Source organism: Leptospira noguchii serovar Panama str. CZ214, from assembly GCF_000306255.2.
In the GTDB taxonomy this organism is placed as follows: Bacteria; Spirochaetota; Leptospiria; order Leptospirales; family Leptospiraceae; genus Leptospira; species Leptospira noguchii.
In genome coordinates, this window is sequence record NZ_AKWY02000001.1 from 1 (window position 1) to 115,343 (window position 115,343).

Genomic DNA, 115,343 nt, shown 5'->3' on the forward strand with positions numbered 1-115,343 from the left:
GACTAAAAAGCCTGTTTCAAAACCTCAAAAAATTTGTATGATCATTCTTTAGAAGTTTTTAATAAAATGCAATAGCTCCTACAAAAATTATCACATTTGGAAATTTTGGGATAAATTCTAATTACCCCAGTCAAATTTTTACATAAAATAACCTAGTTACGTAAAAACGGACACCTTTTTCTCAGCAAATGAGGTAAAGGTGAAAAATGAATAAAAAAGGAAAATACTCTCCGGAGTTTAAAGAACAAGCAGTAAAGCGAACGCTTTCAGGATCGTTTACGATAAAAGAAGTCGCCGAGTCCTTGGGAATCAGTTATTTTGTGTTACGACAATGGAGAACAGAAAACTTGAAGAAGTCGGAACAACAAAATCCACCAACGGATAAGCAGTTAAAAGAGATCGAAGAACTGAAAAAACTACGGAAGGAAAATCAGAAACTCAAGGAAGAGAACGCTATCCTAAAAAAGTTTGCAGCCATGCTTTCGAGAGAACAAAATCCCGATTGATGTTCATGGAAACTCATCGATTTGAGTTCCGATTCGAAGCATGGCTAACGTCTTAGGAGTATCACGTTCAGGATACTATCAATTTCTGAAACGAAGCAAAAACGAATTAGAAAATATAATCCCGAACTTGTAGAGTTCATTAGGGAAACGTGGTTAACAAATCGCAAGAATCACGGTTTGGTTCGGTTGCTTCGGGAAGTGAAGAAAGTGTATTCAATTTACGGAGCAAGAACAGTTCGAAAAGTGATGAAACTTTGTGAAATTCGTGGAAAACAAGAGAAGCGCTTTCGGATTGCCACGACAAATTCTAATCATGGGAATCAGGTTGCTCCAGACTTAGTCAGGCGGAATTTCAAAGCGAATAAGAAGAATCGAATCTGGGTTTCAGATATTACTTTTTTGAGATCCTCCTTAGGTTGGATTTATCTTTGTGTAATATTAGACCTTTATTCTCGGAAAGTAGTAGGTTGGTCGATTTCGAATGCTAATGATTCCAAATTAGTCTGCAATGCTCTTTCCAAAGCGGTCGAATTGAGAAATCCTCCCAAGGGTTTGATTTTTCATTCTGACCGAGGATCCAATTATTGTTCGAACGAAACTCGAAAATATTTGCTCGTCAACAAAATTCGCAGGAGCAATAGTAGAAAGGGAAATTGTTGGGACAACGCGGTCGCCGAGTCCTTCTTTGGTTCTCTGAAAAGAGAAATGGAATATGATTACTTTTATAGAATTCAAGAAGCGGAAGAATTACTTTTTGATCATATAGAAGTTTATTATAATAGGCAGAGATCTCATTCATACTTAGACTTTGTGAGTCCTGCAGAATTTGAAGAAAATGCTGCGTAAAAAATGTGTCCAATTAACCGTGACTAGGCTAAACTGAGAGTTAATTGTTTTTGAATCTTCAATTAAATTGAGTAGCCTTTATATATTTTTGTGAAACCAAAATATTATTTAAAATAATATGTTTAATATTTCTTATATAAAAATTATCTAACTAATCTTTATATAAGAACTTGGATTTTTATATAAATTTCTTTCCTACTCATCCATGTAAAAAAATGAATATTTAAACGTTTATTACAAAGTGCCGTTTACGTAAGTTTGATAGAATCCAATGCGAAAGGGATTGAAGCGTAGGGAAACTCAGCGTCTCGCTTTCTGAACTCAATACATCGTGGGCGCTCTGCAAATCGTGTTCTATAATAAATTGTAATTAAATACAAAATATTGTATAACGTTTCTTATATATAATAGAGTTGTTGAAAAATTCCATAGTTCAAGTTTAAGGAAACTGTTTCAATCAACCGTTTCTATGAAATAAAAACTGATAGAGAATTAATTTTTCAAAAACTCTATTGTATAATTTTCAGTAAAATCAAAATTGAATTGTAATCGAAACACGAACTTTTTGATTTATTGTGATTTTTTCTTTTTTACGAACATCTGCTTTTAAAGGTAGAACATACTTTATAGAATTTTTTTCGGGAAAAATAGAAGTACTCCAATTCGTATCACCAATTTTAACTAGGACTGGAATCATCCCCCAAGATCTAGGCGTTTTATGTAATAATATAGATCGCACTTCTTTGGAAGCTTTAACAGGTAAAGTCAAAAAATACCATCCGCCTTTACCAGGATAAATCCAAACAGTTGCTTGGAATTGAATTGTAACTGAATTCAAATTGACTACTAACCTATTGAAATAAATTAAAATTCACAATTCTATTTTTATAATTTTATTTATGTTTTGTTTCTAAACCTAATTATCAAAAAGATCAAATTGAACAGATCTCCAAAAATTACTTTTCATTTAGAAACATTTTTAAAAAATACAAAAGTGGTTTTTATATCTACAAAAGATCTTTTTCTAAAAAAGTTCCAACCTAAGAATATTACTTTTATATTTTCTACCAAGGACTTTCTTTTTAATTTAAGCAGTAAAATAAAAACTAAATTAGATCATTCAAATATTTAAATACTTCTTCCGGCTCAAGATCATATCCGGTTGCCTTGAATCCGGTCCAATTGATACCCACCAATAAATTATCGTTTTTTAAACCGGGAAGCCAGCGGTCTATAAAATCCTGAAAGGAAATTTCATAAGCTTTAAATAAAAAATATACATCTACATGATTGATGACCGTTTGCACCCGATTTAGAGAAGACCAAAATGGCATAGCTCTTTTACCAGAAATTGTTATAGGACTAGGAAAGCCACTTTCATCACACAAAGTCCAAACCTTTTTGTGCTTTTTTATTTCTATAAAAAATTGATGAAATTGAGCAGACGATTGTCCCAAAACTTTTAGTCACTTGATAACCGCTTCGAACTGGGATTATCCATTCAAAATTTAATCGTATAACATAATATCAATGGAAGTAGAATTACTGAGTCATTCGCATTGAATTTCAAAATTGTTGTTTTACTTTTTCCAAAAAAATAAGTTCTTAAACACAATAACAGTTATAATAAAAAATCAACCGACGAGAAATATATATTAAAATTTCAACTTTTTTAAAAAATCAAAAAACTTTAGTTATTCTCTTTTAAAACTTTGTAAAATTTTCTCCACAGATTCTTCGTGGGTTCTTCCTTTCACTAAACTTTCCGAAATATGAAATAAAAAAGAATCGGGAAGTTTATCTCCTGAAGCAATAAAAAAACCGGTTTTAGCGTATCGAGGACGTAGATTATCATAATAAGTCCAAAAAATCCCATCCATTTTTTTTTCAAAATTTTCTTCACCTAACTCGTGTAATTCGACCATTTCTCCTTGATTTACAGACAAATCTAAAAACTTTACAAACTCTGGTTTGATTTTATCAATTTCTAAAAAAGGTTCCGGAAAATAAAAAATTCGAATTGAAGGATAACGATTAGGATCCGTTTCACTGGAAGAAATAATTCCTGCAATTTGACCGGTACCGGTCTGATCTTTCAAAGTAAGATTTTTAGGATTATGAAAATAAAAATCCTCAGGAAGAGAAAGTTGAACTTGAATATTAGAATTTTTTAAAATTCTAGATTCTGAATTGTATTCCCAATTTGTAAGTTCTTTTTGTTCCCAAGTCGGTTTAAAAAGAAAATAGGAAGTTAAAATTTCTCCTTGTTGAAGAGCTTTAAAACTCAAAAGCCCTCCGGTCAAAATCATTAAACCAAGTAAAGAAATTCTGTAAAATACGGTGCTTTCTAAAAAACGAAGTATAAGACCTATAGAACAATAAACAACGATGAAAATTATGCCGGATCGATTCAAATAAAAGTCAGTAAAAAAAAGAAATACGATACAAAAAATAAATACAATTACTTCTGCAAAAGGATTTAAAAAGATTTGAATCGTGTCGTAAGTCGTAGCTGAATCCGGGCCTATTCTGTATTTTTTGACGGATTCTTGTTTGAGTAATTTCCCAAATGCAAAAGAGATCAAAAAGAAAAAACCACTCGCAACGATAAACGCACCCGAAACCAAAAGAAAAACAAAAAAGATTGGAAGATGATTTTCATGTAAAACAAGAAAAGAAATTCCGATCACAGAATACGCCAGATAAAGCTTTCGTAAAAAGGAAAGTTGTTGCACTTTTGTAAGTAAAGATTTGAGTTTCTTCCATCCAGGAATTTTTGAGGACCATTTCATGAGTCAGATTACCGATTTTTTTTCAGAGCTGAAAACGAGTTTTGACAACCTATCTCAGTCTATCCAATCATTTCTGAATACGATCGAAGCGATTCGTTCTTTTTTAAAGATTCTTTTTTCCATTGTTCCTTTAGATCTTTTTTTAGTTTTAATTTTTTCTCTGGTTCTTGTGTATTTGTTCAATACAATTTCGCCAACTACAACCCGTCTCAATTATACTCTAGGCGTATTGATCGTTTCGGCTCTTCGAGCATTTTTTCATCAAACTTTATCACAAACTTGGAATTTAGGTCCGGTATTCCTAACGGTAATTTTTCTTTTGGCTCCAGCTTATTTTGTTTTATTATTACGTTTCGGATTTTATTTTTTGAAAAAAATTCAAAAACGAAAAAACGAATTCAATCCCAAAGATTTTGAAACAGGGCTCAATCACATTCAAAAATCGTTTTATAATCTAATGGCAAAAGGTTATGAAGAACTTCACTCCGCAAATGGGAAACCTTTTTCGGATTTTAGTTCTTTGAAAGAACAAATCGCAGAGTTAGAAAGAACTATCCAAGGTTTAAAAAACCTTCTCGATTCTGAAAAAAAATGATCCAAAACTTTTTAATTATCAAACATTCACCTAACGACTATTTATGCCTAATGATTAAGTTACGAAAATAAAGTGAAAGTCCACTTCAAAAACTAAAAGAATTAACAAATTAAAAAAGTTTGGACTCTCCTGCTTTGAATATACTGAAAAATAAAGTTTTAAAGTAAAATCGCAGGCCGGACTTGTTACACGAAAAAAGCCTTCAGCATAGCTTTTTTTTACAGAAAAAGTTTTATGCTCATCTCTACGAAATGACTGTTACGCATTTCTAACGCGGCAATTTATAAAAACGAGTAATCTTAATAATATAACGTGAGTTCGACGTAAGAAGATCTGGGCGAATCCGGCTACCATAATCAACCAACCAGGCTCTCAGCTCTGGTCAATAAATTGTATATAAGAACGTTATACAACTTATCGTCGTAGATTTCAATTTAGAACGCGATCCATAGAGAGCGTTCTGCTGAGTTTAACGCGATCTGTCGAGCGACTCATAGGGAGCGAGACGCTGAGTTTGAGAGAGTATTCTGCTGAGTTCCCCCGCATCGATTCCTTTTCTCGTTAATTTACGGTAATATAAGCTTAATAAAATATTTGAATGTATTTTATTGATAAATCTAAAATCCGATTTTGAATTTTATTCTGTCGGTTTAAATAAATCCTTTACGGCATCTTTCGCTTTAGACTGATTAAAATCGTCCCGATCAATTAGTATTAAATCTAGATTTTCTTTTTCGAGACGAACTAAGATTTTAGCAATTTCAGTTTGGGATTTTGAATTGGTAGCCAAATAACGGAATTTAGTTTTACATTCGGGACAAGTTTTATCTTTCGTATAATTTAAGCCGAGGTGTTTACAATTCCCACAAGTCCCATATAAATCATCTATTAACAATAATTGAGAGGAAATTTCAGAAACGTTTAACTTTTTCCAAACACGAATGTACTTTTTATCTTCAGTTTGCATTACTTTATTTGGATAAATCAAACTTTTTCCAAGTCAAGACAAAACCGAAAGTTAAATCGATACATTACAAAATCGATTCCGATTTTTATGAAACTCGATTTTATTTTTTATAAGAAACAAATCGTTTATACAATTTTTGATTTTTAATCAATTGAATTATATTTTACAAATCAATCTTTAAAAAGATTAAACCTAAATTCAATCCACATTGAAAAACGATTTATTTTTTGAAATATGATTTTTTCTTTTAGAAAATTTACACTTAATTCTTTTATCTTGACTTTTCATTTTTTAAGTCCAATTTATTCAAAAGTTTGAATAACGCCCTAGGACAAAAAATGAAAATATCATTCATAAGAACTTATCTTATTTTAACTATCGCATTGATTACGATTACAAATTGTATTTACACAAACATAAAAACTCCAGGTTGGTTTTACTCTCAAAGTTATACGGACGTTCGAGGGATGGATCCAGTTGGAAAACTTTCCGGTCAAGCTTGTGGGGAAGGTTGGTTTTGGCTTGTTTATACCGGGGATGAAAGTTATGAAGCCGCAGTTCAAAATGCGATTCAAGACAAAGCCGATCTTCTATTTGACGTACAAACGGATTACTATGTTAAATCTATATTTTTCAATTTATACTTTTATAAATGCACTCGTGTAACCGGAATCGGTGTTAAACTTCCCCATCGATTGATAAAAAAAGAGTAGATCAAAGTATGAAATTTCAAATTAAAATATTCACCTTAACCGTATTAGGTGTTATTTTATTTTTAAACTGCACCTTACCAATTGGAAGCCGCAGAACATTGGTTAAACGAAACCCTATGCCTTATCCGACCGATGCAATTTTATCACCCGAAAATCACGTTTCCATTGCAGGAACCTACTTTAGAGATCCATCAATTCATTATGGAAATGCATCCACACGGTTACGTTTGTTCGGATTCGATGGATTCATTCATTCAACGTCTTCATTACCTCACAAGGACATGTTTCACGGATCTTTAGATGATTGGGATTGGTCCAAACATAGGATCATTCGTTTTGAAGGAGAAAGCCAAGGATGTCAAAGAGGAATAACGTTGGTTTTACCACTAAGACAAGGAGAACGTGAAATCTTGGTTCCAATTTCTTTTGTTTTTGGTAAAGCTAGTTTTTACGAAGAACTTAAACAAGAAATGGAAAAGAACAAGATCAAGGCTCTTTTCGATTCTAGATTAGATATAGAACAAACCGCTTATTTATTTTGGTTGATTCAGAAAAAATGTATTCGGTTTAAAAGTTATGCTATTCAAGAATTCTAAATCGATTCCATTGAGCTTATGACAGTAAAACAAAAAACGATTCTTGCATCTTCGTCTTTATTTGGATTTTTAGGAGTGGCCTTAGGGGCCTTTGGTGCACACGGATTAAAATCAATTTTAAGTCCAGAAATGTTAGCAATCTATGAAACCGGAAATCGCTATCACTTAATTCACAGCATTCTTCCCTTGATCTTGGCTATTACAGGTTTTGTGAATCAGAGTCGAACAGCTTGGATTTCTTCGATTTTATTTCTTGCAGGAATTCTAATATTCTCAGGATCTTTATATATATTGTCGATTACTGGGATCAAAATTTTAGGAGCAATTACACCGATTGGTGGGATTTCATTTTTAATCGCTTGGGCTCTTTTAGGATTTTCAGTAATTCAATCAAAAAGCGACTAACGTTTAGTTCCATAATAAAACTTTCCATTTTTTACGATTAGTTTTCTAGTAATTAAACCTTCTGCAATAATCAAAAGGCCCTGAACAGCAGATTCTTTGTTAGATAACTCTACGTCTTTTTGTTCAGCCATCAACTGATGTACATATTGTCTTCTGTTTCCTTCAAGAACTCCCAACATAGCACCACAAACTTTACTATCACCGACCAAAAAAGCCAACGCAAGAGTTTGAGGAGGAGTTTCATTGCAAAGATAATACAACGCCAAGTTATCGAAGTAAGAAAGTTCCTCGAAAGATTTTACGGTAAGTTCTTCTTTTTCATCCATGATTGATCGATTCCAGTTCGGTAAGTTTTTTTTCGAGGTATTGAACCAAATGGGAAGAATCCGGATCGGAACCCGTAGCGTTACGGATTAAATCCTCGGCCGAATAAAATTTTCCCTTCCAGTGAACATTTTTTCTAAGCCAAGTCAGAAGAGAAGAAAAGTCCATTTTATCTTTTACTTCCGATTGAAAATTCGAATTCTGCTTTTGAAAAGATTGAAAGAGTTGGGCCGAATAAATGTTCCCGAGCGTATAAGTCGGAAAGTAACCGAAAGCTCCGCCGCTCCAATGCACGTCCTGCAAAACTCCTTCCCGATCCGAAGGAACTTCGATTCCGAACATATCCTTCATCTTTGCGTTCCAAATTTCCGGAAGTTCGGAAACTCCAATTTTACCGTTGATCAAATCCCTTTCGATTTCAAAGCGGAGAATGATATGAAGATTGTAAGTGATCTGATCCGCTTCCACCCGAATCAAAGAAGGAGAAGATTGGTTGATATATGTGAAAAGTTTCGAAAAACTAAGTTCGGATTTTTTTATATTCAGAGTTTCTAATAAAATAGGATAATACATTTCCCAAAATTCTAAAGATCTGCCGACTTGATTTTCCCAAAGCCGACTCTGCGATTCGTGAACGCCCAAAGAAACGGAATCATGCAAAGGCGAAGGCCCGCCTTCGATTTCGGAAATTCCCGCTTCGTAAAGAGAATGTCCAGTTTCATGCAAAATACTGAATATAGAAGAAAGTGGGTCTTTTAAATCATAACGTGTAGTAATTCTCTTGTCCTTACTTCCTAGGGAAGTAGAAAAAGGATGTTCACTTACATCCAAACGGGAAATTTTAGAAGATAATCCTAAAATACTTGGAAGTGTTTCTCCCAATTTGTTTTGAAGGGAGATTGGAACTTCTTTTCGAAAAGGATTTGAAAATTTTTTTCCTCTTGCGACTAAAGGTTTTAAATTATCTTTTAAACTAAAAAATAATTTTTCTAAATTTGCAGCTTTCTCGCCTGATTCATAATTTTCTAATAAAGCGTCATAAGGTTCCGTTTGATAACCATAACATTCAGCTTGTTTTTTACTCAGTTCAACAATCTTAGAAAGAATCGGCGTAAAATCTTCAAATCGATTTTCCTTTCTGGCCTTAGCCCAAATAGAATGTGCTTTACTTGTAGTGACAGAAAACTCCTCTACAAGTTCTTGAGAAAGAAGACGAGAACGATCTAGATCTTGAAATAATCTTTCGAACTCAACTCTTCTTTGTTCTTGGCCGGGAAGAATTTTTTGTTCGTTTTCTTCTCGTGCTTTTGTAGCAAGTTTATAAAAATTTTCACCCGCATATTTAGAATGAATTAAACCGGAAAGAAGCCCGATCTGTAAACCCCGTTCTGCTCTTCCCTCTTCTGGTAAAGTGATCTCAGAATCCCATTGAAGTACGCTGAGTATATTTCTGAACGTATAGATTTCTTGATAAGCAGTTCTATATTCTGTAAAAGATTTTAATTCGTTCCGAATCGAATTTGAAAAAAGGTTCTTATACTCTTCCATCTCAATGGATAGTAAAAATTCTTCTTTTAGATTGACAAGTACCCTAACCACAAAAAAATGATTTTTGCACGAATCGCGGGCATGGTGTAATGGCTAGCACTGTAGCCTTCCAAGCTTCCAGTGAGGGTTCGAGTCCCTCTGCCCGCAAAATTTCCTCCAAATATAATAAAATACTGAAGTTACTATTCAATGACTCGAACGCGAGCTTTGGAAAGCATTTGTAGCGACAATAGGAGCGTCACAAATGTGACCGAAGCACAAGATGTGCTGAGGACAAAGCGAAGTTAGTCGAGCAGGATGCGAGACTACGAAGAGGGCGAGTCCCTCTGCCCGCAAAACTTTCCTTTATAAATATAATAAAATCCTGAAATTACTATTCAATGACTCGAACGCGAGCTTTGGAAAGCATTTGTAGCGACAATAGGAACGTCACAAATGTGACCGAAGCACAAGATGTGCTGAGGACAAAGCGAAGTGCCTCGAAAGGTGTGAATTCCCACAAATTTAAAGTATTATTGCAAAATTAAATTTGTAGTAGTTCCTACATTTTCGATAAGAAGAAACTGATTTTTTAGAAATATTTCAAAATGAAAACGCAATAGTCCTCATTTCTAAAAGCTGATTCTATAATCTGGTTTGTCAGAATGTAACTTTTGAAGAAAACAGCGGCTTTACCATTATCTGCTTTTGAACCAACAAAAGTTCATCAGGAATATTTTACTTTTCCTAATTTCTTTCATAAAACTACATTAAGTAATACTCACTTGTATATTAAAAATAATGAATACTTAGTTTAACAATCGTTAAATAAATGATTGTTAGATTATAAGCTTAAAAATAAGTTCGTCGCAAGGTTATAAAAATAAAGTCATCTTTTGTAAAATATAAGATTTTAATATTTAAATGCGATAATTGTGATATAATAATATTTGAACATTCTCAAGTATCGTCTGTATCTTTATATTAGGATCCATTTTGTAATATCTGCTGGGTTACATAATAGATCATTTTGAATTTACTCACTAATTTCCGTTTTGAAACGGAAATTCCGAGAACCAATCTATTATGCAGGTTTTAGAGATGAAATTGATTTCTACTTTGATAGATATCATTTTTCAGTGATGATTTACATTACGACTATAAATAAAATATCCATCTCCAAAATGGGGATTGGTTTTAAATTCATAGTATCTATTAAATAGAAATCAGTAAAACAAACCAGGATCTGAAATTTACAAAAGTTATGTAATACTTTATAACCTAACAAACGTTAAATTTCACTAAACAGGAGTTACAGTCATGTACAATCAAAACACTCTAAATAAGAATTCAATTTTGAATTCAAAACAAGAGAATATACCTTTATTTAAAAAAATTCCATTCTATTTGATTCTGATTTTTTCCTACATGTTTTTAGCATGTAATTCAGAAGGCTTAAATTCCAATTTACCACTTTTAACAGATTCAACTAAAAACGAAATTCTCAATTTATTAAATCCCACCCCTCATAGTTCTTCTGCAATCTTAGAAGAATTTGGGACCTTATTTGTAGCGCCTGGTTTTCATAATGGTGGATTTTCCCACGATGGAATCAGTATGGCAGACGAATATTGCAATGCAAACATTCCTGCAGGTTCTTTTGCAGCAGCAGGGGCCCCTTATAAGGCCTTGTTAGCAAACAACTTACCGAATTACTATAAAAGAGTAGCTACTGTTACTCCAAATGCAGGAGACGGACAAGAGAATTGGATTTTGAAACCAAATACAGAGTATAGAAGAGTAGATGGAGTCACAAAAGTAATGACTACTAATTCTGTTGGTTTATTCGATTTTACGAACGAAAATTTAACAAACCCATTTACTTCCACCTTTGTTAATATCTGGACAGGACTCAATCCGGACTGGACGACTCGTTCTCTTTATACTCCGACATCCGAAGGGAATTGTATCGCATGGGTACTGAGTATTGGTGAATACGCTAATATTGTTTACGGAGGTACATTCGGAGTTGCGAATATGATAAACTCACATGCGATCTTCGATAATTTTGCCACCTGTGATAGTACTGCAGGAGTTACTAGTCAAGGAACAGCAGCTCCTTTAAGCATCTTATGCGTAGGCCAGAAAGTACAGAGAAACTATAAATTCCTATTCGTTACTCCAACAGCGCATAACGGAGACTGGGGTGGAGTGAGCGGTGCAGACGCATATTGTCAGGCAAACATTCCGGCATCCATTGCAGGTACTGGACCTTACAAAGCGATGTTAGTAGCTCCTACTAGAAGACAAGCCACAGTTAATCCAAATGTAGGAGATGGTCAAATTGATTGGGTCTTTAAGCCGAATACCGAATATAGAAAAACCGATGGGATTACAAAAGTAATGACTACCAACTCCAAAGGTTTATTCGATTTTTCAAAAGGAAGTCTAACCAATTCATTTGAAGGCTTAGCCGACGCATACATTTGGACAGGGTTATACAGTGATTGGAGAACTGTAGCTACTTATAGTGAAATGTGTCACGATGTTCCTAGATTTGGCTTAACAACGGATACATCCGGTTGGGAAGGTAATGGTAATTCTGGAAGACTTGGAAATACAAAGAGTATTACAAGCCGCTCTATTTCCCATACAACTACGGCCTGTACAAATAAAGCGGTTCAACTTTCTTCTACTGTATCAATAAACCTTGGGATTCTATGCGTTGAACAATAAATTTCATTAATTAAATTCTAAAAAATGAAAACGTTTCCTTAGACTTATAAATATTAAATCACCGAACAATGATTTTGCGTAGTTTGCGGGCATAGGGCAATATAACTTAGATCCAATTGCCCGCAAAATCCTTCATTTTTTACTCACCTCTATAAAATTAAGTACCTCAATGTTTATCACAAGCCATCTTACGTAAGTTCAATAAAACCCAATACGAAAGCGATTGAAGCGTAGAGAAACGCTCTCTCAAACTAAAGCCGTCTCACTCTCCATGGATCCTTTGACAGATCGCGTTCTATAATTAAATTGAAACTAAAGACCAAATAGTATATTACGTTTCTTTTATGCAATTAATTGACTGAAGTTGAAAACGAGGTCCGGCAACGCCGGATTCGCCCTTTTTTCTTACATAGAATCTACATTATTAAAGTATAAATTATTCAACGGGTATTTTATTATGAGCTTGTACCAAAATCTCAAAGAATTTTACACGATCATTTTTTAGAATTTTTAATAGAATGTAGTAGTTCCCATATTGGATGGTTTTAGGCCAAGTTTTTAAGTAGAAATCGATCTACAAAATTCAGGTCTCAGCTTTTCTTACGTTGAACTTATATTAAACTATGAAATTATTATTCGGACGCATAAAAACGGTTCCAAAAAGGAACAATCGATTTTATCAAAGATGTAATATTTTTAAAAAGTGACGTTTAACTCATGTTTGCTGACTTTTTAAAGTAGATCCCAGGATAAGTATTATTTTATACACCCAAGTAGTAATTTGGGCGAAAACAAAAAATCGGTTCTGTTTCAAGAACCGATTTTAGATGATTTGAATCGAATTTTATCTTTGAATCGAACTTTCCGATCGATCGTTTTGAATCTCATTTAAGAAAACAATATTAGTAGAATTGTTTTCTAAAATGCTATCTGCGAGAGTTTCCAACAACCTTCCTATTTTCTTATTTCGGGAAAGTTCCGGCTTACGGGAGATTTTATCCGGTTTATTTTCCGGGTTATCTTCGTTTGCTCGGGAATACAAGGGAATCCTCCAAAAGTGTATGAAGAAAAGAATGTCTATCGAATTAAAGCAATGTCAAGCTCAATCCTTTTCTTCAATTTTAATCCCAACATGTTTTTCCAGTTCTTTGATTCTTTTGGCCCATTTCTGAAAATTCACTAAATTGTGGATATTCACACGAACCTTCTGGAATTCTGCAAACGTTAAACCATAATCCCAACCTACAAAAATTTCTTTTTTCTTAGGAGAATTTCTTAAGGAACTTCCTCCGGCAAGAATCGTTCCTGCAGGAACATGAAGATGATCCGAAACAGCACAAGCGCCACCTATGATCACATCGTCTTCTACAATCGTACTACCTGCAACACCGCTTTGACCTGCAATGATTATATTTTTTCCAAGTACACAATTGTGCGCAACGTGAACCATATTATCAAATTTGCAACCATCTCCAATGATCGTATCTTCTAAACCGCCCCGATCAATTGTACATAAGGAACCAATTTCTACATCGTCACCAATTCTTACCCCTCCTACTTGAGGAATCTTGTGATGTTTACCTTTTTCGGTAACAAACTTAAAACCGTCTCCGCCAATGGAACAATTTCCGGAACAGATAAATCTTTTTCCAATGATAACTCCGTATTGAATCGAAGAGTTCGGACCAATATGAGAATCTTCTCCGATTACCACGTCCCTAGAAATTTTAACCCCATCCTCTAAATAAGTGTTTGCACCAATTACAGAATTTTCTCCAACCACTACAAATTCTCCAATAGTAACTCCAACGCCTAACTTTGCAGTAGGATGAATGATGGCCGAAGAAGAGATTTTTCCCGAAGGAACATAGGGTGGATAAAGAAGATTTAAAACTTCTGCAAGGCTAAGTTCCGGATTAGAAACTACAAGACAAGGAATAGATAATTCTTTTGCAAATTCTTCGGTGGTTAGCATCACACTGGAAAGAGTTTTTTTGGCTTCGCTTAACATTTTCTTATGAGAAAGAAAACTTAGAGAATTTTTTTCTCCTGGAGATACGGCGACAATTTTATCTATTATCACATCATCTTGAGTTTGAGTATTTGCAATCTTAGATCCATTGATTTTTTTTGCTAGCTCTGATAACTTAATTTGGGGCATATTTCCCTCGTTTAATTTTGTGGATACACGGAGAAACGAGCAAGCTGGACCGTCATTCAAAAAAAGAGAATGCCCTCCTTGAAAAGTTATCAAGTTATAAGAATTACAACTTACCGTGAATACACTCTAAATATCCCGTTTGACGAAATGCTCTCTCCGAAAACTATGTAGAAATTTGGAAAATTCTTCATTTTTAGGAATTGTATTCGCTCATGAAACCGACTAGAGAACCTCAAATCAATTTATTCAAAAAATCCAACCCCTACAAAGCAAAAGTAATTAGCAACGTTCTACTGACTCCGGAAACCGGAACAGGAAAAAGACCCAAAAAAGAAGGAGAATCGCTTGTTCACAGAATCATACTTGCAATCGATCATTCCGCTTATCCATACGTAATCGGACAAAGCGGAGGAGTGATCCCTCCCGGAGAAGATCCCGAAAAAAAAGCAAAAGGTTTAGCGGATGTTGGATATACCGTAAGACTTTATTCCATTGCTTCTCCAAGTTATTCTTTTGGAATGAAAGAAGATAACATAGAGTTCATCATTAAAAGAGACAACGTATATGATGAAAATGGAAACATCCAATTTAAAGGCGTTTGTTCTAATTATATGTGTGACCTGAAACCGGGCGATGAAGTAACTATGACAGGACCTTCTGGAAAAAAATTTCTTCTTCCTAATACAGATTTCAGCGGGGATATTATGTTTCTTGCAACTGGAACTGGGATCGCTCCTTTTATCGGAATGAGTGAAGAACTTTTAGAGCACAAACTTATCAAATTTACTGGGAACATCACTCTTGTTTATGGAGCACCTTACTCCGATGAACTTGTAATGATGGATTATCTGAAAGGTTTAGAATCTAAATATAAAAATTTCAAATTAGTCACTGCAATCTCGAGAGAAGAAAAAAATTCTTTCGATGGTGGAAGAATGTATATTTCTCACAGAGTTCGTGAACAAGCCGAAGCGGTAAAAAAGATTTTAAATGAAGGCGGACGTTTTTATATCTGCGGCGGACCTAAAGGAATGGAAAAAGGTGTAATCGAAGAGATTCAAAAAATTTCAGGAAACACAGGGACGTATGAAGAATTTAAACATCATTTAGAAGGAACCCATCAGCTGTTTGTAGAAACATATTGATTTTCTTTAACTTAAATTTGGCGTAAGAAAATCTGAGCGAAGAATTCAAGTTAATTTTCTACATCAAAAGCCGGAGAAGATTTATAACCTTCGGCTTTTTTATTTTCACCTGAGTAAAGAAAAATTCAATTATATAAAAATTGATTCTTTTAAATCTGAAACAAATTAAAGTTCACATATAGAATTTTGGAAGTTTTATTAGAGTTGTTGAAAAATTCCATAGTTCAAATTAACAAAACTTCTTCAATTGACCATTTCCACGAAATAGAAGGAGAATTTATTTTTTAACAACTCTATTTTATGAAAATTGATTCTTTCATGAACTCTGAAACAAACCAAAGTTCACGTATAGAATTTTGAAAGTTTTATTATAAATCATTTACTTAGAACCATAAAATAATTTAAACCACCGAGCTTAAAATTAACGATATGTAATTTTCTAAAGATCAGCAGTAAAGTTTCAAAAGAACATCATAAAAAACGAATAGATGAAATCTACATTCTTTGATTATATTGTTATTAGAGTTGTTGAAAGTAATGATTAACAAAACTTTTTCAACCAACCGTTTCCATCAAAGAGAAATTGACGGAGAATTTATTTTTTAATAGCTTTATTATTGGTTTTTACAAATAGAGTTTTTTAAATTTTTGCTGTAAACTGTTTGAATGTAAAATTTAAATGTCCTGTTAAATAGTTCTAAGTAAAATTGTCTTAACGTCCAAATTTTTAAATTGTGCCGTTTTTTCTCAGTGAAAAATTTAAACTCTGAGATGGTTTAAACCTAAATAGGAGAAACAATAAATGGGAGTTATTCGTGATATAGATAAAGGTAGAGGCGAAGTCATTCGTGTAGAAGTATCTGAGTACAAGGGAACTAAATATCTCAATCTCAGAGTTTGGTACACGGATAAAGATGGAGAAAAAAAACCTACCCAAAAAGGAATCGCAATTCCACCGGAACTTTATGACGAAATTAAAGAAGCAGTCATTGAAGCCGAAAACGAAGTTAAAAATTAAGTTAAAAACTTTATGGAATACTGATATTACACTTAAAAGAAATTAATTGTAGTTTATTTATTTAGAATTATATAATAGAGTTTTGAAAAATTTCATAATGACGATCAATAAGACTGTTTCAATCAATCGTTTCCATAAAACAGAAACTAAGTGGCGATTCATTTTTTAACAACTCTATTAAATCGAATAGATAATGCTGTTTTTCTAATATTAGACACGAAATTTTCAACTCTACTTTAGAGTTTGTACCAAAACCTAAACACCGACCCTTAGAGAGGCATAACCAACCCCACAAGTATTTGGATCTCAATATTAAATCTGTGGGAATTACGACAAATCCTCTGTAAAACTAAGTTCCCACCCCACAACGCGATTCATAGAGAGCGTTGTGCTTTAGTTTTCCTACGTTTGGGTGGGGGTAACTCAATGAATTGCTTCCCATGGGTCGCAATTCAGGTGGAGAAGTTCGGAAGATTTTTCTCTATCAGAAAAACATACTTTTTGCAAGTAAAAAGACTCATTCTTGTCGGAACACTTGAAAAATGTGTGTTTTTGAGCCTAAAACGCGACCTGTCGAACGACCTATGGGGAGCGAGACGCTGAGTTCAGGAGAGCGTTTTACTGAGTTCAATTTTGATTCTAAAATCCTATTCAACTTGTGGGTAAGGTTATGATAGAGAGGTGTTTACTGAGTTATTCGAGGGACCATAGAAGCGAGACGTTGAATTTTTCGAACCACCTTTCAGAAGTGAGATTGAGTTTCATAAAAATGAGGAAACTACTACGAAAATTTAACGACATTAAAACTACTCGAAAGTTCGCAAATTGTCAAATGCGACTAATTTGTAGTAGCTATTGTATTTTATTAAAAATTTTTAAAGTATGATCGTGTAAAATTTCTTTGAGGTTTTGAGAAAAGCTTTTAATAATTTTTGAAAAAAAGAAATTCAAAAGTTTTTTAAATCGACTAGTTCCTATAAATTGTTTGATAGAATTAAAATATTTTATGAGCGAATTTTCAAAAAATCAAAATTCATACGGAAAGAAAGCCGGTTCCAGTCGAAAAAAAAATAAAACTGAATTTTTTATACATAAAAATATAAAATCAAATTCTAACATTTTCAACTCTTCAGTAAAAGATCCAATCATCCAAACAGATCCAGTTCTATTCGATTTTTTAAATAAACTTAAGAATTTAGTCTTACAAGAAAATGAAGAGATTCCAAGTCTTACTAGAATCTATCATAAAGAAGAGTTAATCTCAGAAACTTTCAATGAAGTAGAAAAAAAATCAGATTCTTTTTTTCATAGTGAGATTCTTTGTATTCGAAACGCAAAAGAAAAATTAAAAACTCGTTATCTTGTGGATTGTATGCTCATTACATCTTTAGAACCATGTTTGATGTGTGCAGGTACTATTCTTCTTTCTAGAATTCCAAAAGTGGTTTATCTTCTACCGGCAAAACAAGGAGAAGGAATTTCTTCTCTAAGTATCGAAATGATCTATTCCCGAAATTTTTTTCCGGAACTTTTTTGTATCCCAACTGAAATCTCCAAAAACGCTTTCAAATCGTTTTTCAAAGCCAGAAGAAAGAAATTCAATTGACGTAAAACATTTCGATGGAATTCCTGAAAGCTACAGGAGAAGTGTCAGAGTGGTCTATTGTGCATGCTTGGAAAGCATGTGTGCCAAAAGCACCCCGGGTTCGAATCCCGGCTTCTCCGATTTCATATTATGGCAGGAACTCACGAAGTCCTTTCCCGAAAATATCGTCCTCAAAAATTTCAGGACGTAATTCACCAAGACCTTGCCATAGGCGCTCTTCAAAACGCTCTTAAATCCGGAAAAATTGGTCACGCTTATATATTCTTCGGCCCTCGCGGTGTTGGTAAAACCACAATCGCAAGAATTCTCGCAAAACGTTTAAACTGCCAAAATCCTATCAACAACGAACCTTGCAACGAATGCAACTCTTGCAATGAGATCACTCGAGGTATTTCTAGTGACGTTTTAGAAATAGACGCGGCAAGTAATCGAGGAATCGAAAACATCCGCGAACTTAGAGACAACGTGAAGTTCGCTCCCATGGGTGGAAAATATAAGGTTTATATCATAGACGAAGTCCACATGCTCACGGACCAATCGTTTAACGCACTTTTAAAAACTCTAGAAGAACCTCCCTCTCATATCGTTTTTGTTTTAGCTACTACAGAATTTCATAAAATTCCAGAGACGATTCTTTCTAGATGTCAGGATTTTATTTTTAAAAAAGTTCCTTTGTCCATTTTGCAAGATTACTCAGAAAAACTTTGTAAGATCGAAAATGTTCAATACGATCAAGAAGGCCTTTTCTGGGTCGCCAAAAAAGGAGACGGTTCCGTAAGAGACATGCTTTCCTTTATGGAACAAGCCATCGTGTTTACCGACTCAAAGCTGTTAGGTGCCGCAATTCGTAAAATGATCGGTTATCATGGAATCGAATTTTTGACTTCGTTTATCAAAAGTTTAGTAGATCCGGACAATCACTCTAAGTCCTTGGAAATTATTGAATCTCTTTATCAAGAAGGTCAGGACATTTATAAATTTTTATGGGACTCCATAGAATTTACTCATACCCTCAATTTGATCCGTGATTCTCTTGCAGATCCCGAGTCCGTCAATTTTCCAAAAGAAGATCTCGTAAAAATGAAATTGGACTTTGAGAATGTGGATTCTTCTAAATTGAATTTTCTTTCCGGAAAACTTTTCGAAATTTACGAAAGAATCAAAACGATCCGTTTGAGAAATTCTTTTGAAATTAAAGTTTTTACTGAAATTCAAATCAAAAAACTTGTGGAAGAACTCACTTATCCAAGTTTGGCGGGTTTAATCGATAAAATTAATCATCTGATTCTTATGGTGCAAGGTTCTAAAAATATTTTACCAGACACGGATCCGACTCTTATACTTAAAAATACATCACAACCCGAAACTTCTAAAAAAAAAGATAAACCTTCTTCGGAAGTTATTTTAGAATCTCAGTTTGAGTCTAATCAACAGGATTCTAATTTAGAAAATACAAAACCGATTGAACCAAGTTCTCGGAAGTTTGATACGAGTACTGAAATTAAAAAAAAGTTCTTAGGTACGGAAGTAGATCCAAATCAAATCCCTAAATTGGATTCTTAATGTTATGTTTGATAAGATAAAAAATTTTTCAGAGATTCTTTCCAATATGGGTCCTTTCCGTGAAAAAATGGAAGAAGTAAAAAAACGTATCGCTTCAATTCGAGTTGTTGGAGACGCAGGCGCTGGAATGGTAACAGTTACGGCAAGCGGAGAAGGTCAAATCACAAACGTATTTATCAACAAACAACTCTTCGACGCTGATGATAACAAAATGTTGGAAGACTTAGTCATGGCCGCAACAAACGACGCTCTCAAAAAAGCAAGAGAAGCTACCGCATATGAATTTCAATCTGCATCTGGTGGTCTAGACTTTTCAGAAATTTCCAAAATGTTTGGCGGAAAATTTGGCTAATCACCTTCTCGATGAAATGGTAGAAGCGCTCTCTTCTCTTCCAGGAATCGGAAGAAAAAGCGCTTTTAGGATCAGTTTCCATCTTTTAAGATTAGAACAAGGTCTTTTTAGCCAATTCATTCATCAACTTACGGATACAAAAAGCAGAATCAAATTTTGTAAATGTTGTGGTTCATACGCCGAAACTGAAATTTGTGAGATCTGTGTTTCCGAAAAAAGAGACTCTCATACTTTTTGCGTAGTAGAACAACCGGAAGATATTTTTTTCATCGAAAACACAAGAGAATTTCACGGTAAATACCACGTGTTAAACGGAGTTATTTCTCCTTTGGAAGGAATTGGCCCCAGAGATCTTAGAATCAAAGAACTTTTAGAAAGAATCGAACCAGAACAAGTAAAAGAAGTTTTGATCGCTACTAACCCGACGTTAGAAGGAGATGCAACAGCCGATTACTTAGCAAATCAATTGAAACCTATTTCGGTTAACGTAACTAGAATCGCTTACGGCATTACAGTCGGTGGTTCGATCGAACTTGCCGATCAATATACTTTAGGAAGAGCAATTCGTTCTCGTCTTCAACTTTAAAATCTGTGTTCGGCGGTTACAAAAAATTCCCTGAGAATTTTTCCGTGAGTCGTATCTAAATAAGCTTTCAATCCGTCTCCAGCAACAAAGTAACCTGACCTCATTAAGATTTGCATATCTCTAAACGCGTTCCACCGTAAGTTTATATTAACTTCATGTCCGAAAAACGCGTTCGTTTTATATCCGTTTTCATAATTGAAGTAACGATTGTTTTCGATAAAAGGAGACTTGGTTCCGTACAATCGATAATAGCCTAAAGTCAAAAGCAACGGACCATAAACTACAAAATCACCATTAATTCCATACTCATATAAACCGCTCGAATCTTTCCCGGAAAAAAGTGCATAACCACCCGTAAAGTCATTTGCTATGTTCGATATAGAATAACCGGGCATTAAAGTTTTATAACCTCCTGCTTTCAAGTTCGCTCTGTTTCCATCCTTATCAAAACCGGGACGACCCGTACTACCTACACCAACCAAGTTAAAGGTAAGATTTTCACTATAACGATAAGAAAACTGAAGATCAACCATTCCTCCGGATATAGTATGTTTGCTATATCGATTGTATAAAACATTCCCAATATCATCTCGGTAGGGATCCAAAGTTCGCACGGTTCCATGATTGTAAATTCCGTGAATAACAAATCCGAAATTAGAAAGATTGATCTCGTTCATAAGTCCATGCCAGAATAATTGACCAACTTCGCTGTCTAAAGCAATCACGGTTCCTTTTGCGTTAGTCGTCTTGTCTATGGATTTGATCGTATCGTCTAAAAAATAAGAATAGAGTTCGTGTTTTATATTGTTTAAAAAACTCGTTTTAATTTCATAAAAATAAATATTGGTACCAACATAGTTCTTATCTGCATATGTATTTTTATCTAAATCAAGTTGAGCGTTCTGTCTTGCAACAAACCAACCTGCTTCGATTGTAGTATTCCACAAACGAAAATCTTTGTTGACCGTAACACCTGTTCCAGGAGTAAAAACGACTCTTCCTCTTGGAGAAGAAAAAAGCTGTTGACCTACTCTTAAACTGAAAGCGTCTTCCGGAAGTTTAAAATTCAAATATAAAAATGTAGTTTGTATATTTACGGGAGAAGTGAAACCTGCTTCGCCTCCTTGTCCCGGACCAGTTGTAGAATTCTGACCGAAACCTTTTCCTCCAAAAGTAATATCACCAACTTGAACACCCCAAAGAGCTTCAAAATATTTTGAAGTATTAAAGTTCATGTTGACCGTCATTCTCGTATCGAAATACGAAATGTCTTCTTTGCGAGGAGATAGAGTAGTAGGATTTCCTTTTAGTCTTTCGGCGATCTCGGTGTCGACTGCAGTTTGATTTCTTTGTTCCTCTTCCGTTTTAAAAACATTTTTATCATAAGGAGTGGCCGCAGTTTGACGAGATGTATAAATATCTCTTCCAAGATTAAATCCTCGTACCCTGTAATTTCCTTGAAAATCGAGTTTTGTTTTTTCCTCAATCTCTTGAGAAAAAAGTAAAGATGGAAACAAAATTATCGCAAGAAAATAGAATAGATAAGCCTTTTTTAAAAGGTTGTCAGACACGAATCATTTTACCCAGTTGTTCTGATTAAAATATCGGTTTCTCAAATCATCTAAAACACCGGTTCGTTTCAATTCTTTGATAAAGAAATTTAAATTATCCGCAAAAATCAAATCGTTCTGTGGAAGAGCAGCACTAATATTTTCCTCTTGGACGCTCCCTAAAAGAGGAAGATAATTTGCTCTTAGAGACGGATTTTTTTGAAGCAAAGTAAGAATGAAAAAACTATCCGCGACAAAACAAGTTACATTATTACTAATAAGATTATCGATCGCAATCGAATCCGAAAGATAACTGTAAATTGGAAGTTTAGAAAATTTTTTTTGAAGATAAATATGATTCGTAGTATTGGATCTTACAGAGAAACTCACCAGTCCGCTTAAAGTAAAAAGATCGTTTAAACTAATAAATCTTCTGGAAGTGACAATGTTTCCTTCCGGCTCTGGAGGAAGAATCTTTTTACTCACAAGCCCCGCAGGAGTTGTAACAAGATAAGGATCGGAAAAGGTTACTTGTTTACCTCGATTTAGATCTGTAGAAATCCCGGCTAAAGCAAGATCGATCTTACCCACTCGAATATCTTCCGAAAACTGTCTAAATGTTTTCATCGGAATTAGTTTCAAAGAAACACCAAGGTAATCCGCATAGAGTTTTGCCAATTCTGCATCGATACCCGGATAACCATCTTTTGGATTTTCTATATAAAACGGTTCGTATTGTTTATTAACGCCTACTATAAGTTCCTTTTTAGAAAGAATCTTTTCCAATCTGGAACCAGCATATTCCGACTGAGAAAATAAACCGCTCGGAAAAACAAAAATCAAAAGTAGATAAAAAAAATTCTTCTCGAACATGAAACAAAGATTAGGTCGATCCTTGTTTTTTTCCAGAGCATTTTAAATCAAAATTATAATTTCTAATGACCGATAATTTGAAATTCGGTTCTTCTATTTTTATAATCAGTCTCAGGATTTTTTTGTGGAACAACCGGCTCCGAACTTCCTTTTCCATCCGTGATAATTCTTTCAGGATCAATTCCTTTTTTAACCAGATAATCCTTTACCGAATTTGCACGATTACGGCTGAGAATAAGATTATCTTGGGTATCTCCGTTAAGATCAGTATGCCCGGTGATCTTAATTTTTACGTTCGAATTTTCTTTAAGATAAGAATTCAAATTTTCTAAAATTGAAAAAGAGTTTTCGAGAATTTGATAAGAACCTAAGGAAAAATGTATACTATCCAAAGAAATAGATTTTCCTTTTTCTAATTCTTGAAACGGATTAGAAACGATGGAATAAATATCATAATCTCTCTCATTTCTCCTACAAAAATAGAATGTCTTTCCGTCATTTGTTTCCAGAAAAAAAGCTTCGTCTCCAGTTGTATTGATTTCGGGTCCAAGATTAATAGGCTCGGAGTAGTTTCCGTCTTCAAGTAAAGTAGATTTATATAAATCATAACCCCCAAAACCTCCAGGACGATTGGAAGAAAAATAAATTGTCTTTCCGTCTTTACTAATCGTGGCCGCAATTTCCGAATAAGCAGTGTTAATCGGATCAGGAAGACTCATTGCTTTTTCCCAAGTTTTATTTTTATAAACAGAAACGAAAATGTCCGCTTCTGAAACTTGTCCAAAAGGATAACGAGTAAAATACAACCGATCGTTAAATAAAAACGGATTTTCTTCAATCTCTTCCGTATTTACGGTTCTAGGAAGGGGAATCGGTTTTGCCCAAGAAGAATTTATCCTTTTAGAAAAATAAATATCTCTAGAAACTCCGATTTTTCCATTTGCAAATTGAAATTCAATCGCACCGTCTCTATTGGATGAAAAAAGGATTCCTTCTGCTTTATTTAAAATAAAAGGACTTTGATCGTCAAAGTTTGAATTCAGAACTTCAATTTCTTCCCCTTGTGCCCATTCGTCTTTAGTTCGAATCGATTTATAAATGTCCGTATAATTTGAATTTTGTCTTTTAGAATAGAAATACAAACTATTTCCGTCATCAGTAAGACTAATTCCAAATTCGTTAAGACTCGTATTGATAGAACCTTTCAACTTTTCTGGTTTCGGATTTTTAAAATTTTGATTTTTATTTGAATTCTGTGAATAAATAGAAATCGCAGGAATAAAAATTATAAAAATAAAATATATTAAAAATAGAATAAAGATGATTTTTTTTGATAAAATATGATTTTTACTTTTTAGATTCATAATAATACTTTCGGAAAGTTTCATTATAAAATTAGGATAGAATCTATTTATATTCTCCAATTTCTTACCGTTCCGTTCTTTCATTTTATCAGAAGAATAAATTTAATAATCTGTTTTAAAATTTCAAAAAAATAATAGAAGTTACTACTCGGACACATGAAAATGATACTAAGTTATTAACGGTCGAATTTGGGGAAAAATAGAGTTATTTAAAAAATAACGCAAATGCGGGATTTGCGACATTTAGAGCATGGCTAAAACATTCAAATTATTGAAACAATCTAATCTAAGTATTCTATTTATGCGTCCGAGTAGTAATACGCTTACTATTCAGACAGGCATATGAAAATAATACTACGCTGAACTTATTTCAAAAGTTAAAATATTGAATCATATTCCAAAAAAACCAACAATTTCAAATAAAACTCATTTTTAGAAACTTCTGCATTTTTATAAAATCACTCCTCAATTTTTAGTATTATCTTTATACCTTCAAACAATAAAGAAAAATCTTAAATCAAAAAAATTTAATTATTCTTATATTAAAATATCCTAAATTTTAATATATACTCAAAATAAAAGCGAATTAAAAAAGTTATATCCATGTGAAAACTACTACTTTAAAAAGAATTTTTTGTTCATCTCAGATTCGTATCAAAAAAATTTAAAATGTATTACAACAAACTCTTTTAACTAAAATAAGTTCTGCATAAGAAAGAATTCTTTTAAAATAAGTAATCCTACAATTTTAGAATTCGTTTGTAAAATCGTGATTTGCAGTAGTTCCCACATTTTAGGAATCGATTTATAAAGTTCAAATCTCAACTTTTTTCAAAAAAATGAATCATGAATTTTTTACTCCAAACTCTCTTACAAACTCTTCTACAAAATATCTTAGAATCGGCATTTTAAGTAAAGATAAAGTATTCTTGAGATGGTTCTTATTTATTATCCGCTTTTTTGAAAAAAACCTGAGCTATAAGTTCAAGAAAAATTCGAATGTAGGAACTCATACGAAAACTATAGTAACAAAAGAATGCTAAAAAGTCGCAGGATCATATAAAGAAACTTAGAACTTGTCCCAAAAACGTCCAATGTGGGAGCTGCTACGAAAACTGAACGAGATTAGAACTGCTTGAAAGTTACCAAATGTGACTTAATTTGTAGGAATACTGCATTTTATTAAAAATCTCTAAAGGATTATCGCGTAAAATTCTTTGAGGTTTTTGGACAAGTTCTAAGACTGTAGGAACTATTACTATTTCTAAATTTTGTGAATATGATCTAATATTTACAAAATGCCTCAAAACTTGTTTAATAAGGCATCTGAGTTTTTAGTTTATCAAACAAGTTAAGCTAAATAACTAAAGCTGCACGCTTTTATGATCGCGAGATAGTTTTGATAAGTTTAATCTAGCAGTTTTAAAACATAAACAAAATTTGATTGTCGGCAAAACTTAAAAGTTTATTCAACCTACAATTTATCTTCTGTAAAAAATTAGAGTTGTTAAAAAATTAATTTTCTTTATTCAAACCAATAGATGAAATCGTTTATTGCTTTGGTTTTTTCAAAAACTCTATTAATTTTTATAAAATATTTAAAGTAAATTTTTATTAAGTATATTAGAATATACTATTTTGTAAAATTTACAATCTAAGTCAAATTAAGAAAACATTCATAGAATAAATTTTTAATTCAATAATAGTAACCAAACGGTAATTTTATACAAAAATTTAATTGGGCGATTATTATTTTTGGATTTTATAGAAGTTTCCTTAATTTAAAAATAAGATTTTAAAACTTCTGGAATACGAACCGTTCCATCTTCATTTTGAAAATTTTCCAAAATCGCAGCATAGGTTCTTCCCAATGCAAGACCAGAACCATTGATCGTGTGCACGAGTTGATTTTTACCATCTTTGGATTTATAACGAATTTTTCCTCTTCTCGCTTGAAAATCCCTAAAATTTGATACGGATGAAATTTCCATATATCGATTTAAACCAGGCATCCAAACTTCAATATCATAAGTGATGGAAGAATTTGCGGAAATATCTCCAGTACAAAGAATGATAACCCGATACGGAAGTTCTAATTTTTTCAGAATATTCTCCGCGTGAGAAAGCATCTTTTTATGTTCTTTTTCCGAATCCTCGGGTTTACAAAATTTTACAAGTTCTACTTTTTGAAATTGATGAACCCGAACCAATCCACGCGTATCTTTGCCGTAAGACCCCGCTTCTCTTCTAAAACAAGACGTATGTGCCGTTACGGAAATCGGAAGTTGATCTTCCGGAATGATCTCGTCTCTATATAAATTTGTAAGAGGAACCTCTGCAGTAGGAATCAAATTGAGTTCGTCTTTATCGATTCTATAAAATTCGTCTTTAAATTTAGGATACTGCCCAGTCGCCATCATAGATTCGTCGTTAACCATCGAAGGGACCCAAACCTCCGTATAACCGTGTTCCTTTATATGAACGTCTAACATAAAATTCATCAAAGCTCTTTCTAATCTCGCACCGTCTTTCCAATATGTATAAGCCCTTGCTCCGGAAAGTTTTACTCCTTTTTCAAAATTGATCCAGTGTAACGCCTCTCCGATTTCAAAATGAGTTTTTGGAACAAACTGAAAAGAAGGAATTTTTCCTATTTCGTACTGAACAATATTATCATGTTCTGATCTTCCGGAAGGAACGTTGGGATCAAGAATATTAGGAAGTCCTAAATTAATATTTAAAAGAGCGTTTTCTTCTTGCTCAAGTTTAGTTTCTATTTCTTTTATCTTTTCGCCAACTAGTTTAACAGAAGCGGAGATTTCCGTAATATCTCCACCCGATTGTTTAATCCTTCCAACTTCTTTGCTGGTTTTGTTTCGTTCTTCTCTGAGAATGTCTGCTTCTTTTTGAAACTCACGTTTTCTTTGAATAATTGCTTTGAGTTCGTCAATGATTCCAATTTCTTTAAAACCTCTGAGTTCTAAAACTTTTTTGAGATCTTCGGTATTTTCAGTGATATAACGCAAATCAAGCATTGTAGTGGTACGCCTTACGATTTATAAATTTAATGCTGTTTTCAAAAAGTTTATTTTCCACATCTGAGTTAGATTCTTTTCTAAGAGAAAACATTTTGTCCAAAATAAATTTCATATAAGAAGGTTCGTTTCTTTTTCCTCGGAAAGGAGGTGGGGCCAAAAACGGAGCATCGGTTTCAATTAACATACATTCTAAAGGAAGTTTTTGAGCGGCTTCTTGAATTTCGATTGCATTTTTAAAAGCCACAATTCCTGAAAAAGAAATATAATAACCTATGTCGACTAACGTCTTTGCTGTGGAATAATCGTAAGTAAAACAATGAATCACACCAAATGCACGATCACGAAAATTCTTTAAAACGGAAATAGTATCTTCCTTTGCATCCCTCGAGTGAATTACAACGGGCAATCCGGTCTTAGAAGAACATTCTAAAAATGATTCGAGAATATCCTTTTGTTGTTTTTTAGTATCCGCGGTATGATAATAATCTAAACCAATTTCTCCAATTGCAGAAAGTTTAGGATCACCTAAGTTCTCGTAGACGAACTGCAAGATTTCTTCTTTATTAGGAAATTCATGCGTTTCGGTTGGATGACAACCAATTGAATATTGAATTTCTAAAGAATCATTTGAATATTCATTCGCAATGGATCGGGCTCTTACAGAACTCTCAAGATCAATTCCGATTTGAACAATTTTTTTTACTCCGGATTCTGCAGCATTTTTTAGAGAATCTGCAATTTCTAAACCCTGAGATTGTATAATATCAAGGTGGCAATGTGTATCAATTATAGAAACCATTAGAAATCCGTTTTTAGTGAGTCACTTTTTGTGAATTCGATTGACTGAAAAGAGATTTTTTAAGATCTCTTCAGACAGGTAAAACGAATCGGCTGAAAACCAAGTTTCGGGACATAAACCGTGGATATTAAAGCAACTTCTGCACTCATCTATTATAGACTTCGTTATAAGTACCAAGAATATAAACTTAAATTAGATCTAAAACTTTCAGAACTAAATAGAAAGGGAAAAGAAAGACTTACCGTAATGGTAATCCCTCATTCTGAACAAAAAACGATCAACTTTCACATTTCATATAGAGCAATTTCAATTTTTATCGGAACAATTTTTATTCTTCTAATTATCAGCTCAATCAATGTCTTAAGTCACAGTGGTTCTGTTCATCAACTTACGGAACTCAATCTTTCCAACAAAGACTTTATTCGCCAATCCGCTAAGATGAAAGAAGAAATCAATTCTCTTCATGAATACGTTGAATACTATTATGGAAGATTGGCTCGACTTTATATAAGGCTTGGTGGAGACCCAGCAAAAGTTTCCAAAGGAATTGGAGGTGCGGAACAACTTTCTACACAACCACCTTCCATTATAGAACCGAAGTCAATAAATCCTCAAACTAACGACCTTCCGGAAGGCGCTGCGGTTTTTAGATTGAAAGAGGATGTTCATAATTTAAAAATCAGTAATGAACTTACTCAAGATATTATTTCTATTCTTAAAAAGAGAAAAAATATTCTCAAACAAACTCCTTCCATCTGGCCCGTAAAAGGTTATGTGCTTTATCCTTATGGCGCTTATTTAAATCCGATTTCAGGTAGAAAAGAATACAACAACGGCGTTGATATTGGTTCTTTTGCGGGTTCTGAAGTTTTTGCAACTGCTCCCGGAACTGTATATGAAATCGGTTATACAAGAAATATAGGTTATTTCGTAAAAGTTTCTCATAAATACGGATGGAAAACGATCTATTCAAATATGGATCGATTGAAAGTAAAACAAGGGCAACAGGTTTCTAAAACCGAAGTGATTGGATTTGTAGGTAAAACCGAAGTTTCTCCGAATTACATGCTTCATTATGAAATTCATGTTGGAACAAGAGCGATCAATCCATTTGCTTTTCTCAACCAGATTCAGGACTAATGGCAACTACAGAAGAACATTTAATTGTAAACAGTATCATAGGTGAAGGCGCAGAATTCAGCGGAGAATTTAAACTCACCGGGCTTTTAAGAATCGACGGAATTTTTCGAGGTTCTATAAAAACAGAAGGAAAAGTCCTAATCGGCAAATCAGGAATCGTCGATACGGATATTAGAGCCCGAATTGTAGTCGCTGGCGGTGAAATCAATGGGAATATTTACGCAAGCGAACGAGTGACTTTACTTGCTTCCTGCAGAATGAAAGGAGACATTGTATCTCCTAGAATCGTAATGGAAGAAGGAGTACAATTTGAAGGCAATTGTAAAATCAACCCAGTTGCACATTGAAAGTACTCATACCTCCCTACCAACCTCCTCGAAAAGAAACCGAAACCAAGAACGCTTCCAAAAGTAAAAAAGACGGTGTTTCTTCTTTAAACGGAGGAAGTTCGCTCAACCAGACCGAAGCCGCTGAAAGCGTATCTTCTTCGTTTTTAGATATTTTAGAAGAAATCGTTCCTTCAAAATCTGAAACCACAAAGGATCTAAACGCTCTTTGGAGAGAACTTCCAGATATTGAAAAAAGATTTTTAGATCTTGCTTCGATCGAAAATTTAGAAGCGTATCAAAAACACATTCAAGCAATTATAAAAGCAGTTATCGATCAGAATATGAGAGTAGAAACACTTTCTAAAAAAATGAAAGGTGAAGCTAAAAAAATCTATCACGTCGTAAAGATCATTGATGAAAAAATTCAGATCTTGGCCGAACTGATTATGGACGAAGGAAACTCTGCTTTTAAACTTCTAAAATCTCTAACGGATATCAGAGGACTTTTGTTAGATATTCAAGAATAATTAAAAACCTAAAAGCACTTTTGGAAAAAAAAGCCAGGTTAAAGCAGTGCAAATCCAAGCTAGTACCAGAAAAACAGAAAATTTAACTTTTAACGATCGATCTACAAACTCAAGATACACAATAAATAATACTATCAAAATAAAACCAAGAAACGGTGCAGAAACTAATCCTGACAAACCCTGGCGATCATCTATTTCTATCAAACCAAGATACATTACGATAGGCATTATAATTAATAATGACATTTCAAATGTATAATTGAAAATTGAAGGAACTTTTTTATTTCTTATTTTTCTGAATATCGAATATAAAACGATTAAAGGTATAATTCCGACAAGAGATAAAATAAAGAGGAATAAAAGCCAATCTGCATATACGTTTTTTTTCCGAATCATCGGCTGATCTTATTCTTTTATTTTTCAACGTCAATGAGTTATCAAAAATCAATCGAATATTAAATTACTTTTATATAATTCAAAAGTATTATTTTTACCTTTAGATACACCATTCTTTAAAAACTAATAAAAATATTGACCACTAACTAATAAGAAATTTTAGTGAGTCGCACTTACTCTAACTCATAAGGATAGGATAAATGAATTTACCCAGGAAAGCCCTGGTATTAGGGTTCACATTATTTTTAATCTCCTTTTTTATTGCCTGCGCAAATATGAATTATATTCCAAGGTTTGAAAAAAAAGGACAAGTTGTAGACACCGCCGCAATGACAGATGCAGCGAACGAATTGAAACTAGCAGATATAACAAATATAAACGCTTATGTAATCGAGTTTCCTCCTGGTATTTCTTGGGACGGCAATACTCTTTTATATGATGAAAAAAAATGGGAATTACTTGGAACTGTTCAGTCCGATTACAATCAAGGTAATCATTGGTTTTGGTTTTATGATTACGCAGAGGACGAGTCTTGGAAAAAAACCTATTGCTATTGGCAAGTTCCATTAAATTGGGTCACGTTAGGAATCTGGGGTCTTACTCCTTTTTATTATCCTTGCATCGTTAAAGAATCGAAAGACGACGTACAAGCCGAGAATAACCGGAAAATAAGAATCGTAAATTCATTAAAGAAAATCACTAAGGCTGCGGGTGGAGATACGGTTTTAGTTAACTCATTTGGCGATTTACGCATTGATTTTTTTAATGCGAATACGGGCCAAAATGTGGGTACCGTTGGTATTAAAACTGTATCAGGATCCGGATGGGTACTCAAAAAGAAAAAGGATAAAAAAGATAAATATTAATTTCTAAAAGAGTTTATATAATTTTAACATTGCAAGATATAAAATAAATAAAATATTCAAAATCTTGCAACTTTTTTTAAAACTTGTATTTACAGCGTGTCTCAAAACTTAATTATATTTTAACAAAAAGATAAGCTGCAAGGTTCTGTCCCTGAAATTGCGATTCATAAAAAGCAACTTCATTGCGTTTTTTTGGGACAGGTTCTTATCATTAATAAAAATAAATTGATAGCAATGGAAACAAGACGACGACAAAAAATCGGAGGATTTGCGATTTTTATTTTAGGCTTATCTTTTACTCTTTAGACTTGGTACACAGCCATTTACGAAGGTTATTTTTATCGAAAAGCAAGTATCCTTTTTCCGATGTTTTGTATTCTCGGAATCGGAATGATTTTATTTACCGATTACAAATCCGAAAGAATCACGCGCGGGGAGGATATTTCACAATTAAGCGGTTATCGTTTAATTACTCGACGTTGGTGGATTATTTCGGTAATTGCAGTATCGGTCGGTTTTATAAATTATCTTCTTCTTTCAGGGGAATTTATAAACGAGAATACTCGAAAATTGAATCAACCGCCCATTATTCTTCAAAAATAAAAAAATTTGAACATTTCCTCAAAGAAGCGTTCAATTCGATAAAAAACATAATTTTCCCGAAATTTATCTCAAGGACTTAAGTCCGATTATAAATATAATTCGGTGAAATCATTTGTCGGAGCAATTAAGAGTTCGTTCTTGACAAAATGAATTTGGGAGTTCGGGAGTTTGAAACGCGCTTAAAATATTAATAAATTCTAATAATTCTTCAAAAAAACTGAGCAACGCGGCGCAACTACAAGCAAGGATAAAAAAATAAAACAACCGAACCTTTTTAAAGCGCAAAGTCAATTCTATGTAAAAAATAAATATCAAACTCAAAATAAAACCGAGTATTATGGATGCCCTTTCACTATAGTTGTCATATTCTTCCGTCAGTTTAATATACAAAAACAAAGGAATCAAAATTAATACCAATAGATCAGTCCAATGGTAGAAAAAGCTGGAGTGTTTTTCAGTTTTCCCTTCTTTTCGCGGCCATTTCAAATATAAAGGTAGGACAATAATCACTATCAAAGAAGTGAGTATAAAGCTAATAGTTGGCTTCAAATCTCTGAACAAATCAATAAAACTTAAAATAGGAAATAAATTCATACCGAGCCCGTTTTCTCCACTTTAATATGGCAACTCGTGCTCGAGATACTCTTTTTCAAGACGACTCATTAAGACCCGATATTTGGCTTTGAAAAGAACCAATAAATCTTTGAAAAAAACAAATAAATTGAAAGAGTCGAAATATATGTACAAATAAAAAAAACGGTAAAAATAAGGAAAAATTTAATCTTCTTTAAGTTCGTAGTTAATTCAAGATAAGTAATAAACAACGCGCTCAATAAAAAACCTATAATTCGAAAAGAAAAAAGATCAGAATTTGAAGTCCGTCTGTAATCGAAGCGATCATCAAGATACATCAGATAAAGATACGATAATAAGGGAATTATAATTAATAAAAGAGCCGCAAGCCAGTGATTAAAAATCGAAAACTGTTTTTTAAATATCCATTTTTTTAAATATGAGTAGAGCATTAATAAGGAAATTATAATCAAAAAAGACGAGAAAAAAAGATAAATCAGTAAAAATATTGAGAATTCCATTCATAATATTCCTACAAACCGAGCGCGTTTAAAATTTTTTCCATCGCTTCAAGACTAGGATAAGCAATTGTCATCTTTCCTTTACCTGAATTTTGATTGTGACCAATTTCAATTTTCATAGAATATTTTTTTCTAAATTTGTTTTCTAATTCAACTATGTTCACGTCTTTACGAGATTTTTTCTTTTCAGGTGAAGAAGAACGTCCTTCCGAAATATTAGAAACTAGATCTTCTACTTGTCTCGCAGTTAACCCCTTTTCTGCGATTTGATACGCAAGCTGTTCTATCTTTTTACGATCAGCCAAAGAAAGAAGAGGCCTTGCATGTCCTTCCGAAATTCTACCGTTTTTAATCAGATCTTGAACAGAATCGGGAAGTTGAAGAAGTCGAATTAAGTTTGAAATCGTGGAACGATTTTTACCGACACGCGCGGAAATGTCCGTAATTTTTAAATTCAGTTTTTCGGAAAGAGTTTTGTATGCAATCGCTTCTTCAATCGGATTTAGATCTTCTCTTTGAATATTTTCAATGATCGCCATTTCCATAGATTGATTTTCGGAAACATTTTTAACGATTGCAGGAATCTTAATAAAGCCAGCAAGCTTACAGGCTCGATAACGACGTTCTCCAGAAATAATTTCATAACCAGAGTCTAACTCTTTTACTACGATCGGTTGGATGACTCCGTGTGCCTTAATCGTTTCCGAAAGTTCTTTTAAAGATTCTTCCGAAAAAGTTTTTCTAGGTTGTCCTGGATTTGGACGAATTTCACTAATTCTTATTTCGCGAAGTGCCCCCTCCGAAGAAGAATCAATAGGAATTTTGCTTTCGTTGACTGGAATTAAATTTCCAAGACCCCTTCCAAGGGCTTTGGGTTTGAGCGCCATTTTTAATTTTTCCCTGCAACTTCCAGAGCAAGGCTTCTATAACTTTGAGCCCCTACCCCTTCCGGATCATAACTCATGATCGTTTGCCCAAAAGAAGGAGCTTCACTTAACTTAACATTTCTTGGAATGATCGTAGTATAAACCTTATCTTTGAAATAAGACTTAACGTCTTCAGCAACTTGATTTGCAAGATTGGTTCTTTTATCAAACATAGTCAATAGAACTCCTTCCAATTCTAAAGAAGGGTTAAGTTGATTTTGAACGAGAGAAATAATTTTCATTAATTGAGTCAACCCTTCCAAAGCAAAATATTCTGTTTGAAGAGTGATCATTACACTATCCGCGGCGCATAACGCGTTGATCGTTAAAATTCCTAATGAAGGCGGACAATCGATTAAGATATAATCGTATTCTGTTCTAAGTTCGGCGATTGCACTTTTAAGTCTATATTCTCTCTGATCCTCCGCAAGCAGATCCGCTTCCGCACCGCTTAAATTGATGTTAGAAGGAATGATATGAAGATTAGAAACATTCGTTCTTTGGATACATTCATTTGGAGAAGCTTCACCTAACAATAATTCATACGAAGTTTTATTAATTTTATTGATTTCAAGTCCTAAACCTGAACCTGAATTCCCCTGTGGGTCCATATCTATAATTAAAACTTTTTTTTCGATCGAAGCAAGATTGGCTGCTAGATTGATTGAAGTTGTCGTTTTTCCGACACCACCTTTTTGATTGCTAATCGATACGATCTTTCCCATTTGCGCCTTTACTCTCCTTGCTAATATCCTTCCAAGCCCTGGGATAACCATGCCTCGGGCTAGAAACCTTTTTCAAGAATTTAATATGTCGCATGCCTAAAAATTCAAGAGAAGTTAAGTCTTCAGAAAATTCTAAACTAAAACCGGAATAAGAAAGAATTTTTTCTTCTAATTTTGGATCTATATCATGTTTTCCTAAAAATGGGACATAAGTTCCACCGATTTTTATCAAATTAGAAACTGCTTCTACACTATATGGATAAGGGATAAAACCTCGTGATACGACATAATTTAGATTCAATTTAGATTCTTCAGTTCGGATAAATTGAAATTTCACGCCAACAATTTGATTCAATCGAATAAAAGTTTCTGTATGAGAAAGTTTTCTTTTTTGAGAATCGATTAATACGACAATCGGATATTCCTTGAGACAGCGAAAAAAAAATCCTGGAATTCCTGGTCCAGTTCCTGCGTCTCCGAGTTGAATTCCTTTCCAAGAATTCACTTTTTTTGTGATACAATACACGTGATAGATTGATTCCAAAACGTGACGATCCAGAATTTCTTCGGAATCTCTTTTGGAAAAGAATCCGCCTGCCTCGTTTTTTTCTCTTAAGAATAAAGCGAACCTACAAACCAATTCCCAATCAAAAAAAGAAAGAATCTCATCGGCTTCTTTTGGAAATCTCTCCTTCAATCTTTCCGTAATCGACTCGATTGAAAATTGAACGGGATCTTGCATGATGCTAAAGTAGAACTTCAATCCGTCTTGTCTTCACAGTTTCTTTTTTAAATCCACATGAATTTTAAAAAGAAACTTTCTTAAATTCATCTTATCCGAAAAATAACGCATTCGAGTTGTTGAAAAATGAATTCTTCATCAGTTTTTGTTTTATGAACGGTAGATTAAAACAGTTTTCTTGATCTGAACTATGAAATTTTCAACTGCTCTATTGTATAATTTTCCTTTTAAAAAACAGTAAATGATCGTAATAAATCGGAAAATTTTTAGATTCCACTTTTTAGTTCCGTATAAATCTAAAAGTAGGTTCAGTAAATAAATCCGCAAAAAATGATTATTCGAAAGAATGCACATTTTAAGTTTACAAATCATAAAAAGCAGAGTCAGCTACTTTCAAAAAGAATCCTGAAATTTCAATTTTCAACAAACTCAAGAATTTTTCATTAGGCCTCAAAACTTGAGAATGTAGAAGTCAGTCGATAGAAACGCAAGTGAGGTTTGAGTTTATTTTTCCACGATTTATTATAAATTTGAGAGTTAAATTTTTTAGGGCTTCTAAACTGCTCATGTTTTTTCTGAAAGTCGCCTAAACAGAGTTAAGCGCAATTACATTAAATCTTCTATAAAAAAAGTGAAGAACATCTATTTAATAAGCGGGTTAGGGGCGGATGAAAGAATATTTCAAAGACTCAATTTCGGAAATGTAAATCCTAGATATATTTCCTGGATACAGCCAGAATTAGATGAATCTCTTTCAAAATATTCAAAAAGATTATTAAGCCAAATTGATACAAAGAACGAAATAATCTTAATCGGTGTTTCTTTCGGCGGAATAGTAGCCTTGGAGATTTCAAAACACATCTTGGTAAAACAAATCATTATTATCTCAAGTATTAAATCAGATTCAGAAAAACCAATTCTATATCGATTGTTCGGGACTTTGAGATTGATAAACATAGTTCCTTCGTTTTTACTAAAATTATATACACCCGTACTGAACTATTATTTTGGAATTACTTCGAAAGAAGATCAAGAGCTTTTAAAAAGTTTTTTAGCAAATACTAATGGAAACTTTCTGAAATGGGCTTTGAAATCTATATTAAAATGGGATAATCAAGATTATCAAACTAACTTAATTCACTTACATGGAACTAATGATAGACTGTTGCCATTTCAACTCATAAAGGCTCCAATTTTAATTAGTGGGGGAGGCCATTTTATGATTTTGAATAAGGCAAAAGAAATATCGTCAGAATTAGTTAAAATTTTAGCAGATTGATAAAATATACAACTTGCGCTTAACCACTTGTTTCGGCATTCGCAGTTTCAGCTCAGTCTACTTTCCGCACATCACTTTGTCCTTCAGCTTGTAAGACGTAACTAAAACTCACCAAACTTTGTGTCAGTATTTGTGCACGAACGCTCCGGGGCCGAAGTATCGGCAAACTAGTTGTCAGTGATAAAAGATGATTTTAAAAAGAACCGAATTTTAGACCAAGCGATCATCATTACATAAATATAATATATTCCGTCATTGATTCAAGGCAAGAGCATCTCACCTTGAATCAATAACTAAACCTTTAATCCGAAGCGTTGTTGAATTCGATTACAGTTTTATGAAGAATTTCAATCCCAGTGTGCAAATGTTCGACCGTGGTACTTTCATTTTTACCATGTATCCCATCTATTTCTTCTGAAGTCATGAGCGCAGGAATTAATCCATAACATTTAAAACCTGCCATTCTTAAATAAGAAGAATCTGTAGTTCCGGGAGATAAAAAAGGAGTTACGACTGAACCTGGAACTACTTGCTGAACAACTCCGGATAAAATTTGAAAATACTTTGAATCTACCGGTGAAATTGTTCCTGGTTCTAAATGTCTCGCACTGACTTTTACTCTATATTTTTCTGCGAGTTTTTTTATTTTTTCAAAAATCTCATTTTCACTAAAACCAGGAAGGATTCTTATATCAACCTCTCCTTCTGATTTTGAAGTGATTACGTTTATACCAGAGTAATGAGTATTAATTCCTGTTATACTAACTGTGTTACTAGTCATTGCCCTTAAATGTTTATTGGATCGGATCACTCCATTTAAAATAATTCCCAACAGAGGATTACGAGATCTTTTTAAAACGAAAGAATCTGGAAACGGACTTACTTTTCCCATTTGATAAAAAAAGGAAGCAGTTTCATCTTTAATGATAACTACCTCATTCATTTTTTTAAGTTCGGTAAGAAAATCTATAAGATTCAAAGCTGCGTATTGTATTGGCGGAGTACTTCCATGTCCGGAAATGTCTTCCGATTCTAAATCCAACCAGATAATTCCTTTTTCCGCATGTTGAATATTAAAGATCTTACTTCCTTTTACGATTACGTCTTTGGTTCCGATTCCACCTTCGTTGTGAACAAATTCATATCCATTAAAAATTTCTTTATGTTTTGAGATTAAAAATCTCATCCCAAATTCGGAACGACTTTCTTCATCAGCGACCGCAAGATACATTAGATTTTTCTTAAGTCTTATTCCAGAATCATGGATCAAAAAAAATGTATAAAGTTCCATAATTCCAAGACCTTTCATATCTATGGCCCCTCTTCCATAAATTCGATCTCCTTTTCTTACACCTGAAAACGGTGCTTCCTCCCATTCATTCGGATCGGCCTCTACCACATCGATATGATTGGTAAGAATCAGACCACCTTGTGGATCCGTTCCTTTGATCTCCGCCATGATACTGGCTCTTTCCGGTTTTCCAGGAACTTCAAAAATTCTGGTTTTGATTCCTCGTTTATCAAAAAGACTTTTTAAAAATAAAACCGCTTGTTTTTCATTCCCTCGAATTGTTTGAATTCTTAGATATGTTTGTAAATCTTTCGAAGCTTCTTCAGCAATCTTTCTATAATCACGTTCTTGAAACTTTGCTGTAGGTTTAATCGAGTGAATTCCTTTTTCTGTAATAAAAATTGTATAGAGTAAAAATAAAATCAAAGTTCCTAAAAAGCCGAAGACGATTTTTTTCCAATTCATCCTTAATTCTCTCCTAAGTGCGGAAGAAAATATTGCTCCCTATTTTACTTTCAAGGCATTTCCATTTATGATTTTTGAAGTTCACATAAGAGTTCCCACATTTTAAGTTTTTGAGATCGGCTCTTTATAAAACTTACAGAACAGATTTATTATATCAAACTCATGTTAGTTGACGTAAGTTCTAAAAGAAACTTCTACAATTGTATGAGTTCCCACAGATTAAGTCTCATTAGATCTATTTTGCTGTTTTAGAACGTCTTTTCTCTGTGAAATATTGGTGGTTCCCACATTTTCAATTCTACCTGCAAATCAAAGTAACTCATATAAAGATGTTTAGTTTATTTTTTTAAATGTCTTTTCAATTTAATTATACTGAATTCACATTAACGAATATGAGTTCCTACAATTTTAGAATTTGTTCGTAAATCCTGATTCGTAGTAGTTCCCACATCTAAGAAATTGATCCGCAAAATTCAAATTTTAACTTTTTCAGAAAAATGAAACATGGATTCCTTAAACGTTAACTAGTACTTAGTTATTTAATCTAGGCTGTCCCAAAATTCTAGAAACGTATAAACGATAATCTTTTAGAAGTTTCTAATAAAATATTGAAGTCCTCACAAAAACCGTTACGCCTAGATTTGAGAAATTTTCAGTAGTTCTTTATTACAAGCTATCTCAAAAATATCTTAATGTAAAAAAAATCTGGACAAATTCAGTTTGCCATAGGCAGCAGAACCGGGGGCTCTTAGCTCTGGTTAATAAATTGTATATAGGAAACGTGGTACAATAATCTTCTTTAGTTTTAATAGAACGGTTGAGGACCCTGCAGAGCGGACCCGGAAACTCAGCGAAGCCCTCTAAGGATCAGCATTCAAGAAGCGAGACGCTGGGTTTGAAAGAGCGTTCTACTTAGTTCCCTCACATCAATCTTTTTCGCGTTATCTTAGAATAATTGGCATTGATATTTTAAGCAAAGATAAAGTGTTTTGAGATGGCTTTTAGTAATCTTTAAGTTTTCGGATAAGTTCTTACATTGAAAATTTAAAATAAACCCTAAGGAACTTTTATAAAATAATTTTTTTGTTTAAGAATGATCATAAAACGATACCTTTTATATTTTTCCTTCGAGTTTTTTTCTATCTAAAGATTTCATCATTCTAGTTAGTTAATCTTTTCGGTTGTTTTCCGATGATTGTAAAGTGAGGTACTATGATTCAAATTTTAGTTATGATTTTTTATAAATCTTGTATTTTCCTTCTTAGAACGAACAAAAACAATTCACAAAACTCAAAAAGTATTACCGCTCATTTGATTCCTTTTTGGATTTTAATCTTAATTCTATTTCCTAAAATTATCTTAGGAATCACTCCAGGTAAATGGTCTCACATAGATAAATATATTTTTGGAAACAACTCCAATGGGCCTGTGAAAGAAATTGTCAAAAATGCAAACGGTAAAGTCGTCTATTCTGCCCTTTATGAATACGATTCTTCCGGAAAACTGATCAAAGAATCCTACTTAAATGCAGATGGAAAAGCTGACGGTTCTACAATCTTTCAATACAAAGATGGAAAAGTAATTCGGGAAGAACTATTCGATAAAGATCATATTTTACTCGAAACGAAAACATTTAGATACAATCCGAAAGGAGAAATCGACCTTGTGGAAGTTTTTGATAAAGACAATAAACTTCTTTTAAGATCAAACATCAATTCTTGGGACAAAGATTTTGTAAAATCAGGCCAAACGAATTGGTCCGATTCTAAAGAGATTGAAATATTCAATTTGATTCAGGACGAAAAAAACCCAAAAGCACTTATTCAGAATATTTATAACGAAGAAAAAAAACAGATCGCTTCCACCAAATTTGAATACGATGAGAAAGGAAAATTACTGACCCGACTTAACGTTCAAGGTGGTCAAGAAAGAAAGAATCAATTGAATTACAACTCCAACAACTTACTTCAAAGTTTTACGTTTCACGTGAAACAAAACAATAAATGGGAACTTCAAAAAACACACGAATTGATTTATAAGTAACGCACATATAAAGCTGTCTTGATTGTAATTTTTGACGGCTCTTTATTTTTTCATTTAATTTTGAGTTTGAGTTTGTTTTCAAAAAGTGTTGGAACTCCTTTAAAAAAAGAACGTCTTAAAAATTTAAATTAGAGTTGGTGAAAAATGAATTCTCCATCCATTTTTGTTTTATAGAAAGGTCCGATTAAAGCAATTTTATTGATCTGAACTATAAAATTTTTCAACAACTCTAATCTCCAAAGAAGTAGTGATTTATTTGTGAGAACGATTACATTCTCAATTTAAAAGTTGTCGGTCCTCTCAATGCTTTGAACACGTTTAAAATTTCAAAATCATCAAAAAAATCTGTCCAATTCTTTAAGTGCTAATGGATCTCGACCTTATTCTTATTTTAAAAATATTGAACTCGTTTTAATAATAAATCATTAATAAACTTGAATTCGATTTAAATAAATTAGGAAAAAGTAGGAGTTCTACAATTTTAGAATTTGTTCGTAAAATTGTGATTTGTAATAGTCCACACATAATTTTACAGATAAATTCAAGTTTTGTGTGAGTTCCCGCATTTGAAATACTACAGACTCAACTGCTATAAATTTTTATTTTTTAAATTATGGTAGTTCCCACAATTAAATCTTTAAACAGATCTTTTTATCGTTAAGAACTTTCGATAATAATTCAAAACTAATTCTAAAACCTGGCTTGTAGTAGTTCCCACATTTTTTACAGAAAGATATTCAGTTTCATAAAATATTTTAAAGTCAGACTTAGATTTCAGTTACTTTGGTATCAATAGATCTGATTCATAAGAGAATAATAACCATCTATACAAGTTCTCTGTTTTTAAAATGTAGGACTTATAACAGAATTTCTTTTATGAATTATTGTTTCTTACCTTGATGATCAAAACTTGTTTCAAAACCTCAGAATATAGGAACTCATACGGGAGATAAGTCCGAAAAAGATAATTTAAAAATCTTTAAATTTTTCAAAGAAACATAATGCGAGAACTACAACCTTTTATTAATAGTTCAATAGTATTCTTTTTGAATTCGTGCTTATAATATTTTGGGTCTTCTCTTTTGTACAACAGCGACCAATTCGAAAAAGTTTTAAAACTTAGAACAATTTTAAATGTAGGAACTACTTTAATATGAGTTCAGTGTAAGAAATCCATAGCTCATTCTTTTAAAAAAAGTAGGAATGAATTTACAAATCTGTTTCTTAAAATGTAAAGACCATTGCGTTATAATTTCGAGAATCACTATAAGATCAATTTCATATAGAAATTGAATCGTGCGATCATTCTTTTTTAGGTTTTTACAGAAGATTTCCTAAGTTGCTTATAGATTGGTATATTAGATTTACTTTATCACGGAAGAAGATAGAAGTCTTGAATACTATAAAAAATTTTTACATTTTTAATTGTTTTTAAAACAAGACTCGTCATTCTAAAAAACTAAGAAATCAATCTCTTAAACAAAACCTACAGTAAAAACGTAGTTTAAAAATTATAAGAAAAATCATCTTACTTTGAAACAAAAAAACCCGGTGCAATTCCGAGCCTTCAAAATGTTTCATGTGAAACACAGATAAGATTTAGTTTCTTGTCGAAACTCCAACAGCAAATTGTAGAAAAAACCTCAAACTTTAGTAAGGAGTTCCTATCACTTACAGTGAACCGACAACAACTAAGAAACTTCCGCTTCTTGTTTTTTCTTTCCTTTAATATGATAGAGAATCAGATCTATGTCACTCGGATCTACTCCGGAAATTTGACTCGCTTTTTCTAAAGTCATCGGTTTGTGATTTTTTAATTTTTGAACCGCTTCTTTTTTAAGACCGGCAATCACTTCATAATTTATATCTTCAGGAATTGGAAGATCCAAATATCGACTTTTCCATTGAATCGTTTCAAGTTCTCTTTTGATATACCCTTCGTACTTAATTTCCATTTCGAGAATATTCTTCTCTGCCTCAGACCAAGATTTCACTTCTGGAATCATAAATTCAATATCTGTAATTTTGATTTCTGGGCGTTTTAAAAAAGAATCTAACTTCATACCAAACTTATAGTTCATAATTCCTTTTCGATCTAAAAGATTTTGAAATTCATCTGAAGGTTTCAATGGAATCTGATAGATTTTTTCTCGAACTGAATTCACCCTTTCGTATCGATCTTTCATTCGATCATAACTTTCCTGATCCACAAGACCAAGATCATATCCATATTTCATCAATCTTTGATCTGCGTTGTCTTGTCTTAAAAGAAGTCTATGTTCTGCACGAGAAGTAAACATTCTATACGGATCCTCCACACCTTTGTGAACTAAGTCATCAACCAAAACTCCGATATAAGACTCACTTCTTTTGAACAATAGAGGAGAAAGATTTTTTAAAGAATGAAGGACACTATAAGCCGCAACCAAACCTTGAGCCGCAGCTTCTTCATAACCTGTGGTTCCATTGATCTGTCCCGCGTGATAAAGACCTTTGATTTTTTTGGTTTCAAGCGTTGGTTTCAACTCGGTCGGATCTACATAGTCATACTCGATTGCATAACCGGGTCTTACGATCTCTGCATTTTCTAAACCTTTCAGAGATCTTACTAACTTCCACTGAACTTCTTCGGGTAAACTTGTAGAAACTCCGTTGAGATAAATTTCGGAAGTTTCATAACCTTCTGGCTCAAGAAAAACTTGATGTCTTTCACGATCCGCAAAACGCACGACCTTATCTTCAATGGAAGGACAATAACGAGGACCTGTACTCTGGATTTGTCCAGAATACATAGGAGATAAATTTAGATTATCATGAATGAGTTTGTGAGTTTCCGCATTCGTATAAGTAATATAACAAGGAATTTGTCTTCGAGTAATCTTCTCTGTGGAAAAAGAAAATGGAGATGGATTTGGATCTCCTTCCTGAATTGCAAGCACACTCAAGTCCACGGAGTTTTTATGAATCCGAGGAGGTGTTCCTGTTTTTAATCTTCCTAATTTTAAATTATACTTTGCTAAAGACTTAGAGAGACCTTTAACGGTTGGCTCACACATCCTTCCGTTTTCATTTTGGTATGTTCCTATATGAACGAGAGAAGATAAAAACGTTCCCGTAGTCAAGATCACGTGGTTCGTAAAAATTTCAAAACCACGACCAGTCTTTACTCCAATTACTTGATCGTTTTCGATGATCAACTCTTCAACGGTATCTTGACGAATCGAAAGATTCTTTTCCGCTTCAAGCGTATGTTTTACCTTGAGTTGATATTCTTTCTTTTCCGCCTGAGCGCGCGGCGCCCAAACACTTGGGCCTTTGGAAGTATTGAGCATCTTAAACTGAATCCCAGTATGATCAATGACCTTACCCATAATACCACCAAGTGCATCTACTTCCCTTACCATATGTCCTTTTGCAATACCACCAATTGCAGGGTTACAGGACATCTGACCGATTGTATCCAAGTTCATCGTGATCAAAAGAGTTTTCGCCCCACCTTTAGAAGAAATATATGCCGCTTCCGAACCTGCGTGCCCTGCACCAACTACGACACAGTCAAAACGATTTGGAAAAAAAGATTGGTTGTTGGACTCGATCATTTAGATTCAACTTCCTGAAAATTAATTATAGATTTTAGAATGAGATGTATTTCAAGGTTCAAGCTTTACGATTACAAGATGAATCGACAAGAGACCCGACATATTGATTCATGGAATTATATCACTTATCAGGTTCCTGTTCCATGGCAGAATCCATCAAGAAACTATCCTATTTCGAAGGAAAAATCGTTCCAGAATCCGAAGCAAAAATCAGCATCCAAACTCATGCCCTTCAATATGGCACTACAGTTTTTGGCGGACTAAGAGGTTACTACGATAAAGACACGGATAACGTTTATTTATTTCGTATCTTAGATCATTATCAAAGATTAATTAACTCGACTCGAATTATGCAGTTGAAGTTAGATAAGACGAAAGAAGAATTGAGAGACATAACGATCGACTTGATTCGCCAAAGCGGATATAAAGAAAATATTTATCTTCGTCCTTTTGTTTATACATCCGCGCTTCAACTTTCACCACGTTTTCATGACGTTCCTACACAACTCGCGATTTATATCCTTCAGTTGAATGATTATATGGATACAAAACGAGGATTAAAGACAATGGTATCGAGTTGGAGAAGGTTTGATGATGCAGTAATTCCAACCCTTTCCAAAGTATCCGGAGGATATGTAAACTCTGCTCTTGCAAAATCAGAAGCTGTTCAAAATGGATTTGACGAAGCGATCTTTTTGGATTCAAGAGGGTTTGTAAGCGAAGGCTCCGCCGAAAATATCTTTTTAGTTCGAGATGGAAAAATCATCACACCTGGAATTAACTCCTCTTTGTTGGAAGGAATTACTCGAAGAAGTGTACTTCAAATCGCAAAGGACAATGGAATTGAAGTAATTGAAAGAGATATATCTAGAAGCGAACTTTATATTGCGGATGAAATTTTCTTTTCCGGAACTGGAGTTCAAATCGCTTGGGTTTCAGAAATTGATCATAGAAAAATCGGAAATTCAACCATAGGCCCAATCACTCAAAAGATTCAAAATTTATTTTTCAACTTAGTGATTAACAAAGAAGAGAAATACAGACATTGGTTAACTCCAATATATTAGAAAAAATGAAATCGTTTCAATTGGATGAACTCTTAGGACAAGAAGTCGCTCTTACGTTTTTAAAAAGATACACTTCTAAACCGGAAATGATTCCACCTCTTTTAATTTTCCACGGGCCGGATGGAACCGGAAAAGAATCTGCATCCGAACGATTTATTAAAAACGTATTGTGCTTCGAAGGAACTTCTTGTGGGGTTTGTGCTTCCTGTAAATCGTTTATGCACAACTCACATCCGGATTATATTCGTTTTCCAGAAGAAAGTGGTAAGATCATTCCAATTGGAAGCGAAGATAATCCCGAAGAATTTTCAATCCGATGGTTGATTCGTTCCCGATTGAATTACCGTCCTCATCTTTCTATATTTCGATTTATAGTTTTTCCAGATGCTTCCCTTATCGGGAATGAAGCGGAAACGGCACTTTTAAAATCTTTAGAAGAGGCACCTTCTTTTTCTAGATTTATTTTTATTGTAAATAATTTAGATAAACTGAAAGAAACGATTATAAGTAGAGCTATTTGTATTCCTTTTCAATACCTTAATCAAAAAGATCTTAGAAAAATAAATACAAGTTTAGGTCTTTCCACCTTACCACTTCAAGGTGGAAGCCTTATATCCTCGGAATGCCCGAAAGAAGTGTTAGATTTAGTTCAAGAAAAAATAAAAGATCGATTAGAAACCGGGCTAGATCTTTTAAAACTTGAATCGTGGATTCTTTCTTATAAGGACGAACATCCGGAATGGAAGGAAAATTTTTCTTATAAAGAATTTTTAGAACTCGTAAGTCTTGTATTAGTGTACGAATATACAAGAGTCGATTACGAAAGTAATCTCTCGAAGTTAGAAGCCATCTTTCAATTTAAAACAGAACTTCACAAAAAAATAATTGGAATCGATTCAATTGCTCTCTCAAGATTATTTTTTAAACTTTCTATTTAGAGTATATTCTAAATTTTGAATATATCTTACCTTACAATAATTAAATAGCCGTTAGTAAAAATAAATCTATTGCAGGATTGCGACATAATTAATTATCCAAAACATAAACGGATTCTTTTTTCAGTGAAATGTTCTAATTCTGGAATTTTCATTTGAGTACAAGACTTCTTTTAAAAATACTGTATTCTCATTCATTGAATTCTATAATTGAAAAGTCCGTCAGATGTAAGAATTTACACAAAAATTTAACAATCGAAAGTCATCCGAAAAGTATCACCACATAAAAAACTTAATTTTTCGGATCTACTTCGTTTTGATAAAAATTCACCGACAGTTGTTTTAATCGATTTTTTTTGAAATTTTAGAATGCTTTAAATGAAAGATCACTGAATTCAATCGAATTGAAAAAATACTTTTTAATTCGAATCTGTATAACGCTCTTCAAAAGAGTTAATTGTTTCTGGAGGAAAAATTGAACTTAGTTTGGAATAAAATTTTGGAGGAAGTATCCAAAAAAATATCTCCGCAATATTATGAACGGTTCATTAATACTCTAAAGTTAGAAGCTATTAACTCTGAAAAATGTACAATCATAGCTCCATCCGCCACAATCAAAACGCACGTAGAAAGAAAGTACCAAAGTATTATTGAAAACGCAATTTTAGAAACTTGTGGCGATAAGATTCCAGTGGAAATCTTAATCGAAACAAAAGCAGTCTCTCCTCTTCAGTCGATTCTTGAAAAATCTTTCGATCAAAAAGACTTTCAGTTTAACCCAGATTATACGTTTGAAACTTTTATTGTAGGCGATTGTAATCGTTTGGCATATACAGCCGCAAAAGAATGCGTTCGAAAGCCCGCAGAAATCAATCCTTTGTATATATTTGGAAGTGTAGGAGTAGGGAAGACTCATTTACTTCACGCAATTGGATCGGAACTTATAAAAAAGGATCCATGGAAAACGGTATGTTACGTAGATATTTCTTCTTTTATGAACGAGTTTCGTTTTGCACTTCAATCTAGAGAACTTATTGAAAGTTTTAAAATTAAATATCAATCTTATAATTGTCTTATCGTAGATGACATTCAACTTCTTTCTACAAATGCTGAAAAAACTCAAGACGAGTTCTTTGCACTGTTTAACTTTTTATTCGAAAGAAAAAGACAAATCGTAATCGCTTCGGATCGTCCTAGTTCTGAACTTACAATCCATGAAAGGCTAAAGTCTAGATTTGTTACAGGTGTTCAAGCGGACATTCAATATCCAGATAGGGAAATTAGAAAAGGAATTGTAACTCGTCATTCTAAAGTTATGGATTTAGGATTAAGCGAAGATATATTAGATTTTTTAGCAGATCAAATCGAAGAAGATACAAGACTCCTTTTAGGTGCGCTTAACGACATTTATTTATATAAAAAATCATATTCTCTTCTTTTTTTAAATTTAGATAAAGTAAAAGAAATCGTAAAAAACAGACTTTATCGTAAAAAGAATGTAGAATTTTCTCATGATCGGGTTATAGAATCCGTTGCAAAAGAATTCAATTTAAATGCTGCCGAGATCATGGGAAAAAGTAGAAAGAAAGAACTAATCATTCCGCGGCATATATGTTTTTATTTACTCCACAATGTGTTTAACGTGAATAAATCCCAAGTCGGAAGACTTTTTCAAACTCAACATACAACAGTAATTCACGGAGTTAGAAAAACTGAAGAACTTCTTTCCAACAATAAAGAAATGCGTTTTTTAATAGAACGAATCAGTTCTAAATACAAACTACAATAAGATTTCATTTTTTTGTTATTATAGTTTCTACATGAATTTCCCTTCGTGGTACTTTGTTAAGCCACCATTTTGGCTTTTTGTATAAATCAGTAATTCCAAATACGGGATGATATTCAACATACTGTTAAAAATCCTATCTTTTCTTCTTTGGTTTTGTTATCGTCGATTTCTTACGGTAGTTGATTTAAACTCATTTATTTGACGGGGCTCAGTTGAATCTTTTTGAACCTTTGTCAACGAAGTTAGAAAAACTTCTTTTCAACATAAAAAAATGCGTTTTTATCCTTTTGGTTTCGTACGCTGTATTCAATTAATTTAATGGACCTTTAAAAGGTAGAAGTTTTCAAAAATTATGTATAACTTGAAATTGTTAATCTTTTTTGACGTGAATTCGGAGTAAAAAATTAAGAAAGAATTTTTTTAAAATTTGTATTACCATATCTATAAAATTGAATACCGTTTATCTTATTACAAAATACTGATTCCATGCAAAATATTAGGTATTTTATTATATAGTTATTATCAGTATTAGAATTGGTTTGTAAATTCGTGATTTGCAGTAATTCCGCACTTTAGAAATCGTTCTGTAAAACTCAAATATCCTTTTATTCAGAAAAATGAATCACGGATTTTTACGTCGAACTCACATTTTTTAAAGTAGTTCTTCACAATCTAACTTTTAAACAAGTTACCATAGTATTATTTTTACACAATTGAGTAATAAGTTCGTCTGTCAAAAATTATAATCTGTCAATTAGACTTTAGAAATTTATAAACTGATTAAGGTGTTACTACAGATTCTTATCAAATTGATTACCGTAAATTTTTTATTACAAAGTTCCATTTAATAGCAAATCATTGAGTATTTATTATATAATTTCAATTCAGAATCTCTTACAAAAAGCTTATTATTTTTTAAAATTTGAAACTGATTTTAAAATGCGAGAGCTCATAAAAAAACTACAAATTCATAAATGTTCAGAGTTCAAAGATAGTAGAGTTATTGAAAAATCCCATAGTTCAGTTTAACAAACTACTTCAATTGACCGTTTCCATCAAAGAGAAACTAATTGAGAATTCATTTTTCAACAACTCTAGTGTATATAATCTGTTAATAACATATATATTTAGTGTTTAAAAAATTTAATAATTCTGTAAATAAGACATAATGTAAAATTATTGTCGCTTATTAATGAAAAATCAACTTAGAATTATGTCGGAAAAGAAAATTCTCTTTTCAAAAAAAATGAGACATATTTCAGTATTCTTTGGGAATACAATTTTATGTACATATTTACAGGTACTACTTCTACAACTGTACAATAATAAAAACCTATTTAATTAAGAAAGAAACTAGGAGAAAAAATTGAAAATTAAAGTAAACACATCTGAATTTTTGAAAGCGATTCACGCCGTAGAAGGTGTAATCACCACAAGAGAAATTAAATCTATATTATCAAATCTTAAAATAGAAGCAGAAGGAAAAGAAACGTTTTTATCTGCTACTGATCTTGAAATTTCAATCAAAACTTCCTTACCTGCCGACGTAACCCAGGAAGGAAATGTTTCATTACCCGCAAAACAACTTTCTAGTTTTTTTAAAACAATTCACTTCGAAGATACAAATTTGTTCTTAGAAGAATCGGATAATAATTCTTCCGTAGTTTATATTACTGATGCTTCCGGTAAAAACGATTATAAATCCAAAATCAGCGGAATGGACGCGGATGAAATAAAAACGATTTCAAAAATCGACTCTTCACAAATATCCTCTTTTCCTAGCACTTTGATAAACGACATGATTCGTAAGACTTCCTATGCGATTGCACATGAAGATCAGAGATTTATATTCAACGGTCTTTATATGATTCCAAACGAAAATAAATTGATTTTTGTCGGAACAGATGGAAGAAGACTTTGTAAAATTGAAAGAACACTTCCTTCTCCGTTGCAGTTTAAAGATTCTATTATCGTTCCCGCAAAAGCGATTCGGGAAATTTCTAAAATGATTGCAACTTCTGAAGTCGGAAACATCGGTTTGATCGATAGTCAGATTTATGTGTCTGCAAACAATATTGAACTTTTGTGTAAGTTGATCGAAGGAAATTTTCCAAACTATGAACAAGTCATTCCTAAAAATACTAAATTTTCTACGAACATTTCTAAAGAAGAACTTCAAATTTCTTTACGACAGGTTTTAACAGCTGCGGAAGAACCTTCTAGACAAGTAAGACTTACATTTAGTAAAAATAATCTGAATTTATTCGCACAAACTCTTGGTGCTTCAGAAGCAAGTATTAACAAACCAATTGAATATTCTGGAGACGAAGTTACAATTGCATTCAAAGGGGAATATCTTATGGATATTTTTAGATCGATTGACGACAACGAGGTTAAAATAGAATTTTCAGATGCAAATTCTCCCGTTATTTTTAAAGATCCTTCTGACCCTGAATTTATTTCTGTGATTATGCCTATGAAATTGTAAATACTTTCCAATTTTATTATATAATATTTACGTTAATTATCAAAATGAGGTCTTTTATAAGTTTGATTTTAAGATTTTTATCAAGAACTTGTTCCAAAATCTCAAAGAATTTTATACAATAGAGTTTTTGAAAAATTCCATAATTCAGATCAAAAAACTGCTTTAATTTACCGTTTCCATGAAACAGAAACTGATTGAGAATTAATTTTTCAACAACTCTAATAATTTTTTAGAAATTTTTAATAAAATGCAGTAGCTTCTACTGCTGGACAGTTTTTGAACAGATCATTGTAAAATTCTATTTTATTGAGTTCTATAAAACTAAATATTATGATTTTTTATTGTGAAATATTAGAATTATTGAAAAATTCATAGTTCAGATTAACAAAACAGATTTAATTGACCGTTTACTTTAAAGAAAAACTGATTAAGAATTGATTTTTCAACAGTCTATTATTTAAAAATAAAATGTTAATTTTTCTGTCGTATAAATCTCAGTAAAATAGTGACGTAATGATTTAAAAAATGGAGTCAAACATTCGCTCGATTTTTATAAAGAAAAAAAGTTATTAAAGAATTTATAAATTAAGAAAAAGACATATTTTATAAAAATAACGTCGTTTTATTACTGAAAAAACTGTGTAATAAGTTGACGAGATTTTCGTTTCAAAGTGGAAATTTGTACGTAAATACAAAGTGATTTATTATGCAGTTATTAGTAAGAGTTTTTAATATTTCTTTTAAAGTTTCTAGTAGTCTTTTAGTTATATATTTATAATGTTTTTAAAACATCTTACCATTCAAAATTTTAGAAGTCACGAAGAGTTAAGTCTGGACTTTGATTCCAGACTTATTTTTTTCGTCGGAGATAATGGAGAGGGTAAAACCAATCTTTTAGAAGCGATTTGTATATTATCTTGGTTAAAAAGTTTCCGCGAGTCCGAAGATTCTAATCTCATTCGATGGGGTTCCGAAAATTATTTTCTCAGAGGAAGAATCAAAGAAAATCAAAAAGAATCTGTTTTAGAAATCGGATTTACTTCTAAACCCTCTGTTAAAAGAAAATTAAAATTCAATCAGGAAGAAGTCAAAAAAAGAACAGATCTAATTGGCAAATTTATCACTGTTTTATTAACTCCAATGGATTTAAAAATCATAGAGGGGGGCCCGGCAGAAAGAAGAAAATTTATAGACGCTTTTATTTCTTCCTTTGATCCTTCTTATCTCGAATCTTTATTGGAATATAATAAAATTCTAAAACATAGAAACGCACTTTTGAAAAGTGGGAATTCGGAGGTTTCTCATCTTTCAATCTGGGATAAAAAAATTGTAGAAAAAGGAATTTTTATACTCAACAAAAGAAAAGAAATCGTTTTAGAATTAAATTCGTTTTATAAGATTAATTTGGATAAACTAAGTGGAGGAAAGGACGGACTTGAATTAGTTTATAAACCCAATGTAAAAGACCAAAACGAATTTCTGGAAAAACTTAACTATAACTTAAATAGAGATTTAAGACTTGGTTATACCTCGGTAGGAATTCATAGAGATGATCTTTTTATTGGGGTTGATGAAAGGGATATTACCGAATTTGGTTCCCAAGGTCAAAAGAGAAGCACCGTAATTGCTTTAAAAGCGGCAACTTTTAACTATTACAAAAACATTTTAAACACAATTCCCGTTTTACTAATTGATGACGTTATTCGAGAACTAGATGTAAAAAGAAGAGAATACTTTGTAGACCTTGTAGTAACTGCAGGGCAGGCCTTTTTTACAACAACGGATTTAGAAGGAATTCAAGATTATGTCGGTAAACTTGAAGACCAAAAACAAATTTTTCTAATTCGACAAGGAAAAGTCGAATCTATAAAATGAAAGACGATTTGGTTTCATCTAAAAAAATCGAAACTTCGGAGTTCCGTTCCATTTTAAACCAAATGGGAATTACGGAAGAAAATCTTCAGGAAAAAATTTCTGTTCATACTCTTAAAAACCGTTGGAAAGAAATTGTTGGTCCCGTATTCGCTTCTAATTCCGAAGTAAATTCGATTCAACTCGGTAAACTTAGAATTCTTGTATCTCATAACGCTTATAAACAAGAGTTACTTTTTTTACAAAATCGTATCATTCGAGAGTCGGCTAGATTTTTGGGAAAGGGAATTGTTCGTTCTATTGAAATTTCCATCGGTAAACTCAGTATTTCTTATTCCACAGCGACTACCGAGACCAAAGAAAAAAAAGGTTTAGAAGGTAAGGAAGATTTAATTGCTATCCTTGAAAAAGAAACCGATCCTGAAATTAAAAAACGTTACCTAGAGATTCTTCAATATCTTTAACAACTCGATGAATTTCCTTGCCTCCCTATGGTTTTCAGGAAAACTATTCCTGAGGTCCGAAAAATATGAGCCAAGAAGAAACAAGCTACAGCGCCGGTCAGATCAAAATTTTAGAAGGTTTAGAAGCTGTTAGAAAACGTCCGGGAATGTATATCGGAACTCAGGACGAAACCGGACTTCATAAAATGGTTTACGAGGTCGTGGATAACTCGGTTGACGAGGCCATGGCAGGTCATTGTACAGAAATTATAATCAGTATTTTACCAGATAACATTATTGAGGTGAAAGACAATGGTAGGGGAATTCCAGTTGATATTCACCCTGATAAAAAAATTTCCACGATCGAAGTCGTAATGACTATCCTACATGCGGGTGGTAAATTTGAAAACGATGCTTACAAAGTTTCAGGCGGTCTCCATGGGGTTGGGGTTTCGGTTGTAAATGCACTTTCTGAATACCTCGAAGTTGAAGTTCATCAAAAAGGGAAAATTTACACTCAAAAATACCAAAAAGGCGTTCCAGTTTCTCCGGTTCAACCCAAAGGAGATTCTTCGGAAAGAGGTACTGTCGTCCGTTTTAAACCAGATGCTACTATTTTTACCACAGTGGATTTTCAGTTTGATGTTCTTTCTGCGCGTTTTAGAGAATTAGCTTTTTTGAATAAAGGTTTGGTTTTGGTTGTCGAAGATCGCAGGCGCGGACAGGACAATCTTTTACGAAACGAATTTCAGTTTTCCGGTGGAATTGTTTCTTTCGTGGAGCATATCAACGAAAACAAACATCCTATGCACAAAGTAATTCACTTTGAGAGAAATAAAGACGATGTTTTGGCCGAGATTTCGATCCAATATTCTGAAACGTATACGGAAAATATTTTCTGTTTTACAAACAATATAAATAACAATTTAGGCGGAACACACTTGGAAGGTTTTCGAGCCGCCCTTACAAGAACGTTAAACGATTTTTTAAAAAAAGATTCTGCACTTTCTAAAAAACATCCCACTGGTCTTTCCGGAGAAGATGTAAAAGAAGGACTAACAGCCGTTATATCAATTAAAATTCCTCAACCTCAATTTAACTCCCAAACAAAAGAGAAATTAGTAAATGCTGAGATAAAAGGAATCATGCAAACCTTAAGTTCGGAAGGTTTGACTTTATTCTTTGAAGAAAATCCGAATATTACAAAAAAGATATTAGAAAAATGTATTCTTTCCGCTAAAGCAAGAGAAGCTGCTCGTAAAGCTAGGGATCTTACTCGAAGAAAAACGGTTTTAGAAGGTGGCGGTCTTCCGGGTAAACTTGCGGATTGTTCCGAAAAAGATCCGGCGCATTCAGAACTTTATCTTGTCGAGGGAGATTCCGCAGGTGGTTCCGCAAAACAAGGAAGAGATAGAAATACACAAGCGATCCTTCCTTTGAAAGGTAAAATTCTAAACGTTGAAAAAGCCAGGCTTGATAAAATTCTTTCCAGTGAAGAAATTCGAGTTTTGGTTTCGGCTTTGGGAACCGGAATTGGAGAAGATGAATTCAATATAGATAAAATTCGTTATCATAAAATTATGATCATGACAGATGCAGATATAGATGGTTCTCATATTCGTACTTTGCTTCTTACATTCTTTTTTCGTTATATGCGTCCTATAATTGAAAGGGGATATCTTTACGTCGCGCAACCTCCTTTATATTTGATTAAACATGGTAAAAATTCTACTTACGTTTATTCGGATAAGGAAAAGGAAGAATTACTAAAAAACATAGGTACAGAAAAAGTGGTCATTCAAAGATACAAAGGTTTAGGAGAAATGAATCCGGAACAACTTTGGGAAACTACAATGGATCCTTCCAACAGAGTTGTATTAAAAGTTAAGTTAGACGATTTTGTGAAAGCAGAAGAGACATTTAACATTCTTATGGGTGATGAAGTTCAACCTAGAAAACAATTCATAGAAGTAAATGCGGCTAAGGTAGCAAACTTAGATCTTTGATCAAAGGGGATTTTGAAATGAGTCAAGAAATGGAAAACGAAGCCAAAGTCCTAAGCTATAACATTGCTGGAAAACCAGATATTGCAGACGCTCTTAAAAACGGCGTCAGAGTTATTCCTGTAGAAATTGAAGATCAGATGAAAGAAGCGTATCTAGGATATGCTATGTCTGTGATCGTTGGGCGCGCTCTTCCAGATGTAAGAGATGGATTAAAACCGGTTCATAGAAGAATTCTTCACGCGATGAACGAACGTGCGTGGAGAAGTGATCGCCCTTATGTTAAGTGTGCTAAGATCGTCGGGGAAGTAATCGGTAATTATCACCCTCACGGAGATGCGTCCGTTTACGAGGCACTTGTAAGAATGGTTCAGGAATTTTCTTTGAGAGTTCCTTTGATTGACGGACAGGGAAACTTTGGTTCTATAGACGGCGATAATCCGGCGGCTTATCGATATACAGAAGCAAGGCTTGAAAAAGTCGCCGAAGAATTATTACGCGACATCGAAAAAGAAACGGTTAGTTTTTCGCCTAACTATGATGATACGAAAGAACAACCGGATGTTTTACCTGCAAATTTTCCGAACCTACTCGTAAACGGTTCTTCTGGGATTGCGGTGGGGATGGCTACAAATATTCCCCCACACAATCTTAAGGAAACGATTGATGCGGTAATCGCGGTCATTCGGAATCCAGAAATTACGATTCCTGAAATTTTAAAAATTATACCGGGTCCAGATTTTCCTACTTCCGGAATTATCATCGGTGGGGAAGGTCTAATCTCCGCGTATTCTACCGGTAAAGGTTCAATTAGGATCCGTTCCAAAGTAGAAATAGAAGAAAAGAAAAACGGAAGAGAAGTGATTGTAGTCACCGAAATTCCTTATCAGGTAAATAAAAAAGTACTTTTAGAAAAAATTGGAGATCTGGTTAACGAAAAACAAATTGAGGGAATTTCAGAAATTTTGGATCTTTCTGATCGAAAAGGAATTCGCGTAGAAATTCATATTAAAAAAGACGCAAACGCTCAAGTCATTCTCAATCAACTCTACAAAATGACCCAACTTCAAGTAAGTTACGGAATCACGATGCTCGCGATTTTGGATAATAAACCTAAAATTTTTAATATTAAGGAAATATTAACTGCTTACTCAGCTCATAGAAGAGAAGTTATTGTTAGAAGGACACAATTCGATTTAGATAAGGCGGAAAAACGAGCTCATATTTTAGAAGGGTTAAAAATCGCTTTAGAAAATATAGAGGATGTAATCAAGGTGATTCGCGCTTCTAAAAATCCTCCGGAAGCAAAACAACAATTGATGGTTCGTTTTAGTTTATCCGAAGCTCAATCGGATGCGATCCTGGAGATGAGACTACAAAGACTTACTTCTCTTGAAGTTCAAAAAATCATAGATGAGTTGGAAGAAGTGAGAAAACTTATCATTGATCTAAAAGACATTCTCGCAAAACCTTCTCGCGTTAATGAAATTGTTTGTACAGAACTTCAAGAAGTAGGGGACAAGTACGGCAATAAAAGAAAAACAGAAATTTCTATTGAGACTATAGAAAGTTCTTCTTTTAATGCAGAAGATTTGATTGCGGACGAAGAAATCGTAATTCAAATTACTTATGATCAATTTGTTAAACGTCTTCCGATTGATACTTTCAAAAGACAAAAACGGGGTGGCAAAGGAATTCAAGGTCTTTCTCAGAAACGAGACGATGTAATTAAGATCATGAAAGCCGCCATGACTCATGATAATATTATGTTTTTCTCTAATATCGGAAAAGTTTATGTGATGAAAGCCTATGAATTACCGATTGCTTCCAAAGAAGCTAGGGGAAAATCTCTCAAAGCAATCATCAATTTAAGAGAAGACGAATATATCTCTTCTGTTTTTACGTTTAGGGAAGAGGATATGGACAAGGATCTTCTTTTAGTAACAAGGAAAGGGTTTATTAAACGAATTCAATTGAAAGAGTTTGGAAACGTTAAAAAATCTGGAATCATTGCAATCGGACTTAGAGAAGGAGACGAGTTGATCAAAGTAGAATCGATGACCGATAAAGACGAGGTTATGATCTTTTCTAAAAAAGGATTGGCTCTTCGAATTGAAGGTAATGTCTTTAGAGCCCAAGGAAGGACCGCTAGCGGCGTTACCGGAATGAGGCTTGCTGAAGATGACGCGATTGTGGGACTTAGCAAATATAAAGAAGGGGAAGACATATTTGTAGTTTCGGAAGAAGGTTATGGAAAACGTCTTGGCTTTGAAGAGTTTGCCGCAAAAGGTAGAGGCGGTAAAGGAATGGCTTATCTAAAGATAACCGAAAAGAACGGATTTTCTGTGGGAACTGGTTCTGTTGGAAATGAAGATGAAATCATTCTAATCACTCAACAAGGAATGACGATCCGAATTAATGCATTCGATATTTCTAAATTAGGTAGAACTGCTGTAGGCGTTCGTATCGTGGATCTAAAAGACAACGATAAAGTACAGGATTTTACGGTCTTAGGGGATAACTGATCCAGTGATCCGGATCGGAAGCGTAACGATTCCAGAGAAAATTTCACTTTCTCCAATGGCGGGAATTTCGGATTCCCCTACTCGTAGAATTTGTAGAAAATTCGGAGCCGCTTTTTCTTATACCGAATTTGTAAATACGGACGAACTCGTTCATCGAGCGCCTAAGGCTCTAAAAATGTTTCGCTACAAACCGGAAGAACGTCCGATTACGTTTCAAATTTTTGGAAACAGATTAGAAATCATTGCGGAAGCGGCAGAAATCGTTCAAGAATTAAAACCGGATATCATCGATTTGAATATGGGCTGTTCTACTCGTAAAGTTTCCTTGCGTGGTGCAGGCGCCGGACTTTTGCGTAGACCTTTGTTGGCTGGAAAAATTATAGAAGCTATCAAAAAACGGGTAAACGTTCCAGTTACGGCTAAAATAAGAATCGGATGGGATGCGACTTCTCGCAACTATCTTGAAGTTTCTAAAATTTTAGAAGAATCCGGTGTGGACGCTCTTACGGTTCACGGTCGTACAAAAGAAATGGCTTATACAGGATTTGCAGATTGGGATGCAATCGGAGAAGTAAAATTAAATCGGAAAATTCCAATTTTTGGAAACGGAGATATTAAAAGTTTTCAAGAGGCAAATTCTAAGATCGATAAATACTCGTTAGACGGAGTTTTGATTGGTAGAAACGCGATCGGAAATCCTTGGATTTTTTCCGGAGTTAAAAAGGAAAAATTATCTTGGTCTGAAATTTCGGATGTAGTTTTACAACACGTTCGTTGGATGATCGAAGATTATGGAGAAGAATTTGGTTTAGTTTTATTTAGAAAACATCTCGTAAAATATTTAAACGGTCTTGAATTTGATCCTGCCTGGAAATCGGAGTTGCTGGAAATTAAAGAATGGAATCGCTTTGAAGATTGTTTGCTTTCGGATAAAAGACAAAGCGTGTTCATTATACCTAATTTTCTTAGGCATCGATTCTGAAACCGCCCATCTTAATGACTGTAATGCGTATTACCTAACAAAAACAGATACCAAAACAATTCTCTTGGAATGCCTGTTATCTTAAAACGTTATACGACATTTTCTAAACATCATTTTTCAAAAAGCGATATCTTCAAGCAAAGCGTAGTGTTAATTTCTCCGTGTGTTTTGCGCGCTTTAGAATCGCGAAGTCTCGAGTTAGTACTTTCGTAATGCCTTCATTAATCCTTGACTAATTTCTCTTGAGCTTAAAAAATTCGGAAATGGAGAAGCCGCTGCATGAAACACATTAAGTTATTCTTAATTCTTTCTTTTCTTTTGTTGATTATGATTGAATGTAAAAAAGAAGAAAAAAAACAGGAAGCACAGATCTTGGGGAACAGATATGCAAATTTTGACCAATGGATTTATAAAGTTCCGGGTTCTGATAAAAAGGAAGATCAAGTCAGTCTTGTTTACGGAATGGAAGAAGTAACAGGTTTAGAAAACATTGAAGCGGAAGTAACCACAAAAAAAGGAACTTCCTCTGTAACTTATATCAAAGTGAAAACTGTGGATAACAAAGAAGGTTTTGCGCCTGCAAAAAATTTCTCTGAAAACGTATACTTCGTATTAAACGACGCGGATGATGCATTTGTAAAACCAACGATTACCGCCAACACAAAAGGTAAGTTAAAAAGAGGAATGTATTGTTTAGAACAAGAAGTGATCCAAGAATTCTCTAAAGTTACTTGTTATGATTCCATTTTGACGGAAGACAAATTGAACAATTATTACGATGTTTGGATCAAAACAGTATCGACTTCTTTAAGCAAAGATCCTCTTCTTGGAGAAACCGTAAAACTATTGAAAAAGTCTAGTCAAGAACTTGCAAGGTATAACTCCGTTTCCGATGAGGAAAAGAATAAGATCCTTCAAGTTGCGACAGAATCTTTGAAGAAGGCGGCGGCCAAACAGGATGAGTTTAATACTGACATAAATACCCTTGCAGGAAAATTCGGAATTATTCTTCAATAAAATTCTTATTTCTAAAAAACGCTTTGAGGATTTAACTTATTTTCTTTCGGAGCGTTTTTGAAGATCTTCTTTATCTTTATCAAAGGTTTCACTTTTTTCTGTTAAATTAACGTGAGTTCGACGTAAGAAAATTGGGGCGAATTCGGCTTGCTTCAGACAACAGGCATAACCAACCCACAGTTCTCAATATAAATCTTTCGGAATTAGGACAATCTTTCCGTGAAACTTTCGTCCTACGTTTTGGGTGGGGTAACTCAATGAATTGCTTCCCATGGGTCGCAATTCAGGTGGAGAAGTTCGGAAGACTTTTCTCTATCAGAAAAACATACTTTTTGCAAGTAAAAAGACTCATTCTGTCGGAACACTTGAAAAATGTGCGTTTAGATCCTAAAACACGACCCATAGGGAGTGTTTTGCTGAGTTTGAACACGACCTGTCGAACGACCTAAAACGCTTTCGTAAAAAGCGTTTTGCTGAGTTCGGGGAGTGAGACGCTGAGTTCAGGAGAGTGTTTTACTGAGTTTGAACACGACCCGAGAAACTCAGCGAATGCCTCTCTAAGGATCGGCATTCAGGAGCGTTCAGCTGAGTTCAATTTTGATTCTAAAACCATATTCAACTTGTGGGGTTGGTTACGCAGCAGGACCGGGCTCTCAACTCTGATCAATAAACTATATGCAGGAAATGTGATACAATAATCTTTTTTAGTTTTAATAGAAGCGAGACTCAGAACCTTCTGTTGAAGTTCCTCACATTGATCTTTTGCCGTTATAACGAATTCACGTTAATATTATTTCCCTCCCGGAGGAACGTAACCTGTTAGGTTAAAATACTTAGAAAAAAGAAGAATCGCTGCAATTTGAAAAGGGAATGTAATTATATCCAAGACGATTGTGACCGGGTATAATCCATAACTCATAACGTATGGAATCGTTTTGGAGATGATCATTTGTTCGGAAAATTTACCTATTTCAATTTCTACGATTTGCGATTGATTAGAAATGTGTTCCGGAAACCATGCTGCAATCGAGACACTATCACATCTATCTCCTCCTCCATAACATCTTTCTTTTAAAAAGTAAGTAGGAGCAAAACGGGGAATCGAAGATAGATAGAGCGGGTAAATTTTATTAGAACAATCCGCAGATGTTTGAATACATACTCTACGTTCAAAGTCTCCGTTACCTTCCGTATTAGAACAATCTAATGATACAATTTTTTTAGATGAATCTTCAAGACAAATCGAACCTTTAGAAATCCATGCAGCTTTTATATCTCGGATCGATTTTCGAAGTGGAGAACCTTTATAGATAACAAGGTCAAGTGGAGATATAGGAGAATTTCTATCGTGTCCGGGGGTGAGATATACTCTCGTTCCTAAATCAAAGAGTAACAAACTTCCATTTGCTGCAATTGTTACGTTGCTTTTTATAGAGTTGTAAAGTTTTTTACAGGTTTCGTCTTTTTTACGACGTTGTATTTCATACGAATAATCTTTATCAAGATTTGTTTCCAAAGACGACAGCGAATTATTTGCACAGTAGCGAAAGATCTTATTTGAATCAAACCAATCATTAGGACTTTCTACTATTGTTGTGCCTGGTTTACCTGAGGTATCTTTAAATACTTCGTAAAAATAATAATAAAAACCATATATCTTGGTGTTTTTTTGATAATCCCTAAGTAATAACGTTGTACACTGAGATAAAAAGCTCAGTAAAAAAAATAAAAAAACAAGTAGAACTAATTTGCGCACGGTTATATTTTTATTGAAATTATAAGACAAAATTTTTACTTCATAACTTTAATTTAGGAAATGATTCTAATCAATTTTGTAGATAAACTGGTTTTTATTTTAGAATTTAATATTAGAGTTGTTGAAAAATTCTATAGTTAAAATTAACAAAATTGCTTCAATCGACAGTTCCATGAAACAAAAACTAAGTGGCGAATTAATTTTTCAACAATTCTATTCAATTTTTACGGGATTCATTATTAAACTTAGAGATAATTTTGGCGAGTAAAAAACTCAATACAACAACTCTTTGAACTCAACAAAACGTCTCTATGATTGCGTGCAAGACGTAGTATAGAATCATTTTCACCGAACTTACTTTGATTCAAAAAATGTTTTTTAACTTAAGAAACGTATAAATCTGTCTCATATAAAAAGTATAAAACTGATAACAAAATGAAAATTTTTGAATATAAAAAAGGATTTTAAGTCGCAAACTTAAAAATAAAAAACCCCGCGTAAAACAGCGGGGTTTGTAAATATATCGAAGCTCTTCAATAAAGCGAATTATTGTTTAGAAACCTCTTGGGCTTTTGCTACAAGAGCGTCTTTACCACCTGGAAATTTTGCGTAAATTACACACTGGCATTCTTCCCAATTGTCTTTAGAAACGTCTTTTGGATCAGACCCGGAACCGGTTGCTTTACATTCGTAAACCCCAACTCCTTTTACAACACCTTGAGATTGAGAAACGATTACAGATGCGGTAGCTTCACCATCGGAAACTCCAGATGCAGCTTCTACGGTTTCTCCAACCATCTTTTTCACTACATCAGCTGCGCCTTGAAGTCTAGAAGCTTCGCGACATGTGGATTGCATCATTGCTTGACTTTTCTTAGCAACTGCTTTCGCGGATGCTCTTGAAGAAAATTTAATATAGTACCAGTCTTTTGGATTTGTATCTCTTGGTGTTTTTCCGTCGTTTCTTTGTTCTGGAGGTCCACCCCATCCTTCAAAAGTCCATCCACCGTCACCTACGGTAGTTGCGTCTTTTTGTCCTGTGTCAGTACTGGAACAAGCTGCAAAAATCATTGTTGCTAAAGATAGAGCTATAAGTCTATTGATCATTATTTTCTCCTTGATCTACTAAAAGAAAAAAACTAATACTTTACCGAGTTTGTGCAACACATTTTTTAATGAGTTGCTTTGAATCCAAGATTTCCCAGATTAAAACTAAGAATTCATTTGGATCTTACTAAGTTGTACATGTTAAGAAATTTATTTTTTTTCTTCTGTTTGGTGACTCATCCGATATTTTCTACGAGTATAATATTTCTTCCGGGAAAAATGGACGGAAGATTGCCGGCGACTTTAGAAAGAATCGATGACAGATCTCAAGAAATTTCTAAATTTGGGGCTTTTTATGCAAACTTGTTACTAAGGGCAAAAATAGATACTACTGAAAAAGTCAGAGATAAAGAAATTTTTAACAAGTTCAAAAACTCACGTTTTGCAAAAGAAGATTTTTTGAAAATTTGTTCCGAATTATCGACGGACCTTTTAGTTAGAGATGAAATCACTTTTCAAAATAATATTACTCTCGATCGAGTTTTATACGATTGTTCTCAAAAACGATTGGAAGAATTTCACCTTTCGGAAAAGTCCGATCTTTTCGTTTTAATGCGTTCTATGACGGAACGTTCTTTTCCCTGGATTCCTTTTAAAAAAAGACAAACCACTGTTTCAGTAGCAAATAAGAGTTCCAGAGAATTGATTTTTGTAATCGATTTATCTCCTTCTTTTCAAAGAGAAAGAGAAGAATGGGTTCGATTTGTTAAAAATGCTTCTTGGGATTCTTTGACTGGAATTCGTATCGTAACTTTTTCCGAAGGAAAAGTTTCTATCCTTCCAAAAGCGGGTTCTTTAGCAGAATTGAGAACTCAGATTGGAAGTCTAAAGTCGTTTGGAAAATCTAGTTTAGAGGATTTGTCAGAAGCATTATTTAGCATAAAACGCACGTTAGTCGGTTCAGCTTCTAAGTCTCAGGACATAATCATTCTTACAAATGCAAAGGGAAAAATTCCCAATCCTGCTTTGGCTTCCTCGGTTCAAAATTTACGGTTTTCCGGTTATCGAATTTTATTGTTTACGGCACCTTACTTTTCCGCTTCTCAAATGAGATATTACAACGGAATCTTTCCCAAAGGAAATTTGTTTGATATAACGTATTTTAAAAAAATCAGCACGGTCAAAGATTCAAAAACTTTAATATTTCGGGGAAGACAGATTTATTTTACGTATTCCGAAATTTCTCCTAATCAAACTTTGTCTGAATCTTCGCTTAACAAAGTTTCTTATTCGGGAAAGTATATGGAATCGGAATCGATCAATCCCTTGAATTTTACCGAAGTTTATTCTGAATTAACGGGTGATAAAATTCTCGCTTCCGATGTTTTACAAACAAATCTTACTTTTTTACTTTCCGGAGTTTTATTAAAGGATGAATTTAGAGGAATGGGTGAAACAGAAATTTTAGTAAAATCAGGTGAAAAGGCCTATTGGATTTTTCTTCCGCAAGGAATGAAAATTCCACAAGTGGATGAACAAGTCCAGTATCAAACAACATATGTTCCGTCTGTAAATTCGATAGACGGTGTTGCAAACGTTGCAAATCTAACGGAAACCTATAAAATTTCCCCGTCCCAGATTTTAGAATGTACTCCCATTCAAGTAAGAAATTATTTTCAGAATACAAATAAAAGTTCCTTTGAATGTATAATCCGAGGTAGAGTTCTACAGGTCAAAGGATTATAATCTTTACAAAAGGACTCTTCACTTGAATTCCGAAGAACATATTTTTATCGGCAACGCTTCGAATTCGATTAAGATTTTCAATCGGCTAAAATCTTTATCTCAAAATAATCTGCCGTTGTTTGTTACTGGGGGGCCAGGTAGCGGTAAAACTTTTGTTTCTAATTTAATTGCAAGTTTGTCTAGTACAAATCCGCAAGTTTTTATTATAGATTCCGATTATCATGAAAATCAAAGAAGTTTAGAATCGATACTTTCGGTCAAAAAAAATGCGTATTTTCTTTTTAAGGACTTTCCAAATTTTCCAAAAGAAAACCAAGCGTATCTATTAAAAAGAATCCGCGAAGATCAAAACAATTCTCGTTTCATTTTTATTTCTGGTAAAGAATGGAAACAAAAATTAGAAGCCGGTCAAATTTTAGAATCTCTCTATTTCGAAATCTCTAATTTTAGATTGGATCTTCCGGACCTTAGAGAAAGAAAGGAAGACATTCCTCTTTTGATTAAACATTTTTTGGAAATTCTTTCCGATAAATATAAACGAAAAGAAATTCGATTGAGCGAAAAAGTATATCATGTTTTACTAAATTATGATTTTCCTGGGAACATCAGACAGTTGAGGAATTTATTGGAAAGTATGATTTCTTTGTTTGCAGTACGTATTTTAGACGTAAAACATCTTCCACCTCAGATGTTCGAAACTTCATACGTATATTCTAAATTTATAGAAGTAAAAACAGGAATTCCTTTGAGAGATTATGAAAGGGAAATTATCAAAAAAAATTTAATTTTTGTAAATGGAAATCGAGAAAAAGCCGCTAAAATACTCGGAATTTCCGAAAGAACAATTTACAGAAAAATTATAGAATTCGGTCTTTCCGACGAAGTTGAAGGAAAAAATCCTCCATCCGACGTTTGAAATAAAATAGAGATTCTTCTTTTTCCGAGTTGGTTTTGATTCTAATATTCATTTCTATTAGAAAATCATAAAGTTCTCCAATTGTTTTATCCGAAAAAAAGGTTATTTCTTTTTTGAGACGGTTACGAACGAAATTTTTTCTTGCAGGACTATAAGATTGAATTCCCAGGAATTCATAAAGTTCTTCGTCAGAAAGAGAAGTTTCGTATTTTTTGGAAATGATTTTGTATTTTCGAAGTTGATCGATTCTTTCTTTTAAAATTGAAAAGAACAAAAGTAGAGAATCTTTTCCGTTTTGAAATTTTTTCAGTTCTTTAAAAAAGCGAATCCTATCCGATTCCATAAAAAAATCTACTAAACCGGAGGAATTGAATTCTCCGTTGAAAAATAAAACGTCTTCTATGTCTTGTTTGGTGAAGTTTTTTTTTGAAAGATAAAGTTTGAGTTTGGAAAGAGATTGAAGATACGCGCCCATAGACGGAGGAATTTTGTGAAGGAATTCGTCTAACGCGTCTTCATCGAGTAGAACTCCGACTTCTTTGCAAGCTTGTAAAAGTCCGCCGCGAGTTTCGTTCGGATAAAAATTTTTAGTTTTGATAAGGTTTGCTTTTCCACCAAAAATTTGAAGTACTTTATTTGGGACTTCCCAGTGATTGTAATGGATCAAAAGCTGGATCGAGTCTGGAAAGTTTGAAAATTGTTTTTGCAAGGATTCGTTGTTCTTTCCTTTTCCGCTGGATATAGGTTTAAAAAATTCGAGTCCTGATTTGATAATAAATAGCTTTCTATTAGAAAATATATCTAAGTTAAACGCTTCAGATTGAAATCTTTCAAAGTCACCTGGCTCTGATACAAAGATTACAATTTCGTAAGGTTCTCCCGTTTTTCGAATTGAGTCCTTGTATTTCTCTGCGAGAATTTCGAATTCGTAAGATTCTTTAGTCGCTACAAAAACGATTTGAGGTAATTTTTGATTCCAATCGTTTAAGAATTCTATGGAATTTTTATATTCTTTGGTTTTAGTTGCCATCTATTTTTATTGGGTAATTATTTTGTTTCTTTTTTAAAAATATAAAAGTCGTTTTAGGAAATTTTTATTAAATTCAAAAAGAATAATGTTCAACTTATACATGAAATCGTTGTTTGGTGATTATTGTTTTTTTTAAAATTGTTATAAGTTTCTTTTAGAATTTTATTAATTCTCCGCCGGTCCTAAATTTTCTTAAAAATGTGGGAACTTACACAATTCATAAATCTAACAAACGATCTTAAAATCAGTAAATTACTGAAATGAGACTTAATCTGTGGGAACTACTGCAAAACTCTAAATTTTTCTGGAAAATCTAGGAACTCACACAAATTTCCTTTTAAAACTTGCCTAAACAAAATTCATTGGCTCTTTTTTTAAAACAAGTCCTTAAGATACAAAATAAAGTCTCCGAAGATTAAATTATGAATATTAGTTCCGGAGTCCAGAGGATTTCTTTCCCAAACGAAGCTTTGACATATGTAAGTCCTGCTCGTATGGGAGGAAAAGTGAACGCTGTGGAACCGATTCGCCGTGAGGATTTTAATTCTGATCGAAATACTCACGGAACAAATTTTTCTACTTCGCCAAAGGAATCTTTACCTACTACACGTGGAAGTCTAATCGATTTTTACGCTTGATTTCCTTTTAGATATTTTTTCCAAAGTTCGTGATATTGAAAAAACATTCGAATCGGAAAACCTAATATATTTGTATAAGATCCTTCGAAAGACTTAACTGGACCTTCTAAATCTTGAACCCCATAACTTCCCGCTTTATCAAAGGGAGAATATTTTTCGATATATTTTCTGATTTTCTCTTTGTCCCAAGTATGGAAATGAACTTTAGAGGAATCGAATGCGAATTGTTCTAATCCTTTATAATAAATTCCTAATCCAGAATAAACAATATGAGTTTTTCCCGATAGTTCTTTGAGCATTTCCATCGCTTGCGAAAAATTTTCCGGTTTTTGTAAAATTGAATTTTCTTGGACTACAATTGTATCACAGGAAATTAAAAGTTCATCTTTGGATCTAGTACCTAACTTGGATAATGAAATCCTTTTTAAATATTCCAAAGGACGCTCGTTTTTCAAAGAACTTTCGTCTATATCTTCCGATTCAATTCTAAAATCAAGATCCAAGGACTCTAAAACTTGTTTTCTACGTGGAGATTTGGATCTAAGTACAATCATTAATCCATAGTCTAAGAAAAGCCTTGCTTTGCATTCGTTTTCCTGCCGATATTGATAGAGATGAAAGAGAATCGATTAACTCAATGCGATCAAATCGGACATATATTTTGTGTTTTGATTCTGATCTGGAACGTATCTATTTTTTCACAAACCGTTTCAAATGAATCTAAAGATCCTAAAGAAAAACAAAAAACACAATCTGATCGAGAATTGATAGAAACAGGTAAATTAGAATCAGTTCGAAAAAAAGCCTATCTCGGATTAAAAGGAATTCGAATTTCTCTCCTCAATTTTGGTAAAAAACAAGAATTAGATAAACTTGCAAACGATTACGGACAAGCCGAAACTTTATATGTCAAGGCAGAATACGGTAATGCTACGACTGCGTTTGAAAATATTTTTAAATCGATCATCCCGTTTGAGGAATCAATTCGGAAAGACTACGAAAATAAAACAATTCAATTGAGTCAGGAACTGGTGCCTTTGATTGTGACAATTCGGTTAGACGAAAAAAATAAAAATCGTTCTATTTTACCTGTATTAGAAAAATATTATATTCGTTTTGGAGAAACATCCAAGGCTTCTACTCAAGAGTTGGAAAAAGGAGATAGAACCTTGGCTTTGTATTATCAAAGACAAGCGCTTCTTTCTCTCTATCAAACTAAAATTTTACTCGGAAAAAATGAGGACTCCGCTCTTTCTCTTTCGGATAGGGTTTCTAAAAATAAGGTTCTGGATTTGGATTATTTAAAACCTGAAGAATTGTTGTATTGGGACGACGCGGAAGGGCATTTAAATACGGAAGCGGAATCGATCCGGAAAAAAGAAAGAATTAGAACTTTAAAATCTTACGAATGGAGGTTGGGAATTTCTACCGAAAAAAACCAATCTAAAAAAGAAAATGAAGTCAAAAATCAAAATACCAATGGTGAAAACAAAATAAAACCTTAATATTAACATGAGTTTGGCATAACGCGAAAGGGATCGACGCGAGGTAAATAAATTGAAATTAAATACGAAATATTGCATTACATTTTCTGCATACAATTTATTTACCAGAGCCGAGAGCCCGGTCCGGCTGCCTGTGGCAAGCCGGATTCGCCCAGATTTTCCCCACGAACTTACGTTAATATTATGATTTTTGAAAAATGAATCTTCATCAGTTTTTCTTTGATGGAAACGGTAATTAAAATAATTTTGTTAATTGTGCTATGGAATTTTTCAACAACTCTAATATATGATATTTTTCGTAATAAATAATTTTAGTTTTGTTGTGATTGTTTGTTTTTAACAATTCTATTGTATATAAAGAGTATATGATGTTTTTCATAATAATAATTTTAGTTTTGTCGCGATTTGTGGTAATTTAATCTTTTTGGTAAAAAACTATTTTAAAGATTATTGGTTTATTTTTTAGAATTTTAGAATGTGTTAAAGTAATAAAATAAAAGGTTTAAATTTCGATGAATCATTTTAAAATGTTCTATAAAAAACTTTGGATTTGTTTTTTCATTTTTTTGGTTTTTCCATCTTGCAGAAGAGGTAGTTTTGATCGTATTAAAGAATCTAGTTTTCAACATCTTTGTAAGGAATATCTTCTCTTTTGCGAATATATTGTCGCTAAAATCGATATGTTTGATTGTGATCCACTGCATAATACTTATGAAAGAGACGGAACTCATTATATAGATCGGGAAGTTCTTGCGGATGATCTAACGATCGAAAAAGAAGAAAAAGACACAGAAGTTTTCAATCCGTATTCCGAAAAAAAAACTAAAAAAGAAAAATCAAAAGACACAAATGCAGACTTCGGAAAAAATATTCGAATCGATCCACGCAAACTTATTCGTGTTTTTGATACGGAACAAGGAAGAAAACCCTCTATCGCAAATGGTTCGGAATCTATCGAAGATATTCGTCCTTGTTATCCGGTAAAACAACAATACAATCGGGAGTAATCCATTGAACGATTTATTCAACGTAAAAAATAAAACGGTTTTAGTTACCGGTTCTACTCGAGGAATTGGAAGATATTTTGCAGAAGGTTTTAAAAATGCTGGGGCCATCGTTTATGGAACCGGGTCTTCTCAAGAATCAATCAATAAGTTTGATGGTTCTGGGATTAAAGGTTTTGCCGCGGATATTCGTCAACCGGATGTAATGACTCCAATTATCGAATCCATTGTCAAAGAACACGGAAAGTTAGATGTACTTGTAAATAATGCCGGAATTGCCTCTAATAAACCCGCAGCTTTTCTAAAAGAAGACGAAATCGAATCTATCATCCAGACAAATTTTACGGGAGTATTTAGAACTTGTACTGCTTATTACAAGATTCATAAAAAGAAAGGTGGAAATATTATCAATATTGCATCTATTTTAGGAATGAGAGGAACAAAATTAGCTTCCGTTTATTCTGGGACCAAAGGTGCGGTAATTAATATGACTCGTGCTCTTGCAGTCGAATGGATTGGTTCCGGTTATCGAGTGAATGCAATTTGTCCTGGCTTTATCGATACGGATATGACGGAAATGATTAAGGAAAAACCGGACGTTTTAGAACAAATGACCAATGCGATTCCGATGGGAAGACTTGGAAAACCAGAAGATTTAGTTGGGGCAGCAATTTTTTTTGCTAGCGACGCCTCTTCTTATGTAACGGGACAAACGATTGTAGTGGACGGAGGAATTACCGCAGGACTTTAAAAGAGTCTAACTTTTAATGATTCTTTCTCTTCATCCTATCAATCCTGAAAAAAGAAAATTACAACAGATCTCAGATCAGTTGTCTCAGGGTAAAGTTTATATATTTCCGACGGATACGGTTTACGCTTTGGTGGCGGATTCTCAATCTAAGCCAGGTGTTGAAAAGTTATACGAACTGAAAAATATTTCTAAAAATCAACCTCTCTCTTTGATTTGTTCAAGTATTTCGGTCGCTTCTAATTACATAGAACATCTTTCAAATGATGCATTTCGATTGATGAAAAAAATTACGCCGGGTCCTTTTACGTTTATTACGAGTGCTAACAAACATCTTCCAAGGGTTTCTTTTTCTAATCAAAAAGAAAAACAAATCGGAATTCGAATTCCGGATACAATTTATTTACAAGAGTTAATGAAAATTCATCCAAATCCGTTAACGTCTACTTCGGTTTTTGCTAATGATGAATTTATTATCGAAGTCGATTCTTTAGAAAAGATGTACGGATCTCGTGTTGAAGGAATCGTAGACGGAGGAATTTTAAAAGTAGAACTTTCTACAATTTTAGATTTAACCGGAGATGAAATTTCAATCATAAGAGAAGGTAAAGGGTTTGAACTTTTATAATCTAGGTCGAATTAAAATTTTTCTAATCGTTTTAAAAATTCTTAAAAATATTATTTAGCATAAACTTAATTTTCCGTTTTATGAAAGTTTAACTCCGCAAAAAAATAAATTCCCAAAAATCATCACTCAAAACTGATTAAAATAAAATACGATTTCGTCTCTTCTATCTAAGACTTGTTTTTTAGATGCGAAAACAAGTTCGAACGTTGATCATGAAACAATTTTTATTTCTGCTTTTGGTTTTTCTATTTTTGCAAAATTGTATTGCCAAGTCCGCAGAAAATCCTTGCGATACGAGTACTTCTCTTTTTTATAAATCTTTACTATTAAACTTTATTTTAACTTCCGGCAAAGCAAGTTTTTGCGGTATACACACGTCGGTTCAGTTACCTCCGCCTGTGATTCTCAACATAAAATCGAAAAGTACTTTAAACACAGGGTTCTTAATTGGCGAAATGGATCAGTCTGTTTCTGGAGTTCAGGTTTCTTTAGATTCGGGTCCGTTTGTGGATGCTCAAATTTTTGGTAATCAGTGGAAATTTCAACTTCCTGCTGCGAGTGTTCCAACTACAATTCCTTTAGGCGGAATTTGGAAAGACTGGAGCTTACATACAATTTCGGTTCGATCTACTTCCAATGAATCAAATTCTGTTCCGATTACAATTACCGTTCAAAAAGGTTTGAACAAAGATATTAACGGCGATGGTTATCCGGATGCGTTGATTGGTTCTCAGCTTGCAAACCGGGTTAGGGCTTATCTTTCTCTTGGAAAAGCAAAAGGTTTAAATTCTGTTCCGATCACTTTGTTAAATGGAGCAGGGGGTTTTGGTTATTCAGTTAAGTTAGGCGACATCGATGGAGACGGATACGCTGATGCGGTTATAGGAAGTACAACAAATACTTTCGCCGTATATTTAGGATCGATTAGTGGGCTTTCGGCAACCGCAATTAATTATATTCCTATCGGCGCTGGCGGTTTGTTGAATGTAGATGTAGGAGATATAAACGGAGACGGATTTTCAGACGTTTTAATTGGCGCACCTTATGATGTAGGAAACATCGGACGTGTTTATTCTTATTTCTCCAATGGGGTTATGGGACAAGGTGTTACTTTTGGTCAACAATTGAACAATCCTGGAAACGTAGGTAGTACTACGTTTTACGGATATGCAATTACGTTAGGCGATATAAATGGAGATGGTAGATCGGATGCGGTTGTAGGAGCGGTCGGTTCCGCACAGATCGGAGCTTCTTTTGTTTATCTCGCTCAAGCAGCTGGAACTTTCGCGGCTTATTCTCAAACGATTGTGGGATCGGCTGTAAACGAATGGTATGCAAATTCAACAGTTACTACTGATATAAACCGGGATGGCTTTGCGGATTTATTTGTGGGAGCTTATCAAGAATCGGGTGGTGTCGGAAGAGTACATTTATATTTATCTAATTTAGGGATTCTTGTAAATACTGTCAACGGCCCGATTTCAGGATTAGTCGGATCACAAACTGGAACATCGGTAGCAACTGGAGACGTAAACGGTGACGGATTTTTGGATCTTCTTACCGGAGGTTATTCTTATACTTCTACGTTTCCAAATCAAGGTTATGCAGTTATTCATTTAACTACGGGTGATTCAACTGGTTTGATTGTGAACCCATTGAATCTCTTAACGGTTCCAGTGAATTTAGGAAATATGGGAAATTCAATCGCTTCGGTGGATATTAACGGTGACGGTTTAAGCGATGTTCTTGTAGGAGCTCCTAGTTCCGTAGGTGGAACGAATATTGGAAACGTTTACCTTTATATATCAGACGGATTTGGCGGATATACTTCGGCACCACAAACTTTTACCGAACCAGATGTAAACGGAACCTTCGGAATTTCTGTAGACTTATGATTTGGATCTTTGTTCTATTTAGAATTATATAATAAAATCATAATATAAAAATGAATAGCTAACGGGAAGTTTTGTTAAAAAATTAATCTTATTTTTTTATTAAAACAAATAGAGTTGTTGAAAAATTAATTCTCCAACTGTTTTTCTATCTCATGGAAACGGTTGATTAAAGCAGTTTGGTCAGTTGAACTAGGAATTTTCAACAACTCTAATGTATAAAATCGTTTGTAAGTATGAATTTTTTAACAATTTTATTATTAGAGTTGTAAAAAAATAAATTCTACATCTATTTCTATTTTATAGAAACGGCCAATTGAAGCAGTTTTGTTAATCGGCATTATAAAATTTTTCAGCAACTCTATTATTTTCTATTTAATTCTAAAAACTCATATTCTAATTTACTTAAGCTGAATTTTCCATTTAATTCTTCAAAGTCGCTTTGTAATTGAATATTTAATTCTTCATCGATTAACCATTTTCCGTTGGTATTTAGTGTAACACTTGAATTAGATTTATGAGATCCATCTTTTTCCCTATATTTCACTATTTTTTCAGCTTTAAATAAGCCATCAGAATAAAAGTTTATGGTTATAAATTTTTGAAGAATTTCTTCCGGTAGGCTGTTTGGTCTGAAATAATTGTTTGTGTATTGTGAATACTTAGAATAAAAATCTCTACATTCCCTTGTATAACAAGATATATCAGTTATGTCGGACTTTATAAAGTAGAGAGTATCTATTTTTTTATTTGTACTTACTTTCCAAGTACTCATTAATAATTTATTAATATTGATAGATGCATTCATTTTTTTTAAGTAAATAACACCTAAATCCCATTTAGAACCTTTTTTCCCGCCTCCTCCACGTGGATCAAAAGTATAAATTTCGTTTTTATAAAACCCTTCTTTTTTAATTATCTCTGATATAAGAAGTGGCGGAGCTTCCAGTTGAAGAAAAAACTCATAATAACGAATTTCGGGAAGTATGAATTTTCCATTTCTATCGGTAGATGTTTCTCCTACCCTACATCCTTCGACAGGATTTTTATCATAATCAACGATTGTTCCAAATAACTCAGGTCTTTTGAGTCTAGAAACACAAGATAATAATAAAATGCTAATATGTAATATAAATAAGATTCTTTTCATCTGGATAATTGCAAAATGGATTGGATTATTGTAATTTTCTATGGAATCCGTTTTTTCCATTCTTCTTCTTTAAATCCTACAAATCCGAAACCCTCTCCTAAAACAAAAGGCCGTTTAACAAGATTTCCATTTTTAGATAATAAATCCAATTGTTTATCGATCGACATGGAACTAAGTTTATCTTTAAGACCTAGTTCTTTATAATCATTACCGGAGGTGTTGAATAATTTTTTAGATTCGTTTCCTACGTATTGAAGCATTGTTTTGAGTTCTGATTTTTTAGGGGGAGTTTCTCGAATCGGTAATATTTCTAATTGGGCTTTTTTTCCAGAAAGGAATTTAAGTGCGTTCCTACAAGTGGAACAATTTTTATATTCGTAAATTTTTAACTTCAAGACTGTTCTCCCGTTCCGATAGTTTATGGTTTTTATTTTGAGTCAAGTGATTCCAATTTCTTAAATTGAGTGCATACAACCAATTCTTTTCAATGCGATTCTCAATGTTCGATTGATCTTTTAGAAGTTCAATGTCTATAGCAACTTTCATTTTTAATGTTCAAATCCTTTTTAAAATTGTTCGTTCTTAAAAATGATTTTGAGCGTTTGTAAATATTAGAATTGTAGAAAAATGAATCCTCCATCTATTTCTGTTTTATAGAAACAGCCAATTGAAGCAGTTTTGTTGATCTGAAGTATGGAATTTTTCAATAACTCTAATCTTGAAATCGATTCTAATGGCTTATAAAAATTTTCATTTATGCTGCAAAATAATTTCAAAGATGGAAAAAATTTTAAAATCTAAGGAGAATTTTCTTTCTGAGACTTAAAAATCTTTTCGTTGAAATGAGTGATTTTAACCGATAGGATTCTTACGGGACGTTTCGGGCGTGTTAAATAAGAAAACAAACCTAACCGGAAGACAAAAAGCCGCTGTTTTTTTAATTGCAGTCGGAAGCGAAGTGTCTTCTGAAATTTTCAAACATCTACGAGAAGATGAGATCGAACAGATCACGTTTGAAATTGCACGACTCGATAAGATTACTCCCGAAGACAAAGAAAAAGTTTTAGTAGAATTCAACGAGCTGATGATGGCTCAAGAATTCATCTCCAATGGAGGGATTGATTTCGCTCGTGGCCTTTTGGAAAAGGCGCTTGGAAATCAAAAGGCGATTGATATTATCAATCGACTTACTTCCCCTTTGCAAGTCAGACCTTTTGACTTTATCCGAAGAACTGACCCGCAACATTTATTAAACTTTATCCAGAACGAACATCCTCAGACCATCGCGTTAATTCTTTCTTATTTGGATCCTCAAAAGGCTTCGAATATTCTTTCTAACTTACCTCATACAATTCAAGCGGAAGTTGCAAAACGAATTGCAACGATGGACCGAGTCAGTCCGGACGTGCTTCGAGAAGTGGAAAGGGTATTGGAAAGAAAACTATCTACTCTGGCTTCCGAAGATTATACTTCTGCGGGTGGTATCGATTCCGTAGTTGAGATTTTGAACTTAGTCGACCGGGGGACGGAAAAGACTATTATTGAAGCTCTGGAAGAAGAAGATCCTGAACTTGCAGAAGAAATTAAAAAGAGAATGTTCGTGTTTGAAGATATAGTTCTTTTGGACGACAGAGCGATCCAAAAAGTAATGCGAGAAGTAGATAATTCGGATCTTGCAAAAGCTTTGAAATCAGTCGATACAGAAGTTCAGGAAAAGATTTTTAAAAACATGTCTAAACGTGCCGCGAACTTACTTCGCGAAGACATGGATTTTATGGGTCCGATTCGGATTAAAGACGTGGAAGACGCTCAACAGAAAATCGTTAACATTATACGTAAACTCGAAGATGCAGGTGAAATTGTCGTGGCTCGTGCCGGTGAAGACGAACTCGTTATGTGATTTTGTATTCTAAAAATATCTTCGTTTTACTGCGTTATGCGAAGAAGCTGAAACGGTAAATTATAGTAAGGTGATGCATTACTTTACTATCTAATTTTAAATTGCACATTATCAATAATCTGATTGCCATTAAATGAGAATTTTTAAATTGATAGCGATATGAAAAATAAATCAATAGTCTTTATTTTTTTAGCTTCCTTGATCTTTTATACTCTTTTCTATTCTGAGCATTTTAATTCGTTCTGGAAAGAAGTTCGTGGTTCTATTTTTGCAAAAGACTTTAAAAAATTGGAAGATATGAATAACTTTTCCCTCTTTACCAGAGAATCTATGGATGAAGACTCGATTATCAAGTTTAAAAAATCTAAATTCATAAAATCGTTTGTTTATTTTTTACCATTACACTCATAAGTATTTGGATTTTAATGAAACTCGATCGAATGTTGCAAGCTATTAGAATTTTTGCATGTATCTTAGTCTTTTGGATTTTAGGTTCTTGTATACCCGCTTCTGATCGTTTTCAAGATTTTGACTTAATTACACAAGCGGAATGGAGCGTTAGTTTAGGAAATCATTCAAAAAATAAATTAGAAAAATCAAATATTCAAAAATCTTTCCTAAAAAATAAAAACGAGAAACTAAATACTGAAACAAACATTAGAGAAAAAGAATCGAAAGATTGGAAGTTGATTACACGTTTTCCTATCAATTTTAATTTTCTTTTTTCTATACCGAAACAATCCGGATTTCATGAGGTAACTGTAAAAATAGAATTTTCGATTCATTCGGATTCAATTTTTCTAACATTTCTAAGACAACCAACTGCAATTTATTTTCCGGATATAGGAGAAAGCTGGGAATTTTATCTGAATGGAGTCTTGATTCGAAAGGAAAAATATCTAAAACAAACTGATGCTGGAAATTTGGTCCCTTCGGTTCGAAGGTCATTAAAATCCGTGATTTTACCGATTCCATTGGGGGTTTTAAAAGAAGGAAAAAATACAATTTTAATATATATGATCGGAGAATCCGATCTTACGCCTTATATTCCAAATGAACATTTCGGGTTTTATCATTCACAAGGATATAAAATTTCCTCTTTAGAGCAAATATATGAATTCACCTCCGAATATTTAGATTTTTTACTATATGGAATTTATATTATATTTGGAATTTATCATATTTATTTTTACGTTATTCGAAGAAGGGATTTATATTATCTCTATTTTGGATTGTTTTCGTTTTTTTCTTTGGTCTATTTTTTTTCTTCTTCCAATTTAATTTTTCAAAAGTTTATAAACCCAAATCCGGAATTAGACAGTTCTCTTTTTTTTAGGATACAATATTCTTCTTTGGCTTTGATTTTCCCTTCTTTCTATTATTTTTTAAAGGATTATTTTTCTCCAAAAGAAAAAGGAAGTATGATCGCTTCTTTTTTCGTAGTTTTTTTGATCGGATTGTTTTTTGCGTTTTTAATCGTTCCGTTTTCTTGGGTGCATATCGTCTTTAAGATTTGTCAACTTTTAGTGATTTGTTTTTCGGTTTATATTTTATTTTTTTCAGTTCAAACCGTAAGAAAAAAGAAACAAGATGCACGTAAAGTATTAGCTGTAATATCTGTATGTATTGTTTTTTCCACTTGGGAATTATATAGCTTGGTTTTTGAAAACGTAAAGTATCATTCTACTTTTTTTAAGTTTGTTTATTTATTTTTTATCATATCACTCGCTAGTGTTCTGGTTTCAAGATATGCTCAACTTTACAAAGACGCACAACTTTTAAATAAATATCTTACCAATCAAAAAGAAGCTTTCTATCGATTTGTTCCTGTGGATTTTATTCGTATTATAGACAGAGAATCTCCTATATCGATCTCAGTCGGCGATAGTAAAGAAAAGTCAATGACTGTTTTGACTTCCTATATTCGAAATTTTGCAAGTCTTTCTAAAACGCTTCCTTTAAATCAGACGATTACATTTTTAAATTCTTATTTAAGCGAAATGGAAGAATTGGTTTATAAAACTACGGGTTTTGTAGATAAATATATAGGAAATGAAATAATTGCGCTTTTTGGAGATTACGACGAAAGAGCGGCAAAAGAAAATTTTAATTCTGCAGACAACGCCGTAGAATCAGCAATCAAAATGGTAAATGCAATCCGATCTGGAAAATTAATAAAAAATTTTTCGATACCTTCTTTTTGGAACTTAGAAATTGGTATCGGGATCAATACCGGTTCTGTGATTTTAGGAACCGTGGGAAGTGAAAGGAGGATTGATACAACTGTAATTGGAGACGCGGTTAATCTATCATCAGGACTTCGATCTCTTACAGCACTTTATAAAAGTAAAATATTAATTTCTCATCATACGTATCTTAGGCTCCATAGGATGAGCGAAGTAGGAATACGTATGATCGATTCGGTCATTTTAAAAGAAAGAGATCAAGCCATAGATATTTATGAGGTAATCGAATCTGATCCAGAACCAATTAAGGAATTCAAACTGAAAACCTCAGAGTTATTGTCTCAAGGAATTTTAGAATATAAATCTAGAAAGTTTTATGAAGCTTCTAAAATTTTTAGACAACTTTATCGAGAAGAACCAAAAGATCTTATTTCTATGATTTATTTAAAACGTTGCAAACTATATGCTTCTAAACCTCCGGATGAAAATTGGGACGGAGTTTTTAGATTTCAAACAAAGTAGAAATGTTTGTTTTTATTAAAGATTATTAGAGAAGAGATGCTTAAAAATCTTTTCAATAATACAAGTAGTTTAAATTAAAACCTACATAAGATTTTAAAAGAAATAATAGAATTTTTGAAAAATTAATTCTGATGAAAATGATTTTATTAATTTGAATTATCAAACTTTTTGACAACTCTATTTATTAATTTTATAAAATTCAATAACACAAAATTTCTATTAAGATTTTGTTTGAGTAAAAAATATTGGATATTTTGTTAGGTTTTGAGTAAGTTTGTTTTTTGGATTTTATAGAAATTTCTATAAAATTTAATATGCGAGTTTACTAATAAACATAATAATCTTAGAAGACACTTTAAATTTCTATATTATTATAAAGGTATAAAAATCAAATCTTGTAAGAATGTAAAAGTTTTTACAGGACTATGAACTTATTCCAGAATTTATGAGAGAAATTTTATGTATGGTAATGGAATTTTCATGATAAAAATAAAACTTCAATTTGATTCTTTGATTCGCTTTCAAATTCTATTGTTTAAGAACATTTTTTTTACGATTTGCTTTTTATCGACGGTTTCTATTTTTTCCTCTGACCTTCCCGATTTCCAACTTAAGGATCAAAGAAATAAAGTTTTAAATTCAAAAAACTTAAAAGGAAAAATAGTTTTTCTTTTAGGATGTTCGTACGTAGACATAGCTCTTTGTAGAAAACACGGAAGAAAAATTTACTGGAGAATGCAGAACCTGATCGACGAATCTGACGACTTCGTAGAATTTATCGCGTTTGTAGATCTTAGAAATGCTCCGAGTGCGGTTCAAGTTTATATCGATGAAAATAAATCAAAAAACTACGAATCAGTTTTGTTAGATACGAAAGGTGTTTTGTCTTCTGGGATTCGACCTAATGTTTCTTGGTTGAGAATTTTTTCCCGAAGTAAAAAACAAATATTCGAATCTTATTATAAAGAAGTGGATGATCAAACCGTGGATTCTCTATATGAAATTATACGAAAACAAAAAAAATAGAATTGGAATTTGCGTTTTTATCTTCGTTCTTTTTTTTAATTGTGTAGAAAAGAAACCACAAGAAGCGGCTTATTGGAGAGAATATCTTTCGTATCAGAAAAGTATTCTTAAAGAATATCCAAATGGAGGGATTCGAAACGCTTTATTCGGAAATTTAACTTCCAAGGACGAACTTCTTTTACAAGAAAAAGATAATATTCTTTCGATCGATTTTTATCTTCAAAAAACAAATCAAGGACTTAAAAATGTTCTGACGACTGAAAAAATTCCAGGAAATGTTCCGTATCAAATTCATGCGGAATATTTTCCGACTTCGTTCCGAGATCAAAAGACGTTTCAAATGAAACGTAAAACGGTGACGATACTTCCATTTTACAGTTATTTAGATTTTTTTCATCATGTGGATCGGCTTCAAAGTTTTCTTCGTTCTGATTTTTCTAAACTAATTTCGATTTCAAATGCACATCGTTATCTTTGTTCTGTTTCTCATTGCGATTTAGGAAGAGGAGAAAATTTTTCTTGGCTTCTTTACGAATTAGATGAATCTACAAAAGCTGCTTACCCTCAGTTTTACAAACGGTTTGATAAACTTCTAAATCAGGTTTCTTATAAAATTACGATCTTTAAAACTGGAGAGTTTTTAAGTGGAATGGAATTTTATAACGAAGGAACAAAAACTTTTTTAAAAATTCCGGATACTACTCCCGGTTATTGGAGTAAACCAGAAATTATTCATATTCGCATTTCATTATTTATCCAAGTATATGGACTCAAAATAGATATTAAAAACTTAGGATATATGCTTCGTTTTTATTCTTCTAAAAATTATCAAAAGATTACTGGAGAATTTTCTAAATTACCGGAAAAGAAAATCAGTGGACGGTTTCTAAAAATTTTTCCACCAGGAATGGTGGATTGGTTCATTCCCGGGAATATGAAAGAATACTTTGATCAGTATTTTACTCTTCTTGTGGAAGGAAGCGAAGGTAAGGGAGGAAATAAATTTGAATCTGAATTATTTCGAAACGGAAAAAATATGAAAGTAATCTTAAAATCCCAAGCTGAAATTTTCAGGGATCGTTTTTCTCCGTTTCGTTCTTCTGATGAAAAAGACGACCAACCTTCTTTTTGGGATGTATTACAGGAAACTTTAATTGAAGATTTATATTGAAATTCGTTTTAAAAGGTAAGCTTTGTTTTTTCTTTAAAACAAAGCTATTTTAGAAATTATCTATTCTACTTTACGGTTTTCTTTTTTAACGAAAATAGGATTTTGATCATGGATCATAGAATCTTTCTAAAATGCTTGACTGAGAGTCTAAGTTCCGGGACTTATTTTAGTGTTCTCTTATTTTCTAGAACACAAAATTATAATTCAATCGATGAATTGGAGGTACTATGGACGGAATCGCTCTTTTTACAAGTCAAGGCTTGTATTTTATATTTAAATGGATCCATTTTCTAGCAGGTGTTGCATGGATCGGACTACTTTGGTACATTAACTTTGTACAAGGTTCTTTCTTTGCAGAAACCGACGCAGATACAAAGAAAAAAGCGACTCAACAACTGGTTCCAAGAGTTCTTTGGTGGTTTCGTTGGGGTGCGATGTTCACTTTCCTTAGCGGCTGGTGTATGATCATTCATCAAATTATAAACGGAGCTACTCTTTCTAGCGGTCAATGGCTTGCGGTAATTTTAGGCGGCGGGTTGCTCGGTTCTTTGATGTGGTTTAACGTTTGGTTTGTAATTTGGCCTGCACAAAAAGTTGTAATTGCATCTGCAAAAGGCGAAACTACGGAAAATCCAGCTCCTCGCGCTGCAAGAGGTCTTTTAGCTTCTAGAACAAATACTTTACTTTCCATTCCTATGTTGTTTTTGATGGGAGCTGCAAGGAATCTTTCTATTTCTTTTGATGTAACTAGTGCTGAAGCTCATACGTTTTTGGGAGTGATTTTAGGAATTCTTGCAATTGTAGAAATTAACGCGTTAACCGCAACACCGGAAAGTGCTACTTTTAAACCGATCAAAACCGTTAAAGGTGTAATTACTTCCGGATTTGTTCTTTGTTTAGTTATCTACGTTTTACTTGAGGCTCTTCTGTAATTCATGAAAATCAGTAAAAAACAGGGCGGGTTTTCCCGCCTTTTGGCTGTTTGTATTTTTTCGATTCTTATTTTAGTAAATTGTAAAGAAGACGAAAACCTTTCTCCAGAACAAAAAATGATTTCTCAGGGGAAAGGGTTGTATATTACCAATTGTTCCTCTTGCCACAATCAAAATCCCGCTGTAGACGGTGCGGTTGGACCTGCGGTTCGAGGATCAAATTTTGAATTATTAAAAGCGAGAATTGTAGAAGGAACGTATCCTACCGGTTACACACCAAAACGTACGAGTAGAGTTATGACCAGACTTCCTTTAAACGACGAACAAATTCGTAGTATAGAAGCGTTTTTGAATATGCCTTAATTTCTTCCGATAGAGTCTCTAACGTTTCTCATAATATCCACAATCTGAGAATGAACCTTTCCGTTAGATACGACTACTTCTGAATTACCGGAAAAAAAGTGTTTTCCACTGAAATCTGTTAATTTACCACCGGCTTCCATTAGAATGACTGAACTGGCTGCGGTGTCCCATAGTTTGACCCCTTTTTCCCAGATACCGTCTAACAGTCCTTCGGCGACCCAACAAGTATCTAAAACGAAAGAACCGGTCCTTCTCATAGATCTGCCGCAACTGATAAACGCGGTTATATCAGAAATGACTTCGTTTAATATTTCTTTTCTGTTTGTCGGAAAACTTGGAACTAACATTGCGCGGGCGAGGGATTCTGTGTTAGAAACGTCGATTCTAAGCCCGTTTTTAAATGCACCTTGAGAGAGAATTGCGGAATATTTTGTATTTAAACCCGGAGCAAATACAACTCCGGCAACCGGAGATTCTCTATGTTCGAGCCCGATTGAAACACAATAAAGTGGAATTCCTCTTACAAAGTTCATTGATCCATCAATCGGATCTAAAACCCAACGAAAGGAATTGTTTCCTTCGTGTTTGTAGTGGTCTTCGGAAAGAATAGAATCGGAAGGAAAGTTTTGTCTTAAATATTCTACGATGAACTTTCCCATCATTTCATCCGCTTTATGAATCTGGTCTCTTTCTTCGGTTTCGGTTGAAAAAGAAAAAGTTTTTAAATCTTTCTGAAGTTTCAGAGCCGATTCAATAAAAATACCGGATACGGATTGAACGGATTTGATCCTACGTTTGACTTCCTCTAACGGAAAGTCAATGGGAGGGGCAAGTGGATGTTCCATGGGTTTCTCTTCAAAAAGATTACTTTTGTTTTAGGATTTTCCAAAGCATATTTCCGGAAGGAGTTATACCTCTTTCCGTTTCGAAGGAACGAAGCCATTCGTGCAAAGGTTCCTGGTTCATCAAATTTATGGTCATGCTTTCCGGCGACAATAAAAGATCAATCAAATGCCGGAAGGTTTCAAATTGATTGAAAATTCTTTCTTGAGAACTTTCTAAAAATCTAGAACTGATTGTATGCAGTTCCACATCGATTGGTTCAAAAACTCTACCAGGTTTCCAAATTTCTTTGTTGATATTCAAAATTGAATGAATCATAGAAATCTGTTTAGAATAATCTACGTCGTCAAAAAGTTCGGAATAAGTATGTTGTGATTTGTTATAAGAATAAATGGGATCAACATCCACCATAAATTCTGTCTCTTTATACCTTCTGGTTAAAAAATCCACCAAAACGTCATTTTGAAATTCGAAAGATTCTAAAGGAAGGACTCTTGCCGAAAAATAAATTCTCTGAGTTCGAACGGCTGCCGTTTTTCCTTGTACAGGTTGTTTGACGATCATTGAAGTTGGAGCGCCACCTAAATACGTAAGTATAAAACTTACTACAAAGACGAACTTTTTATTTTGGTTTTTTTCTGAAGAATGGATCTCTTTTACTAAAAAAAGTTGGTTCGAATTTTTTTTCGGCTTAGGAATTGGAAGTACGTTACATCCTTGGATCAATTCTGGGATGAGTTGTTCTGCTTGTAAAAGAAATTCTTTTGCAGCTGAAAAGTCGATTTCGTAAACCGAAGTAGATGGAAGGATAAAGTTTTCTTTAAATTCTAAAAATGCAGTATGCAAATTATCTACAAAAATTTCATGAGGACGATTTTGTCCTGATATGGACGAGAGAATTTTATTTAATTCTTCAATTTGAATCAGTTCCAATGGATTTATACCTATTTCATTTTGTTAAACAACATGATAAATTCTTTGATCTTAAAATTTTTTACCATAAAATTAATTTAAAGTGTACATTAGGAATCTGTAAAATCCAAAAGAATCATCATTTAATTTAGTTTTTGCGTAAAATCATCACTTTAGAGGTGATTGCAAAAATTAAAAATTTATTTTATAAAATTCTCCTATTGTAATGTAAGTTTTGAGTAAATCCGGCCTCTTAACTCTGGTCAATAAATTGTATAAAAAAAACGTTATACAATATATCATCTTTAGTTTAAAAGAGCGTTCTGCTGAATTCCCACATCCGATTCTTTTTGCGTTAACTCACGTTTTATTAGAGCCTGTCCCAAAACTCAAAGAATTTTACTCGATCATTCTTTAGAAGTTTTTAATAAAATTCAGCATTCCTACAAATTAGTCTCATTTAGCAATTTGTGAACTTTCGAGCAATTCTAATGTCGTTCAATTTTCGTAGTAGTTCCCACATTTTATGAAACTTAAGCGTCTCGCTTCTATTGGCGTTCAAAGAAACTCAGCAAACACCTGTTGGTGTTTAGGCTTTGGGATAGTTCTTAAATAAACCGACAGAGTTCCTATAATTTCCGTTTAAATTTTCATTTCCTTTTAGTAAGAATTCTAACTTCATAGGGATCTAAAATTTTTAAACCTGCAAGACTTTTCTTTCCGGAATGGTTGATAAAGATTTCATAATTTTGTTTTCTTCCCGGTCTAAAAATTTTCTCAACGTTGGGGCCGTAAAAAATGAATGGGATTTTAGTTTCCTTTAAAATACGTCTATAAAGAAGAATAAAACTCAAAGGTTCCAAAGAAGATCCTACGTAGATGACTTTCCCTTTATGATAATGATTTGCAGTAATTACGGGACTTCCTTTGTAGAATTTTTTTTCATCCGTATAACGAGCCCAAACTTCTGCCGTGGTAGGTTCTAGAATTTCACAAATTTTAGAACAGGTTCCGGGAAAAAAACGAAATCGAAACTTGATTTTTTGATTTCCTACCGATTCAAACTTCCGAACTTTAACTCCGGCCATTTCCGCAAACGGTCCCGGAATTTGAGAATCATACATCCATCCGTTTAAATCTTTTGCTCCGGTTCTAAAACCTAAAACCAAAGTTCCACCTTCTCGTACAAATTCTTCCAAACGTTTAAAAACGGCTTCGTTAACCATTGTATACATTGGAAGTATTATAACTTTATAATATTTGAAATCGATTTTAGAAGAGGGACGAAAATGAGTATTGACGTTTAACACGTTCATACCTGAAAACCAAGTTGCCATTTCAATATCATAACCAACTTGAGACCAAGGAACGGGAGAAAATTTTAATCCGGTGGAAATAGGCTGATGTTTCCAGTTTCTTGCGTTTTCAATATCGTGAACAACCGCAACTTGTGCTGGAAATAATTCTTCAGTAAAATCCTCTGCATATTCTTGGATTTCTTGAATTCCTTTTTGAAGCTCATAATAACGTTCTGTTTTCTCTTTATCATGATCTAAAATTCCATAACAAAGTTGTTCTTGTCCAAATCGTGCGGTCCTATATCTAAAAAAGTAAATTGAGTTAGAACCGTGAACGATGGAATGTTTCATCCAAAGTTTAGTTTGTCCTGGAGCCGGAAGATAACCAAGTAAATCGTGCCCTTGAAAACCAGAAATTTGTTCCATAACCGTAAACGGAAGATTCTTTAGACCTCGGTTGTATTGTTGCATCGCCGAGATAAATGGATGAGGAAATGGAACTTCTTGTTCTCCCCAAGTGGGATAGTTGTCCCAAGAAACGTAATCTAAATAAGTGGCTAACTCTGCCATGTCGATGATCGGTAAAAATGGAGAAGGATAAAGATTGGTAGTGAGAGGTCTTCCAATTGAAAATTTTCTAAGGATCTGTGTCTGAAGTTTTACAAAGTCTATAATCGTATCCGAATGAAATCGATAAAAATCTTGAATCAAAGAAGGATGAAAGTTACTCGCAATATGACGGCCTGGAATTGGAACTTCTTCAAAAGAATTAAAAATCATTCCCCAAAAAACATTCCCCCAAGTTTCATTTAAGTTTTGAATCGTTTTATATTTGTTCTTTAACCAAATTCTAAAAGCTTTTAGAGATGTTTGAGAATGATCTATATCAGAACCTTCGTGTCCAATTTCGTTATCAATTTGCCAACCGATTACTACTGGATGACTTCCAAAATGTTTTGCCATTGCAGTTACAATTTTTACAACCGCCTTTCTATAGTTAGGTGAAGAGAAACAGGCTTGCCTTCTGGTACCGATTGTTCTTTGAATTCCGTTTCTTTCTTGGATTATATCCGGAAATTTTTTAGCGAGCCAAGGAGGAAAGGTCGCAGTGGGGGTTCCTAAGATTGCGGTCATTCCGTTCTTTTGGATTAAATTTAGAATGTGGTCAAAAAAAGAAAAATTATATTTCCCTTCTTTAGGTTCCATTATTGCCCAAGCAAACTCGGCAAGACGAACCGAACTTAAACCCATCTCTTTCATAATAGAGATGTCTTCTTCCCAATCCTTTCGAGTCCATTGTTCCGGGTAGTAATCGGCTCCGAATATCATTTTGATCTCCTTGCTTTCGAAAAAAATTTCATCAAAGGGCAAATCTGAAAAGAAAGAAAACCATTCTTATGGGTTGTCTAAGATAAAAAATACTGTCTTTTCTAAGAAAGTCTGAGAGGATACAAATGACGTGGATTATAACACGTTTACAACCTCAACTTTCATTTCTCGCCAAAAAGGGATTCCATGCACAATCAGGATTCGTTGATATACGGAATTTTACCCGATGTTCACTTTCGATATTCAGTCGCCGAGATTTCTTATTCCGTTACGGCGGCTTCCAACTTACACAACTTAGATGATCCAAATACGGAACTTCTTGCTAAAACGATGATCGGCGCCTTTTTTCTGGCCGACCAGATTAAAGAAGATACAAAAGTAAGTTTGCAAATTCAATTTAACGAGGATTCTTCTACACATTCCGTACTTGCCTACAGCGATAGACAAGGAAGAATGAAAGCGGTTCTAAGGGAAAGACCGGAAGAAGATGTGGAGCCTGGCAAGGTAATGGAAGATTATTCGGGAGTGATGAAGGTATTCCGTTGGAAAGACGGGGCTTGTATCTATCAATCTGTAGTTCCTTATCTCAGCCGAAGTTTTGAAGAGAATTTTAGAAATTATTTAAATAGTTCGGAACAAATCGTCTGTTTTGTAACTCTATTTATTCGAAAAGACGGATTTCATTGGGATGTAAGAGGGATTCTTTTACAATCATTACCTGAAGCAAAAGAAGAACATATTCAAAAAATTGCAAGTCTTTCGGAAAAAATAGATACAAACATAAACGATTTTTTAGGAAAGGACGTTTACAATTGTTTAAATAAAATTGGCGAATCAACTCGCTCTGCGGTTCAGATTTTAGAAGAAGGTCAACCTGAGTTTCGTTGTGATTGTTCTGAAAATAAAATTAGGGAATTGATTCAAACGCTGGGGAAGAAAGAGGCGATGCAGATCGTGGACGAAGTCGGAATGATCGAAGTGACTTGCGAATTTTGTACTTCCGTTTATCGTTTTGAAAGAGAAAAGGTGAGCGAATTGTTTTGAGGATGAATTGGAACTCGAATTTAAAAATCTAAAACTAGATGAACTTGATAAACCCGCTGAATTTCTTGCTTCACTAATTCTTTCCTCCTTAAAGGAAGAACTTCACCCCGTTTTTTTATTTACGGGTATTATGGGAGCGGGTAAAACTACGTTTGCTTCCAAACTTGTAAAAAAAATTCTTCCAACCGCAAATGTAAATTCTCCCACTTATACCTTAGTAAATGAATATTCGATCTTTAAAAAAACCGATTTAAGTTTAAACTTTCAAAATCAAAATGTTTCAGCAAAAAATTTTATATCTAAAGAAAAATTTGATCAGGAAAAAATTCAAATTCACCATTTTGATCTTCACAGATTGAAATATAGTACAGAGTTGGAAGACCTCGGTTTTGAAGAAATTTGGGGAAAAGCAGGAGTTTCGATAATAGAATGGTGGCAGATAGCAAAAGAGTATTTGGATTTTTTACCTTTAAAAATTGAATTAGAGTTTAAAATTATTTCTGAATATGAAAGAACTATTATAATCAAAAGTACTGATATAGAAAAATTTGTTTCTTTGAAAAATTTGTGGAAACATTCAGTATGAAAAAAATTCTGTTCTTTGATGCAACTAATCAATGGATTTTAGTGGAATCTTTTCGTTTGAGTTCGGACGGGCAATTGGAAATAATTGCTTCTTACTCCGGAATTCATCCCAGAGAATCTTCTAAACTTCTCATTCAGGAATTAAAAAACGTTCTTCAAAAATCGGATTGGAAAACCCCGGATTTGATCGTAAGCGCTTTAGGTCCAGGATCTTTTACTGGACTTAGAATTGCAGTTGCAACAGCCAGAAATTTATCTCAACTTTGGAAAATTCCCGCAATCGGATTTGATAGTTTAAACGTTTATGCTTCGTTTTATTATCAAGAAGTCGGTGATCCTGTGATTGTAGGAATAGAAGCAAAACAAAAAAAGATTTATTTTGGAATGGAAGATAATAGAGGTTTTTTCGGTTCGATTGATGTTAAACCGGAAGATATTATCAATAAAATTCCAGAAGATCGTTTGCAAACTTTTTTAACATCTCAAAAATATTCTGATCATCCGAATATTTTTTTTGGAAATTCTATATTAGAAAACTTACCTTCTGCATCAGCCTTATTGAATCAAAATATAAACCTGATTCAGGAAGCTCTGAATTTTCCGGATCAATTTCCTTATTGGAAACTTGTGCCTAACTACGTGCGCGGTACTTATGTTGATGATAAATTAACGATTTAGAAATTATGAATATAAAGAAAAAACAAATAAAACAAAAGAAATCTGTAAAATTTAACAGAAAAAAGAAAACGTTTGATAAAACTAAAAAAGATAGAACTGACGGTTTTCGCGAACATGAAATAGGAAAAAAAATCCTAAAATACATTCAGTCCCGAGCGGGTTCTGTAATTCAGTTTAAGGATTTAACCGCAAAAATTTTAAGGGAAGAAAATCAAAATTCTTACGGTAAAAAAAGAGAGAAATGGGAGTTTCAAGAAAAAGAAAGAGAGATATTGGAAACATTAAGAATTCTTGAAACAGAAGGATTAATTGAATTAGAAAAAAAGAATATTCTTATCAATCCGAATCAAAAACTTCAGGGAACAATTTCCATTAGTAAAAAAGGGGACGGTTTCGTAAAACTTTCTTCTGGAATGGAAGTTTTTGTTTCAAATCAATACACACAATCGGCCATTCAAGGCGATCTCGTGGAAGTTCGTCCTTACGGAGTTGGTAAAAAGAAAAGGTTAGAAGGCGAAGTCACGGAGATTCTTAGGAGAGGACGAGACCTTTACAGGATGATTATCACCGAAAAGGTACCTAAGTTTATCTTTGGAAGACTTTTGGATATAGAAGGAGAAGAAAAGGAAGGTTATCTCCTTCGTAAGACAATTCTTACGGATCTTCAAGAAGAAATTCAACCCGGCGACGTTTTGATAGTTAAATTAAAGGAAGAAACAGAACACGAAAGAAATCTTTACGAGGTTCAGTTTTTACGTTTTGAATCGGATACCAAGGAAGATTTAGATTTGATGAGAATGTTAATGAAGTACAACTATAATATTCTTTATCCTGAAACTATAATATTAGATTTTCCTGAAGAAGTAGAGGAAACCACTGTAGACGATTGGGGTTCTCGCGTGGATCTTAGAGATCTGAAGTGTATTACGATCGACGGAGAATATTCTAAAGATTTTGACGACGCGATTAGTTTTGTAGAGGAAAAAAATCGGATTCGATTTTACGTTCATATTGCTGACGTTTCTTATTACGTAAGACCGGGAAACGATTTAGACGAAGAAGCATACAATCGTGCTACTTCCGTATACTTAGGAAGCAGGGTCGTTCCTATGTTGCCTCCCGAGTTATCTGAAAATCTTTGTTCCTTGGTGGCAGGAAAAAACCGTTTGGCTTTTACTGTGGAAATGGAAGCCGATAGCAAAGGAAAAATTACTCATGCAAAGTATTATAAAAGTATAATAAATGTAAAAGAAAGATACACATATAACCGAGCCGAATCCGAAATTTTATCCGGAGATTCCGAAAATTGGATCTTTAGAATGAACGAGTTCGCTAAAATTCTTAGAGCAAAAAGAATTGAAGATGGAAGAGTAGATTTAAATTTGAAAGAGAATAAAGTAGTTACCGATTCCGAGCACAACGTAGTTGAAATTGCGGTTCAAGATAGACTCCAATCGCATATTCTCATAGAAGAGTTTATGCTCTCTGCAAATATTAAGGTTGCCGAATATATTCGTAAAAAAAAGCACTCAACCTTATATAGGGTTCACGAAGCTATGAACGAGGAAAAACTAGAATCCTTAAACGAATTTCTTCAACTCAATGCCACCAAAACTTTACTCAAAGATTCTAGTTACGAATCCATTCGTTTTGTTCTGAAAGAATTGGAAGGAAAACCTGCAGAAAGATTGTTTAATATGTTTTTATTGAGAACGTTTATGCAGGCTTATTATTCCGGAGAACATCTAGGACATTGGGGTTTGGGATTTGAAGACTATTGTCATTTTACGTCTCCGATCCGAAGATATCCCGATCTGATTTGTCATCGAGTTTTACAAAATATTCTTTTAGGTAAAAAACCTATTTATACTTCCGAAGAAGTGATGACTTTCGGTTTACATTGTTCTCATCAAGAACGTAAAGCGAGTGATGCAGAAAGGGACTATTATAAACTTAAAGCTTGTCGCTATTTAGAAAAGACTGGTATCAAAGAATTTTCAGCGACGATTACTGGTTGTAAACCTCATTTAATTTTTGTGGATCTGGAAAATCCCGCTGTAGATGCTTGTTTACTTTCTTCCGAATTTACGGATGAAGGTGAAATCCGTTTAGAGACTGATTTTTCGTTTTATTCTAAAAAGTACTCTAAGATTTATACTTTTGGAGATAAAATTGAAGTAGAATTGGATCGAATCGACTATGAAGAAATTAAAATCTTTGTAAAAATGAAAAAATTCCAAAAGAAAGTATAGACAAATAAATTCTTTTCTAATATCCCTGCGGAACGGTTTTTTCTCAATTTCATAAGTCATCCAAAATATTTTTGAATTTTATACAAAAAGTTTCGAAAGTATTTAAAAAGTTTAAGATGACTTATATTAAAAATCGAAATTATTTAGACCATCTGTAAATGGGAGGCAAACTTGGAATCGTTTTTGCAGGAACCAATTTCCCGAAATCGTTTTTTAAAATTCGTTCTAAAATTTTCAGCCTTATTGATGCTTCCTGGATTAGGTGCTTGTTCTAGCGGTTCGATTCCTAGACTGAGAGGTTTAAAAGAAACTCAATATTTAGGTTTTAAATGTATAGGTGAAGTTTTTCTAAAAGGAAATCCGATTTTAGATTTTGATCTTGGTGTTGCAGCTGACGATTATATATATGGACATCCAACTCCAATCGATACCGAAGACGTTCTTTTGCTTCTCGGAAGAATCCCTTCTTCAACATTAGCTGCTCTTGTTTTTGATTTTTCTTTACAGTCTATGAGTTCTTTAAACGTAGAAGAAAGGGAAAAACGTTTATTGTCTTGGAAAACTTCTTCACTTGGTTTAAAACGAGGAATTTATTCCATCTTAAGACAGACTTCCTTCTTTCTAGTTTCTAAAGATCAAAGAATTCAAAAATTAGCAGGATATGAGGGATAATATATGGGCGGTATACCGGCGGCGAATGATAAAATTATCACTCCAAAAAAACATAAGGAAATTATAAAAAAGGAAAATATTAAAAACGGAATTTGGGAATTAAATTCAGACGTGGTTGTGATTGGTTCAGGTGCAGGTGGTGCAGTTGTGGCTGCAACGTTGGCAAAGAACGGTTGGAACGTGATTTTAATTGAAGAAGGTTCTTATTTTACCCCGGCTCAGTTCAATGGAAATGAATTTACCTCCTCAGCTAGATTGTATCGTGATGCCGGTTTTATAATAACCGAGGAACAAACTCTTAGTATTCTTCAAGGTAGAACGATAGGCGGTTCCACTACCGTCAACTGGCAAACTTCTCTTTATCCTCCGGATTACGTTACGGAAGAATGGGATCTAAGATTTGGATTGAAAGGTTATTCTAGAAAAGATATGGATTTTTACATTTCTTCCGTTCATGAACGATTGGGAGTTCATCCGGTTCCTCAGAATCTTATCAATGCAAATAATAATATTCTAATGAAAGGTGGAAAATCTTTAGGTCTTAATCCCGAAGTTCTAAATAACAATAACAGAGGATGTATCGGTTTAGGAAGATGCGGATTAGGATGTCCGATTAACGCAAAACAATCCATGTTCTTGACGTATATCCCAGACGCGATCGAATCTGGTGCGACCGTAATTGCAAATATGAAAGCACAGGTAATTTATGACGGGCCTACAAAAACAGTAATTGCCGATTTCACTCCTGATCCCTACGAAAAAACACCAGACGTAGTCATTCAAAAACTTAAAATTTCCGCAAAGGTAGTAGTAGTTAGCGCGGGTGCAATTGAGGGACCTGCACTTTTACAAAGGTCAAGTTTAGGTAACAACTGGGTCGGAAAGAATTTAAAAGTACATCCTACGAGTACGATCTTTGCCGTTTTCGACGAGAAGATTAATATGTATTCAGGTCCTCCACAATCTGTGGTCATTAAGGACGGACACAATCAAGATAAGACAGGTTACGGTTTTTGGTTGGAAGTCGCGCCTTTCCGTCCTACGTTAGCCGCTTCTTTGATCCCTTTTTACGGATCGAAACAATTTGAACAAATCGAAAAGTATCCTAACATGAGTGCCGGAATCGTATTGGTCCGAGACGGATCCGACGGAGAAGCGAATGCTTCTGTAAAATGGTTTTTAGGAAGTAGAAAGGTTTATTTCGAACTTACTCCTGGAGACGGTAAAAATATGCTTCGTGGTTTAAAAATGTTGGCGGAAGTGCAGGCTGCAGCTGGAGCTAAAGAACTTATCTTCCCGTTTACAGATATGGATACTACTGTCCCTGTAGATCGTAATACTAAATTCGATTGGATCTTGGAAAAAAAATTCAACCCTGGAAGTCTAATGGTGGGTTCTGCGCATCCGCACGGATCGATTCAAGCCGCAAATTCTCCAGAAAAAGGAGCCGTGGATTTAAATATGGAATTATACGGTCATAAAAATATTTATGTAATGGATGCTTCTGTATATCCAACGGGTCTTTCCGTCAATCCACAAATTACTACGATGAGTTTGGTACTTAGGGCTTCTCAGTCTCTTGCTTCTAAAAAATCTGAAAAATTGAATCGATCCTAAAAAATCAATAACGTATAAAATTTTTTAAAGTACAAAGAAAGGATTTTTGGGATATATTTTAAGAAATTTATTATAAACCAATTGAAAAAGAGATCACAAATTCACTTTTAAAAAAGATTTCCTTTCTGATATTTGGTTCTATGGCTTTTCGAATTTTGTTTTTTTCGATTTTTTTGTATTCTTTCTCTGCCTCGTTGTATGCGGATTTGAAAGAAGGTAAAAAGGCTTATGCGAGAAAGGACTTTTCCAAAGCCATGGACGAGTTCCAAAAATTTAACGATGCTAATCCGACTTCTGGAGAAGCTTGGATGTATATGGGTTATATCTACGAATATAGAAGAGATTATCCAAAATCCATTCAAAGTTTTAAAAAAGCGGTTAGTCTCAGTTTACCTAAAAAAGATCTAGTCAACTGTTATCAGAAAATCATTCTTTATTTTAACTATCAAAGGGATTATCACGAGGTAATTTCTTATTCCAATCGACTTTTAAAAATTAATCCTGATTTATCGCATATTCAAAAAATTAGATCTACTGCGGAAGAGAGACTTTCTTCAGGTCATCACGTAGTACATCATCCTAAAAAACATTCAGAAGAAACTGAAACTGTTGGACCAAATAGCGAAGAAGAATATCTTAAAATTCTAAAAAAGGAACCGAACGACGTATCTGCTCGCTGGAATTTATCTCTCATTTATGCAAATCATAAAAAATTTCAACAGGCGGAAACTTTACTAGAGGGACTTGTAAAAGACTTTCCCGAAAAACACGATTATCTTTATAAATACGGGGTAATGTTGATTCGATTGGAAAAATATCCGGAGGCCCTCCGTGTTTTGGATAAACTCGAAAATAAAATCGGAAACGATAACGCTAAAATGTTATATTATGCAAATTTAAATCAAGCGGTTGCATATCATAAAATGAAACGTTATGAGGAAGCGGCTAAATACTATAGAAAATCTTATGCAGCTCATAGTACGGTTCAACCTTTAATCGGATTGACCAAACTTAAATACGAAGTTAAGGATTGTGAAAACGCGATCAAAACCGCGGAGAAAGCGCTGGAATTTGGCGAAAGGACTCATGAGATCCGAATGTATTTGGCTCTTTGTAAAATTCAGAATAAGGAAGAAACGGAAGGTTATACGATTTTAAAGGAAATTGCTTCCAGGTTGGAAAAGGAAAATCCGGAATTTAAAAATCTTCCGGATGTTTACAACGATGGAATTTTAAAGTTAGCCCGTTACTATACAAATCATGGAGAGTATGAAAAAGCTCTTCGTTATTTTCATTCCGTTCAATCTTCTGAGGAAGAAGAAAGGGAATATCGTTTTTATTTAGGCAAAGCTTATTATTATACGGGAAAGATAGATCAATCGATTTTACTTTTGGAAAAAGTAAACAATTCTTCGGGAGCTTATTATTTATTAGCAAAATGTTATGCAAATAAGGACGATCTTGAAAAGACTATGGAATACATACGTAAGGCCGCGGAAATAAAACCGGCAATTTGGTCCACCGCGATGGAAGAAAAAGAGTTTGATCGGTTTAAAGAGAAATCTTCCTTTAGATCTTTTTTAGAAACTAAGGGTTTAGATAAGGAAACAAATCAAAATAATAATCACGCTTTAGATAAGACTTAATTTTATATCATATTATATCAGGGATTAAAAATAAGATTTTATATCTTTGACTCCAAGTTTTAAAAAATATACATTAGAGTTGTTGAAAAATTAATTCGCCACTTAGTTTTTTTTCATGTAACGGTCAATTGAAGCAGTTTTGTTAATTTTAACTATGAAATTTTTCAACAACTCTATTCAAAAAAAATATATAGTAAATTCTAAAAAACTTATACTTTGCATAATTACTTATAACAATGTGAAAGAAATTATAGTGGAAAATTCAAAGGGATTGAAACGATCCATGGAGTGACATTGAGTTTTTTTATTCGCCAAAATTTTCTAAAAATATGAGTTCCTACAATTTTAGAATTTGTCCGTGAAATCGCGGTTTGTGATAGTTCCCACATTTTAGGAATCGATCTGCAAATTCAGATTCCTAACTTTTTTCAGAAAAGTAAATTTCCTTAGACCAAATTCACGTAATTTTACGCAAAAATTTTGGAGATAAATTTATAAATTTCGTAATCGAAGTAAAGAATCTAAATCCACTTGGCCAGGAGCTTTGGGATTATTCAAACAACAGTAGGTAAAAAAAGAACCAAAAGAATCTGGGAAAATTCTCGAAACCACACCCAAGGGCCCCATACAAATTCCCGTTAAAAATATATTCAATTTTTTGAATTCTTTAGATACATTCCTAAAAGAAGAAAGAAATTCTGTCAGTTCGTAAATAGAGTTTGGAAATACCGCAAATTTATAAATTAAAGGAAGATCTGATTTATACTTTTCTGATTTTAAATAAGAATCTTTGCCAATCCAATCCCTAATTTCTTGTTCCGATAAAATTCCGTCAAATTTATGAACAGATCTGATCAGACCAAAACCTATGTTTACGTTTGATTCAAAAAGATTGTTGGAACGATTTAATTCCAAATCCAGATAATGAATCTTAGGATTTATGTTAGAAACTATTTTATGAAAATCTAATTCTCCTTTTTCTGCAAATGCTATTTGATCTGTATCTTCTGGTTGTCTGTAAGTAAAAATACATTTTGCGTTCAATTCTTCGATTTTATCTATTAGTTTTTGTCCAGTGTTTTTAGGAGAAAATAGATCGAGACGAATTTCAATTCGATCACAAAAAGGATGTGCTTTAAGAGAAAAAAATTCATCTTCGTTGATCGTAAGAACGATTTTAAATTCTCGCTGATTCATTAAATTAAAGACCTTTTTGTAAAAGGTCATGGATAGAAACGATCCCAATTAGTCTTTTGGAAGTATCTACGATCGGAGCAACCGAAATCGGATTAGGTCTGGATTCCATTTGTTTTAAAACGTCGTAGGCGTTTGATTCGGATAAAAACGTAGTAGGATTTGGGTTCATCAATTGTTCCGCTGAAATCGAGGAATCTAATTTTCCTTCTTTTAATTTTTTACGAATATCAAAATCTGTAATGATTCCTAAAAGTATTCCGTTTAAATCTGTAACTCCTGTAGCCCCTTGTCTTTTTACGGTGATTTCTGTGAGTATATTTTCTAACTTTGTATCTGGCAATACCTTGGCTAAATCTTTATCTTTTCTCATTACGTCATCTATTTTCAAACTCAAACGTTTTCCAAGTCTGCCTGCCGGATGATAGAGTGCAAAATTTTCTCTTTTAAAATTTTTCAGCTCCATCAAACACATAGCGATAGCGTCTCCTAAAATCAAAGCAATTGTGGTGCTAGACGTAGGAGCTAACTCAAGAGGACACGCCTCTTTTAAAATGGGTGTAATCAAAACAATATCTGATTCTTTTGCAAGTTTAGAATCTACGTTAGCTGTCATCGAAATCAATTTTGCGCCTATGTTTTTAATCGTGGGAATTAGGTTTAATAATTCCTCACTTTCGCCCGATTTGCCAATGGCTATGATAACGTCTTTATCTGAAATGATTCCAGCGTCTCCGTGAGCTGCGTCTGCGGGATGTAAAAAAATAGAAGGCGTTCCCGTAGAAGACAAAGTAGAAGAGATTTTTTTTCCTACGTCTCCTGACTTACCTACGCCAGTAACAATTAGTTTTCCTTTACAATCTAAAATCAGTTCGATCGCTTGTTTAATAGATGGATCTAAATTTTTTCTAAAGTGAAGAATGGATTCTATTTCGGTGTCGATTGCTTTTTCTATCTTTTCAAAAATTGGATCCAAGAGTTTCCTCCAGTTTTAACGTTTTTATATCCAAAGTTACTGATGTTATCAAATTCATTCCGGGGAATTTAACGACAATTTGTTCTTCATTTTTTCTTTGGATAATTTCGGCTTTAAATCCGGCAAACGGCCCTTCTTGAATGAGAACTTTTTTACCCGGCAAAAGTTTTTCTTGAATTTCAACCTGAATTTTATCTGGATACGTTTCTAAAAAAGTTCGTACTAAATTAAGATCTTCCTCTGGAATGACGTATGGCTTACCTAAATAAAATACAAAGTGATGTGCTCCTGGTAGTTGTAAAATTCTAACTCGATCTTTAAAGAATAAAATTTTTACAAAGATATAGGAAGGATACATTGGTTCTTCTATAACCTTCCAACGATCGGACCATTTTTTCTTTTTAGAAATGAGAGGAAGAAAACATTCTATTTTTCTTTCTTGAAGTAATCGTTTTAATTTTTTCTCGGATCTAGGATTGGTATAAAGAACGTACCATTCGTTAGCGTCAGAATTCTCTATCATATATTTTAAAGGAAACCGGAATGATCAGGTTTGTTCCCTCTTTGAGATCGAATTTCCAAGTCTTTAAGGCCCTATTAAATTCGACTTCAAAGATCGAATATTTACAGGGCTGAAGGGTTCTTAAAATTTCTCCCTTGCCGTCAGACTCTATTCTTACTTCCCAAGAACAATCCGATTCCAGTCTTTGATCCAGAGCGCCTTGTGGAAAGTGAATTTCGTTCTTAAATTTTTCAATTTCCTTTCTTAAAGTTCCCTCATCATTTGAATTTTCAGACATAAAAGACTTTGAATTTTCACTCGAACCATCTTGTAAAAAATTGAGAGTCACCGTTGGAGAAGCTCCTTTTTTAAGATGAATTTTTAAATTTTCTATCTTTGAAAATTCTAAAAAATTTATAGAATAAAAAAGAAATAATAGAATATGAATTAGACCCGAAATCAAAAACGAAAATCTAACGCTCATAAACCCATCCTTTTTCTGTCCAAGATCCCTGGAAAAGTTTTATTTAGAGAATAACTGGAAATTTCTATAAAATAAATTTTTAGTTTTGGTGACAGTTTATTATAAAATTTAAGATTTTTTAAAACGACTTCTTTCTTAGAATTGAAATGGAATAAAAATTTTATAAGAAAATTGGAATCATTCTCACGTTGAGTTGCTTTTAAAAAGATTATTTAAACTAAAAAATTTGAACATTACTGATTTTTATGTAAATAAAAATACTATAAATTTTAAAACGAATATAGCCGTAGAATTCCAGTTAAGAAGTTTTTTGAATTAGAAAGGATTAAAAATAAGTTGTTAAAAAATGAATTTTTCATCATTTCTGTTTCATGAAAACAGTTGATTGAAGCGGTTTTGTTAATCACCACTATGGATTGGTTATGGTAGAAATCCTGGACATTACATAATGTCTAGGCAAAACAAAAAACGGATTGAAGAAACCGTTAAACGTTCTTTTAAAATTTTAGAAAACAAAACACATTAATATTTTTTAAAATATTCCCTTAAGTAATGAATAAAATTTAACCAGAGACAAAGTTTGTCTTAAAAGTTTAAATGCAATAAAAATGATAAGTTTTTGATATAATTTCTAATAAAATTTATATTCAATTTTTATTGATTGTTTTCTATATGTTTTTGATTTGGCGAGATGGCCGTTTATATTTTTTTCTTTTGAAATATTATTTGAATTTCTTGTTTTAAATACTCTAGGTTTATTTTTGATGTAACGGATCATGAGAAAAAATCTTCCGATTACAAATCAAGAAATAACAGTACCTATCAATTCGGTTCTAATTTCACGTACTGATACAAAAGGAAAAATATCGTATGTAAGTCAGGACTTTGCTAATATTAGTGGATTTTCCGAAGAGGAAATGTTAGGCGAACCTCATAATCTTATCCGTCATCCGGATGTTCCTTCTGAAATTTTTCAAGAAATGTGGGAAACAATTAAGAATGGAAATCCATGGAGTGGAATCATAAAAAACCGTGCTAAGTCTGGGGATTATTATTGGGTAGATGCTACGGTTACTTCGGTGATGAACGAAGGTGTAATTTCCGGTTATATGTCCGTTCGTAAAAAAGCGACTCAAGATCAGATCCAAAGGGCGGAAATTTTATTCTCTCAACTAAAAAATAGAAAATCGTTCTTTTGGAAATTAAAAGAGGTTATTCAGATATTATTCAGAAAATTAGGACTTTCCGGAAAGATTATCGTGTATTCCTTACTTGTTTTTGTTCCCTTATTGTTTGCAAATTTCGAATGGATTCGAAATGGTTTGATCGTATTACCTTTGTTAGGGGTTATCTGCGGAAGTATAGGAATTCTTTTTTTAATTAACACGATACTAAATTATCGAAAAGAAATTCGAGAGGTTATATCAATTCAAAAAGAAATTGTATCTGGCAACTTTCTCATAGAAATTCCAGAAAAAAAAGGGAGGACCGAAATATTTGAAATTCGTTCTAGTCTTAGAGTTTTTGTAATCAGCATTTGGGGATTGTTGATTCAAATTAAAGAAAATTTTGAAAAGAATCAGGAACTTTATCAATATCTTTCTCAGTCGAGTGAACAATTTCAATCTAAAACACAAAATCAGGCCGCTTCCGTAGAAGAAACCGCATCCGCTTCTCATGAATTATCGTCTACGTTAGACGAAATAGTAAGATCAATTCATTTGCAATCTACCGGTTTGACCGCAATCAATGACGGAATCGGAAAAGTAAACGAGTCGATCCAAAACGTATCTAAATCTATGGATAACCTTTCTTTTCAAACTTCTTCCGTAAAAGAAAAGGCTTCTCAAAGCGAAGAAACTTTTGAAAAAGCAATTCTCGCAATGAATGAAATTAAAGAATATTCGAACGGAATTTCAAATATTATAGGAATTATTACTTCGATTTCCGAAAAAACAAACCTCTTGTCGTTAAACGCTTCCATAGAGTCTGCAAGAGCAGGAGAAGCTGGAAAAGGTTTTAGTGTGGTTGCTGAAGAAATTTCAAGAGTCCTTGTCCATTGTTAAACAACTTACAGATTATATAGGTGAAGTAAATTCTTCCGCTACGATCGTAAGAGCGTCTTTATTTGCTCAGGCGGAAAAGTTAGGAGAAATCAGAAAGAATACGGATCAAGTTAATCAACTCGGTGGAACCGTAAGCGAATCTTCCGGGTTCCAAAAAACGGCTTCTGATGAAATTTCTTTATCCATGCAAAACATTGCGGAAAGTTCGGAATTGATTGCAAGAACATCCGGAGAAATTAAGCAGCTCGTGGACGAATCCATCCACAAAGCGGCTAAGTTGTACGAAATATTAAAACATTTTAAGACTTCTTAAGAGTTTATCCCACAACCTGTCGAACGACCATAGAAGTGAGACGCTGAGTTTCCACCGACCCATAGAGAGGTGTTTCCTGAGTTACTTCGAATGACCCTGAGATTGAGTTCATAAAAATACAGGAACTCATACAGAAATGATAATAACAAAAACTACAAATCGTTCAATACGACGGTTTTGTGCGAACTACCACATTTTGTTGGGATTCAAAGGTGATTTTGGGACAAACTCTAAATTCTTTTGGAAATAAAAAAAACTGCCGATAACTAAATCGATGGGAAATCGATTTCTCAGACTGACGATTTTTATATCTATAGCGCTCACGCTTTTTTCTTTTTGGGATCATCATCTTGTAGGTTATTTAAAAGATTTTATTGTATTTATCCATGAAATCGGTCACGCGGTTGCGGCTTTGTTGACCGGCGGTTCTGTTCATACAATCGAACTTCACGGAAACGAATCTGGAGAAACCATAGCAAGCTCAGGAAGTGGATTTTTTATTTTTGTAGTATCTGCCGGATATTTAGGATCTTGTTTGATGGGAGGTTTTTTATTAAACCGAGGTTTTTCCGGAAAAATGATACGTCCTACTTTGATTTCTTTTGGAACGATTCTCTTATTGATGACAATCTCTTATTCCAAACCTGGAAACCTCGCACAATATACCGGAATTCTTTGGGGTTTAGGATTTGTATTACTTGGAATTTTTAATCTTAGAATCAATCGATTTGTTCTCGTTTTTATAGGAACGAGTATTTCTCTTTATAGTCTATACGACCTTTTGGATTTTACCGGGAACATCGCATATACAGACGCAGGAATCATGGCGGCTTGGATAACTGGAGCAAATTCTTCTCAAGTAGTTCCGAAATCGGTAATCGTTTTGGGATATTTGATTGCCCTCCTTTGGTCTTTTTTTAGCTTATCCATCATATTCGTATCGGTTAAAAAAGTTTTCCAATCGGAAGAAACCATAGTCCCGGAACAAGAATTTCAGCAAGACGGTTTTTTCCAATCCTCCGAAAACGAAAATAAAGAAGTTCCATTTCCCGGAGAAGTAACTCCCGAAGTAATGGAATGGTTTTTCAATAAAGGATTGGATTTAAACGGAAAACCCTTACCCACGGAATTTTTAGAAAAAGAAAAATTATGAAAAAACAAAGAATACTGATCACAGGCGGCGCTGGGTTTATTGGGTCTCATCTGTGTGAAAGGCTTTTGAAAGAAGGCAACGAAGTTATCTGTTTAGATAATCTGCATACTGGAAGAAAAAAGAATATTCAAAAACTTTTAAGTGATCCAAAATTCGAATTTATCAGACACGATATAACCGATCCCATCAAATTTGAAGTAGATCAGATTTACAATATGGCTTGTCCTGCGAGCCCGGTGCATTATCAATCGAACGCGATCAAAACAATCAAAACAAACGTTTTAGGAATAATGAATATGCTCGGTCTTGCAAAAAGAGTAAGGGCGAGAATTCTTCAAGCCTCTACTAGTGAAGTTTATGGAAATCCATTGGAACACCCTCAAAAAGAAACGTATTGGGGAAACGTAAATCCGATCGGAATCAGAAGTTGTTATGATGAAGGTAAAAGGGTAGCCGAAACTCTTTGTTTCGATTATCAAAGAAATCATAAGGTTGATATTCGGGTGATTCGAATTTTTAACACATACGGCCCTAGAATGTTACCAGACGACGGAAGAGTGGTTAGCAATTTTATCGTACAAGCTCTTAAAAAAGAAGACATAACATTGTACGGAGAAGGAGATCAAACACGTTCTTTTTGTTATGTGGACGATTTAGTAGAAGGGATTGTTCGAATGATGAACACCGAAAATTTCAACGGGCCAGTAAATCTAGGAAACGACGGAGAATTTACAGTTCGTGAATTAGCGGAGTTGGTTTTAAAAGAAACTGGTTCTTCTTCTAAAATTGTTCATAAGCCGCTACCTCAAGATGATCCGGCGCGTAGAAAACCGGATTTAACTCTTGCCAAACAACAACTTGGATTTGAACCAAAGGTTCCTCTTGTGGAAGGAATTCGGAAAACCATCGAATACTTTAAAAATAACTTGGATTAAATTTACACAAAGAAATTCTGGACGTACTTTACCGACCAGTCCGGAAACACTATTGATCACCGGGAATAAATTATGAATATTGGAATTTTAAAAGAATCTAAAGAAGAAACAAGAGTATCTGTTACACCAGATATTGTAGACGCGCTTAAAAAAATCGGAGCGACTGTGCTCGTAGAAAAAGGCGCTGGAGAACAATCTTATTATCATGATGAAGATTATAAAAAAGCTGGAGCAAGTCTTGTATCTCGCCAAGACGTTGTTAGTAAATCCAATATCATCGTAAGCATTCATCTTGCTGATCCTACAACATTAGGAAAAATGAAACCAGGAACCATTTATTTAGGAATGTTCCAACCTGCGATGAACGCACAAACAATTCAAAAACTTGCTTCTAAAAAGGTAGAAGTTCTAAGTTTGGATGCAATTGCAAGGATTACGAGAGCCCAGTCAATGGATGTACTTTCTTCTCAAGCAACAGTTGCGGGTTACAAAGCGGTGTTACTTGCAGCTTCTCATTTAGCCAGATTTTTTCCAATGCTCACTACGGCAGCTGGAACAATTACACCTGCTTCTGTACTAATTATCGGAGCCGGAGTCGCTGGATTACAGGCGATTGCTTCTAGTAGAAGATTAGGCGCGGTTGTAGACGTGTTTGATACAAGACCAGAAGTAAAAGAGCAGGTTCATTCTCTTGGAGCGAAGTTTGTAGAAGTGGAAGGTGCTTCCCATTCCGCTGCTGCTGGAGGTTATGCGGTTGAACAAACCGAAGAATATAAAAAACGGCAGCAAGAAGCAATCGATAAGTATGCTCAAAAAGCGGACGTAATCATAACAACCGCACTTATTCCTGGAAGAAAAGCACCTTTACTGATCACTAAAAAGATCGTGGATAACATGAAATCGGGTTCTGTGGTTGTGGATCTTGCTTCTTCTATGGGTGGAAACTGCGAATATACAAAACATGGACAAAATGTAGTTACTCCAAAAGGAGTTACGGTAATCGGTCATAAAAATCTTGCTGGCTCGATTCCCGCAGACGCATCTAAGATGTTTAGCAAGAACGTTTTAAATTTTCTTAAACTATTAATTAAGGATAAAAAAATCAATTTAGATCTGAATGATGAAATTCTTTCTTCGACTACGATTACTTACCAGGGCGAAGTTCGTCATAAACTTACGTTAGACGCTTTGGGATCTAAGTCAGGAGCAGCAAAACCTAAGAAGAGCGCTTCCAAGAAATAAGCCAAAAAAACCAAAAATCGTTCCGATCATCCAACCACCGATCACGTCACTTACAAAGTGATGGAGAGAAAGTAACCTTCCCACTCCGGCCAAAAAACTGATTAAAATCAAAGCCGGAGAAAATTTAAACAAGAGTACAAGAATTAAAACGGCTGTCATGGAATTGGCGGCGTGAGCGGAAGGAAACGAATGTTTCATATCCGGGTTAGAGTCAACTTTTCCGGCGACGGTGATCAGTGGTCTTTTTCTTGCGATGAGCTTTTTGAGAAAAAGTACAAACCGATCATTTGTATAAGTGATTAAACCGGTAAAAAGTAAAACCCAATACCAAACGATTGGAAGATCATTTTTTAAATAAAGAAAGGGAAGGAGTATCAATAAAAATACTTCCCCGCGATTGACTTTGGAAAGAATACGATTCAATCTAGGATTGTGGAGTTTTGTCCGAATCCAAGTAGAAAGTGAAAAATCGATTTGATCTACAATATCTATCAAAGTTGAAAGTCTTTTTTAAGAATATCCGAAAGCTCTTTTCTTGGAAGGCTTTTTTGTTCTCCAGAAACTAGATCTTTAATTTGGACCGTTTCCGTGCGGATTTCCGATTCTCCAAGGAACAATACGTAGCGATAACCTTTTTTTTCTGCGATCTGAATTTGTTTTCCGATTTTTGCGGAATCTAACATCGTTTCGGTGAGGATCCCATTTTCACGGAGTTCTTTAGAAAGTTTGAAAGTGTCTACGAAAAGAGATTCATTCATAATCGGAAAAAAAAGAGTTTTTTCTCTGCTTAGATTCGGAATTAGATTATGGCCTTCTAAAAAGTTTTTCAGTGTTACGTCGCCTAATCCAAAACCGATCCCGGATAATTGTTCTTTGGAAAACAGACCTATGAGATTATCGTATCTTCCCCCACCATATAAGGATCTTCTATTTTCAGGATTGGTATCAAAAACCTCAAAAATACATCCGGTATAATAATCAAATCCACGGATAATGGAAGGATCGAATAACAATTGTTTATCGATTCCGAGTTCGCCTAATTCTTGAAATAAATTTCGGATAAAAGAAACAGAATCCGTGTCGATTCCTGGAATCTTAGAAACCGTTTCTAAATTAGAATTAAGATACGTTTCAATAAGGGAGAACTGTTCTTTAAAGTTGTTTAAGAAAGGTTTAATTTCTGTTTCGAAAGCCTCGGGAGAAATTTTAGATTTTTTATCTAAAAGTTTAGAAACTCCGTGAACTTGATCATTATTGAGTTTGAGAGAATTTTTTAAAAAACTATCTAAAAGTTTTCTATGAGAAACTTTGATCTGATAACTTCCATTAGGCGCCCTAAATTTTTTTAAAATTGAATCTGCGATCAAAAGAATTTCAAGTTCGGCGCGATGAGAATCTACACCGAAAAGATCCACATTCAACTGCCAATGTTCTCTCAGCCTACCTTTGCCGGGCTGTTCGTAACGCCATAAGTTAGGGATGGAAAACCAACGTACAGGTTTCGGAAGATTACGTAAATTTCCGGCCACCATTCTTGCAAGTGTAGGAGTCATTTCCGGACGGATTGCAACTCTTCTTTCTCCTTTGTCTATAAAATCGTATAACTGTCGTTCAACGATCTCTTCTCCACTTTTAGCTTTGTAGAGATCGAAGGATTCTAAAATAGGACCGTCGTATTCTTCATAGCCAAAAGAAAGAACGGTTTCCCGCATAACGGAAAACATCCAGTTCCGAAGTCTCATTTCTTTCGGATAAAAATCTCTGGTCCCCTTGTAAGGAGCTGTGGTTAAAAAGTTTTTCTGATTTTCCAAGGCAAATTACTGAGTCTTAATGAAGTTCATATTTTTCTTCAATAGAGTCATATTTGCCTTAGCATCGTTGGAGCCAACTATTTCTGCACCTACATGATAGATTTCTCCGACTTGGGAAATATGTCGGATATGAAACGCAAATCGTAAAGGGGCTTGCATTTTAAAAGTAATGTCCGCAGTAAAAACTGGTTTGTGTAAAAAAGATTGGATCAATTCTGGATCCGTTACTTCGAGAAGAATTCCACCTTCTGATATATTCAGAAGGTTTTGTCTCTTGTCCAAAGATTTTGTGTTCGAATCTCCCATTCTTGAATTGAAAATTTCTTCCATTTCTTTGTAAAAAGCAATTACTTTGTCCGAAATCGGACCTTCACTCGATTCGATCACTCCCATGGCGAAAATTTGGGTTTCACCCCCACTTTTAAAAAGGATAGGATAGATAAGAAGAGAACGAGTTTTACTACTTTTAAAAAAACGAAGCCTTTCCTCTAAGATCAATTCCTCTTGGAGAGTTTCTTTGACTGGGAGTAGGTCTAAGTTTGCAAATTCTCCTTCTGGATTTGAATCTAAAGTGGACGTATCACGGATATAAATCGGTTTTTTATATTTTTTTACTAATTCTTCTTCTGGTGAAAGTTCTTTAGAGGAATTGAATACTAGTCTAGAAGAAGGGTAAATATGTTTTACCTTTCTGTTTAAATCGTTGAGTATGATTTGTCCGGAGGTTCCTAAAACTTTAGCAATATCTAATTCTTTTCTGGGGATTAAAAATTTATGAGCTATCACTTTCCCCATCAGACCTTCGATACGAGGAGACATTCTTTTTGCTTTTGCGATTCTTGCAAAGAGAGGTTTGCATATGATCTGAGTGTCGGTTTTTTCGATTACGTCAAAGCTGATCTCTATGTGTTTAGAAAGAGTTCTGTAAAGAACAAGTTCATCGTTGATGTTCGTTAGAGTAGAATCAATTGGAAAAATAAAAGTACCATCTTCTCTGATTTCCATCGGTTTTAATTCCTGATGAAAAGGAGATTCTTTAACGAGTAAACCTTGAAAATGAATATATTCCTTGAGAATATATTTGATCTTATTCACATCTTGAATCGTTTCCCAAGATCTCTGAGCTTGCATGTGAGTTTGAAATTGTACACTCATGAAAACTCCTCAGAGTTTTCTAAAACCAACTCTTCTATTTTTTGCTCTTCCGGTTTCTGTCTCATTGTCTGCATCCGGTTGTGAATACCAATAAGCCCTGATTCTCATTCTTTTTTCTGGAATTCCTTTTGAAAGAAGATACTCGTAAACGTTACGGGCTCTTTTGGCACTCAATCTTGTATTATATTCTTTGGAGGCTACGTTGTCGGTATGCCCCCCAATTTCAATTTTATCGGACGCATTTTTCAAAAGATAGCCTACAAGAGGATCTAACAACTTTTCATTCTCTTCTGTGATTTTTGTTTTATTAAATTCAAAATAAACTCGTAGATTATAAACCGGATCTACGTCGCTTTCTGCTTTCAGATAAATTGTTACAGTTCCATTTTTGGAAATATTTTTTTGAATAATGTTGATACTTTCAGAAATATATTTCGGAGCTGTTGCAAATAATTCAAAATCATTATCTGGTAATTGGTTGATAAGAAAAGATTTTTTATCCGCATCTTGAACTAGGGATTCTCCTTTGCGATTTATAGGTGTAAAAAGAGTAACTTTCGCGTCTGGAATGATTTGTTTTGTAGAAGCGTCCGCTACGATTACTTTCATAGCGGTCAAGTTTGGTTTTTGATTTTCTACAGGTGGTTCTACTTTTGTTTCTTCCGTTTTACCTTCTCCTATTTGAATTGGTAAAAGAATGTAAGTTCTATAGACTTTTCGATTTTTGCCTATGTTTCCTCTTAGATCCAAAATATCTTCTTGAGGATGAAAACCAGGAGAGCTAATTTCTATTTTATAGACCTTTCCGGTTTGAAGAGTTGTAGCAAAATTAGAAGGTTTTCCTTTGGTAAGGTCTCCTCCGATTCTTTTCGAAGTAATTACGTTAGCCGGTTTTGTTCCATCATAAATTTTTAAAGTAGAATCTAAACCAATCATTGTTTTTTCGGAACCGTCTAAAACTAAACCTTTGAAGTTCAAAGTGTAAGAGTTACGAATAGATTCTGGAACTTGAAAACGAAAAATATCAAATTGACCTTCTCCGCCCGAACGATTGGAAGAAATGTAAGCCCAAATACCATCTTTATCGAAACTGATTCCTTCGTTATCAAAACCTTCCCACTTATCTGTGTTAAACGGTTTGGGAAGAAGTAACAAAGAGGATTGATCAATTTTAGGAATTAAAATTTCAGTCGATTTTGTTTTTGGAGTTTCTTCCGTTTCTTCTTCGTCTTCCAGCATGTTGTCTAGAGCAGATTTATATTTTAAGAATATTCTAAAAATCTTAAATTTTTTTCTTTCATCTTCTCGATTAGAGCTGAAGTAAAGTTGTTCTCCGTCTTGGTGAATAAAAGGAAGAATTTCACTTTCCGAAGAATTAAGAGGAGAACCTAAATTTTTAGGTTGGGACCAACTTCCGTTTTTTGGATTACGAACCGAGATCCAAAGATCGAAATCACCGTAACCTCCCGGACGATCCGAAGAGAAGATTAAAAAATTTCCATCGGGAGAAATTGCGGGCATCTTATCGTTGAAATTGGAATTAATTTCACTGAGATGTTCTGGATCGTTCCATCTTCCTGTTTTTTTATCTTTAATCGTTCTATAAATATTTAAACCTTCAAAACCGGAACGTCCTACAGCAAGGTTGATTGTAGAAGTAAAATAAATTTCTGAAGGCGCATTGTTAGAATCGAAAAGAATTGAAACTCCACCTTCAAACGCGTTGGAATTGAATAGATTTGGTTTACGAACTCCTGCAATTGGAGGACGTTTTAGTTCCTCCCAAATGTTTTGATTCATGTTTACAGGTTTGGTCCATTCCGCCGGAGTTTCCTTATCTAAAAAACGGATGTTCTCCGAGATCCAAATGTCCATTCCTCCTTCTCCGCCGGGACGATTAGATTGAAATACAATGTATTTTCCATCTGGGCTTACGATCGGATTGTATTCGTCGTTTTGTGTGTTGAGAGGTTGACCGAATTGTTCTTCAGGAAGATCCGGTAGAGGCTGAGAGGAAACGGGTAAAAAAATACAAAAGGTAAGAATAAAAATCAATTTAGAAAAAGGACGCATGAACCCGCTCCGAAAAGAATGTAAGGATGATTGTTTTTAGTTTAAATTCAGGATCTTACTTAAAGTATCGGTCTTATATCTAGGATTTTAAAGATGGAAAGTAAACAAGATTCAAATTCTTCAAAGATCTTTGGAGTGTTGAATATTACCGAAGATTCATTTTCCGATGGGGGAAAGTATCTTACTTTTAAATCTTCTTCTGAAAAAGCAAATTCTCTTTTAGATCAAGGCGCAGATGTGATCGATATAGGAGCTCAGTCTTCTAATATTCAAGCAAGTTTGATCGGTCCCGAAGTAGAATGGGTCAGAATGAAAAATCTGATTCCGGATTTAATTGCAAAAGGAGTTCGTATTTCCGTAGATTCTTTTCAGCCTCAAGTAATTGCTAATTCTTTATCTGCAGGTGTGGAATTTATCAATCATATCCGAGGTTTCGTAGATGAAGAATCCATTCGAGAAATTTCCAAATATGCGCGAACCAATCGAAAGTTTATTTTGATGTATTCACATAATCATTCAAATCGTGCAGAGGTAAAATCGCATTTAACACCGAATAATGTAATTTCAGAAATTGTACAATTTTTTCGAAAAAGAAAAAAAGTTTTATTAAGCGCGGGAATTGCACAAGAACAGTTGATCTTTGATCCTGGGATGGGCTTTTTTCTAAGTCCAGATTTTCAGGTGAGTTTTGAAGTATTAAGAAAAATTAAAACCCTTCAAGAAGAGTTTTCTCCGATAATGGTTTCGGTTACAAAAAAATCATTTTTAGGAAACGCATTCGGAGGTTTGAAAGTAGAGGAACGGGAAATTCCTACCGTAGTCGCCGAACTTTATCTATATATTCAAAATGTAGAATATATTCGAACTCACGAACCTAAAAATTTAAAACAAGCTTTGAAAATTTGGAATTTATTGAATATATAATTTTTGTGACAAGACCGGAATCCGTCGGGCTTCAATTGTGAATTCGATGTAAGAAAATCTGCTTTATCGTAGGTCAATTTTTTCATGAAAAAATAGATGTGGGAACTCTCACAAATCGTGGATTTATGGTTAAACTTTGGAAATTGTGGAACTACTATGAGACACAAAAAAATTATCTTCCAATCAGATTTTTGCACAAAGCCGTTGTTTTACGGGCATCATTAAAATTTAAATCTCATTTTAACATAAGTTCAGCTGAGAAAAAATTTTCTAAAAGTATGAGTTCCTACTATTTTAGGATTTGTTCGTAAAATCGTGATTTATAAGAGTTCCCACATTTAAATGCGAAAATTCAATTATTATAAACTTCTATTTTATCAATTGTGGGAATTCTCACTTTTAAAGAATTAATCTGTAAAGTTCAGATTCCAACATTTTCTGAATCATGGTTTTATTTCGCTGAACTCACATTAAAATTAGGTCTTGTTGGAACATGTAAATTTTTTTATAAAGTACTGTTTTCAGTGCGAAATACTGGATACTTTATTTTATAGTTCTAAGTATTATCTGCCTACTTTAATGTCTTCGATCGTCTTTTTTCCGGAAGGATTGAGAGTTGGTAGAATATCTTCCTCTTTAATTTGTATACCTTTGGCCTGCATTTTTTTGATATAAGTAAGGATAGGATGTAAGTCTGAGTTTGGATTTATCGAAAGTAATATTTTTTTCCAGAGTTCTATAAACGGAAAGGTTTCTCTTTCGGATTCGGGAGATTTTCGAATCCATTCTAAAGCTTCGGAGTAATTTCGTTTTTCATAATATGCTTTTGCAATATAATAATTCAAATCCGGAATCTTATCATCCGTAGAATTAAGATTCATTGCGAACATTAAAAGATCGTCCCATTTTTCCAGATCATGAGCTAAAAGAACCATAGAAGCACGAGCGTTTTTATGATAAGGGTTGATCTCTAAAATTTTTTCTAAATAAAAATATGCTTTTTCGTAATCTTGTTTTTCGAGAAAATAAGTACTTAATTCGTCCCAGGAAACTATTTCCATACCCGGAATCTTAGATTGAACGTCTAGAAGTAAAACGGTTTCTTCTTTTCGATTTTGACTCGTGAGTAATTTTCTAACTTGTTGAATTTGTTCTTTCTTTGCGGTTTTTAGATAAATAAAAATTTCTTTTTTTGAAATTTCGTATTCGTCGATTAAATAATACATTCGAATCAAATTTGAAAAACATACTGGGTTTGATTCTGAAATTTTCATACACTCCTTCCAAAAGGATTCTGCATCGTCTAAAAGTGAATTTTTTGCAAATAGAATTCCCAAATTATTTTTATCTTCCGCTGTGGTTCCTTTGTCTCTTAGCATTTTTACTTTCCAAATCGAATTCATTTTTTCTAATTCGTTTTGTGAGAATTCGATAGAGTTCAAATATAAAAACAAAACATCTGTTTCTAAAACTTCTGCTTCTCGGATCGGATAAATACAAAAATGAAAAATTGAAATGATAAAAAATGGCAAAGTTTTCCCTAAAACTCGAAAAGAAAAAGGTAGTAATAGTTCCCACAGATTACGTCTCGTAGAAGTTATTTTAGGATTTTGAAACATTTTTTTGATAATAAATTTTAGTATGAGTTCCCACATTTTGCGAGTTTTGGAATAGAACTTTTATGAAAAAAGCCTTACCCAAACAAATGATAAAAAAAATCGTTTTTTGAGTTTGGTATATTTATTGCTTAAGCATTGTTGAATATACAAACTTTTACATAACTTTGCCTTACTATAAAATATCATTTTATCATTCGAGAAACGTAGTATGATACTTAACGTTTTTCTAAAATTCTTTTTTGGATAGATCAAATCAAACTTCATTTTGCGTGTTTGATTCTTCCAATTGTTTTTGTGCATAAAGCATATACTTTAAAGCTCGTTCTTTGTCACCATGGAATAAATACATCAAAGAAAGATCAAGTGCATCCTGAGGATTTGGGGGAGAGAAATCTTCTGGATTTTCTTGATTCATTTCAAGTTTCGATCGAAATTCATCCAATTTATTTTTTGTAAGTTTTTCTAATGAATCGAAAAAAGCCGCTTCTTCAGGATTTTTTTTGGATTCTTCAATTGCATCTGAAAAACGAGTAAATCCTTTCGATTGTGAAGTCGCTTGTTTAAGAATTTCAAATGACTGTTTAAAGTTTCCTAAACGAGTGTGCACTTCAGAAAGAAGCACCTGCATTCTGGGATCGTTCGGAAAGAGTTTATTTATTTTATTTGCTGTTTCAAGACAGTCTCTCCAACGTTCTTTTTCAAAATATAGAGTTGCAAGAGCCGTAAGCGCCATTCGATTTTTCGGATCTAGTCGAATTGCATTTGTAAGATAAAGTTCGGTTTTATCATCTCTCTCAAGTTGTCTATAACAATACGCGAGCAGGATATGGGAGTTTAAAAATCTCTTTTCGATTTCTAAGGATTTTTTAAGAGACCGAATTGCCGTCTCTGTTTCGCCGGTTCTATAAAGTTCGATTCCAATGTTGTAGTAAAGTTCGGGTGATTTTCCGACATAGAGTGCTTTTTGGTAAATCTCGATCGCTTTTTTAGAGTTACCTTGTTTAGAATAAAGCGCTCCCAGATTGAGATACGGCTTTTGATATTTTGGCTGAGATTGAATTAAATCTTCATAGAGTCGAATTGCTTCTGGATAATTACCTTCTTTTTCTAAGATTAGAGCTTGATTGAATCTCTTGGTTATATCCGTTCCGGTCATAGTACAACTATCGGAATTATTTTGAACCCGCGCGACTCAAAAAGTTATCATGGTTTTTTTCAGTTTTACCGATTTGTTATAAGGAATCAATAGGACCGAGGAAATTATGAAACAAATAACAATCTTAACCGCCCTGATCATTTTTACGTCTTGTGCGTCTGTAGAATCTAAACGAAGCGTCAGTGCTTCAGGAGATCCGTCAGAGATTTTTTTTGAAAAAGAAATTGCCCCGATGGATTCTGGTTCGAATTTCGTTTCTCAAAAACCTGCGCGTAGATCTTTCGAAGAAGAATTGAACGTTGAAAAATATGCAAAAGCTCAACCACCTGAAAAAACAAATTCTTCTTCCGGGGATTTTGATGAAGTTGGAATGTCTTCTTGGTATGGTGCAAAGTTTCACGGTAAACCAACCGCAAGCGGAGAGAAATTTGATAAAACAAAATTAACCGCGGCACATCCAACACTTCCTTTAGGTTCCATTGTTAGAGTTCAAAATTTAGAAAATCAAAAAGAAGTAATAGTTCGTGTTAACGATAGAGGACCTTTCGTAAAAGATAGAATCATTGATCTTTCAGAAAAAGCAGCGGATACTTTAGATTTTAAAGATGTAGGTATTGCTAAAGTAGGTATTAAAGTAGTAAAACGTGGAGGAGCTGCAAACGAGGAATCTGAAGATCTCGAAAACTCAGACGATGAAGAAGATCTTTTGGAAGATGGAAGACCTGAAAAATTAAATCCTCAAAAATCGGATTATCAAAATAAACCAATTGCTGGTGGAAAGTATATCAAAGGTGCTCCTAAGGGATATACAGTTCAAGTAGGTGTTTTTCGGGAACAATCTAGAGCTGAATCTTATAAATCTAATATTGGACAAGAATACGGTGAAAAGACATTTTTATTTGCAAGAGACGGTTTGTTTGTAATTCAATTAGGAGATTTTGCAAATAGAACCGAGGCGGAATCTTTAAAATCGAAGTTAAAGAACGATGGAATTGATTGTTTCATTCCTAAAAAATAACCTGCCTTTAAATTTTAGAAAAATTGTTTCCTCGTTTAACGACCCCGTAACTTTTTGCGGGGTTTCTTTCTTATCATTTTTTACTAATCTTTATATAATAAATAGATAATATTATTTTTAATATGAATTTTCGTTTTGTTGATTTATATAATTCAGCATGATAAACTTTTATAAAAGTTCTATATATAATTCTAAATTAACAATCAGGACGTCTGCACAATAGATTCGTTGGATTTGTTAACGTACCGCCATTTAGAAGCTAAATTTTCGACAGTTTATAGTATAATTTTTAGTTGAATGTTTTTTTAAGAGAATCTGAAAGTTGTACAAGTTTTAATTTGTGGAGTTCCCACAAACTATGTTCTAAAAATTCCAGTTTCAATTTACTTTCTCTTTACTGAAACAAAGAAGGTCGTAAGACCGCCATATCCGTAATTGTTTTAAATCGCTTTTTCGTTTAAATAAAAGTAAGAAGTGGAATTTGTAGGAATTACTTCAAAACAAATTTTTAAATTCCTCCGCCGTGTATAAACTCGTCTAAAATTTCTTCCAAATTGTCTTTTTCCTTTTTTAATTGAACGGGGTCTTTATTTATAGAATGAACTTCTTTTTGAAGAGTTTCAATTCTTTCAAGTAGGATAGAAAATACTTTAGCGACTGGGTCCGGAATTTCGTTGTGATCCAACATGTGCTCGCCTTCTTCACCGATTGGCATTTTAGAGCGAACCACTTTTGCAGGAATTCCGACTACGGTAGTATCATGTGGAACGTCTCGCATAACTACCGACCCCGCACCTACACGTACGTTTTTTCCGATCGTAATATTTCCAAGAATTTTAGCTCCTGCACCTACCACTACGTTTTCGAGTAAAGACGGGTGACGTTTTCCAGATTCTTTTCCAGTTCCTCCAAGAGTAACACCTTGATAAATTAAACATCCTTTTGCGATCGTAGCGGTTTCACCGATTACAACTCCGTGTCCGTGATCGATCATAATCCCATTTGCGATTTTTGCTCCAGGATGAATGTCGATTCCAGTGATAAATCTGGAAAAAGTATTGATTATCCTCGGGATCAAAGGAAGTTTCATCTTATAAAGAAAATGGGCTAGTTTATGAAACCAGAGGGCGTGTAAACCGGGATAACAGAGTACAATTTCCAAATAGGACTTAGCAGCCGGATCGTATTTCCTTATAAATTTAATATTTTCAAACAAATGTTAATCTCCATTTTTCCCAAAGCTACAATTAACCTTTCTGAAACAATTCGACATTCTTTTTCAAAAACTTGGGAAGATAAATTTTAGAAATTATTATTCCACTAAGGTATTTGGTTTGAACTAGAACTGTTAAGGAAAAGGTTCAAAATTCGTGATATGATGTAAAGAGGATTCTTCCTAAGAAGAATAGAATATAAAATTGAAACGATATAAATTTTCAACACACTTAATTTTGTTTGTATTAACCTTTTTGACTCTCACATTTCAAAGTGAATTTTTCAAAATCCCTTTCTTATCGACTGAATCCTTAAAAGAATTATTTTTTCTTAGACTTCCTTATTCTCTTTCTTTGATTATAATTCTTTTAGCTCACGAGATGGGACATTTTTTAGCCGCCCGTCATTACGGTATTCAAGTAACCTGGCCGTACTTTATACCGATTCCATTAGCTCCAATTGGAACTATGGGGGCTGTCATTCGAATTTTGGAGCCGATCCGAAATAAAAAACAACTCTTTGACATAGGAATCTGGGGTCCTCTTATGAGTTTGATTCTTTCCGTACCTTGTTATGTGGTAGGAATCTATATGTCTTCTTTGGTTCCGATGGAAAGTGTGAAAGGAAATCCAGGAATTATTTCTTTTGGAGAATCTATTTTTACAATTTTCGTAAATCAATGGATTTTAGGGCCTTTTAATCCTGCCGTTCAAGACGTCTGGATTCATCCTTTGGCTCAGGCAGGTTGGGTTGGACTTCTTGTAACGGCGATCAATTTACTTCCGTTTGGTCAATTAGACGGTGGTCACGTAATTTATTCCGTTTTTGGTGAAAAATATAGAAATTGGATTTATTATCTTTTTACCTGTTTTTTGCTATTATGTTTGTGGAATTTTTCCTGGTTACTGTGGGGTTTCCTGATTTATTTCATCATAAAAATAGAACATCCTTTTGTTCCTGACTCGGCGGTTCCATTGGATCGAGTTCGAAAGATCGGCGGCCTGTTGATTTTACTTACGTTGGTCTTTATCTTCGTGCCTTCTCCCATCCAGTTTGGAACGGATATAAATCGGCCAGGTTTTGCTGAGGAAATATGGACTTCGCTCAAATCGGTTTATTCAGATCTTTAATCCTTCTTCTAGTCGTAATTTCGACTCCGGTTTTTGACCAAGATCAGGAAATCAAACTTACGGAAAACGCGTACGGTTTCACATACGATGGCACAAATTTTTGGTATTTAGATTCCACACATAGATCTTTGTA

95 protein-coding genes, 2 tRNA genes and 3 pseudogenes (1 of these 100 running past the window's edge) are annotated in these 115,343 nt (G+C 33.7%); 60 read left to right on the forward strand and 40 right to left on the reverse strand.

Translation table 11 applies throughout. The features are described from left to right. Window positions 1-206: 206 nt before the first annotated feature. Window positions 207-1,352: pseudogene (locus LEP1GSC059_RS22630) on the forward strand (IS3 family transposase). 532 nt (window positions 1,353-1,884) lie between these two features. Here the strand turns inward: LEP1GSC059_RS22630 and LEP1GSC059_RS00015 are convergent. The 3 genes from LEP1GSC059_RS00015 to LEP1GSC059_RS00030 all read right to left on the reverse strand — a co-directional run bounded on the left by LEP1GSC059_RS00015 (window position 1,885) and on the right by LEP1GSC059_RS00030 (window position 4,144). Continuing rightward, complete coding sequence (locus tag LEP1GSC059_RS00015) at window positions 1,885-2,190, reverse strand: DUF1905 domain-containing protein (RefSeq protein ID WP_017215020.1); 306 nt, start codon at window positions 2,188-2,190, stop codon at window positions 1,885-1,887. A gap of 268 nt (window positions 2,191-2,458) precedes the next feature. Continuing rightward, window positions 2,459-2,809 (reverse strand): DUF2750 domain-containing protein, encoded by a 351-nt coding sequence (locus tag LEP1GSC059_RS00025; RefSeq protein ID WP_004436035.1) that lies wholly within the window; start codon window positions 2,807-2,809, stop codon window positions 2,459-2,461. A 237-nt stretch (window positions 2,810-3,046) separates the two neighbouring features. Continuing rightward, entirely contained in the window at window positions 3,047-4,144 is a 1,098-nt protein-coding gene (locus LEP1GSC059_RS00030) for a hypothetical protein (protein ID WP_020980125.1), read from the reverse strand. On the opposite strand from LEP1GSC059_RS00030, the gene LEP1GSC059_RS00035 reads away from it, so the two are divergent. Beyond that, window positions 4,143-4,739, forward strand: a complete 597-nt coding sequence (locus tag LEP1GSC059_RS00035) for a hypothetical protein (RefSeq protein ID WP_002179307.1) — start codon at window positions 4,143-4,145, stop codon at window positions 4,737-4,739. The two genes, LEP1GSC059_RS00030 and LEP1GSC059_RS00035, sit on opposite strands and share 2 nt — an antisense overlap. A 637-nt stretch (window positions 4,740-5,376) precedes the next feature. On the opposite strand, the gene LEP1GSC059_RS00040 is transcribed toward LEP1GSC059_RS00035, so the two are convergent. Further along, the gene (locus LEP1GSC059_RS00040; protein WP_017215022.1) at window positions 5,377-5,706 is read right to left on the reverse strand and encodes a hypothetical protein; all 330 of its coding nucleotides are present in this window, start codon (window positions 5,704-5,706) and stop codon (window positions 5,377-5,379) included. 344 nt (window positions 5,707-6,050) lie between these two features. On the opposite strand from LEP1GSC059_RS00040, the gene LEP1GSC059_RS00045 reads away from it, so the two are divergent. From LEP1GSC059_RS00045 to LEP1GSC059_RS00055, 3 genes are read left to right on the forward strand one after another with little or no spacing between them, the layout of a single operon-like run. Then, complete coding sequence (locus tag LEP1GSC059_RS00045) at window positions 6,051-6,419, forward strand: TRL-like family protein (protein WP_085976793.1); 369 nt, start codon at window positions 6,051-6,053, stop codon at window positions 6,417-6,419. 8 nt (window positions 6,420-6,427) lie between these two features. Further along, window positions 6,428-7,015 carry a hypothetical protein gene (locus LEP1GSC059_RS00050; RefSeq protein WP_020980135.1) on the forward strand — a complete coding sequence of 196 codons (588 nt, stop codon included), beginning with the start codon at window positions 6,428-6,430 and terminating at the stop codon, window positions 7,013-7,015. 18 nt (window positions 7,016-7,033) lie between these two features. After that, complete coding sequence (locus tag LEP1GSC059_RS00055; RefSeq protein WP_002179480.1) at window positions 7,034-7,420, forward strand: DUF423 domain-containing protein; 387 nt, start codon at window positions 7,034-7,036, stop codon at window positions 7,418-7,420. Here LEP1GSC059_RS00055 and LEP1GSC059_RS00060 read toward each other — a convergent pair. Beyond that, window positions 7,417-7,746, reverse strand: coding sequence for a hypothetical protein (locus tag LEP1GSC059_RS00060; RefSeq protein ID WP_002179223.1), 330 nt, complete (start codon window positions 7,744-7,746; stop codon window positions 7,417-7,419). The two genes, LEP1GSC059_RS00055 and LEP1GSC059_RS00060, sit on opposite strands and share 4 nt — an antisense overlap. Further along, window positions 7,739-9,292 carry a carboxypeptidase M32 gene (locus LEP1GSC059_RS00065; protein ID WP_020980108.1) on the reverse strand — a complete coding sequence of 518 codons (1,554 nt, stop codon included), beginning with the start codon at window positions 9,290-9,292 and terminating at the stop codon, window positions 7,739-7,741. Before LEP1GSC059_RS00065 ends, LEP1GSC059_RS00060 begins: the two co-directional genes overlap by 8 nt. A 75-nt stretch (window positions 9,293-9,367) precedes the next feature. Here LEP1GSC059_RS00065 and LEP1GSC059_RS00070 point away from each other — a divergent pair. Next, window positions 9,368-9,439 (forward strand) — tRNA-Gly (locus LEP1GSC059_RS00070). A 1,152-nt stretch (window positions 9,440-10,591) separates the two neighbouring features. Continuing rightward, window positions 10,592-12,007: an endostatin-like outer membrane protein LenE gene (gene lenE / locus LEP1GSC059_RS00075; protein WP_017215026.1), complete on the forward strand. Its 1,416-nt coding sequence runs from the start codon at window positions 10,592-10,594 to the stop codon at window positions 12,005-12,007. A gap of 844 nt (window positions 12,008-12,851) precedes the next feature. Here lenE and LEP1GSC059_RS00080 read toward each other — a convergent pair. Beyond that, the gene (locus LEP1GSC059_RS00080; RefSeq protein ID WP_002179484.1) at window positions 12,852-13,049 is read right to left on the reverse strand and encodes a hypothetical protein; all 198 of its coding nucleotides are present in this window, start codon (window positions 13,047-13,049) and stop codon (window positions 12,852-12,854) included. A 60-nt stretch (window positions 13,050-13,109) separates the two neighbouring features. Further along, window positions 13,110-14,168 carry a UDP-3-O-(3-hydroxymyristoyl)glucosamine N-acyltransferase gene (gene lpxD / locus LEP1GSC059_RS00085; protein ID WP_020980139.1) on the reverse strand — a complete coding sequence of 353 codons (1,059 nt, stop codon included), beginning with the start codon at window positions 14,166-14,168 and terminating at the stop codon, window positions 13,110-13,112. A 212-nt stretch (window positions 14,169-14,380) separates the two neighbouring features. On the opposite strand from lpxD, the gene LEP1GSC059_RS00090 reads away from it, so the two are divergent. The 7 genes from LEP1GSC059_RS00090 to recR all read left to right on the forward strand — a co-directional run bounded on the left by LEP1GSC059_RS00090 (window position 14,381) and on the right by recR (window position 20,438). Next, a complete protein-coding gene (locus tag LEP1GSC059_RS00090) occupies window positions 14,381-15,313 on the forward strand; it encodes a ferredoxin reductase domain-containing protein (RefSeq protein ID WP_002179201.1) in 933 nt (310 codons plus the stop codon). Between the two features lie 802 nt (window positions 15,314-16,115). Beyond that, window positions 16,116-16,331 (forward strand): transcriptional coactivator p15/PC4 family protein, encoded by a 216-nt coding sequence (locus LEP1GSC059_RS00095; protein ID WP_004423064.1) that lies wholly within the window; start codon window positions 16,116-16,118, stop codon window positions 16,329-16,331. 1,006 nt (window positions 16,332-17,337) lie between these two features. Next, a complete protein-coding gene (locus LEP1GSC059_RS00100; RefSeq protein ID WP_002179286.1) occupies window positions 17,338-17,937 on the forward strand; it encodes a nucleoside deaminase in 600 nt (199 codons plus the stop codon). A 35-nt stretch (window positions 17,938-17,972) separates the two neighbouring features. Beyond that, window positions 17,973-18,056, forward strand: a tRNA-Ser gene (locus LEP1GSC059_RS00105). A 10-nt stretch (window positions 18,057-18,066) separates the two neighbouring features. Further along, window positions 18,067-19,500 carry a DNA polymerase III subunit gamma/tau gene (gene dnaX, locus LEP1GSC059_RS00110; protein WP_020980079.1) on the forward strand — a complete coding sequence of 478 codons (1,434 nt, stop codon included), beginning with the start codon at window positions 18,067-18,069 and terminating at the stop codon, window positions 19,498-19,500. A 4-nt stretch (window positions 19,501-19,504) separates the two neighbouring features. Next, window positions 19,505-19,852: a YbaB/EbfC family nucleoid-associated protein gene (locus tag LEP1GSC059_RS00115; protein WP_002150640.1), complete on the forward strand. Its 348-nt coding sequence runs from the start codon at window positions 19,505-19,507 to the stop codon at window positions 19,850-19,852. Beyond that, entirely contained in the window at window positions 19,833-20,438 is a 606-nt protein-coding gene (gene recR, locus LEP1GSC059_RS00120) for a recombination mediator RecR (protein ID WP_017215030.1), read from the forward strand. The genes LEP1GSC059_RS00115 and recR overlap by 20 nt, the downstream gene beginning before the upstream one ends. On the opposite strand, the gene LEP1GSC059_RS00125 is transcribed toward recR, so the two are convergent. From LEP1GSC059_RS00125 to LEP1GSC059_RS00145, 5 genes are all read right to left on the reverse strand, one after another. Further along, window positions 20,435-22,009 (reverse strand): hypothetical protein, encoded by a 1,575-nt coding sequence (locus tag LEP1GSC059_RS00125; protein WP_002179170.1) that lies wholly within the window; start codon window positions 22,007-22,009, stop codon window positions 20,435-20,437. The two genes, recR and LEP1GSC059_RS00125, sit on opposite strands and share 4 nt — an antisense overlap. A gap of 3 nt (window positions 22,010-22,012) precedes the next feature. After that, window positions 22,013-22,861 (reverse strand): transporter substrate-binding domain-containing protein, encoded by an 849-nt coding sequence (locus LEP1GSC059_RS00130; protein WP_002179317.1) that lies wholly within the window; start codon window positions 22,859-22,861, stop codon window positions 22,013-22,015. A 62-nt stretch (window positions 22,862-22,923) separates the two neighbouring features. After that, the gene (locus LEP1GSC059_RS00135) at window positions 22,924-24,225 is read right to left on the reverse strand and encodes an OmpA family protein (RefSeq protein WP_036056790.1); all 1,302 of its coding nucleotides are present in this window, start codon (window positions 24,223-24,225) and stop codon (window positions 22,924-22,926) included. A 1,781-nt stretch (window positions 24,226-26,006) separates the two neighbouring features. Beyond that, complete coding sequence (gene serS, locus LEP1GSC059_RS00140; RefSeq protein ID WP_017215033.1) at window positions 26,007-27,260, reverse strand: serine--tRNA ligase; 1,254 nt, start codon at window positions 27,258-27,260, stop codon at window positions 26,007-26,009. After that, the gene (locus LEP1GSC059_RS00145) at window positions 27,253-28,062 is read right to left on the reverse strand and encodes a TatD family hydrolase (protein WP_017215034.1); all 810 of its coding nucleotides are present in this window, start codon (window positions 28,060-28,062) and stop codon (window positions 27,253-27,255) included. Before LEP1GSC059_RS00145 ends, serS begins: the two co-directional genes overlap by 8 nt. Before the next feature lie 120 nt (window positions 28,063-28,182). Between LEP1GSC059_RS00145 and LEP1GSC059_RS00150 the strand changes: the two genes are divergently transcribed. The 3 genes from LEP1GSC059_RS00150 to LEP1GSC059_RS00160 are packed head-to-tail and all read left to right on the forward strand — an operon-like array spanning window position 28,183 to window position 30,058. Beyond that, on the forward strand, window positions 28,183-29,202 hold the full coding sequence (locus tag LEP1GSC059_RS00150) for a M23 family metallopeptidase (protein ID WP_002179534.1): 1,020 nt from the start codon (window positions 28,183-28,185) through the stop codon (window positions 29,200-29,202). Further along, complete coding sequence (locus LEP1GSC059_RS00155; protein ID WP_000246073.1) at window positions 29,202-29,549, forward strand: bactofilin family protein; 348 nt, start codon at window positions 29,202-29,204, stop codon at window positions 29,547-29,549. Before LEP1GSC059_RS00150 ends, LEP1GSC059_RS00155 begins: the two co-directional genes overlap by 1 nt. Then, the gene (locus tag LEP1GSC059_RS00160; protein ID WP_017215035.1) at window positions 29,546-30,058 is read left to right on the forward strand and encodes a YaaR family protein; all 513 of its coding nucleotides are present in this window, start codon (window positions 29,546-29,548) and stop codon (window positions 30,056-30,058) included. Before LEP1GSC059_RS00155 ends, LEP1GSC059_RS00160 begins: the two co-directional genes overlap by 4 nt. Here the strand turns inward: LEP1GSC059_RS00160 and LEP1GSC059_RS23860 are convergent, their stop codons facing one another. Further along, a complete protein-coding gene (locus LEP1GSC059_RS23860; RefSeq protein ID WP_017215036.1) occupies window positions 30,059-30,454 on the reverse strand; it encodes a hypothetical protein in 396 nt (131 codons plus the stop codon). It abuts the gene before it with no gap. A gap of 200 nt (window positions 30,455-30,654) precedes the next feature. Between LEP1GSC059_RS23860 and LEP1GSC059_RS00170 the strand changes: the two genes are divergently transcribed. Further along, window positions 30,655-31,320 (forward strand): hypothetical protein, encoded by a 666-nt coding sequence (locus LEP1GSC059_RS00170; protein WP_017215037.1) that lies wholly within the window; start codon window positions 30,655-30,657, stop codon window positions 31,318-31,320. 390 nt (window positions 31,321-31,710) lie between these two features. Beyond that, a complete protein-coding gene (locus tag LEP1GSC059_RS00175; protein WP_235592093.1) occupies window positions 31,711-31,923 on the forward strand; it encodes a hypothetical protein in 213 nt (70 codons plus the stop codon). A 189-nt stretch (window positions 31,924-32,112) separates the two neighbouring features. Here LEP1GSC059_RS00175 and LEP1GSC059_RS24560 read toward each other — a convergent pair. The 4 genes and pseudogenes from LEP1GSC059_RS24560 to LEP1GSC059_RS00200 all read right to left on the reverse strand — a co-directional run. After that, a pseudogene (locus LEP1GSC059_RS24560) lies at window positions 32,113-32,517 on the reverse strand (hypothetical protein); the annotation flags it as partial. A 511-nt stretch (window positions 32,518-33,028) separates the two neighbouring features. Further along, the gene (locus LEP1GSC059_RS00190) at window positions 33,029-33,904 is read right to left on the reverse strand and encodes a ParB/RepB/Spo0J family partition protein (RefSeq protein ID WP_002179549.1); all 876 of its coding nucleotides are present in this window, start codon (window positions 33,902-33,904) and stop codon (window positions 33,029-33,031) included. A 2-nt stretch (window positions 33,905-33,906) separates the two neighbouring features. Next, complete coding sequence (locus LEP1GSC059_RS00195; RefSeq protein WP_017215040.1) at window positions 33,907-34,668, reverse strand: ParA family protein; 762 nt, start codon at window positions 34,666-34,668, stop codon at window positions 33,907-33,909. Next, window positions 34,646-35,410 (reverse strand): RsmG family class I SAM-dependent methyltransferase, encoded by a 765-nt coding sequence (locus tag LEP1GSC059_RS00200; RefSeq protein WP_020980117.1) that lies wholly within the window; start codon window positions 35,408-35,410, stop codon window positions 34,646-34,648. The genes LEP1GSC059_RS00195 and LEP1GSC059_RS00200 overlap by 23 nt, the downstream gene beginning before the upstream one ends. 631 nt (window positions 35,411-36,041) lie before the next feature. Here LEP1GSC059_RS00200 and LEP1GSC059_RS00205 point away from each other — a divergent pair. Then, a complete protein-coding gene (locus tag LEP1GSC059_RS00205) occupies window positions 36,042-36,689 on the forward strand; it encodes an alpha/beta fold hydrolase (RefSeq protein WP_017215041.1) in 648 nt (215 codons plus the stop codon). A gap of 301 nt (window positions 36,690-36,990) precedes the next feature. On the opposite strand, the gene LEP1GSC059_RS00210 is transcribed toward LEP1GSC059_RS00205, so the two are convergent. Next, window positions 36,991-38,445, reverse strand: a complete 1,455-nt coding sequence (locus LEP1GSC059_RS00210; RefSeq protein WP_020980148.1) for a M20/M25/M40 family metallo-hydrolase — start codon at window positions 38,443-38,445, stop codon at window positions 36,991-36,993. Window positions 38,446-39,657: 1,212 nt separating this feature from the next. Here LEP1GSC059_RS00210 and LEP1GSC059_RS00215 point away from each other — a divergent pair. Beyond that, the gene (locus LEP1GSC059_RS00215) at window positions 39,658-40,488 is read left to right on the forward strand and encodes a hypothetical protein (RefSeq protein WP_002179523.1); all 831 of its coding nucleotides are present in this window, start codon (window positions 39,658-39,660) and stop codon (window positions 40,486-40,488) included. A 1,691-nt stretch (window positions 40,489-42,179) separates the two neighbouring features. Here the strand turns inward: LEP1GSC059_RS00215 and mnmG are convergent. Further along, window positions 42,180-44,087 carry a tRNA uridine-5-carboxymethylaminomethyl(34) synthesis enzyme MnmG gene (gene mnmG / locus LEP1GSC059_RS00220; RefSeq protein ID WP_002179186.1) on the reverse strand — a complete coding sequence of 636 codons (1,908 nt, stop codon included), beginning with the start codon at window positions 44,085-44,087 and terminating at the stop codon, window positions 42,180-42,182. Between the two features lie 143 nt (window positions 44,088-44,230). On the opposite strand from mnmG, the gene LEP1GSC059_RS00225 reads away from it, so the two are divergent. From LEP1GSC059_RS00225 to lenA, 10 genes are all read left to right on the forward strand, one after another. After that, window positions 44,231-45,154: a branched-chain amino acid transaminase gene (locus tag LEP1GSC059_RS00225; RefSeq protein ID WP_020980097.1), complete on the forward strand. Its 924-nt coding sequence runs from the start codon at window positions 44,231-44,233 to the stop codon at window positions 45,152-45,154. A gap of 5 nt (window positions 45,155-45,159) precedes the next feature. Beyond that, window positions 45,160-46,092 carry a DNA polymerase III subunit delta' gene (locus tag LEP1GSC059_RS00230; protein WP_036056793.1) on the forward strand — a complete coding sequence of 311 codons (933 nt, stop codon included), beginning with the start codon at window positions 45,160-45,162 and terminating at the stop codon, window positions 46,090-46,092. A 454-nt stretch (window positions 46,093-46,546) separates the two neighbouring features. Further along, the gene (dnaA, locus tag LEP1GSC059_RS00235) at window positions 46,547-47,878 is read left to right on the forward strand and encodes a chromosomal replication initiator protein DnaA (protein WP_002179524.1); all 1,332 of its coding nucleotides are present in this window, start codon (window positions 46,547-46,549) and stop codon (window positions 47,876-47,878) included. Between the two features lie 1,366 nt (window positions 47,879-49,244). Further along, the gene (gene dnaN, locus LEP1GSC059_RS00240) at window positions 49,245-50,366 is read left to right on the forward strand and encodes a DNA polymerase III subunit beta (protein WP_002179194.1); all 1,122 of its coding nucleotides are present in this window, start codon (window positions 49,245-49,247) and stop codon (window positions 50,364-50,366) included. A gap of 777 nt (window positions 50,367-51,143) precedes the next feature. Then, window positions 51,144-52,241, forward strand: coding sequence for a DNA replication/repair protein RecF (recF, locus tag LEP1GSC059_RS00245; protein ID WP_017215046.1), 1,098 nt, complete (start codon window positions 51,144-51,146; stop codon window positions 52,239-52,241). Further along, window positions 52,238-52,702: a DciA family protein gene (locus LEP1GSC059_RS00250; protein ID WP_017215047.1), complete on the forward strand. Its 465-nt coding sequence runs from the start codon at window positions 52,238-52,240 to the stop codon at window positions 52,700-52,702. Before recF ends, LEP1GSC059_RS00250 begins: the two co-directional genes overlap by 4 nt. A gap of 65 nt (window positions 52,703-52,767) precedes the next feature. Next, the gene (gene gyrB / locus LEP1GSC059_RS00255; protein ID WP_002179267.1) at window positions 52,768-54,687 is read left to right on the forward strand and encodes a DNA topoisomerase (ATP-hydrolyzing) subunit B; all 1,920 of its coding nucleotides are present in this window, start codon (window positions 52,768-52,770) and stop codon (window positions 54,685-54,687) included. 17 nt (window positions 54,688-54,704) lie between these two features. Then, window positions 54,705-57,209, forward strand: coding sequence for a DNA gyrase subunit A (gene gyrA / locus LEP1GSC059_RS00260; protein ID WP_036026747.1), 2,505 nt, complete (start codon window positions 54,705-54,707; stop codon window positions 57,207-57,209). A gap of 4 nt (window positions 57,210-57,213) precedes the next feature. Continuing rightward, the gene (gene dusB / locus LEP1GSC059_RS00265; protein ID WP_017215048.1) at window positions 57,214-58,191 is read left to right on the forward strand and encodes a tRNA dihydrouridine synthase DusB; all 978 of its coding nucleotides are present in this window, start codon (window positions 57,214-57,216) and stop codon (window positions 58,189-58,191) included. A gap of 279 nt (window positions 58,192-58,470) precedes the next feature. Beyond that, entirely contained in the window at window positions 58,471-59,208 is a 738-nt protein-coding gene (gene lenA, locus LEP1GSC059_RS00270; RefSeq protein WP_017215049.1) for a lipoprotein LenA, read from the forward strand. Between the two features lie 790 nt (window positions 59,209-59,998). Here lenA and LEP1GSC059_RS00275 read toward each other — a convergent pair. Together LEP1GSC059_RS00275 and LEP1GSC059_RS00280 are read right to left on the reverse strand one after the other, a co-directional pair. Continuing rightward, window positions 59,999-60,970: a hypothetical protein gene (locus tag LEP1GSC059_RS00275; protein WP_036056797.1), complete on the reverse strand. Its 972-nt coding sequence runs from the start codon at window positions 60,968-60,970 to the stop codon at window positions 59,999-60,001. Between the two features lie 540 nt (window positions 60,971-61,510). Beyond that, window positions 61,511-62,071, reverse strand: coding sequence for a lipoprotein LipL21 (locus LEP1GSC059_RS00280; RefSeq protein ID WP_002179282.1), 561 nt, complete (start codon window positions 62,069-62,071; stop codon window positions 61,511-61,513). A 138-nt stretch (window positions 62,072-62,209) separates the two neighbouring features. Here LEP1GSC059_RS00280 and LEP1GSC059_RS00285 point away from each other — a divergent pair, with 138 nt between their 5' ends. Both LEP1GSC059_RS00285 and LEP1GSC059_RS00290 read left to right on the forward strand, forming a co-directional pair. Then, complete coding sequence (locus tag LEP1GSC059_RS00285; protein ID WP_017215051.1) at window positions 62,210-63,757, forward strand: LIC10012 family protein; 1,548 nt, start codon at window positions 62,210-62,212, stop codon at window positions 63,755-63,757. Window positions 63,758-63,779: 22 nt separating this feature from the next. Further along, window positions 63,780-64,673 carry an AAA-type ATPase lid domain-containing protein gene (locus LEP1GSC059_RS00290; protein ID WP_017215052.1) on the forward strand — a complete coding sequence of 298 codons (894 nt, stop codon included), beginning with the start codon at window positions 63,780-63,782 and terminating at the stop codon, window positions 64,671-64,673. On the opposite strand, the gene holA is transcribed toward LEP1GSC059_RS00290, so the two are convergent. Further along, window positions 64,615-65,703, reverse strand: coding sequence for a DNA polymerase III subunit delta (holA, locus tag LEP1GSC059_RS00295; protein WP_002179538.1), 1,089 nt, complete (start codon window positions 65,701-65,703; stop codon window positions 64,615-64,617). The genes LEP1GSC059_RS00290 and holA overlap by 59 nt on opposite strands. A gap of 422 nt (window positions 65,704-66,125) precedes the next feature. Here holA and LEP1GSC059_RS00300 point away from each other — a divergent pair, with 422 nt between their 5' ends. Further along, a complete protein-coding gene (locus tag LEP1GSC059_RS00300) occupies window positions 66,126-66,341 on the forward strand; it encodes a hypothetical protein (RefSeq protein WP_002179125.1) in 216 nt (71 codons plus the stop codon). Here the strand turns inward: LEP1GSC059_RS00300 and LEP1GSC059_RS00305 are convergent. After that, entirely contained in the window at window positions 66,332-66,895 is a 564-nt protein-coding gene (locus tag LEP1GSC059_RS00305; RefSeq protein WP_002179172.1) for a nucleoside triphosphate pyrophosphatase, read from the reverse strand. The two genes, LEP1GSC059_RS00300 and LEP1GSC059_RS00305, sit on opposite strands and share 10 nt — an antisense overlap. Before the next feature lie 60 nt (window positions 66,896-66,955). Here LEP1GSC059_RS00305 and LEP1GSC059_RS00310 point away from each other — a divergent pair, with 60 nt between their 5' ends. From LEP1GSC059_RS00310 to LEP1GSC059_RS00330, 5 genes are all read left to right on the forward strand, one after another. Continuing rightward, window positions 66,956-67,846, forward strand: coding sequence for a hypothetical protein (locus LEP1GSC059_RS00310; RefSeq protein ID WP_002179482.1), 891 nt, complete (start codon window positions 66,956-66,958; stop codon window positions 67,844-67,846). Window positions 67,847-68,358: 512 nt separating this feature from the next. Then, on the forward strand, window positions 68,359-68,853 hold the full coding sequence (locus LEP1GSC059_RS00315) for a hypothetical protein (protein ID WP_020980146.1): 495 nt from the start codon (window positions 68,359-68,361) through the stop codon (window positions 68,851-68,853). A 4-nt stretch (window positions 68,854-68,857) separates the two neighbouring features. Continuing rightward, window positions 68,858-69,601, forward strand: a complete 744-nt coding sequence (locus tag LEP1GSC059_RS00320; protein ID WP_017215054.1) for an SDR family NAD(P)-dependent oxidoreductase — start codon at window positions 68,858-68,860, stop codon at window positions 69,599-69,601. Between the two features lie 16 nt (window positions 69,602-69,617). Continuing rightward, window positions 69,618-70,226 (forward strand): L-threonylcarbamoyladenylate synthase, encoded by a 609-nt coding sequence (locus LEP1GSC059_RS00325; protein WP_002179187.1) that lies wholly within the window; start codon window positions 69,618-69,620, stop codon window positions 70,224-70,226. A 212-nt stretch (window positions 70,227-70,438) separates the two neighbouring features. Beyond that, window positions 70,439-72,121, forward strand: a complete 1,683-nt coding sequence (locus LEP1GSC059_RS00330) for an FG-GAP-like repeat-containing protein (protein ID WP_017215055.1) — start codon at window positions 70,439-70,441, stop codon at window positions 72,119-72,121. Window positions 72,122-72,482: 361 nt separating this feature from the next. Here LEP1GSC059_RS00330 and LEP1GSC059_RS00335 read toward each other — a convergent pair whose 3' ends face one another. Together LEP1GSC059_RS00335 and LEP1GSC059_RS00340 are read right to left on the reverse strand one after the other, a co-directional pair. Further along, window positions 72,483-73,328 carry a hypothetical protein gene (locus LEP1GSC059_RS00335; protein WP_017215056.1) on the reverse strand — a complete coding sequence of 282 codons (846 nt, stop codon included), beginning with the start codon at window positions 73,326-73,328 and terminating at the stop codon, window positions 72,483-72,485. Further along, window positions 73,307-73,663 (reverse strand): arsenate reductase family protein, encoded by a 357-nt coding sequence (locus tag LEP1GSC059_RS00340; RefSeq protein ID WP_017215057.1) that lies wholly within the window; start codon window positions 73,661-73,663, stop codon window positions 73,307-73,309. Before LEP1GSC059_RS00340 ends, LEP1GSC059_RS00335 begins: the two co-directional genes overlap by 22 nt. 491 nt (window positions 73,664-74,154) lie before the next feature. On the opposite strand from LEP1GSC059_RS00340, the gene fliG reads away from it, so the two are divergent. From fliG to LEP1GSC059_RS00375, 6 genes are all read left to right on the forward strand, one after another. Next, window positions 74,155-75,168, forward strand: a complete 1,014-nt coding sequence (fliG, locus tag LEP1GSC059_RS00345; protein WP_017215060.1) for a flagellar motor switch protein FliG — start codon at window positions 74,155-74,157, stop codon at window positions 75,166-75,168. A 440-nt stretch (window positions 75,169-75,608) separates the two neighbouring features. Next, window positions 75,609-77,876 (forward strand): adenylate/guanylate cyclase domain-containing protein, encoded by a 2,268-nt coding sequence (locus LEP1GSC059_RS00355; protein WP_036056739.1) that lies wholly within the window; start codon window positions 75,609-75,611, stop codon window positions 77,874-77,876. Between the two features lie 480 nt (window positions 77,877-78,356). Continuing rightward, the gene (locus LEP1GSC059_RS00360) at window positions 78,357-78,902 is read left to right on the forward strand and encodes a hypothetical protein (RefSeq protein ID WP_020980149.1); all 546 of its coding nucleotides are present in this window, start codon (window positions 78,357-78,359) and stop codon (window positions 78,900-78,902) included. Beyond that, entirely contained in the window at window positions 78,874-80,073 is a 1,200-nt protein-coding gene (locus tag LEP1GSC059_RS00365; RefSeq protein WP_020980069.1) for an LIC10025 family lipoprotein, read from the forward strand. Before LEP1GSC059_RS00360 ends, LEP1GSC059_RS00365 begins: the two co-directional genes overlap by 29 nt. 227 nt (window positions 80,074-80,300) lie before the next feature. Further along, window positions 80,301-81,005 carry a urate hydroxylase PuuD gene (locus LEP1GSC059_RS00370; protein ID WP_004428798.1) on the forward strand — a complete coding sequence of 235 codons (705 nt, stop codon included), beginning with the start codon at window positions 80,301-80,303 and terminating at the stop codon, window positions 81,003-81,005. Between the two features lie 3 nt (window positions 81,006-81,008). Then, a complete protein-coding gene (locus LEP1GSC059_RS00375; protein WP_004419990.1) occupies window positions 81,009-81,368 on the forward strand; it encodes a c-type cytochrome in 360 nt (119 codons plus the stop codon). Here the strand turns inward: LEP1GSC059_RS00375 and LEP1GSC059_RS00380 are convergent. The 3 genes from LEP1GSC059_RS00380 to LEP1GSC059_RS00390 all read right to left on the reverse strand — a co-directional run bounded on the left by LEP1GSC059_RS00380 (window position 81,365) and on the right by LEP1GSC059_RS00390 (window position 85,750). Further along, entirely contained in the window at window positions 81,365-82,213 is an 849-nt protein-coding gene (locus LEP1GSC059_RS00380) for an inositol monophosphatase family protein (RefSeq protein ID WP_002179287.1), read from the reverse strand. The two genes, LEP1GSC059_RS00375 and LEP1GSC059_RS00380, sit on opposite strands and share 4 nt — an antisense overlap. 19 nt (window positions 82,214-82,232) lie before the next feature. Beyond that, window positions 82,233-83,144, reverse strand: a complete 912-nt coding sequence (locus tag LEP1GSC059_RS00385) for an LIC_10030 family protein (protein ID WP_020980107.1) — start codon at window positions 83,142-83,144, stop codon at window positions 82,233-82,235. A gap of 629 nt (window positions 83,145-83,773) precedes the next feature. Further along, window positions 83,774-85,750: a beta-galactosidase gene (locus LEP1GSC059_RS00390; protein ID WP_020980127.1), complete on the reverse strand. Its 1,977-nt coding sequence runs from the start codon at window positions 85,748-85,750 to the stop codon at window positions 83,774-83,776. 186 nt (window positions 85,751-85,936) lie between these two features. On the opposite strand from LEP1GSC059_RS00390, the gene LEP1GSC059_RS00395 reads away from it, so the two are divergent. The 7 genes from LEP1GSC059_RS00395 to LEP1GSC059_RS00425 all read left to right on the forward strand — a co-directional run bounded on the left by LEP1GSC059_RS00395 (window position 85,937) and on the right by LEP1GSC059_RS00425 (window position 94,244). Further along, window positions 85,937-86,794 (forward strand): Hsp33 family molecular chaperone HslO, encoded by an 858-nt coding sequence (locus LEP1GSC059_RS00395; RefSeq protein ID WP_017215062.1) that lies wholly within the window; start codon window positions 85,937-85,939, stop codon window positions 86,792-86,794. 7 nt (window positions 86,795-86,801) lie between these two features. Next, the gene (gene tsaE, locus LEP1GSC059_RS00400) at window positions 86,802-87,380 is read left to right on the forward strand and encodes a tRNA (adenosine(37)-N6)-threonylcarbamoyltransferase complex ATPase subunit type 1 TsaE (protein ID WP_002179145.1); all 579 of its coding nucleotides are present in this window, start codon (window positions 86,802-86,804) and stop codon (window positions 87,378-87,380) included. Further along, the gene (tsaB, locus tag LEP1GSC059_RS00405) at window positions 87,377-88,057 is read left to right on the forward strand and encodes a tRNA (adenosine(37)-N6)-threonylcarbamoyltransferase complex dimerization subunit type 1 TsaB (RefSeq protein WP_002179162.1); all 681 of its coding nucleotides are present in this window, start codon (window positions 87,377-87,379) and stop codon (window positions 88,055-88,057) included. Before tsaE ends, tsaB begins: the two co-directional genes overlap by 4 nt. A 5-nt stretch (window positions 88,058-88,062) precedes the next feature. Then, window positions 88,063-90,309, forward strand: coding sequence for a ribonuclease R family protein (locus LEP1GSC059_RS00410; RefSeq protein ID WP_020980130.1), 2,247 nt, complete (start codon window positions 88,063-88,065; stop codon window positions 90,307-90,309). Between the two features lie 171 nt (window positions 90,310-90,480). Next, window positions 90,481-90,981, forward strand: a complete 501-nt coding sequence (locus LEP1GSC059_RS00415) for a hypothetical protein (protein ID WP_017215066.1) — start codon at window positions 90,481-90,483, stop codon at window positions 90,979-90,981. 3 nt (window positions 90,982-90,984) lie between these two features. Further along, window positions 90,985-92,598 carry a GMC family oxidoreductase gene (locus LEP1GSC059_RS00420; protein WP_017215067.1) on the forward strand — a complete coding sequence of 538 codons (1,614 nt, stop codon included), beginning with the start codon at window positions 90,985-90,987 and terminating at the stop codon, window positions 92,596-92,598. Between the two features lie 140 nt (window positions 92,599-92,738). Further along, the gene (locus tag LEP1GSC059_RS00425) at window positions 92,739-94,244 is read left to right on the forward strand and encodes a tetratricopeptide repeat protein (protein WP_002179428.1); all 1,506 of its coding nucleotides are present in this window, start codon (window positions 92,739-92,741) and stop codon (window positions 94,242-94,244) included. A 492-nt stretch (window positions 94,245-94,736) separates the two neighbouring features. Here the strand turns inward: LEP1GSC059_RS00425 and LEP1GSC059_RS00430 are convergent, their stop codons facing one another. Genes LEP1GSC059_RS00430 through LEP1GSC059_RS00445 form a run of 4 tightly spaced genes read right to left on the reverse strand, consistent with a single transcriptional unit; the run spans window position 94,737 to window position 97,400 of the window. After that, a complete protein-coding gene (locus LEP1GSC059_RS00430; RefSeq protein WP_020980099.1) occupies window positions 94,737-95,441 on the reverse strand; it encodes a type I 3-dehydroquinate dehydratase in 705 nt (234 codons plus the stop codon). Window positions 95,442-95,445: 4 nt separating this feature from the next. Then, window positions 95,446-96,414, reverse strand: a complete 969-nt coding sequence (locus tag LEP1GSC059_RS00435; RefSeq protein WP_002179545.1) for a KpsF/GutQ family sugar-phosphate isomerase — start codon at window positions 96,412-96,414, stop codon at window positions 95,446-95,448. Beyond that, window positions 96,398-96,937 carry a UpxY family transcription antiterminator gene (locus tag LEP1GSC059_RS00440; RefSeq protein WP_002179159.1) on the reverse strand — a complete coding sequence of 180 codons (540 nt, stop codon included), beginning with the start codon at window positions 96,935-96,937 and terminating at the stop codon, window positions 96,398-96,400. Before LEP1GSC059_RS00440 ends, LEP1GSC059_RS00435 begins: the two co-directional genes overlap by 17 nt. Further along, entirely contained in the window at window positions 96,921-97,400 is a 480-nt protein-coding gene (locus LEP1GSC059_RS00445; RefSeq protein ID WP_017215071.1) for an LIC_10042 family TonB-like protein, read from the reverse strand. The genes LEP1GSC059_RS00440 and LEP1GSC059_RS00445 overlap by 17 nt, the downstream gene beginning before the upstream one ends. Window positions 97,401-98,176: 776 nt before the next feature. Here LEP1GSC059_RS00445 and LEP1GSC059_RS00450 point away from each other — a divergent pair. The 4 genes and pseudogenes from LEP1GSC059_RS00450 (at window position 98,177) to LEP1GSC059_RS00465 (ending at window position 103,109) form a co-directional block, all read left to right on the forward strand. Further along, window positions 98,177-99,779 (forward strand): annotated as a pseudogene (locus LEP1GSC059_RS00450) (methyl-accepting chemotaxis protein). Window positions 99,780-100,053: 274 nt separating this feature from the next. Next, the gene (locus LEP1GSC059_RS00455) at window positions 100,054-100,932 is read left to right on the forward strand and encodes a M50 family metallopeptidase (RefSeq protein WP_002179272.1); all 879 of its coding nucleotides are present in this window, start codon (window positions 100,054-100,056) and stop codon (window positions 100,930-100,932) included. Then, a complete protein-coding gene (locus LEP1GSC059_RS00460) occupies window positions 100,929-101,867 on the forward strand; it encodes a UDP-glucuronic acid decarboxylase family protein (protein ID WP_017215072.1) in 939 nt (312 codons plus the stop codon). Before LEP1GSC059_RS00455 ends, LEP1GSC059_RS00460 begins: the two co-directional genes overlap by 4 nt. Window positions 101,868-101,939: 72 nt before the next feature. After that, on the forward strand, window positions 101,940-103,109 hold the full coding sequence (locus LEP1GSC059_RS00465) for a Re/Si-specific NAD(P)(+) transhydrogenase subunit alpha (protein WP_004453007.1): 1,170 nt from the start codon (window positions 101,940-101,942) through the stop codon (window positions 103,107-103,109). Here LEP1GSC059_RS00465 and LEP1GSC059_RS00470 read toward each other — a convergent pair. From LEP1GSC059_RS00470 to LEP1GSC059_RS00485, 4 genes are read right to left on the reverse strand one after another with little or no spacing between them, the layout of a single operon-like run. Then, entirely contained in the window at window positions 103,068-103,604 is a 537-nt protein-coding gene (locus LEP1GSC059_RS00470) for a phosphatase PAP2 family protein (protein WP_002179174.1), read from the reverse strand. The two genes, LEP1GSC059_RS00465 and LEP1GSC059_RS00470, sit on opposite strands and share 42 nt — an antisense overlap. Beyond that, window positions 103,601-104,920 (reverse strand): histidine--tRNA ligase, encoded by a 1,320-nt coding sequence (gene hisS / locus LEP1GSC059_RS00475; protein WP_017215073.1) that lies wholly within the window; start codon window positions 104,918-104,920, stop codon window positions 103,601-103,603. Before hisS ends, LEP1GSC059_RS00470 begins: the two co-directional genes overlap by 4 nt. A 6-nt stretch (window positions 104,921-104,926) precedes the next feature. After that, window positions 104,927-106,075 (reverse strand): DUF1577 domain-containing protein, encoded by a 1,149-nt coding sequence (locus LEP1GSC059_RS00480; protein WP_002179329.1) that lies wholly within the window; start codon window positions 106,073-106,075, stop codon window positions 104,927-104,929. 9 nt (window positions 106,076-106,084) lie between these two features. Then, window positions 106,085-108,148 (reverse strand): OmpA family protein, encoded by a 2,064-nt coding sequence (locus tag LEP1GSC059_RS00485; protein WP_017215075.1) that lies wholly within the window; start codon window positions 108,146-108,148, stop codon window positions 106,085-106,087. 93 nt (window positions 108,149-108,241) lie between these two features. Between LEP1GSC059_RS00485 and folP the strand changes: the two genes are divergently transcribed. Beyond that, a complete protein-coding gene (gene folP, locus LEP1GSC059_RS00490; protein WP_020980111.1) occupies window positions 108,242-109,072 on the forward strand; it encodes a dihydropteroate synthase in 831 nt (276 codons plus the stop codon). A gap of 563 nt (window positions 109,073-109,635) precedes the next feature. Here folP and LEP1GSC059_RS00495 read toward each other — a convergent pair. Then, entirely contained in the window at window positions 109,636-110,727 is a 1,092-nt protein-coding gene (locus LEP1GSC059_RS00495) for a tetratricopeptide repeat protein (RefSeq protein ID WP_017215076.1), read from the reverse strand. Window positions 110,728-110,944: 217 nt separating this feature from the next. After that, on the reverse strand, window positions 110,945-111,847 hold the full coding sequence (locus LEP1GSC059_RS00500) for a tetratricopeptide repeat protein (RefSeq protein WP_020980087.1): 903 nt from the start codon (window positions 111,845-111,847) through the stop codon (window positions 110,945-110,947). Window positions 111,848-111,953: 106 nt separating this feature from the next. Between LEP1GSC059_RS00500 and mpl36 the strand changes: the two genes are divergently transcribed. Then, window positions 111,954-112,865 (forward strand): RlpA family plasminogen-binding lipoprotein MPL36, encoded by a 912-nt coding sequence (mpl36, locus tag LEP1GSC059_RS00505; RefSeq protein WP_002179334.1) that lies wholly within the window; start codon window positions 111,954-111,956, stop codon window positions 112,863-112,865. A 508-nt stretch (window positions 112,866-113,373) separates the two neighbouring features. Here mpl36 and cysE read toward each other — a convergent pair. Beyond that, window positions 113,374-114,081: a serine O-acetyltransferase gene (gene cysE, locus LEP1GSC059_RS00510; protein WP_002179219.1), complete on the reverse strand. Its 708-nt coding sequence runs from the start codon at window positions 114,079-114,081 to the stop codon at window positions 113,374-113,376. 235 nt (window positions 114,082-114,316) lie between these two features. On the opposite strand from cysE, the gene LEP1GSC059_RS00515 reads away from it, so the two are divergent. Continuing rightward, complete coding sequence (locus LEP1GSC059_RS00515) at window positions 114,317-115,210, forward strand: site-2 protease family protein (protein ID WP_017215078.1); 894 nt, start codon at window positions 114,317-114,319, stop codon at window positions 115,208-115,210. Beyond that, on the forward strand, window positions 115,174-115,343 hold the start of the coding sequence (locus LEP1GSC059_RS00520; RefSeq protein WP_017215079.1) for an NHL repeat-containing protein. The gene runs 1,246 nt beyond the window's last position; 170 of the gene's 1,416 nt are visible here — the first part of the coding sequence; the start codon lies at window positions 115,174-115,176; the stop codon falls past the right edge of the window. The genes LEP1GSC059_RS00515 and LEP1GSC059_RS00520 overlap by 37 nt, the downstream gene beginning before the upstream one ends.

Excerpts from the sequence above, each read along its gene's own strand:
- LEP1GSC059_RS00035 (WP_002179307.1), top strand. The coding sequence starts at position 4,143 with ATGAGTCAGATTACCGATTTTTTTTCAGAGCTGAAAACGAGTTTTGAC.
- LEP1GSC059_RS00030 (WP_020980125.1), bottom strand. The coding sequence starts at position 4,144 with ATGAAATGGTCCTCAAAAATTCCTGGATGGAAGAAACTCAAATCTTTA.
- LEP1GSC059_RS00040 (WP_017215022.1), bottom strand. The coding sequence starts at position 5,706 with ATGCAAACTGAAGATAAAAAGTACATTCGTGTTTGGAAAAAGTTAAAC.
- LEP1GSC059_RS00050 (WP_020980135.1), top strand. The coding sequence starts at position 6,428 with ATGAAATTTCAAATTAAAATATTCACCTTAACCGTATTAGGTGTTATT.
- LEP1GSC059_RS00055 (WP_002179480.1), top strand. The coding sequence starts at position 7,034 with ATGACAGTAAAACAAAAAACGATTCTTGCATCTTCGTCTTTATTTGGA.
- LEP1GSC059_RS00060 (WP_002179223.1), bottom strand. The coding sequence starts at position 7,746 with ATGGATGAAAAAGAAGAACTTACCGTAAAATCTTTCGAGGAACTTTCT.
- LEP1GSC059_RS00065 (WP_020980108.1), bottom strand. The coding sequence starts at position 9,292 with ATGGAAGAGTATAAGAACCTTTTTTCAAATTCGATTCGGAACGAATTA.
- lenE (WP_017215026.1), top strand. The coding sequence starts at position 10,592 with ATGTACAATCAAAACACTCTAAATAAGAATTCAATTTTGAATTCAAAA.
- lpxD (WP_020980139.1), bottom strand. The coding sequence starts at position 14,168 with ATGCCCCAAATTAAGTTATCAGAGCTAGCAAAAAAAATCAATGGATCT.
- LEP1GSC059_RS00090 (WP_002179201.1), top strand. The coding sequence starts at position 14,381 with ATGAAACCGACTAGAGAACCTCAAATCAATTTATTCAAAAAATCCAAC.
- LEP1GSC059_RS00095 (WP_004423064.1), top strand. The coding sequence starts at position 16,116 with ATGGGAGTTATTCGTGATATAGATAAAGGTAGAGGCGAAGTCATTCGT.
- LEP1GSC059_RS00100 (WP_002179286.1), top strand. The coding sequence starts at position 17,338 with ATGAGCGAATTTTCAAAAAATCAAAATTCATACGGAAAGAAAGCCGGT.
- dnaX (WP_020980079.1), top strand. The coding sequence starts at position 18,067 with ATGGCAGGAACTCACGAAGTCCTTTCCCGAAAATATCGTCCTCAAAAA.
- LEP1GSC059_RS00115 (WP_002150640.1), top strand. The coding sequence starts at position 19,505 with ATGTTTGATAAGATAAAAAATTTTTCAGAGATTCTTTCCAATATGGGT.
- LEP1GSC059_RS00130 (WP_002179317.1), bottom strand. The coding sequence starts at position 22,861 with ATGTTCGAGAAGAATTTTTTTTATCTACTTTTGATTTTTGTTTTTCCG.
- LEP1GSC059_RS00135 (WP_036056790.1), bottom strand. The coding sequence starts at position 24,225 with ATGAATCTAAAAAGTAAAAATCATATTTTATCAAAAAAAATCATCTTT.
- serS (WP_017215033.1), bottom strand. The coding sequence starts at position 27,260 with ATGCTTGATTTGCGTTATATCACTGAAAATACCGAAGATCTCAAAAAA.
- LEP1GSC059_RS00145 (WP_017215034.1), bottom strand. The coding sequence starts at position 28,062 with ATGGTTTCTATAATTGATACACATTGCCACCTTGATATTATACAATCT.
- LEP1GSC059_RS00155 (WP_000246073.1), top strand. The coding sequence starts at position 29,202 with ATGGCAACTACAGAAGAACATTTAATTGTAAACAGTATCATAGGTGAA.
- LEP1GSC059_RS23860 (WP_017215036.1), bottom strand. The coding sequence starts at position 30,454 with ATGATTCGGAAAAAAAACGTATATGCAGATTGGCTTTTATTCCTCTTT.
- LEP1GSC059_RS00170 (WP_017215037.1), top strand. The coding sequence starts at position 30,655 with ATGAATTTACCCAGGAAAGCCCTGGTATTAGGGTTCACATTATTTTTA.
- LEP1GSC059_RS00175 (WP_235592093.1), top strand. The coding sequence starts at position 31,711 with ATGATTTTATTTACCGATTACAAATCCGAAAGAATCACGCGCGGGGAG.
- LEP1GSC059_RS00190 (WP_002179549.1), bottom strand. The coding sequence starts at position 33,904 with ATGGCGCTCAAACCCAAAGCCCTTGGAAGGGGTCTTGGAAATTTAATT.
- LEP1GSC059_RS00195 (WP_017215040.1), bottom strand. The coding sequence starts at position 34,668 with ATGGGAAAGATCGTATCGATTAGCAATCAAAAAGGTGGTGTCGGAAAA.
- LEP1GSC059_RS00200 (WP_020980117.1), bottom strand. The coding sequence starts at position 35,410 with ATGCAAGATCCCGTTCAATTTTCAATCGAGTCGATTACGGAAAGATTG.
- LEP1GSC059_RS00210 (WP_020980148.1), bottom strand. The coding sequence starts at position 38,445 with ATGAATTGGAAAAAAATCGTCTTCGGCTTTTTAGGAACTTTGATTTTA.
- LEP1GSC059_RS00215 (WP_002179523.1), top strand. The coding sequence starts at position 39,658 with ATGATTCAAATTTTAGTTATGATTTTTTATAAATCTTGTATTTTCCTT.
- mnmG (WP_002179186.1), bottom strand. The coding sequence starts at position 44,087 with ATGATCGAGTCCAACAACCAATCTTTTTTTCCAAATCGTTTTGACTGT.
- LEP1GSC059_RS00225 (WP_020980097.1), top strand. The coding sequence starts at position 44,231 with ATGGCAGAATCCATCAAGAAACTATCCTATTTCGAAGGAAAAATCGTT.
- LEP1GSC059_RS00230 (WP_036056793.1), top strand. The coding sequence starts at position 45,160 with ATGAAATCGTTTCAATTGGATGAACTCTTAGGACAAGAAGTCGCTCTT.
- recF (WP_017215046.1), top strand. The coding sequence starts at position 51,144 with ATGTTTTTAAAACATCTTACCATTCAAAATTTTAGAAGTCACGAAGAG.
- LEP1GSC059_RS00250 (WP_017215047.1), top strand. The coding sequence starts at position 52,238 with ATGAAAGACGATTTGGTTTCATCTAAAAAAATCGAAACTTCGGAGTTC.
- gyrB (WP_002179267.1), top strand. The coding sequence starts at position 52,768 with ATGAGCCAAGAAGAAACAAGCTACAGCGCCGGTCAGATCAAAATTTTA.
- gyrA (WP_036026747.1), top strand. The coding sequence starts at position 54,705 with ATGAGTCAAGAAATGGAAAACGAAGCCAAAGTCCTAAGCTATAACATT.
- lenA (WP_017215049.1), top strand. The coding sequence starts at position 58,471 with ATGAAACACATTAAGTTATTCTTAATTCTTTCTTTTCTTTTGTTGATT.
- LEP1GSC059_RS00280 (WP_002179282.1), bottom strand. The coding sequence starts at position 62,071 with ATGATCAATAGACTTATAGCTCTATCTTTAGCAACAATGATTTTTGCA.
- LEP1GSC059_RS00285 (WP_017215051.1), top strand. The coding sequence starts at position 62,210 with ATGTTAAGAAATTTATTTTTTTTCTTCTGTTTGGTGACTCATCCGATA.
- holA (WP_002179538.1), bottom strand. The coding sequence starts at position 65,703 with ATGGCAACTAAAACCAAAGAATATAAAAATTCCATAGAATTCTTAAAC.
- LEP1GSC059_RS00300 (WP_002179125.1), top strand. The coding sequence starts at position 66,126 with ATGAATATTAGTTCCGGAGTCCAGAGGATTTCTTTCCCAAACGAAGCT.
- LEP1GSC059_RS00305 (WP_002179172.1), bottom strand. The coding sequence starts at position 66,895 with ATGATTGTACTTAGATCCAAATCTCCACGTAGAAAACAAGTTTTAGAG.
- LEP1GSC059_RS00310 (WP_002179482.1), top strand. The coding sequence starts at position 66,956 with ATGAAAGAGAATCGATTAACTCAATGCGATCAAATCGGACATATATTT.
- LEP1GSC059_RS00315 (WP_020980146.1), top strand. The coding sequence starts at position 68,359 with ATGAATCATTTTAAAATGTTCTATAAAAAACTTTGGATTTGTTTTTTC.
- LEP1GSC059_RS00325 (WP_002179187.1), top strand. The coding sequence starts at position 69,618 with ATGATTCTTTCTCTTCATCCTATCAATCCTGAAAAAAGAAAATTACAA.
- LEP1GSC059_RS00330 (WP_017215055.1), top strand. The coding sequence starts at position 70,439 with ATGAAACAATTTTTATTTCTGCTTTTGGTTTTTCTATTTTTGCAAAAT.
- LEP1GSC059_RS00335 (WP_017215056.1), bottom strand. The coding sequence starts at position 73,328 with ATGGAAAAAACGGATTCCATAGAAAATTACAATAATCCAATCCATTTT.
- LEP1GSC059_RS00355 (WP_036056739.1), top strand. The coding sequence starts at position 75,609 with ATGTTGCAAGCTATTAGAATTTTTGCATGTATCTTAGTCTTTTGGATT.
- LEP1GSC059_RS00360 (WP_020980149.1), top strand. The coding sequence starts at position 78,357 with ATGATAAAAATAAAACTTCAATTTGATTCTTTGATTCGCTTTCAAATT.
- LEP1GSC059_RS00365 (WP_020980069.1), top strand. The coding sequence starts at position 78,874 with ATGAAATTATACGAAAACAAAAAAAATAGAATTGGAATTTGCGTTTTT.
- LEP1GSC059_RS00370 (WP_004428798.1), top strand. The coding sequence starts at position 80,301 with ATGGACGGAATCGCTCTTTTTACAAGTCAAGGCTTGTATTTTATATTT.
- LEP1GSC059_RS00375 (WP_004419990.1), top strand. The coding sequence starts at position 81,009 with ATGAAAATCAGTAAAAAACAGGGCGGGTTTTCCCGCCTTTTGGCTGTT.
- LEP1GSC059_RS00380 (WP_002179287.1), bottom strand. The coding sequence starts at position 82,213 with ATGGAACATCCACTTGCCCCTCCCATTGACTTTCCGTTAGAGGAAGTC.
- LEP1GSC059_RS00390 (WP_020980127.1), bottom strand. The coding sequence starts at position 85,750 with ATGATATTCGGAGCCGATTACTACCCGGAACAATGGACTCGAAAGGAT.
- LEP1GSC059_RS00395 (WP_017215062.1), top strand. The coding sequence starts at position 85,937 with ATGCACAATCAGGATTCGTTGATATACGGAATTTTACCCGATGTTCAC.
- tsaB (WP_002179162.1), top strand. The coding sequence starts at position 87,377 with ATGAAAAAAATTCTGTTCTTTGATGCAACTAATCAATGGATTTTAGTG.
- LEP1GSC059_RS00410 (WP_020980130.1), top strand. The coding sequence starts at position 88,063 with ATGAATATAAAGAAAAAACAAATAAAACAAAAGAAATCTGTAAAATTT.
- LEP1GSC059_RS00420 (WP_017215067.1), top strand. The coding sequence starts at position 90,985 with ATGGGCGGTATACCGGCGGCGAATGATAAAATTATCACTCCAAAAAAA.
- LEP1GSC059_RS00425 (WP_002179428.1), top strand. The coding sequence starts at position 92,739 with ATGGCTTTTCGAATTTTGTTTTTTTCGATTTTTTTGTATTCTTTCTCT.
- LEP1GSC059_RS00430 (WP_020980099.1), bottom strand. The coding sequence starts at position 95,441 with ATGAATCAGCGAGAATTTAAAATCGTTCTTACGATCAACGAAGATGAA.
- LEP1GSC059_RS00440 (WP_002179159.1), bottom strand. The coding sequence starts at position 96,937 with ATGATAGAGAATTCTGACGCTAACGAATGGTACGTTCTTTATACCAAT.
- LEP1GSC059_RS00445 (WP_017215071.1), bottom strand. The coding sequence starts at position 97,400 with ATGAGCGTTAGATTTTCGTTTTTGATTTCGGGTCTAATTCATATTCTA.
- LEP1GSC059_RS00455 (WP_002179272.1), top strand. The coding sequence starts at position 100,054 with ATGGGAAATCGATTTCTCAGACTGACGATTTTTATATCTATAGCGCTC.
- LEP1GSC059_RS00460 (WP_017215072.1), top strand. The coding sequence starts at position 100,929 with ATGAAAAAACAAAGAATACTGATCACAGGCGGCGCTGGGTTTATTGGG.
- LEP1GSC059_RS00465 (WP_004453007.1), top strand. The coding sequence starts at position 101,940 with ATGAATATTGGAATTTTAAAAGAATCTAAAGAAGAAACAAGAGTATCT.
- LEP1GSC059_RS00480 (WP_002179329.1), bottom strand. The coding sequence starts at position 106,075 with ATGAGTGTACAATTTCAAACTCACATGCAAGCTCAGAGATCTTGGGAA.
- LEP1GSC059_RS00485 (WP_017215075.1), bottom strand. The coding sequence starts at position 108,148 with ATGCGTCCTTTTTCTAAATTGATTTTTATTCTTACCTTTTGTATTTTT.
- folP (WP_020980111.1), top strand. The coding sequence starts at position 108,242 with ATGGAAAGTAAACAAGATTCAAATTCTTCAAAGATCTTTGGAGTGTTG.
- LEP1GSC059_RS00495 (WP_017215076.1), bottom strand. The coding sequence starts at position 110,727 with ATGTGGGAACTCATACTAAAATTTATTATCAAAAAAATGTTTCAAAAT.
- LEP1GSC059_RS00500 (WP_020980087.1), bottom strand. The coding sequence starts at position 111,847 with ATGACCGGAACGGATATAACCAAGAGATTCAATCAAGCTCTAATCTTA.
- mpl36 (WP_002179334.1), top strand. The coding sequence starts at position 111,954 with ATGAAACAAATAACAATCTTAACCGCCCTGATCATTTTTACGTCTTGT.